The organism is Arthrobacter sp. B0316-1-20 (genome assembly GCF_059091865.1).
Map to the genome: position 1 here is coordinate 1 of NZ_JBNHHC010000023.1, position 95184 is coordinate 95184.

At 69.2% G+C, this 95184-nt stretch carries 96 protein-coding genes; 76 read left to right on the top strand and 20 right to left on the bottom strand.

Annotation, left to right across the window (positions count from 1 at the left end; translation table 11 throughout):
* Nucleotides 1–5: 5 nt before the first annotated feature.
* From tsf to AC5RW2_RS28120, 5 genes are all read left to right on the top strand, one after another.
* Nucleotides 6–845 (top strand): translation elongation factor Ts, encoded by an 840-nt coding sequence (tsf, locus tag AC5RW2_RS28100; protein ID WP_494002467.1) that lies wholly within the window; start codon nucleotides 6–8, stop codon nucleotides 843–845.
* Nucleotides 846–1014: 169 nt separating this feature from the next.
* Nucleotides 1015–1758 carry a UMP kinase gene (gene pyrH, locus AC5RW2_RS28105; protein WP_493988119.1) on the top strand — a complete coding sequence of 248 codons (744 nt, stop codon included), beginning with the start codon at nucleotides 1015–1017 and terminating at the stop codon, nucleotides 1756–1758.
* A 94-nt stretch (nucleotides 1759–1852) separates the two neighbouring features.
* Entirely contained in the window at nucleotides 1853–2410 is a 558-nt protein-coding gene (gene frr, locus AC5RW2_RS28110; protein WP_494014218.1) for a ribosome recycling factor, read from the top strand.
* Between the two features lie 23 nt (nucleotides 2411–2433).
* Nucleotides 2434–3336, top strand: a complete 903-nt coding sequence (locus AC5RW2_RS28115; RefSeq protein ID WP_494002465.1) for a phosphatidate cytidylyltransferase — start codon at nucleotides 2434–2436, stop codon at nucleotides 3334–3336.
* Nucleotides 3337–3435: 99 nt separating this feature from the next.
* Nucleotides 3436–4026: a DivIVA domain-containing protein gene (locus tag AC5RW2_RS28120; protein WP_494002464.1), complete on the top strand. Its 591-nt coding sequence runs from the start codon at nucleotides 3436–3438 to the stop codon at nucleotides 4024–4026.
* A 16-nt stretch (nucleotides 4027–4042) separates the two neighbouring features.
* On the opposite strand, the gene AC5RW2_RS28125 is transcribed toward AC5RW2_RS28120, so the two are convergent.
* The 4 genes from AC5RW2_RS28125 to AC5RW2_RS28140 are packed head-to-tail and all read right to left on the bottom strand — an operon-like array spanning nucleotide 4043 to nucleotide 8050.
* Nucleotides 4043–5548 (bottom strand): sodium/solute symporter, encoded by a 1506-nt coding sequence (locus AC5RW2_RS28125; RefSeq protein ID WP_494074785.1) that lies wholly within the window; start codon nucleotides 5546–5548, stop codon nucleotides 4043–4045.
* Nucleotides 5545–6066: a DUF485 domain-containing protein gene (locus tag AC5RW2_RS28130; protein WP_494074786.1), complete on the bottom strand. Its 522-nt coding sequence runs from the start codon at nucleotides 6064–6066 to the stop codon at nucleotides 5545–5547. Before AC5RW2_RS28130 ends, AC5RW2_RS28125 begins: the two co-directional genes overlap by 4 nt.
* Nucleotides 6063–6785 (bottom strand): LytR/AlgR family response regulator transcription factor, encoded by a 723-nt coding sequence (locus AC5RW2_RS28135; protein ID WP_494002461.1) that lies wholly within the window; start codon nucleotides 6783–6785, stop codon nucleotides 6063–6065. The genes AC5RW2_RS28130 and AC5RW2_RS28135 overlap by 4 nt, the downstream gene beginning before the upstream one ends.
* A gap of 47 nt (nucleotides 6786–6832) precedes the next feature.
* Nucleotides 6833–8050 carry a sensor histidine kinase gene (locus tag AC5RW2_RS28140; RefSeq protein WP_494074787.1) on the bottom strand — a complete coding sequence of 406 codons (1218 nt, stop codon included), beginning with the start codon at nucleotides 8048–8050 and terminating at the stop codon, nucleotides 6833–6835.
* A 178-nt stretch (nucleotides 8051–8228) separates the two neighbouring features.
* Here AC5RW2_RS28140 and AC5RW2_RS28145 point away from each other — a divergent pair, with 178 nt between their 5' ends.
* Together AC5RW2_RS28145 and AC5RW2_RS28150 are read left to right on the top strand one after the other, a co-directional pair.
* Nucleotides 8229–8597: a DUF485 domain-containing protein gene (locus AC5RW2_RS28145; protein ID WP_494002459.1), complete on the top strand. Its 369-nt coding sequence runs from the start codon at nucleotides 8229–8231 to the stop codon at nucleotides 8595–8597.
* Nucleotides 8594–10219, top strand: coding sequence for a monocarboxylic acid transporter (locus tag AC5RW2_RS28150; RefSeq protein ID WP_494014212.1), 1626 nt, complete (start codon nucleotides 8594–8596; stop codon nucleotides 10217–10219). Before AC5RW2_RS28145 ends, AC5RW2_RS28150 begins: the two co-directional genes overlap by 4 nt.
* A 188-nt stretch (nucleotides 10220–10407) precedes the next feature.
* On the opposite strand, the gene AC5RW2_RS28155 is transcribed toward AC5RW2_RS28150, so the two are convergent.
* On the bottom strand, nucleotides 10408–10884 hold the full coding sequence (locus tag AC5RW2_RS28155) for an Lrp/AsnC family transcriptional regulator (protein ID WP_494023783.1): 477 nt from the start codon (nucleotides 10882–10884) through the stop codon (nucleotides 10408–10410).
* Between the two features lie 191 nt (nucleotides 10885–11075).
* Here AC5RW2_RS28155 and pdhA point away from each other — a divergent pair, with 191 nt between their 5' ends.
* The 3 genes from pdhA to AC5RW2_RS28170 are packed head-to-tail and all read left to right on the top strand — an operon-like array spanning nucleotide 11076 to nucleotide 14645.
* Entirely contained in the window at nucleotides 11076–12197 is a 1122-nt protein-coding gene (gene pdhA, locus AC5RW2_RS28160; RefSeq protein ID WP_494026385.1) for a pyruvate dehydrogenase (acetyl-transferring) E1 component subunit alpha, read from the top strand.
* Complete coding sequence (locus tag AC5RW2_RS28165; RefSeq protein ID WP_494002455.1) at nucleotides 12197–13204, top strand: alpha-ketoacid dehydrogenase subunit beta; 1008 nt, start codon at nucleotides 12197–12199, stop codon at nucleotides 13202–13204. Before pdhA ends, AC5RW2_RS28165 begins: the two co-directional genes overlap by 1 nt.
* A gap of 4 nt (nucleotides 13205–13208) precedes the next feature.
* On the top strand, nucleotides 13209–14645 hold the full coding sequence (locus AC5RW2_RS28170; protein WP_494074788.1) for a dihydrolipoamide acetyltransferase family protein: 1437 nt from the start codon (nucleotides 13209–13211) through the stop codon (nucleotides 14643–14645).
* Between the two features lie 81 nt (nucleotides 14646–14726).
* Here the strand turns inward: AC5RW2_RS28170 and AC5RW2_RS28175 are convergent, their stop codons facing one another.
* Together AC5RW2_RS28175 and AC5RW2_RS28180 are read right to left on the bottom strand one after the other, a co-directional pair.
* On the bottom strand, nucleotides 14727–15194 hold the full coding sequence (locus AC5RW2_RS28175; RefSeq protein ID WP_494002453.1) for a GNAT family N-acetyltransferase: 468 nt from the start codon (nucleotides 15192–15194) through the stop codon (nucleotides 14727–14729).
* 35 nt (nucleotides 15195–15229) lie between these two features.
* Complete coding sequence (locus AC5RW2_RS28180; protein WP_494074789.1) at nucleotides 15230–15850, bottom strand: SACE_7040 family transcriptional regulator; 621 nt, start codon at nucleotides 15848–15850, stop codon at nucleotides 15230–15232.
* Between the two features lie 166 nt (nucleotides 15851–16016).
* On the opposite strand from AC5RW2_RS28180, the gene AC5RW2_RS28185 reads away from it, so the two are divergent.
* From AC5RW2_RS28185 to AC5RW2_RS28215, 7 genes are read left to right on the top strand one after another with little or no spacing between them, the layout of a single operon-like run.
* Entirely contained in the window at nucleotides 16017–17621 is a 1605-nt protein-coding gene (locus AC5RW2_RS28185; protein ID WP_494074790.1) for a carboxyl transferase domain-containing protein, read from the top strand.
* A gap of 6 nt (nucleotides 17622–17627) precedes the next feature.
* Entirely contained in the window at nucleotides 17628–19691 is a 2064-nt protein-coding gene (locus tag AC5RW2_RS28190; RefSeq protein ID WP_494074791.1) for an acetyl/propionyl/methylcrotonyl-CoA carboxylase subunit alpha, read from the top strand.
* 2 nt (nucleotides 19692–19693) lie between these two features.
* On the top strand, nucleotides 19694–20857 hold the full coding sequence (locus AC5RW2_RS28195; RefSeq protein ID WP_494002449.1) for an acyl-CoA dehydrogenase family protein: 1164 nt from the start codon (nucleotides 19694–19696) through the stop codon (nucleotides 20855–20857).
* Between the two features lie 25 nt (nucleotides 20858–20882).
* Entirely contained in the window at nucleotides 20883–21659 is a 777-nt protein-coding gene (locus tag AC5RW2_RS28200) for a CoA transferase subunit A (protein WP_494002448.1), read from the top strand.
* A 10-nt stretch (nucleotides 21660–21669) separates the two neighbouring features.
* Nucleotides 21670–22323, top strand: a complete 654-nt coding sequence (locus AC5RW2_RS28205) for a CoA transferase subunit B (protein WP_494074792.1) — start codon at nucleotides 21670–21672, stop codon at nucleotides 22321–22323.
* Nucleotides 22320–22913 (top strand): MaoC family dehydratase, encoded by a 594-nt coding sequence (locus tag AC5RW2_RS28210; protein ID WP_494002446.1) that lies wholly within the window; start codon nucleotides 22320–22322, stop codon nucleotides 22911–22913. Before AC5RW2_RS28205 ends, AC5RW2_RS28210 begins: the two co-directional genes overlap by 4 nt.
* Nucleotides 22910–23728 carry an HpcH/HpaI aldolase/citrate lyase family protein gene (locus tag AC5RW2_RS28215; protein WP_494074793.1) on the top strand — a complete coding sequence of 273 codons (819 nt, stop codon included), beginning with the start codon at nucleotides 22910–22912 and terminating at the stop codon, nucleotides 23726–23728. The genes AC5RW2_RS28210 and AC5RW2_RS28215 overlap by 4 nt, the downstream gene beginning before the upstream one ends.
* A gap of 56 nt (nucleotides 23729–23784) precedes the next feature.
* Here AC5RW2_RS28215 and AC5RW2_RS28220 read toward each other — a convergent pair whose 3' ends face one another.
* Nucleotides 23785–24633, bottom strand: a complete 849-nt coding sequence (locus tag AC5RW2_RS28220; RefSeq protein WP_494014201.1) for a response regulator transcription factor — start codon at nucleotides 24631–24633, stop codon at nucleotides 23785–23787.
* Nucleotides 24630–26225, bottom strand: a complete 1596-nt coding sequence (locus tag AC5RW2_RS28225; protein WP_494074794.1) for an ATP-binding protein — start codon at nucleotides 26223–26225, stop codon at nucleotides 24630–24632. Before AC5RW2_RS28225 ends, AC5RW2_RS28220 begins: the two co-directional genes overlap by 4 nt.
* Nucleotides 26226–26420: 195 nt before the next feature.
* On the opposite strand from AC5RW2_RS28225, the gene AC5RW2_RS28230 reads away from it, so the two are divergent.
* The 10 genes from AC5RW2_RS28230 to AC5RW2_RS28275 all read left to right on the top strand — a co-directional run bounded on the left by AC5RW2_RS28230 (nucleotide 26421) and on the right by AC5RW2_RS28275 (nucleotide 37377).
* Nucleotides 26421–27428, top strand: coding sequence for a Bug family tripartite tricarboxylate transporter substrate binding protein (locus tag AC5RW2_RS28230; RefSeq protein WP_494023794.1), 1008 nt, complete (start codon nucleotides 26421–26423; stop codon nucleotides 27426–27428).
* Between the two features lie 2 nt (nucleotides 27429–27430).
* The gene (locus AC5RW2_RS28235) at nucleotides 27431–27970 is read left to right on the top strand and encodes a tripartite tricarboxylate transporter TctB family protein (protein WP_494002441.1); all 540 of its coding nucleotides are present in this window, start codon (nucleotides 27431–27433) and stop codon (nucleotides 27968–27970) included.
* A complete protein-coding gene (locus AC5RW2_RS28240; RefSeq protein ID WP_494002440.1) occupies nucleotides 27963–29513 on the top strand; it encodes a tripartite tricarboxylate transporter permease in 1551 nt (516 codons plus the stop codon). The genes AC5RW2_RS28235 and AC5RW2_RS28240 overlap by 8 nt, the downstream gene beginning before the upstream one ends.
* Nucleotides 29510–29905, top strand: a complete 396-nt coding sequence (locus tag AC5RW2_RS28245) for a universal stress protein (RefSeq protein ID WP_494023796.1) — start codon at nucleotides 29510–29512, stop codon at nucleotides 29903–29905. Before AC5RW2_RS28240 ends, AC5RW2_RS28245 begins: the two co-directional genes overlap by 4 nt.
* A 349-nt stretch (nucleotides 29906–30254) precedes the next feature.
* The gene (gene dxr, locus AC5RW2_RS28250; RefSeq protein WP_494074795.1) at nucleotides 30255–31469 is read left to right on the top strand and encodes a 1-deoxy-D-xylulose-5-phosphate reductoisomerase; all 1215 of its coding nucleotides are present in this window, start codon (nucleotides 30255–30257) and stop codon (nucleotides 31467–31469) included.
* Nucleotides 31466–32878, top strand: coding sequence for a M50 family metallopeptidase (locus tag AC5RW2_RS28255; RefSeq protein ID WP_494074796.1), 1413 nt, complete (start codon nucleotides 31466–31468; stop codon nucleotides 32876–32878). Before dxr ends, AC5RW2_RS28255 begins: the two co-directional genes overlap by 4 nt.
* Nucleotides 32879–33048: 170 nt before the next feature.
* Entirely contained in the window at nucleotides 33049–34821 is a 1773-nt protein-coding gene (locus tag AC5RW2_RS28260) for a hypothetical protein (protein ID WP_494074797.1), read from the top strand.
* Between the two features lie 129 nt (nucleotides 34822–34950).
* Nucleotides 34951–35241: a YciI family protein gene (locus AC5RW2_RS28265; RefSeq protein ID WP_494014196.1), complete on the top strand. Its 291-nt coding sequence runs from the start codon at nucleotides 34951–34953 to the stop codon at nucleotides 35239–35241.
* Nucleotides 35242–35333: 92 nt separating this feature from the next.
* A complete protein-coding gene (ispG, locus tag AC5RW2_RS28270; protein ID WP_494074802.1) occupies nucleotides 35334–36500 on the top strand; it encodes a flavodoxin-dependent (E)-4-hydroxy-3-methylbut-2-enyl-diphosphate synthase in 1167 nt (388 codons plus the stop codon).
* A 28-nt stretch (nucleotides 36501–36528) separates the two neighbouring features.
* Nucleotides 36529–37377 carry a GNAT family N-acetyltransferase gene (locus AC5RW2_RS28275; RefSeq protein ID WP_494026373.1) on the top strand — a complete coding sequence of 283 codons (849 nt, stop codon included), beginning with the start codon at nucleotides 36529–36531 and terminating at the stop codon, nucleotides 37375–37377.
* Between the two features lie 37 nt (nucleotides 37378–37414).
* Here AC5RW2_RS28275 and AC5RW2_RS28280 read toward each other — a convergent pair whose 3' ends face one another.
* Together AC5RW2_RS28280 and AC5RW2_RS28285 are read right to left on the bottom strand one after the other, a co-directional pair.
* Nucleotides 37415–38170, bottom strand: a complete 756-nt coding sequence (locus AC5RW2_RS28280) for an ABC transporter permease (RefSeq protein WP_494026372.1) — start codon at nucleotides 38168–38170, stop codon at nucleotides 37415–37417.
* Nucleotides 38167–38925 carry an ABC transporter ATP-binding protein gene (locus AC5RW2_RS28285; RefSeq protein ID WP_494026371.1) on the bottom strand — a complete coding sequence of 253 codons (759 nt, stop codon included), beginning with the start codon at nucleotides 38923–38925 and terminating at the stop codon, nucleotides 38167–38169. Before AC5RW2_RS28285 ends, AC5RW2_RS28280 begins: the two co-directional genes overlap by 4 nt.
* A gap of 178 nt (nucleotides 38926–39103) precedes the next feature.
* Between AC5RW2_RS28285 and AC5RW2_RS28290 the strand changes: the two genes are divergently transcribed.
* A complete protein-coding gene (locus tag AC5RW2_RS28290; protein WP_494002432.1) occupies nucleotides 39104–40903 on the top strand; it encodes a proline--tRNA ligase in 1800 nt (599 codons plus the stop codon).
* Entirely contained in the window at nucleotides 40900–41700 is an 801-nt protein-coding gene (locus AC5RW2_RS28295) for a sulfite exporter TauE/SafE family protein (RefSeq protein WP_494002431.1), read from the top strand. The genes AC5RW2_RS28290 and AC5RW2_RS28295 overlap by 4 nt, the downstream gene beginning before the upstream one ends.
* 34 nt (nucleotides 41701–41734) lie before the next feature.
* Here the strand turns inward: AC5RW2_RS28295 and AC5RW2_RS28300 are convergent, their stop codons facing one another.
* Entirely contained in the window at nucleotides 41735–42796 is a 1062-nt protein-coding gene (locus tag AC5RW2_RS28300) for a DUF4439 domain-containing protein (RefSeq protein WP_494026370.1), read from the bottom strand.
* A 129-nt stretch (nucleotides 42797–42925) separates the two neighbouring features.
* On the opposite strand from AC5RW2_RS28300, the gene rimP reads away from it, so the two are divergent.
* The 5 genes from rimP to rbfA all read left to right on the top strand — a co-directional run bounded on the left by rimP (nucleotide 42926) and on the right by rbfA (nucleotide 48475).
* Entirely contained in the window at nucleotides 42926–43540 is a 615-nt protein-coding gene (gene rimP / locus AC5RW2_RS28305) for a ribosome maturation factor RimP (RefSeq protein WP_494014190.1), read from the top strand.
* A gap of 1 nt (nucleotide 43541) precedes the next feature.
* A complete protein-coding gene (nusA, locus tag AC5RW2_RS28310; protein ID WP_494014189.1) occupies nucleotides 43542–44516 on the top strand; it encodes a transcription termination factor NusA in 975 nt (324 codons plus the stop codon).
* An 85-nt stretch (nucleotides 44517–44601) separates the two neighbouring features.
* Nucleotides 44602–44976: a YlxR family protein gene (locus AC5RW2_RS28315; protein WP_494002427.1), complete on the top strand. Its 375-nt coding sequence runs from the start codon at nucleotides 44602–44604 to the stop codon at nucleotides 44974–44976.
* Nucleotides 44977–45119: 143 nt separating this feature from the next.
* Nucleotides 45120–47930 (top strand): translation initiation factor IF-2, encoded by a 2811-nt coding sequence (gene infB / locus AC5RW2_RS28320; RefSeq protein ID WP_494074798.1) that lies wholly within the window; start codon nucleotides 45120–45122, stop codon nucleotides 47928–47930.
* An 83-nt stretch (nucleotides 47931–48013) separates the two neighbouring features.
* Nucleotides 48014–48475 (top strand): 30S ribosome-binding factor RbfA, encoded by a 462-nt coding sequence (gene rbfA, locus AC5RW2_RS28325; RefSeq protein ID WP_494074799.1) that lies wholly within the window; start codon nucleotides 48014–48016, stop codon nucleotides 48473–48475.
* A gap of 167 nt (nucleotides 48476–48642) precedes the next feature.
* On the opposite strand, the gene AC5RW2_RS28330 is transcribed toward rbfA, so the two are convergent.
* A complete protein-coding gene (locus AC5RW2_RS28330) occupies nucleotides 48643–49770 on the bottom strand; it encodes a ScyD/ScyE family protein (protein ID WP_494074800.1) in 1128 nt (375 codons plus the stop codon).
* Nucleotides 49771–50011: 241 nt separating this feature from the next.
* Here AC5RW2_RS28330 and truB point away from each other — a divergent pair, with 241 nt between their 5' ends.
* From truB to AC5RW2_RS28365, 7 genes are all read left to right on the top strand, one after another.
* Nucleotides 50012–50920, top strand: a complete 909-nt coding sequence (gene truB, locus AC5RW2_RS28335) for a tRNA pseudouridine(55) synthase TruB (protein WP_494074801.1) — start codon at nucleotides 50012–50014, stop codon at nucleotides 50918–50920.
* 2 nt (nucleotides 50921–50922) lie between these two features.
* On the top strand, nucleotides 50923–51291 hold the full coding sequence (locus tag AC5RW2_RS28340; RefSeq protein ID WP_494014384.1) for a hypothetical protein: 369 nt from the start codon (nucleotides 50923–50925) through the stop codon (nucleotides 51289–51291).
* Nucleotides 51288–51761, top strand: a complete 474-nt coding sequence (locus AC5RW2_RS28345) for a hypothetical protein (RefSeq protein ID WP_494002422.1) — start codon at nucleotides 51288–51290, stop codon at nucleotides 51759–51761. Before AC5RW2_RS28340 ends, AC5RW2_RS28345 begins: the two co-directional genes overlap by 4 nt.
* 62 nt (nucleotides 51762–51823) lie before the next feature.
* Nucleotides 51824–52813, top strand: coding sequence for a bifunctional riboflavin kinase/FAD synthetase (locus AC5RW2_RS28350; RefSeq protein WP_494002536.1), 990 nt, complete (start codon nucleotides 51824–51826; stop codon nucleotides 52811–52813).
* 148 nt (nucleotides 52814–52961) lie between these two features.
* Nucleotides 52962–53231 carry a 30S ribosomal protein S15 gene (gene rpsO / locus AC5RW2_RS28355; RefSeq protein WP_494002421.1) on the top strand — a complete coding sequence of 90 codons (270 nt, stop codon included), beginning with the start codon at nucleotides 52962–52964 and terminating at the stop codon, nucleotides 53229–53231.
* 315 nt (nucleotides 53232–53546) lie between these two features.
* Nucleotides 53547–55790: a polyribonucleotide nucleotidyltransferase gene (locus AC5RW2_RS28360; protein ID WP_494023859.1), complete on the top strand. Its 2244-nt coding sequence runs from the start codon at nucleotides 53547–53549 to the stop codon at nucleotides 55788–55790.
* 2 nt (nucleotides 55791–55792) lie between these two features.
* Nucleotides 55793–57166, top strand: a complete 1374-nt coding sequence (locus tag AC5RW2_RS28365) for a M16 family metallopeptidase (RefSeq protein ID WP_494026366.1) — start codon at nucleotides 55793–55795, stop codon at nucleotides 57164–57166.
* A gap of 69 nt (nucleotides 57167–57235) precedes the next feature.
* Here the strand turns inward: AC5RW2_RS28365 and AC5RW2_RS28370 are convergent, their stop codons facing one another.
* Nucleotides 57236–57580 (bottom strand): MoaD/ThiS family protein, encoded by a 345-nt coding sequence (locus AC5RW2_RS28370; protein ID WP_494002419.1) that lies wholly within the window; start codon nucleotides 57578–57580, stop codon nucleotides 57236–57238.
* Nucleotides 57581–58684 carry a GTP 3',8-cyclase MoaA gene (gene moaA, locus AC5RW2_RS28375; protein WP_494026365.1) on the bottom strand — a complete coding sequence of 368 codons (1104 nt, stop codon included), beginning with the start codon at nucleotides 58682–58684 and terminating at the stop codon, nucleotides 57581–57583.
* Between the two features lie 113 nt (nucleotides 58685–58797).
* On the opposite strand from moaA, the gene AC5RW2_RS28380 reads away from it, so the two are divergent.
* The 10 genes from AC5RW2_RS28380 (at nucleotide 58798) to AC5RW2_RS28425 (ending at nucleotide 66008) form a co-directional block, all read left to right on the top strand.
* The gene (locus AC5RW2_RS28380) at nucleotides 58798–59202 is read left to right on the top strand and encodes a TOBE domain-containing protein (RefSeq protein WP_494002417.1); all 405 of its coding nucleotides are present in this window, start codon (nucleotides 58798–58800) and stop codon (nucleotides 59200–59202) included.
* Between the two features lies 1 nt (nucleotide 59203).
* The gene (modA, locus tag AC5RW2_RS28385) at nucleotides 59204–60004 is read left to right on the top strand and encodes a molybdate ABC transporter substrate-binding protein (protein ID WP_494026364.1); all 801 of its coding nucleotides are present in this window, start codon (nucleotides 59204–59206) and stop codon (nucleotides 60002–60004) included.
* Between the two features lie 74 nt (nucleotides 60005–60078).
* A complete protein-coding gene (locus AC5RW2_RS28390; protein ID WP_494002415.1) occupies nucleotides 60079–60891 on the top strand; it encodes an ABC transporter permease in 813 nt (270 codons plus the stop codon).
* Nucleotides 60888–61940, top strand: coding sequence for a sulfate/molybdate ABC transporter ATP-binding protein (locus tag AC5RW2_RS28395; protein WP_494026362.1), 1053 nt, complete (start codon nucleotides 60888–60890; stop codon nucleotides 61938–61940). Before AC5RW2_RS28390 ends, AC5RW2_RS28395 begins: the two co-directional genes overlap by 4 nt.
* A gap of 125 nt (nucleotides 61941–62065) precedes the next feature.
* Nucleotides 62066–63277, top strand: a complete 1212-nt coding sequence (locus tag AC5RW2_RS28400; RefSeq protein ID WP_494026361.1) for a molybdopterin molybdotransferase MoeA — start codon at nucleotides 62066–62068, stop codon at nucleotides 63275–63277.
* Nucleotides 63274–63750: a cyclic pyranopterin monophosphate synthase MoaC gene (gene moaC / locus AC5RW2_RS28405; protein ID WP_494026360.1), complete on the top strand. Its 477-nt coding sequence runs from the start codon at nucleotides 63274–63276 to the stop codon at nucleotides 63748–63750. The genes AC5RW2_RS28400 and moaC overlap by 4 nt, the downstream gene beginning before the upstream one ends.
* Nucleotides 63747–64238, top strand: coding sequence for a MogA/MoaB family molybdenum cofactor biosynthesis protein (locus tag AC5RW2_RS28410; RefSeq protein WP_494002411.1), 492 nt, complete (start codon nucleotides 63747–63749; stop codon nucleotides 64236–64238). The genes moaC and AC5RW2_RS28410 overlap by 4 nt, the downstream gene beginning before the upstream one ends.
* Before the next feature lie 66 nt (nucleotides 64239–64304).
* Nucleotides 64305–64733, top strand: coding sequence for a molybdenum cofactor biosynthesis protein MoaE (locus AC5RW2_RS28415; protein ID WP_494002410.1), 429 nt, complete (start codon nucleotides 64305–64307; stop codon nucleotides 64731–64733).
* Between the two features lie 16 nt (nucleotides 64734–64749).
* The gene (dapB, locus tag AC5RW2_RS28420) at nucleotides 64750–65505 is read left to right on the top strand and encodes a 4-hydroxy-tetrahydrodipicolinate reductase (protein ID WP_494026359.1); all 756 of its coding nucleotides are present in this window, start codon (nucleotides 64750–64752) and stop codon (nucleotides 65503–65505) included.
* Nucleotides 65502–66008, top strand: coding sequence for a tetratricopeptide repeat protein (locus AC5RW2_RS28425; protein WP_494023815.1), 507 nt, complete (start codon nucleotides 65502–65504; stop codon nucleotides 66006–66008). Before dapB ends, AC5RW2_RS28425 begins: the two co-directional genes overlap by 4 nt.
* 5 nt (nucleotides 66009–66013) lie before the next feature.
* Here AC5RW2_RS28425 and AC5RW2_RS28430 read toward each other — a convergent pair whose 3' ends face one another.
* A complete protein-coding gene (locus AC5RW2_RS28430; RefSeq protein WP_494026358.1) occupies nucleotides 66014–67198 on the bottom strand; it encodes a heparan-alpha-glucosaminide N-acetyltransferase domain-containing protein in 1185 nt (394 codons plus the stop codon).
* Between the two features lie 115 nt (nucleotides 67199–67313).
* On the opposite strand from AC5RW2_RS28430, the gene AC5RW2_RS28435 reads away from it, so the two are divergent.
* The 7 genes from AC5RW2_RS28435 to AC5RW2_RS28465 all read left to right on the top strand — a co-directional run bounded on the left by AC5RW2_RS28435 (nucleotide 67314) and on the right by AC5RW2_RS28465 (nucleotide 75518).
* Entirely contained in the window at nucleotides 67314–68117 is an 804-nt protein-coding gene (locus AC5RW2_RS28435; RefSeq protein ID WP_494026357.1) for an alpha/beta fold hydrolase, read from the top strand.
* A gap of 132 nt (nucleotides 68118–68249) precedes the next feature.
* Nucleotides 68250–69161 (top strand): 4-hydroxy-tetrahydrodipicolinate synthase, encoded by a 912-nt coding sequence (gene dapA / locus AC5RW2_RS28440; protein WP_494014173.1) that lies wholly within the window; start codon nucleotides 68250–68252, stop codon nucleotides 69159–69161.
* Nucleotides 69162–69168: 7 nt separating this feature from the next.
* Entirely contained in the window at nucleotides 69169–70860 is a 1692-nt protein-coding gene (locus AC5RW2_RS28445; protein ID WP_494026356.1) for a ribonuclease J, read from the top strand.
* Between the two features lie 75 nt (nucleotides 70861–70935).
* The gene (locus AC5RW2_RS28450) at nucleotides 70936–73791 is read left to right on the top strand and encodes an FtsK/SpoIIIE family DNA translocase (protein ID WP_494026355.1); all 2856 of its coding nucleotides are present in this window, start codon (nucleotides 70936–70938) and stop codon (nucleotides 73789–73791) included.
* A 64-nt stretch (nucleotides 73792–73855) separates the two neighbouring features.
* Complete coding sequence (gene pgsA, locus AC5RW2_RS28455) at nucleotides 73856–74461, top strand: CDP-diacylglycerol--glycerol-3-phosphate 3-phosphatidyltransferase (protein ID WP_494026354.1); 606 nt, start codon at nucleotides 73856–73858, stop codon at nucleotides 74459–74461.
* Entirely contained in the window at nucleotides 74458–74985 is a 528-nt protein-coding gene (locus AC5RW2_RS28460; RefSeq protein ID WP_494026353.1) for a CinA family protein, read from the top strand. Before pgsA ends, AC5RW2_RS28460 begins: the two co-directional genes overlap by 4 nt.
* Nucleotides 74986–75080: 95 nt before the next feature.
* Nucleotides 75081–75518 (top strand): helix-turn-helix domain-containing protein, encoded by a 438-nt coding sequence (locus tag AC5RW2_RS28465; RefSeq protein ID WP_493977754.1) that lies wholly within the window; start codon nucleotides 75081–75083, stop codon nucleotides 75516–75518.
* 102 nt (nucleotides 75519–75620) lie between these two features.
* Here AC5RW2_RS28465 and AC5RW2_RS28470 read toward each other — a convergent pair whose 3' ends face one another.
* Nucleotides 75621–76103: a MarR family winged helix-turn-helix transcriptional regulator gene (locus AC5RW2_RS28470; protein WP_494026352.1), complete on the bottom strand. Its 483-nt coding sequence runs from the start codon at nucleotides 76101–76103 to the stop codon at nucleotides 75621–75623.
* Nucleotides 76104–76232: 129 nt separating this feature from the next.
* On the opposite strand from AC5RW2_RS28470, the gene AC5RW2_RS28475 reads away from it, so the two are divergent.
* From AC5RW2_RS28475 to dapF, 7 genes are all read left to right on the top strand, one after another.
* Nucleotides 76233–76454, top strand: a complete 222-nt coding sequence (locus AC5RW2_RS28475) for a DUF3046 domain-containing protein (RefSeq protein ID WP_494002400.1) — start codon at nucleotides 76233–76235, stop codon at nucleotides 76452–76454.
* A gap of 193 nt (nucleotides 76455–76647) precedes the next feature.
* A complete protein-coding gene (recA, locus tag AC5RW2_RS28480; RefSeq protein ID WP_494026351.1) occupies nucleotides 76648–77700 on the top strand; it encodes a recombinase RecA in 1053 nt (350 codons plus the stop codon).
* A complete protein-coding gene (locus AC5RW2_RS28485; RefSeq protein ID WP_494026350.1) occupies nucleotides 77701–78258 on the top strand; it encodes a regulatory protein RecX in 558 nt (185 codons plus the stop codon).
* Nucleotides 78259–78417: 159 nt separating this feature from the next.
* Nucleotides 78418–79197 (top strand): hypothetical protein, encoded by a 780-nt coding sequence (locus AC5RW2_RS28490; RefSeq protein ID WP_494026349.1) that lies wholly within the window; start codon nucleotides 78418–78420, stop codon nucleotides 79195–79197.
* A 54-nt stretch (nucleotides 79198–79251) separates the two neighbouring features.
* Nucleotides 79252–80769, top strand: a complete 1518-nt coding sequence (miaB, locus tag AC5RW2_RS28495) for a tRNA (N6-isopentenyl adenosine(37)-C2)-methylthiotransferase MiaB (protein WP_494026348.1) — start codon at nucleotides 79252–79254, stop codon at nucleotides 80767–80769.
* Between the two features lie 5 nt (nucleotides 80770–80774).
* The gene (gene miaA, locus AC5RW2_RS28500; protein ID WP_494002395.1) at nucleotides 80775–81704 is read left to right on the top strand and encodes a tRNA (adenosine(37)-N6)-dimethylallyltransferase MiaA; all 930 of its coding nucleotides are present in this window, start codon (nucleotides 80775–80777) and stop codon (nucleotides 81702–81704) included.
* Nucleotides 81705–81712: 8 nt separating this feature from the next.
* The gene (gene dapF, locus AC5RW2_RS28505) at nucleotides 81713–82633 is read left to right on the top strand and encodes a diaminopimelate epimerase (protein ID WP_494002534.1); all 921 of its coding nucleotides are present in this window, start codon (nucleotides 81713–81715) and stop codon (nucleotides 82631–82633) included.
* 10 nt (nucleotides 82634–82643) lie between these two features.
* On the opposite strand, the gene AC5RW2_RS28510 is transcribed toward dapF, so the two are convergent.
* Nucleotides 82644–83255: a class I SAM-dependent methyltransferase gene (locus AC5RW2_RS28510; RefSeq protein WP_494026347.1), complete on the bottom strand. Its 612-nt coding sequence runs from the start codon at nucleotides 83253–83255 to the stop codon at nucleotides 82644–82646.
* A gap of 432 nt (nucleotides 83256–83687) precedes the next feature.
* Here AC5RW2_RS28510 and hflX point away from each other — a divergent pair, with 432 nt between their 5' ends.
* Both hflX and AC5RW2_RS28520 read left to right on the top strand, forming a co-directional pair.
* The gene (gene hflX / locus AC5RW2_RS28515; protein ID WP_494002393.1) at nucleotides 83688–85229 is read left to right on the top strand and encodes a GTPase HflX; all 1542 of its coding nucleotides are present in this window, start codon (nucleotides 83688–83690) and stop codon (nucleotides 85227–85229) included.
* A complete protein-coding gene (locus AC5RW2_RS28520) occupies nucleotides 85222–87261 on the top strand; it encodes an ATP-dependent DNA helicase (protein WP_494026346.1) in 2040 nt (679 codons plus the stop codon). The genes hflX and AC5RW2_RS28520 overlap by 8 nt, the downstream gene beginning before the upstream one ends.
* A 111-nt stretch (nucleotides 87262–87372) precedes the next feature.
* Here the strand turns inward: AC5RW2_RS28520 and lexA are convergent, their stop codons facing one another.
* On the bottom strand, nucleotides 87373–88122 hold the full coding sequence (gene lexA, locus AC5RW2_RS28525; protein WP_493977762.1) for a transcriptional repressor LexA: 750 nt from the start codon (nucleotides 88120–88122) through the stop codon (nucleotides 87373–87375).
* Nucleotides 88123–88418: 296 nt separating this feature from the next.
* Between lexA and AC5RW2_RS28530 the strand changes: the two genes are divergently transcribed.
* The 7 genes from AC5RW2_RS28530 (at nucleotide 88419) to AC5RW2_RS28560 (ending at nucleotide 93075) form a co-directional block, all read left to right on the top strand.
* Nucleotides 88419–88772, top strand: coding sequence for a LysM peptidoglycan-binding domain-containing protein (locus AC5RW2_RS28530; protein ID WP_494014162.1), 354 nt, complete (start codon nucleotides 88419–88421; stop codon nucleotides 88770–88772).
* A gap of 72 nt (nucleotides 88773–88844) precedes the next feature.
* Nucleotides 88845–89954, top strand: coding sequence for a histidinol-phosphate transaminase (locus tag AC5RW2_RS28535; RefSeq protein WP_494014161.1), 1110 nt, complete (start codon nucleotides 88845–88847; stop codon nucleotides 89952–89954).
* 54 nt (nucleotides 89955–90008) lie between these two features.
* Nucleotides 90009–90626, top strand: a complete 618-nt coding sequence (gene hisB, locus AC5RW2_RS28540) for an imidazoleglycerol-phosphate dehydratase HisB (RefSeq protein WP_494002389.1) — start codon at nucleotides 90009–90011, stop codon at nucleotides 90624–90626.
* Nucleotides 90623–91264, top strand: coding sequence for an imidazole glycerol phosphate synthase subunit HisH (gene hisH, locus AC5RW2_RS28545; protein ID WP_494023829.1), 642 nt, complete (start codon nucleotides 90623–90625; stop codon nucleotides 91262–91264). The genes hisB and hisH overlap by 4 nt, the downstream gene beginning before the upstream one ends.
* Nucleotides 91265–91266: 2 nt before the next feature.
* Complete coding sequence (locus tag AC5RW2_RS28550; protein ID WP_494002387.1) at nucleotides 91267–91428, top strand: hypothetical protein; 162 nt, start codon at nucleotides 91267–91269, stop codon at nucleotides 91426–91428.
* A 48-nt stretch (nucleotides 91429–91476) separates the two neighbouring features.
* Nucleotides 91477–92217, top strand: coding sequence for a bifunctional 1-(5-phosphoribosyl)-5-((5-phosphoribosylamino)methylideneamino)imidazole-4-carboxamide isomerase/phosphoribosylanthranilate isomerase PriA (gene priA / locus AC5RW2_RS28555; protein WP_494002386.1), 741 nt, complete (start codon nucleotides 91477–91479; stop codon nucleotides 92215–92217).
* 9 nt (nucleotides 92218–92226) lie between these two features.
* Nucleotides 92227–93075, top strand: coding sequence for an SseB family protein (locus AC5RW2_RS28560; protein WP_494002385.1), 849 nt, complete (start codon nucleotides 92227–92229; stop codon nucleotides 93073–93075).
* Between the two features lie 101 nt (nucleotides 93076–93176).
* Here the strand turns inward: AC5RW2_RS28560 and AC5RW2_RS28565 are convergent, their stop codons facing one another.
* Complete coding sequence (locus AC5RW2_RS28565; RefSeq protein ID WP_494002384.1) at nucleotides 93177–93596, bottom strand: DUF1844 domain-containing protein; 420 nt, start codon at nucleotides 93594–93596, stop codon at nucleotides 93177–93179.
* Between the two features lie 339 nt (nucleotides 93597–93935).
* On the opposite strand from AC5RW2_RS28565, the gene infC reads away from it, so the two are divergent.
* Nucleotides 93936–94964, top strand: coding sequence for a translation initiation factor IF-3 (infC, locus tag AC5RW2_RS28570; protein WP_494026345.1), 1029 nt, complete (start codon nucleotides 93936–93938; stop codon nucleotides 94962–94964).
* Nucleotides 94965–95109: 145 nt separating this feature from the next.
* A partial coding sequence (locus tag AC5RW2_RS28575) for a 50S ribosomal protein L35 (protein WP_494074803.1) occupies nucleotides 95110–95184 on the top strand: 75 nt, incomplete at its 3' end.

The following is a 95184-nucleotide window of genomic DNA, read 5'->3' on the forward strand; positions in this document are numbered from 1 at the left end:
TCCAAATGGCGAACTACACCGCTGCTGATATCAAGGCCCTGCGCGAGCGCACCGGCGCCGGCATGATGGATGTCAAGAAGGCCCTGGACGAGGCCAATGGGGATGCCGAGAAGGCCATTGAGCTGATCCGGATCAAGGGACTGAAGGGCGCCACCAAGCGCGAAGGCCGCTCCACCGCCGAAGGCCTGGTGGCCGCCAAGGTCATCGACGGAACCGTCGGCGTCATGATCGAGGTCAACTGCGAGACCGACTTCGTCGCCAAGTCCGCCAAGTTCATCGAACTCGCCGACAAGGTACTGGCCACGGCGGTTGAGTCCGGCGCCGCCGAGCTCGACGCCCTGCTGGCCGCCGACGTCGACGGCAAGCCGCTGGGTGACTTCGTCGTCGAGGAAGGTGCCGTGCTGGGCGAGAAAGTTGTCGTCCGCCGGGTCGCCCGCGTCGAAGGCAAGACCGTCGATGCCTACCTGCACAAGACGTCCAAGGACCTGCCGGCACAGGTCGGCGTCCTCTTCGCCGTCGACGGCGAAGGCGACTCGGCCTTCGAGGCAGCCCACGACATCGCCGTGCACAGCGCGGCCTACGCCCCGGCCTACCTGACCCGCGAAGAGGTCCCGGCCGAGACCGTGGAGAACGAGCGCCGCATCGCCGACGAGACCGCCCGCGCCGAGGGTAAGCCGGAGGCGGCACTCGCGAAGATCGTCGAGGGCCGGCTGAACGGTTTCTTCAAGGAGATCGTGCTGCTGGACCAGCCGTTTGCCAAGGACCCGAAGCAGTCCGTCGGCAAGGTGCTGGAGGCGGCCGGTGTCAACGCCACCGCCATTGCCCGCTTCCGCGTCGGAGCGTAACCTCGGTCGCAACGTTTAGGCGAACTGGCTGATTCAGATGACAAGGGGGTGGTCACCATCGGGTGACCACTCCTTTTTCATGTCCGGATCGGCCGCGCGGCTTCAACCGTCGGGCAGCCGCGGCCAGTCACACCCTCTTTCCCCAGAACCACGCACGCCGGGAGGCACCATGGAATCCCAGAACACCCAGACCACCGCTGATACCGGGGCCAAACGCCGCCGCGTCCTGCTGAAGCTTTCGGGCGAAGTCTTCGGCGGGGGGAAGCTGGGCGTGGACCCGGACACCGTCCGGGGCGTCGCCAAGCAGATCGCCGCCACGGTCGGCCAAGTCGAAGTGGCCATCGTCGTGGGCGGCGGCAACTTTTTCCGCGGCGCCGAACTGTCGACGTCGGGCATGGACCGCTCGCGAGCCGATTACATGGGCATGCTCGGCACCGTCATGAACTGCCTCGCCCTCCAGGACTTCCTCGAGCAGGCCGGGGTGGACACCCGCGTGCAAAGCGCGATCACCATGGGGCAGATAGCCGAGGCCTACATCCCGAGGCGGGCCATCCGGCACATGGAGAAGGGCCGCGTGGTCATCTTCGGCGCGGGCGCCGGCCTGCCCTATTTCTCCACCGACACCGTGGCCGCCCAGCGCGCCCTCGAGGTGCACGCCGACGTCGTGCTCATGGCGAAGAACGGCGTGGACGGCGTCTACACGGCCGACCCGAAGAAAGACCCGGCCGCGGAGAAGCTCGACACCCTGACCTATGACGAAGCCATGCGCCGGAATATCCGGGTGATGGACCAGACCGCCTTCAGCCTGTGCCGCGACAACAAGCTGTCCATGGTGGTCTTCGGGATGGAGGGCGAAGGCAACGTGACCCGTGCGATTCTGGGCGAACAGATCGGCACCTACGTCACCGCCTGACTGGCGCCGGGCCGTCCGCCGGATAGCCTAGGATGGAAAGCAGAGTCAGGACCGCGGGCATCGCGGAGTGAATGAAGGACGTGAAGGAGAGACCGTGATAGACGAGACGCTGCGCGAAGCTGCCGAGAAGATGGACAAGGCAGTCGAAGTGGCCAAGGAAGACTTCGCCACCATCCGCACCGGCCGCGCCAATCCGGCACTGTTCTCCAAGGTCACGGTCGACTACTACGGCACGCCGACCCCGCTGCAGCAGCTGGCGTCCTTCCAGAACCCCGAACCGCGCACCCTGCTGATCACGCCGTACGACAAGTCGGCGCTGAACGACATCGAGAAGGCCCTGCGCGATTCGGATGTGGGCGCCAACCCGGCCAACGACGGCGTGGTGATCCGCGTGGTCCTGCCGGAACTGACCATGGAACGCCGCAAGGAGTACGTCAAGGTGGTGCGGGGCAAGGCCGAAGACGCGAAGGTTTCGATCCGCAACATCCGCCGCAAGGCGATGGACACCATCGGCAAGCTGGTCAAGGACGGCGAGGTCGGCGAGGACGAAGGCAGCAGGGCCGAAAAGGAACTGGACGCCAAAACCAAGTCGCACACCGACAACGTCGACGAGCTCCTCAAGCGCAAGGAAGCCGAGCTGCTCGAGGTCTGATGAGTACGGACCAGCCTCAACCCATGGCTGGCGATACGCCGGCTCCGGCGGCTGGTCCGGGACAGCGGCCGGCAGAACCCGGACGCCGGGCGCTGCGTGCCGCCGCCAAGCCCTCCCGTGCCGGGCGCAACCTGCCGGCAGCCATCGTCGTCGGACTCTCGCTGCTCATCGTTGTCCTGGTGGGTCTTTTCCTCCTGCCCGATGCCTTCGTGGTGCTGGTGGCCGGTTTCGCGGCCGTGGGCGTGTGGGAGGTTTCCCGGGCCCTGACGGTCAAGAACATTAAGGTGCCGCTGCCGCCGCTGTTCGCGGGTGCCCTCGCGATGCCCGTGGCCGCCTATTACGGCGGGCCGGAGGGGCTCGCCTTCGCGCTGGTTGCCTCCTGCGTGGCCCTGATGGTTTGGAAGTGCCTGGACAGTACCGACGGCGCCGTCAGCAGTGTGCTCAGCGGCACCTTCATCCTCTGCTGGGTTCCCTTTTTCATCAGCTTCTCGCTGCTGTTGCTGCTGGAGGAGTCCGGCGCCCTGAAGGTGGCCACCATGCTGCTGCTGGTGGTCTCCAACGACACCTTCGGGTACCTGATCGGGGTGCTCTTCGGGAAGCACCCGATGGCACCGAAGATCAGCCCCAAGAAGTCGTGGGAAGGGTTTGCCGGTTCGGTCGGCGGAGCCGTCCTGGTCGGCGTCCTGTGCTCGGTGCTGGTGCTGGACCTTCAGTGGTGGTTCGGGCTGGTCCTGGCCGTGGCCACCGTGGCCGCCTCCACCGTGGGCGACCTGGCCGAGTCGATGGTCAAGAGGGAACTTGGCATCAAGGACATGAGCAACTTCCTGCCGGGCCACGGCGGGGTGATGGACCGGCTGGATTCCATCGTGTTTGCCGCCCCGGTGGCCTTCGTGCTCGCCTCGTTGCTGGCCCCCGGGGCCGTGTAGGCGCGCGGCCGCGGATACCCGGGGCCACGCGGCGGCCCGCATAGACTGGGCACCGTAGACAAGCGGAACGTATTGAAGGAACAGGAACCACAGGACACCATGGCGCGACGAACCATTGATGCCGGCAAGGGCAGTGCCCCGTTCGACCACGTGGACCGGCGGAACTTCGGCTACAACGCACGCCAGGTGGACGACTTCCTCAGCCGGGCGCGGGAGTACTACAACAACCCCGAGCCCGACGACGCTCCCATCACCAGCCGCGATGTCCGGGCCATGACGTTCGATCCGGCCAAGGGCGGCTACGACCCGCGGGCCGTCGACGCCGCGCTGGACCGGCTGGAGGACGTCTTCGCCCAGCGGGAGCGCGACGCGCTGATCAGTAGGGACGGCGAACAGGCCTGGCTGACGCAGATCGGCCGCGTGTCGGCGATGCTGCGCGCCCGCCTGCACCGCGCCCCGGGCGAACGCTTCCGCCGGCCGACGAAGCGGAACGCCGTCAGCTACAACGTGGAGGACGTCGACGCGCTGTGCGTGGAACTGCTGGGCTATTTCGAGCACGACCAGCCGATGAGCGTCGATGTGGTCCGCAGGGCCGTGTTCCGCGAGGCCAAGGGCAAAGACGGCTACGAGGAAAACCAGGTGGACGCGTTCCTGGACCGCGTCGTCGAGTTAATGGCCGCGATCGACTGACGGGGCCCGACCTCGTTCAGTCTCCGGGACGGGGCCAACCGGCCGGCTCCGGACTGTCCGCCCGCTCCGGGGTGTGCAGCCGTGCCATGACCCGGGCGGTGGTGGCCGGCCTGCGCGAAGCCGTCGCCCGGGAAACGGCCACCGTCACCAGGAACGCCGCCGGAACCGTCCAGGCCGCCGGCTGTCCCAACGGCTCGGCCCAGGCGCCCAGTTTCGGTCCCGCCACGGCAGCCGCCAGCAGCGAACCGCCGCAGAGCACCGCCCCTGACACCATGCCGGCAATGGCGCCGGCGTCGGTGAGGCCCCGCCACCAGATGCCCAGCAGCAAGAGCGGGCAGATGGTCGAGGCGGTAAACGCGAAGACCGTGCCCACGCTGCCGGCCAGGGCCAGCGATTCGGTGCCCAGGGCGATGCCCAGCGGCACGATGGCCGACAGCGCGGCGGCCAGCCGGAAGCCCCTGACGCTGCCGCGGAACAGGTCCTGGCTGACCACCCCGGCCAGGGAAACCACCAGCCCGGAGGTGGTGGAAAGGAACGCGGCGAACGCGCCCGCCACCACGCAGGCGCTCAAGAGGTCGCCGGCCAGGCCGTCCACAATCCGCCCCGGCAGCAGCAGCACCGTGGCGTCGGACTGGGTGCCGCCGGCCAGCCGCGGGGTGTGCAGCCTGCCGAGCACGCCGTAGATGGTGGGGAAGAGGTAGAACAGCGCCAGCAGCCCCAGCACCAGCTGCGTGGTGCGGCGGGCGGCGGCACCGTCGGGATTGGTGTAGAAACGCACCAGCACGTGCGGCAGCCCCAGCGTCCCGAAAAGCAGGGCGACGATCAGCGAGACATTCCGGTACAGGGATGCATCGCCGACGACATCCAGCGACGGGTCGAAGGCCGCGCCGCCGCCGGTGGCCGACTGGCCCGAACCGGTGAGGACCAGCAGGATGAACACCACCGGGACGGCCAGGGCCGTGAGTTTCAGCCAATACTGGAAGGCCTGCACGAAGGTGATGGAGCGCATGCCGCCGGTGACCACGGACAGCACCACCACGACGACGACGGCGAGGGCGCCTGCCCAGCCCGGCAGGCCCGTGGCGATGCGCACGGTCAGGGCGGCCCCGTGCAGTTGCGGCACGATGTAAAGCCAGCCGACCGCTATCACCAACAGGCTGGTGACGCGTCGCGCGGCAGTGGAATCGAGCCGGGCCGCGGCGAAGTCGGGAATTGTGTACGCCCCGGAGCGGCGCAGCGGGGCGGCCACGAACAGCAGAAGCATCAGATAGCCGGCGGTGTATCCGACGGGGAACCAGAGCGCGTCGATGCCCGAGACCAGGATCAGCCCTGCCACGCCCAAAAAGCTTGCGGCCGAGAGGTATTCGCCACCGATGGCCGACGCATTCCACCACGGCTTGACCGTCCGCGAGGCGACGTAGAAATCACCGGTGGTGCGGGAAATCCGCAGCCCGTAGATGCCGATCAGCACGGTGGCGGCGCAGACGGCGGCTACCGCCGCCAGCCCGGCGGCCGCGTTCACTGCCTCGTCCCCGGGCCAACCCGGTCGGCCGTCAACTCGCGGAAGCGGCGCTCGTTGCGGGCGGCCGCACGGTTGTAGAGCGCGGCACAGGCCAGGATGATCGGGTAGATCCCTATGCCCAGCAGCAGCCAGGGGAGCGGGACCGTGAACACGGTCAACGTGCCCGTGAGCGGTACCAGCGCGATCAGCACGGCCATGCCCAGCAGGATCAGCCCGAAACCGGCCGCCACCACCACGGCCAGGCGCAATTGGGAACGGACCAGGGACCGCACGAAGAGCTCGCCGACTTCCGACTGCTCGGCCACCTCGCGGGAGAAGGTGTAGCCGCCCGCCGGCCGGGGCGCGGCCGAACGCGGCGCGGTGACGCGGACCCGCTGCCGGAAACCGGCCGACGGAACCTGCGCATCGCCGTCGGGCAGCGGGGCGCCGTCGTCGTTCACCGGTATGCCGCCGTGGTGCAGCGGGATGCCGCCGTCGTCACGTGGGGGAACCTCGCCGCGGCCGGGACCGCTGCTCATCCGCGCGGCCTCACCCGCGTGGCCTCCAGCCGGTCGCGGACGGCGGGCAGGTGACGCCGGCTGACGGGCAGTTCGGCACCGCCGACCAGGAGGCTGGCCCTGCCGGCGCTGGTCCGCATCTGCTGGATCCGGTCCATCGCCACAAGGTAGGAGCGGTGGATCCGGAGGTAGCCGGCGTCCGCCCACTGGCGCTCCAGGTCGTTGAGCGGCACCCGGATCAGGTAGCTGGCGTCGGCCGTGTGCAGCCGGGCGTAATCGCCCTGGGCCTGCACGTACTGGATCTCGTCCCGCCGGATCATCTTGGTGATGCCGCCCTGGTCAACGGTGACGACTTCCGGCTTGGCCGCGCCGCCGTCTTCCATCAGTTCGCAGATCCGGCGCACGGACTCCGCCAGCCGGTCTGCCCGCACCGGCTTGAGGAGGTAGTCCACGGCGGCCAGCTCGAAGGCCTGCAGCGCCTTGTCCTCATCGGCGGTCACGAAGACGACGGCGGGCGGGCGGCTGAAGCGGGAAATGACCTTGGCGATGTCCAGCCCGGTCAGGGCCGGCATATGGATGTCCAGGAAGAGCGCGTCCACGTCGTGGCGCTCCAGGGCACGCAGCGCTTCGGCGCCGCTGGTGGCTTTGTGGACCTCCCCGATCCGGGAATCCCGGGCGAGCAGGTACGCCAGGGCCTCGACGGCAGGGGCTTCGTCATCGGCGACAACCACATTGACCATGGCCCACAGTCTATTAGGCCCCAGGGTGAAGCTTCGCGCGGGCCGCTTCAGTCCACCAGGTTCCCGGGCTGGAACTTGGGTAGCCGCAGCGTGACCAGCGTGCCGGCACCGGGCGCCGTGTCGACCACCAGGCCGTGTTCATCGCCGTAGACCTGCCGCAGCCTCACGTCCACGTTGCGCAAACCCACATGGTCGCCTTCGGCGCGGCCGGCCAGCACGGTGCGCAGCCGCTCCGGATCCATGCCCACGCCGTCGTCTTCAATGGTCACGACGGCGTAGGCGCCGGCGTCGTGGGCGGTGATGGTGATCTGCCCCGGCCCTTCCTTGGCTTCGATCCCGTGGCGCACCGCGTTCTCCACCAACGGCTGCAGGGAGAGGAACGGGATGACGGTGCTGAGGACTTCGGGGCCGATCTGCAGGCTGACCCTGAGCCGGTCGCCGAACCGGGCCCGTTCCAACAGCAGGTAGCGGTCGATCGATTTCAGTTCCTCCGCCAGGGTGGTGAAATCTCCGTGCCGTCGGAAGGAGTAGCGGGTGAAGTCGGCGAACTCGATCACCAGCTCCCGTGCCCGCGCCGGGTCGGTGAGGATGTAGGAGGCGATGGCGTTCAGGGCGTTGTAGATGAAGTGCGGGCTGATTTGGGCCCGGAGCGCGCGCACCTCGGCCTCCATCAGCAACGTCCGCGAGGTGTCCAGTTCGGCCAGTTCGATCTGCGTGGCCACCCAGGCCGCGACCTCGTTGGTGGCCCGCACGAGCGACGCCGCTACGTGTCCGGTGTAGGCGCCGACGGTGCCGACCACCCGGTCCTGAACCCGGATCGGGGCGAAGACCGCTTCCGTCGGGCCGCCGTCCCGGGCGGCGGCCCCCCGCGGGACCCGGCCCTCCGGCAGCAACTGGTCGCCGCGGAACACCTGGGTGCGGCTCGATCCGATGGTCTTGCCGGCCAGGCGCAGGGCCGACTCCGGCGGCTGGCCGGCGCCGTCCCAGCCGAGCACGTCCTCCAACCCGGTCAACACCAGCACCTCGGAGCCCAACAGGCCGCGCAGGTGCTTGCTCGCCTTGCCCGCGCCGGCCGGCGTCAGGCCGGCACGCAGGTACTGGCCGGCAAGCCCCGCGGTATGCAGCGTGGCGTAGGTTGCGCGGTCGGCCTCAGAGCCAAGGTCCCGGTAGGACCGGGTCAGTTTGAAGCCCACCAGCGCGATCACCGCCACCGCCGCCGCGGCCAGGGCGGCGATGAGCGCGATGTCCACGGCCGGGCTGAGCATGCCCTCCAGCCTAGCCTCCGGGCCGGCCGGCCGGGTGCAGCTCGGCGCAGGGGAGCGCCGTTCACCGCAGCCGGTGGACCGTTGGGCGACCCGACCCGCCCGGCTGCTGGCCTCCGTAACCGCGAGCTAGCAGAGTGATCGCAGTCACACCCCGCGTGTGCCCGATGAGGAGGAAAAAATGGGTAACGACCCCAACCCGGACGCCGGCACCGCCGCGGCCGTGGACTTCCAGGTGGTCCAGAGCAGTCCGGAGTTCACCGAACTCCGCAGGCGCCACCGTTCGTTCGTGTTCCCGATGGCAGTGGCCTTCCTGCTGTGGTACTTCGCCTATGTGCTGTTGGCCGACTATGCGCACGCATTCATGTCCACCAAGCTGTGGGGCAACATCAACGTCGGCCTGGTGCTGGGCCTGCTGCAGTTCGTGAGCACTTTCGCCATCACCACCTGGTACGTCCGCTACGCGAACAAGAAGCTGGACCCGATCGCCACTGACATCCGCCACAGCCTCGAAAACGAGGGCGTCGGCCTACCGGAGGACACCAAATGAGGCACGCCGTGAACATTCCGCTGGCCGTCACGGCGGACGACATCAAGGATTCCACCTGGATCAACATCCTGATCTTCGCCCTGTTTGTCGGCGTGACCTTGGTGGTGGTGCTGCGGGCCAGCCGGAACAACAAGACCGCGGCCGACTACTATGCGGCGGGCCGGTCCTTCAGCGGCGGTCAGAACGGTACCGCCATTGCCGGCGACTACCTCTCCGCGGCGTCGTTCCTAGGCATCTGCGGCGCGATCGCGATCAACGGGTACGACGGCTTCCTGTACTCGATCGGCTTCCTGGTGGCCTGGCTGGTGGCCCTGCTGCTGGTGGCCGAGCTGTTGCGCAACACCGGCAAGTTCACCATGGCCGATGTCCTGTCCTTCCGGCTGCGGCAGCGCCCGGTGCGGATTGCCGCGGCCATCACCACACTGGCCGTGTGCTTTTTCTACCTGCTGGCGCAGATGGCCGGAGCCGGCGCCCTGGTCTCGCTGCTGATCGGCATCGACTCCAGGCTGGGACAGTCTCTGGTGATCACCGTCGTCGGCGCACTGATGATCCTCTACGTACTGGTTGGCGGCATGAAGGGCACCACCTGGGTCCAGATCATCAAGGCCTGCCTGCTGATCGCCGGTGCGTTCATCATGACCGTGTGGGTGCTGGCACTGCACGGCTTCAACCTGTCCGAACTGCTGGGTGCCGCCGTGGAAACCGCCGGCAACCCCGAGCTGCTCAACCCGGGCCTGCAGTACGGCGTCTCGGAGGCGTCCAAGCTGGACTTCATCTCGCTGGCGCTGGCCCTGGTGCTGGGCACCGCGGCCCTGCCGCACGTTTTGATGCGCTTTTACACCGTGCCGACGGCCAAGGAGGCCCGCCGGTCCGTGGTCTGGGCCATTTGGCTGATCGGCGCGTTCTACCTGTTCACCCTGGTGCTGGGCTACGGCGCCGCGGCGCTGATCGGCCCGGAAGCCATCAAGAGCGCTCCGGGCGGGGTCAACTCCGCCGCACCGTTGCTGGCCTTCGCGCTCGGCGGCCCTGTGCTGCTGGGGCTGATCTCCGCAGTCGCCTTCGCCACCATCCTGGCGGTGGTGGCCGGCCTGACCATCACCGCGGCAGCCTCCTTCGCGCACGATATCTACGCGAACGTGGTGCGCAAGGGACAGGTCGACTCGGCCGGCGAGGTCAGGGTGGCCCGCCGCACCGTGGTGGTCATCGGCGTCGTGTCCATCCTCGGCGGCATCGGCGCGCAGGGCCAGAACGTGGCCTTCCTGGTGGCGCTGGCGTTCGCCGTGGCCGCCTCGGCCAACCTGCCCACCATCGTCTACTCGCTGTTCTGGAAGCGGTTTACCACCCAGGGTGCGGTCTGGAGCATGTACGGCGGCCTGGGTGCAGCCATCGTCCTGATCGTGTTCTCCCCGGTGGTCTCCGGAAAGGAGACGTCGATGATTCCCGGCGCGGACTTCGCCATCTTCGGCCTGAACAACCCGGGCATCGTCTCCATCCCGCTCGCGTTCTTCCTGGGCTGGCTGGGAACCGTGCTGGACAAGAACCGCGAGGACGCGTCCAAGCAGGCCGAAATGGAGGTCCGTTCGCTCACCGGCGTCGGCGCGGAGAAGGCCACGGTTCACTGATACGACGACGGCGGCGCGCGCCTGCTGCAACGCGCCGCCACAGATAACACTGCGGGCCCGGCAGAAGGATGCCGGGCCCGCAGTGTTGCGGGCGCTCGGGATCAGCGGGCATGAGCCAGGCGCACGGGTCCGGAAATGATCTTCCCATCCCGGGTGCTCAGCGCGGGCAGCAGCACCCGAGCTGACAGCTAGCCGGTCGCCCCGGCACCGCGGGAGAGCAGCGGTTCCATCCGGAACGGGATCAGTTCGTGCATGGCCAGTGACGTGTCGGTCCGCTCCACGCCGTCGATCGCCAGAATCTTGCCGTTGACGCGGAACAGGTCCTCGGCGCCTTCGGAGACGACGCGGGCAAGAATATCCGCCTGGCCGGTGATGCCGATCGCTTCGAGTACTTCCGGAATGCGGGCCAGCTCGTCGGTGATCTGTTGCAGTTTCGGCTGGTGCACGTGGATGTGGATGAAGGCCGCGAGCGGATATCCCACGGCGGCGGGATTGATCCGCCGGTCGAAGGACAGGAACACCTGGTCCTTTTCCAGCCGGGCCATGCGCGCCTGCACCGTGTTGCGGGACAGGCCCAGGATCTGCGCCAGGGCCACGACCGTCCGGCGCGGATCCTGCGTCAGGGCTGCCAGTAACCGCAAGTCGGTGCCGTCCAGATTCCGCATAATGCGCAGACTAGCACGACCTGCCCGGCCCCGACAGGGCATTCTGCTCAGTTTTTGTCCGGATCATTGCGCTACTTGCCGGATGTGAGTAGTGTCACAATCAACCGCGGGCAAAGGTGCAGGCGGGGCTGTCCGGCGCCGGGACGTCCACAAGACTTCCCGGCCCTGAAGACGCAAAGGGAGTGTCGCAAGTGTCCTTACCAGGCACGGACCCGGCCGGTCCGCATAACCAGGAAAGCTACATCCAACTGCTCGCGCCGGACGGCACGCGGGCCCCCAGCGGGGAGTTCGACCCCTGGCTGGAGGATATCGACGGCGACCGACTCGCCGGCCTCTACCAGGACATGGTGGTGGTCCGCCGCCTGGACCAGGAAGCCACCGCCTTGCAGCGGCAGGGGGAGCTCGCCTTGTGGCCGCCTCTGCTGGGGCAGGAAGCGGCCCAGATCGGTTCCGGCCGCGCCCTGCGCAAGGACGACTTCGTCTTCTCCAGCTACCGGGAAAACGGGGTCGCGTACTGCCGCGGCGTGGACCTGACCGACATGATCCGCGTTTGGCGCGGCAACAGGCCCTCCGGCTGGGACCCCTACGAGATCAACATGGCCACCCCGCAGGTCATCATCGGCGCGCAAACGCTGCATGCCACCGGCTACGCCATGGCGGTCAAGTTCGACGGCGACGACGCCGTGGCGGTGACGTATTTCGGCGACGGCGCCACCAGCCAGGGCGACGTGAACGAGGCCATGGTGTTTGCCGCCAGCTTCCAGGCGCCGGTGATCTTCTTCTGCCAGAACAACCAGTGGGCGATCTCCGAACCGGTGTCACTGCAGGCCCAGGGCAAACTCTCCGACCGGGCGCCCGGATTCGGCATTCCCAGTTACCGGGTGGACGGCAACGATGTCCTGGCCTGCCTGGCGGTGACCCGCCGGGCGCTGGAGCACGCGCGCAGCGGCGGCGGCCCGTCCTTCATCGAAGCGGTCACCTACCGGATGGGACCGCACACGACGGCGGACGATCCCACCCGCTACCGCGACGCGAACGAGCTGGAGGACTGGAAGAGCCGCGATCCGATCGACCGGCTGGCCGCCCACCTGGCGGCCGAGGGCTTGTTGGACGAGGGCCTGCAACAGCGGGTCCGGGACGCGGCCGACCAGGCAGCGGCCGAGATGCGGGCCGGGTGCACGAGCATGGCCGACCCGGCGGACTTGGAACTGTTCGAGAACGTCTACGTGGCGCCGCACCCCGTGCTGGCAGAACAGCGCGCGCACTACGAGCGCTATCTTGATTCGTTCGACGCTGCCGAGGGAGGCCGCTGATGACCACCATGACGTTTGGACGCGCCATCAACACCGGGCTGCGCAAGGCCCTGGAAAACGATCCCAGGGTGGTGATCATCGGCGAGGACATCGGAGCCTTGGGCGGGGTGTTCCGCATTACCGACGAACTGCAAAAGGACTTCGGCGCCCACCGGGTGATCGATGCCCCGCTGGCCGAGTCCGCGATCCTGGGCACCGCCGTCGGGATGGCCTACCGGGGCTACCGGCCCGTGTGCGAAATCCAGTTCGACGGCTTCATCTACCCGGCGTTCGACCAGATTGTCAGCCAGGTAGCCAAGCTGCACTACCGCACCCGCGGCCGGGTCAAGATGCCGCTGACCATCCGGGTGCCCTTCGGCGGCGGCATCGGCGCGGCCGAACACCACTCCGAATCCCCGGAGGCGTATTTCACCCACACGTCCGGTCTGCGGGTGGTGGCAGTGTCCAACCCGCAGGACGCCTGCACGATGATCCAGCAGGCCATCGCCGCCGACGATCCGGTGGTCTACTTCGAGCCGAAGCGGCGGTACCACACCAAGGGCGAAGTGGACGAGAATGCGCTGGAGTCCGCGCTGCCGCTGGGCAGCGCCCGGGTGGAGGTGCCCGGGTCGGACGTGACCCTGGTGGCCTACGGCGCGCTGGTGCAGACGGCACGCGAGGCCGCGCAGGCCGCCGAGGACGACGGCGTGTCGGTGGAAGTCATTGACTTGCGCTCGCTGTCGCCGCTGGACTTTCCCACCGTGGAGGCCTCCGTGCGGAAAACGGGCCGCCTGGTGGTCACCCACGAGGCGGCCAGGACCGGCGGGCTCGGCGCGGAGATCGCGGCCAGCCTGACCGAACGCTGCTTCTATCATCTGGAACACGCGCCGGTGCGGATCACCGGGATGGACATTCCGTACCCGCCGGCCAAGATGGAGCGGCATCATCTGCCGGACCTGGATCGCATCCTTGACGGCGTGGACCGGGTGCTCGGCCGGCCCAACTCGCTGACCGGACTGGAGGACTGAACCCGTGGGGATCAAGGTATTCAAACTGCCGGACCTGGGCGAAGGGCTCACCGAGTCGGAGATCGTCAGCTGGAGCGTGGCCGAGGGCGACGCGGTCCAGCTCAACCAGATCCTGGGCGAGGTGGAAACCGCCAAGGCCGTGGTCGAGCTGCCCTCGCCGTTCGCCGGCGTGGTCCGGACCCTGCATGAGGTACCCGGCACCACGGTCAGCGTGGGCGAGCCGATCGTCTCCATCGAGGTGGAAGACGCGGGGCAGGGCGACGACGGTGCCAAGGCCGCGGGAAGCCCGCCGGAACCGCGCCGCGAGGCGAACCTGGTGGGGTACGGTGCGGCGGCCGAAGGGAACGGGCGGCCTGCCCGGCGCCCGCGCAAGAGCGGAGGGGCGGCCACCGCGGCGGTGCCGGCCACCTATCCGGCGACCCTGGCCGGGAACGCAGCGGACATGGAGCCCGCCGGAGCCGCGGATGTTGCGGCCGCCGGCCGGCCGGCCGGTGCGCCCGGTGAGGCCGCGGCCGAACCGTCCGGGACGATCCCGGAGCGGCCACGCTCCACCCCGCCGGTCCGCAAGCTGGCGAAGGACCTCGGCGTCGATCTGGCCCAGGTGGCCGGGACCGGAGAACGGGGCCTGATCACCCGCGACGACGTCCTCGCAGTCCACGAGGCGGCCGCAGCGGCCCCGGCGGTCGCGGCCCCGGGCGCCGTGTCCGGGACGGCCGGCGGCTGGCTCGGCGGCGCCGCGGAGGCCGAGACGCGGATCCCGGTCAGGGGCGTACGGAGGCACACCGCCGCCGCCATGGTGGCCAGTGCTTTCACCGCCCCGCATGCGTCCTCGTTCCTTGCGGTCGACGCGACGGAGAGCATGGAGTTGATCCGGCGGCTCAAGGCGGGCAAGGCGTTCGCCGGGCTGAAACTCACGCCGCTGACCATCACCGCCAAAGCCCTGTGCCTGGCGCTGGAGCGCCGCCCCGAGCTGAACTCCCGCTGGGACGGGGACGCCGGCGAGATCGTGCAGCAGAACTACGTGAATCTCGGCATTGCCGCGGCGACTCCGCGCGGACTGACGGTGCCGAACATCAAGGACGCGCACCGGATGGACCTGCACCGGCTGGCCGAGGCCCTGGGGGAGTTGACCGAGACGGCACGCGCCGGCAGGAGCGCCCCGGCCGAACTGCGCGGGGGAACCATCTCCATCACCAACATCGGGGTGTTCGGCATCGACGCCGGAACGCCGATCCTGAACCCGGGGGAGTCGGCCATCCTTGCCCTCGGCGCGGTGCGCCGGCAGCCGTGGGAATACCGGGGGGAGGTGGCGCTGCGCGATGTGGTGACGCTCAGCCTGTCCTTCGACCACCGCGTGGTGGACGGGGAGCAGGCGGGACGCTTCCTCGCCGACGTGGGCACGATCCTGTCGGACCCGGCCATGGTGCTGGCCTTGGTGTGATCACCCGGCCATGGTGCTGGCCATGGTGTGATCGCCCCGGCCATGGTGCTGGCCATGGTGTGATCAGGGTGCAGAGGCGGCTCAGGCCAGTTCGAGGATCTCCTCGGTGACCACGGCGCCGCGGGCGTTGGCGAAGCCCTGGGCCTCGCCGACGGTCCGGAAGCCGAGCTTGTGCAGGACCTTGACTGAGCCAAGGTTGTCCTTGACCACCCGCGCGCGGATGGGACGCGCGGAAAATTCCCGCAGGAAGGCCTCGACGGCCGCGGTGGTGACGCCCTTGCCCCACTGCGACTTCGCCGTCCAGTAGCTCAGTTCCGGGTACCCCTCGTTGGGGTAGGCCAGCACGCTGCCCACCACCTCGCCGTCGACGGTGACGGTGCGCACGGTGATGGACTCGTCGTTGAGCAGGCTCTGCCAGTGGAGATCAAACACGCCGCGGTCAGACGGATTCCGGGCGGCAAACGCCGCCATATGGTTGGCGTCGGGATCCTGCTGGTACTCGAAGAACTCGTCGAGGTCGGCAGGTTCTACAGGACGAAGCTCAATCACAGCAGACCTTTCGGCTAGTTGGTGTCTGATACACCCTACTCGGCTTTCAACGCGGCCCAAGCCATTTGTTCCAACAGACTGCGGCGCCAGGCTTCCCGCGGCTGCCGGCTCCGGTGGGTCGAGTGCGGCGTGGAGTTGATCAGTCCGAAAACGGCGTGTGCGCGGACCCGCAACTGCGCCGCGTCCGCCTCCGGCAGCAGCCGCGCCAGCACGGAAACCCACACCTCCACATAGGTGCGCTGCAGCGTCCGGACCAGCGCCGAGTCCTCGGCGGGGAGGCTGTCCAGGTCCCTGTCGTGGACCCGGATGACGTCGGGATTCTTCAAGGCAAAGTCCACGTGGAAGGCGACCAGGCCGCGGAGCGCCTCCTCGGCATCCTGCCGGCCCGCCGCCACGTCCTGGCCGCCGTCGAGCAGGTCCTGGCTGACGCCCGTGAGCAGCGCCGCAAGCACCGCATGTTTGCTCTCGAAATGCCGGTAGACGGCCGGCCCGCTGACGCCGGCCGCCGAGCCGAGGTCTTCGATGGACACGCCGTTGAAGCCGCGCTCGGCGAAGAGGCGGGCGGCGGCGTCCAGCAGTGCGGCCCTGCGGGTGGCCTTGGCCAGGCTGCGGCCGGTCTGGCGCGTCCCGGCGGCGGCGTGCGGTGCTGCGGGCATGGATCGGTTCCTTCGAGAAGGTGCCGAATAAGTGCTGGACAAGACACTTAACGGCCACTAGCCTGATTTCAGTTAGTACAGACTAACCAAAATGCGTCCTTCAGGCCAGTTGTCCCACGCGGGCGGCGGGCGTGGGCGCGCGACGGCTTCGGCCAGGAAGGTGTCGATGGAGACACTGGCTTCCCGGGTGGACACTACCAGTGACAGCTTCCGGGCCTACGACGAGCAGCAGCGCCGGCTGGCTGCCGAACTGCACGCCCGCCTGGCCTCGGTGGCGGCGGGCGGGCCGGAGGGCTCGCGCCGGCGCCACCTGGAGCGGGGCAAGCTGTTGCCGCGGGACAGGGTCGACACGCTGCTGGACGAGGGCAGCCCGTTCCTGGAGATCGCGCCGCTGGCCGCCGAGGGAATGTACGACGGCGATTCGCCGGGGGCGGGGATGATCGCCGGCATCGGCCTGGTGCACGGCCGCCACGTGCTGGTGGTCTGCAACGATGCGACCGTCAAGGGCGGCACCTACTATCCGATGACGGTTAAGAAACACCTGCGCGCCCAGGAGGTGGCGCTGGAGAACAACCTGCCGTGCATCTACCTGGTGGACTCCGGCGGCGCGTTCCTCCCCAAGCAGGACGACGTCTTCCCGGACCGCGAGCACTTCGGCCGCATCTTCTACAACCAGGCGCGGATGTCGGCGGCTAAAATCCCGCAGATCGCGGCGGTGCTCGGTTCCTGCACGGCCGGCGGCGCCTACGTTCCGGCGATGAGCGACGAAACCGTGATCGTCCGCGGCCAGGGCACCATCTTCCTGGGCGGCCCGCCGCTGGTGAAGGCGGCCATCGGCGAAGTAGTCACCGCGGAGGAACTCGGCGGCGGCGAACTGCATGCGCGGACCTCGGGGGTGACCGACCACCTGGCCGAGAACGATGTGCACGCGCTGGAGATTGTCCGCGACATCGTGGCCACGCTCCCATGCCGGACACCGGCCTGGGAGACGGCGCCCGTGGAGGCCCCGGCGGCCGAACCGCAGGAGATTTACGGGGCCGTTCCGGTGGACGTCAACGCCGCCTACGACGTCCGCGAGGTCATCGCCCGGTTGGTGGACGGCAGCCGCTTCCACGAGTTCAAGCGGGAGTACGGCACCACGCTGGTCACCGGGTTCGCCCGGCTCCACGGGTACCAGGTGGGCATCGTGGCGAACAACGGGGTGCTCTTTTCCGAATCTGCCCTCAAGGGCGCGCACTTCATTGAACTCTGCGACCAGCGCGGCATCCCGCTGGTTTTCCTGCAGAACCTTTCCGGCTTCATGGTCGGCCGCGACTACGAGGCCGGCGGCATCGCCAAGCACGGCGCCAAGATGGTGACCGCCGTCGCGACCGCCCGGGTGCCGAAGCTGACCGTGGTGATCGGCGGGTCCTTCGGCGCCGGCAACTATTCCATGTGCGGCCGAGCCTACTCGCCGCGCTTCCTCTGGATGTGGCCGGCCGCTCGCATTTCGGTGATGGGCGGCAACCAGGCCTCCTCCGTCCTGGCCACCGTCAAACGCGACCAGTTGGAAGCCCGCGGGGAGGAGTGGAGCGCCGAGGCCGAGGAGGCGTTCAAGGCCCCCATCCGGGAGCAGTACGAAGCGCAGGGCAACCCGTATTACTCCACCGCCCGGCTCTGGGACGACGGGATCATCGACCCGGCGCAGACCCGGACCGTGCTCGGCCTCGCCCTGGACGTCTGCGCCAACAGTCCCTTGCCCGAGACCGCCTTCGGTCTGTTCAGGATGTGATCGAAAGTGTTTGAAACCGTTCTGGTTGCCAACCGCGGCGAAATCGCCTGCCGGGTCATCCGCACGCTGCGCGCCATGGGCATCCGGGCCGCGGCCGTCTATTCGGATGCCGACGCCGGGGCCCGCCACGTGCGCGAGGCCGACATCGCGGTGCGGATCGGGCCCGCCCCGGCCACCGAGAGCTACCTGCGCATCGACGCGGTGATCGAAGCCTGCAAGGCCACAGGCGCCGAGGCCGTTCACCCCGGCTACGGCTTCCTCAGCGAGAACGTGGCGTTCGCCCAGGCGCTGGAGGCGGCCGGCATCGTGTTCATCGGACCCAACGTGGGGGCGATCGGGATCATGGGGGACAAGATCCGCTCCAAGAACCACGTGGCATCGCATGGGGTCCCGGTCATTCCCGGGATCGCGGAACCGGGGCTGGACGACGACGGGCTAGTCCGGGCCGCCGAAGGGGTCGGCTACCCGCTGTTGATCAAGCCGTCGGCCGGCGGCGGCGGCAAGGGGATGATGGCTGTGGAGCGGCCCGGGGAACTGCGCGCCGCGCTCGCCGCCGGGCGCCGGGTGGCCGCCTCCGCCTTCGGCGACGACACGCTCTTCCTCGAGCGGCTGATCGCCCGGCCGCGGCACATCGAGGTTCAGGTGCTGTGCGACCGGCACGGCAACGCGATCCACCTGGGGGAGCGCGAATGCTCGCTGCAGCGCCGGCACCAGAAAGTCATCGAGGAGGCTCCGTCGTCGCTGCTCGACGCCGCCACCCGCGGCAGGATCGGCGAGGCCGCCTGCAACGCCGCCCGCTCCGTGGACTACACCGGGGCCGGAACGGTGGAGTTCCTGGTCTCCGACGACGCCCCCGACGAGTTTTTCTTCATGGAGATGAACACCCGGCTGCAGGTGGAACACCCGGTCACCGAGTTGGTGACCGGCCTGGACCTGGTGGAGTGGCAGGTGCGCATCGCCGCCGGTGAGGTGCTCGCGCTGGCCCAGTCCGACGTCGTGCTCACGGGACACGCGGTGGAGGCGCGCGTCTACGCGGAGGATCCCTCGCAGCAGTTCCTGCCCTCGGCGGGCACGGTGCTGGCCCTGGAGGAAGCCGCCGGGGAGGGCATCCGGGTGGACAGTTCGCTGCTGCCCGGGCTGGTCATCCCCTCCGACTACGACCCGCTGCTGTCCAAGGTGGTCGCCTGGGGCGAAGACCGGCAGCAGGCCCTGGCACGGCTGGACGGTGCGCTCGCCGACACCATGGTGCTCGGCATCCATACCAACATCGAGCACCTCCGCAGCCTGCTGGCCGACGAGGACGTGCGGGCCGGGCGGCTGGACACCACGCTGATCGACCGGAAGATCGAGCACCAGCAGTTCCGCCGGCCCGGTGACGCCGAACTGGCCGTGGCCGCCGTGGACTGGCTGCTCCGGCAACGGGACGCGCGGATCCAACCATGTGCCGCCGGCGGGGCGGGGTCCGCCTGGCGGAGCGAGGGCTGGCGGTTGAGCGGGCCGCGCCCGGGCACCGTCAGCTTCGACCTCGGCGGCGGAGAACACCGCGACGTGACGGTGGCCTGGACGGGCGACGCGGCCGCCGGTGCGCCCGCCGGTGCCCTGGTGACGGCCGGCGGCGGCAGCTACGCCGTCGTGCTGGACCGGGCCGGGCAGGCGGCGGAGGTCGACGGACTCCGCCGGCCGCTGCGCCACGCGTTCGGCGCAGACGGCACGATCTGGCTGGGCGACGCCGGCTGGTCGGCCCGGGTGACCGTCCGCGGCCGGGAGCGCCGGCTCGCCGATGCCCTGGCGGGGGTCCGCCAGGCCGAGGGGCAGGCATCACCCGAGGTGCGCTCGCCGATGCCCGGGACGGTGACGTCGGTGGCGGTGGCCAACGGTGAGCGGGTGGTGGCCGGCCAGCCGCTGTTGACGGTGGAAGCGATGAAGATGGAACACCAGCTGAGCGCCGCGATCGCCGGCGAGGCCAGCATCAACCTCAAAACCGGCGACCTGGTCAAGGCCGGCCAGATCGTCGCCGTCGTGCGGGCAGCGGATCCTGTCCCCGAAGAACCTGAACAGAAAGGGGCATGACCATGCCTGACTTTTCACTGAGCGAGGACTACCAGGACCTGGTGGAGACCGTGCGGGAATTTGCCCGCGAGGTGGTGGCCCCGGTGTCCGCCAAGCACGACGAGGAGCACAGCTTCCCGTACAAAGTGGTGGCCCAGATGGGCGAGATGGGCCTGTTCGGCCTCCCGTTCCCCGAGGAGTACGGCGGCATGGGCGGCGATTACTTTGCGCTCGCCCTGGCGCTGGAAGAACTCGGTGCGGTGGACCAATCGGTGGCGATCACGCTGGAGGCCGGGGTCTCCCTAGGGGCCATGCCCATCTACCGCTTCGGCAGCGAGGACCAGAAACAACAGTGGCTGCCCATGCTGGCCAGCGGCGAGGCGCTCGCCGGCTTCGGCCTGACCGAACCCGAAGCGGGCTCGGACGCGGGCGGCACGAAGACCCGGGCCGAGCTCGTGGACGGGCAGTGGGTGGTCAACGGGCACAAGGAATTCATCACGAATTCCGGCACCGACATCTCCCGGCTGGTCACCGTCACCGCGGTCACCGGCACCTCCGAGCGCGACGACGGCTCGCTGAAGAAGGAGATTTCCACCATCCTGGTTCCCACCGACACCCCGGGCTTCACCGCCGAGAAGGCCTACAACAAGGTGGGCTGGAACGCCTCCGACACGCATCCGCTCACCCTGGACAACGTCCGGGTCCCGGAGGAGAACCTGCTGGGACGCCGCGGCCGGGGCTATGCGAACTTCCTGCAAATCCTGGACGAGGGCCGGATCGCCATCGCCGCGCTGGCCACGGGCGCGGCGCAGGGCTGCGTGGACGAGGCGGTGCGCTACGCCAAGGAGCGCCAGGCCTTCGGCACCAGCATCGGCTCCTTCCAGGCCATCCAGTTCAAGATCGCCCGGATGCAGGCCCGCGCGCACACGGCGCGGCTGGCGTATTACGACGCCGCCGCCCGGATGCTCGCCGGCCAACACTTCAAAACCCAGTCCGCGATTGCCAAGATGGTGGCAGGCGAGGCCGCCATGGACAACGCCCGCGACGCCACCCAGATTTTCGGCGGCTTCGGCTTCATCAACGAATTCCGGGTGGCCCGCCACTACCGCGACTCGAAGATCCTGGAGGTCGGGGAAGGGACCACCGAAGTGCAGCTGATGCTCATCGCCCGCGAACTGGGGCTTTGACGGACCGCAGGCAAAGGAGGACGCAGTGATCGACAAGGTAGTAGCTTCCGCCGCGGAGGCCGTGGCGGACATTCCCGACGGCGCCTCGCTGGCCGTGGGCGGCTTCGGCCTGTGCGGCATTCCGGTGGCGCTGATCCAGGCCCTTCACGACGCCGGCACCACCGACCTGGAAACCATCAGCAACAACTGCGGCGTGGACGACTGGGGGCTGGGCGTGCTGCTGGCCGACGGGCGCATCCGGCGCACCATCAGCTCCTACGTGGGCGAGAACAAGGAGTTCGCCCGGCAGTTCCTGGCCGGCGAACTGGAAGTGGAGCTGACCCCCCAGGGGACGCTGGCGGAGAAGCTGCGCGCCGGCGGGGCCGGGATACCCGCGTTCTATACGGCCGCCGGTGTCGGCACCCAGGTCAGCGAGGGCGGACTGCCGCGCAAATACGACGCCGACGGCGGGGTCGCCAAGGCGTCGGACCCGAAGGAAGTCCGCAGCTTCGGCGGGGCCGAGTACGTGCTGGAGGAATCCCTGCGGCCGGACTTCGGCCTGGTACACGCCTGGAAGGGCGACCGGCTGGGCAACCTGGTGTTCCACGTGACCGCCATGAATTTTAATCCGCTGTGCGCCATGGCCGGCAGGATCACGATCGCCGAGGTCGAGGAACTCGTCGAACCGGGCGAACTGGACCCCCAGCAGATCCACACCCCCGGCATCTTCGTCCAGCGGGTGGTGGTGGCGCCGGAGGTGGAAAAGCGGATCGAAAAACGCACGGTGCGGCTGGCCGGCCAAGACACCGCGACCGGGAAGTAAGGAGCACGCCATGGCGCTGACGCGCAATGAACTGGCCGCCCGGGTGGCCCGGGAACTGGAAAACGGGCAGTACGTGAACCTGGGCATCGGCATGCCCACCCTGATTCCCAACTACATCCCCGACGGCGTGGAGGTCATCCTGCATTCGGAGAACGGGATCCTCGGCGTCGGCCCCTATCCCACCGAGGACAACGTCGACCCGGACCTGATCAACGCGGGCAAGGAGACCGTGACGCTCAACCGCGGAGCGGCCATCTTCGACTCTTCCGCTTCCTTCGGCATGGTCCGCGGCGGGCACGTCGACGTCGCCGTTCTCGGCGCCATGCAGGTGTCCCGGACCGGAGATCTGGCCAACTGGATGATCCCCGGCAAGATGGTCAAGGGCATGGGCGGTGCCATGGACCTGGTTTTCGGTGCCAAACGGCTGATCGTCATGATGGAACACGTGGACAGGGACGGGAATCCCAAGATTTTGACCGAATGCACGCTGCCGCTGACCGGCAGGGGCTGCGTGGACACCATCATCACCGACCTGGCGGTCATCGACGTCGCGGAGCAAGGGCTGGTGCTGCGCGAGACGGCCCCCGGCGTCGAGGTGCGGGACGTCGTGGCCGCCACCGGCACCGAGCTCCGGATCGACCAGTACCAGGCGGGTGCCCGGTGAACACCGACGCCGGGGCAGCGGCCACGCCCTCCGAAGCCGCCGGGGCGCAGAAAGTGATCATCCAGCGCGGGCTCTACTTCGAGGAGATCGAGGCGGACGTCATCTACGCGCACCGGCCGGGCCGGACGGTCACCGAGGCGGACAACGTTTTCTTCACCACCGCCACCATGAACAACCAGGCCCTGCATCTGGACGCGGCGTGGGCGGCGGAGCAGCCGTTCGGCCAGCGGCTGATGAATTCCATGTTCACCCTCGCCACCGTGGTGGGCCAGTCGGTCGGCCAGCTCACCCAGTCCACGATCGTGGCTCAGCTGGGCATGACCGACGTGACGTTCCCGCACCCGCTCTACCACGGGGACACCCTGTACACGGAGACGGTCGTCACCGACAAGCGGCTGTCCCGGTCCCGGCCCGGGACCGGGGTGGTGACCATGCACCACACCGGCCGGAACCAGCACGGGGATGTGGTCGCCACGGTGACGCGCAGCTGCCTGATGTGGACCAAGGATGGCCACGCGGACGCCATCGCGGGCTCGGAAACGGCCGACGCCGAACTGTGGGACGGCCGGCCCGGGGACGGAAGCCGATGACCGGCTTCGGCATGGGACCGGCCATCCTGTTTTGTCCGGCGGACCGCCCGGACCGTTACGGCAAGGCGGCCGCACGCGCCGACGCGGTGATCCTGGACCTGGAGGACGCCGTTGCTCCGGCCGACCGTGCGGCGGCCCGGGCAGCCATCATCGACAACCCGCTGGACCCCGACCGGACGATCGTCCGGGTCAACGCGGCCGGCACCGCCGACCACGCACCGGACCTGGAGGCCGTCCGCCGGTCCGGCTACCGCACCATCATGCTGGCAAAGGCGGAGGACGCGGCGGCCGCCGGCGGGCTGGGGGAGTACTCGGTGGTGGCCCTGTGCGAGACGGCCCTCGGCGTGCTGCGCGCCGCGGAACTGGCACGCTGCGCGAACGTCACCGCGCTGATGTGGGGAGCCGAGGACCTGGTCGCCTCACTGGGCGGCAGCTCCAGCCGGTCCGCCTCCGGAACCTACCGGGACGTGGCCCGGCAGGCGCGTGCGCAGGTCCTGCTCGCCGCCGGCGCCTACGGCAAGGCCGCCATCGACTCGGTCTACCTCGACATAGCGGACCTCGGCGGGCTCGCCGCTGAGGCTGAGGACGCCGTCGCCTCGGGGTTCGCGGCCAAGGCCATCATCCACCCCAGCCAGGCCGACGTGGTGCGGGCCGCTTATCGCCCGGGCGAGGAGGAAACCGACCATGCGGCCGCGCTGCTGGCCGCCGCCGCCACCGAATCCGGGGCCTTCCGGTTCCGCGGCCAAATGGTCGACGGGCCGGTCCTCAAGCACGCCGAGCAGATCCTGCGGCGGGCCCGGCAAACCCCGTCCTAACGTCTGGTCGGGACGCAGGCCCCGTCCTGACTCGTGAGCGGGACCGGAACACAGTCCTAGCGGCCTATCGGGACGTAAAACTTCTCCGGCCGGCCGGCTGCCCCGTAGCGCGGGGTGATCCGTGCCTCGCCGCGCGACACCAGGTACTCCAGGTAGCGCCGCGCGCTGACCCGGGCCAGGCCCAGCCGCCCGGCGACCTCGGACGCAGAGGAGGCAGCGCCGGCCGCATGCAGGTCGGCGATCACCGCCTCCAGGGTGGGCAGGGACAGGCCCTTGGGCAGCGGGACCGCGGCCCCGGAGCCGGACAGCGCGACGGCGGAAAGCGCGGCGCGGCCGGCATCGCTTCGGGACGCGGCGGCGCGCGGCAACAGCCGGGGTGCGCCCGAGGCGCCGCGGGGCGCCGGGCCTTCGGCCGTTCCGTCCGCGTCCCGCCGGGCGGACTCCCTGCCGGCGTCGAGCTGCGGCGCGAGCAGCCGGTCGATGCCGTCCTGGTCCAGCACGGCGGAGTCGTCGCTGCCGCTGATGTGCCGGCGGTGTTCCACATAGGCGTCCAGCCGCTCCATCAGCACCCGCGCGTTGAACGGCTTGACGAGGTAGTGGAGCACGCCGCCGGCCATCGCGGCCCGCACCGTGTCCAGTTCGCGTGCCGCAGTTATCGCGATCACGTCGACAGGTTCGCCGGGAAGGTTCCGGACCGCGCGCAGCACGTCGATGCCGCTCATGTCCGGCAGGTGGATGTCCAGCAGCACCAGTTCGGGCCGTAGCGCCGCGACCATGGCCAGGCCCTCGGCCCCGGTGTATGCGGTGCCCACGGCGTCGAAGGCGCCGTGGGCCAGCAGGAAGCCGGTGTGTACCCCGGCAACTTCTTTGTCGTCGTCGATGACGACCGTGCGGATCTGGCTCATGGGACCGGAATTTCGTGCGCGCGGGCGTTGGGCGGGGTGGGCGAGAACGTGACCGTGAACTCGGCGCCGCCGGAGGCCGACGCCGCCACGCGGGCGCTGCCTCCGCGCCGCGCGGCGACGCGGCTGACCAGCGCGAGGCCGAACCCCCGGCTGCCCGGCAGGGCGGTTTCCTTGCCCGAGACGCCGGGCTCGAAGATGCGGTGGTATTCCTCCGCAGGGATGCCGGGGCCGTCGTCGGCGACCGTGATGGTGCAGCCGGCCGGGCCGCTGGCGATGGCGACGGTGATGGTTCCCTGCATCCCCACGGCTTCGATGGCGTTGTCGATCAGGTTCCCGAGAACCGTGACCGCATCGGTGGTGCCGTCCGGGGCGAGCTCGGATGCCGGATCGATGAGCAGCCTGATGTCCTTTTCGTCGCAGATGGTGGTCTTGGCCATCAGCAGGCTGGCCGCGTCCGGGTCCGTGATGCCCGGGGCCAGTTCGCCCGCCACCACCGACCCGCCGTGGCCGGAGCGCGAGATGAAGTCCACCGCCTGCTGCGCGCGGCCCAGTTCCAGCAGGCCGGAGATCACGTGCATCTTGTTGGAAAATTCGTGCGCCTGGGCACGCAGGGCCTGGGTGACATCCCGTGCACCGTCCAAATCCTGCAGCAGCTGGTGCAGTTCGGTGCGGTCACGCAGGATGAGGACGCTGCCCACGCGGCGCGAGTCCACGGTGGCCGCATTGGCCCGGGCCAGCAGCACCCGTTCGCCGGCGAGGACCGTTTCGTCGGCGCCGCCGGTGGCCGCGAGCATTGCTGCCAGCTCCGGTTCCAGGATGGTGGTGGCTGGCTGGCCCAAAGCGGCATCGGAGACCTCCAGGAGGCGTTTCGCCTCATCGTTGAGCAAGGCGATGCGCCCGCGGTCGTCGACGGCGACCACGCCCTCGCCGATGCCGTGCAGCATCGCGTCGCGCGTTTCGAGCAGGGCGGCAATCTCCTCCGGCTCGAGCTGATAGATCCGCCGCCACACCAGCCGCGAGATGTAGATCGCGCCGGCCGATCCGACCAGTGCCGCCGCGATGAGCCAGGCCAGCAGAACGGGCAAATCGTCGTTGAGGTCATCGCGCAGCGTTGATTCCAAGGTGCCGACCGACGCCGTGCCGATCACGGTTCCGCCCGACCGGTCATAGACGGGCACCTTCACCCGCCACGACTCGCCCAGCGTGCCGGTCTGCCTGCCGACGAACGTCTCGCCGGACAACGGGATCGACGGGTCCGTGGAAACCATCTGCCCGATCAATGCCGGGTTCGGGTGTGAGTAGCGGATCCCGCGGTCGTCCGTGACCACCACATAGGTCACGCCCGTGGACTGCGCGATGAGCTCGGCGATCGGCTGGATGGTCTCGCTGGGGTCTTCGTCGTCGAAGGCGTCCACAATGGACGGCAGTTGCGCCACCGAGCGTGCCACGCCGATCATCCGTCCCTCGTAGGCGTCGCGGATCTGCTGCTCCTGCATCGAAATGGCGACCGAGCCGGCCACCAGCACGACGGCGAGCAGGATGGACAGCTGCAGCACAAACAGCTGGGTCCGCAGCGACAGGGATTGGAACACACCACCATTTTCTCATGCTGTTAGCTGCGCCACTTTGCAGCCGCCATCTGGTGCCTCGGCGCGGGGCGCGGTTGTGACCACAATGACCAATACGGCCACAATGACCGCATTCTTCCCGCGCGCCGGGCCGGCCCCTACGCTGGGGCGCACGGCATGGTGATGCCCATCACGCCGGTTGGAGGAGGAAGAACCTACATGAAGCTCGACCGTACGATGAGACGCCGTTCGGCCCTGGTGGCCGCCGCGGCAGCATCCGCCCTGGTCCTGGCCGCCTGCGGCTCCACTGGTGGCGGCGGGGGCGGTGCCGAAGAAGCCGGCATCGACAAGCTCAACATCATTGTCCCGGCAGACCCGGGCGGCGGCTGGGACCAGACCGGCCGCGCCATTCAGAAGGATCTGCAGGAAAACGACCTGGTTTCCAGCGCCTCGGTGGTCAACATCGGCGGCGCCGGCGGCACCAACGGGCTGGCGAAGCTGGCCACCGAACAGAACCCGGACACCCTGATGGTGATGGGGTACGTCATGGTCGGGGCCGTGGAAACCAACAAGTCGAAGAACCGGATCGAAGACACCACGCCGATCGCCCGGCTCACCGAAGAGCCGCTCGTCGTCGTCGTTCCCGCCGACTCGCCGTACCAGACGATCGACGACCTGATCGCCGACGTCAAGGCCAAGGGCAAGGGCGTCTCCATCACCGGCGGCTCCGCCGGCGGCGCCGACCACATCCTGGCCGGCCTCATGCTGAAGGAAGCCGGAATCGGCGCCGACAGCCTGAACTACATCCCGTACTCCGGTGGCGGGGAATCGCTGGCGGCGCTGCTGGGCAACAAGGTCTCGGCCGGCATCTCCGGCGTGGGGGAGTACGCGGAGCAGGTCAAGGCCGGCAAGCTGCGCGCCCTGGCGGTCTCCGGCCCGGAGGCGGCGCCGCAGTTGCCCGAGGTCAAGCCGCTGAAGGAGCAGGGCATGGACGTGGTGCTCACCAACTGGCGCGGCGTCGTGGCTCCCGGGTCTATCGACGATGCCCAGGCGGAGAAGCTCACGGCACTGATGACCGAGCTGCACGACACCGATGCGTGGAAGGAAACCCTGTCCACCAACAACTGGGGCGACGCGTTCCTGGCCGGCGAAGAATTTGAGAGCTTCCTGACGGAGGACATCAAGACAGTCACCGCGACCCTGACGGATATCGGTCTCGTGAAGTAACCATGGCCTCTTCCACTACTGGAGCGGTCCGGGGCGGCACTGCCGCCCCGGGCAAGCCGCTCGGAGAAATAATCTTCGCGGCCGTGATCCTGAGCATCGGGATCGTCGGGTTCGTGGCCGGGGCGGGGATCGAAACGCCCGACGCGGCCAGCGACATCGGGCCCCGGGCGCTGCCGTACATCGTCTCCGGCCTGCTGGTGGCCGTCGGTGCCGGCCTGATCGTGCAGTTGCTGCGCGGCGTCACCGGCGAGGCCGAAGAGGGCGAAGACATCGATCCGGATGTCAAGACGGACTGGCTGACCGTCGCCAAGATGGCGGGCGCCGTCGTCGTTCATATTTTCCTGATCGTGCCGCTGGGCTGGCCGGTTGCCGCGGCCGTGCTGTTCGTCGGCGCGGCGTGGGCGCTCGGCGCCAAGCCGCTGTGGCGTGCGGCCGTGGTCGGGGTAGTCATGGCGCTGCTGCTGCAGTTCGCGTTCGCCGGGCTCCTCGGCGTCTCGCTGCCTGCCGGCGTGCTCGAAGGGGTGCCGTTCCTGAATGGATAACTTCTACGCCCTCCTCGAGGGCTTCTCCGTGGCGATGCAGCCGATCTACCTGCTGTACGCCCTGGGCGGCGTCCTGGTCGGAACGGCGGTGGGGGTGCTGCCGGGTATCGGCCCGGCGATGACCGTTGCCCTGCTGATGCCGATCACCTACAGCCTCGAGCCGACGGCGGCGATCATCGTTTTCGCCGGCATTTACTACGGCGGCATGTACGGCGGCTCGACCACGTCGATCCTGCTGAACACGCCCGGTGAATCCGCCTCCATCGTCACCGCGCTCGAGGGCAACCGGATGGCGAAAGCCGGCCGCGGTGCCGCGGCGCTGGCGACGGCGGCAATCGGTTCCTTCATCGCCGGCACGGTGGCCACGGTGCTGCTGAGTTTCGTGGCGCCCTATGTGGCTGCGTTCGCCGTGCAAATCGGTCCGGTGGAGTACGTTGCCCTGATGGTCGTGGCGTTCCTGACCGTCGGCGCGCTGCTGGGCGCCTCGGTGCTGCGCGGCCTGGCCTCGCTGGGGCTGGGACTGTTCATGGCGTTCATGGGCGTGGACCTGATGACCGGCCAGCAGCGCTACACCTTCGGCAGCCCCTTCCTGGCGGACGGGATCGACGTGGTGCTGGTGGCCGTGGGGCTGTTCGCGCTGGGCGAGGCGCTGTACGTGGCGTCCCGGCTGCGGCACGGGCCCGTCAAGGTCATCCCGGTGACCGGCGGCTGGACGTCGTGGATGAAGAAGGAGGACTGGCGGCGGTCCTGGAAGCCGTGGCTGCGCGGGACCTTCATCGGCTTCCCGATCGGCACCATGCCGGCCGGCGGCGCCGACGTGGCCACCTTCCTGTCCTATGCGTCCGAGAAGAAACTGGCCAGGGGCGCGCGCAAGAAGCAATTCGGGCGCGGCGCCATCGAAGGCGTGGCCGGGCCGGAGTCGGCCAACAACGCGGCCGCGGCCGGCGTGCTGGTCCCGCTGCTGACGCTGGGCATTCCGACGACGGCGACGGCGGCGATGATGCTGGTGGCTTTCCAGCGCTACAACATCCAGCCCGGGCCGCTGCTGTTCGAGGTCGAGGGCGCCCTGGTCTGGGCACTGATCGCCAGCCTCTACGTGGGCAACCTGATGCTGCTGGTCCTGAACCTGCCGCTGGTCGGCATCTGGGTGAAGATCCTGCAGATCCCGCGGCCGTACCTCTACGCCGGCATCCTGGTCTTCGCAGCCATGGGTGCGTTTTCGGTGAACTTCACCCCGGTCGACGTGTTCGTGCTGCTGGTGGTGGGCGTGCTGGGCTTCTTCATGCGCCGGTACGGCTACCCGATCGCCCCGCTCGTGGTGGGCATGATCCTGGGCCCGATCTTCGAGAGCCAGCTGCGGCGTTCGCTGGCCATCTCCCAGGGTGATCCGATGGCGTTGGTTTCCACTCCGATCTCGGCGGGCATCTACATCGCCCTGGTCGTCATCTTCGCGCTGTCCTTCTGGATGAAGAAGCGGCAGCGCGTGATGGAATCGGCGATGCTCGACGACGAGAACCCTCAAGGCAAGGAGGTCAGCGCATGACGACGATAGTGGTGGGGTATGTTCCCAACGCACTGGGCGACGCCGCACTGGCCGCCGCCATCGACGAGGCCGGCCGCCGTTCGGCGAAGCTGCTGGTGGTCAACACCACCCGGGCCGACCGGTTGGTGGACCCAACCTATGCGGACGCCGCCGACGTCACCCGGCTGGAATCGGTCCTGACGGGGGCCGGCGTTGATTTCAGCATCAGGCACGGCATTTCGGACGGGCTGGCCGCCGACGACGTGCTCGACGCCGCCGAAGAGTCCGGGGCGGACCTGATTGTCATCGGGGTGCGTAACCGCACGCCGGTAGGCAAGCTGGTGATGGGTTCCACGGCGCAAACCATCCTGCTGGGCGCCTCCTGCAACGTGCTGGCGGTCAAGCAGGGGTAGCCGGTGGCGGCGATGGCTCGCCGTAGTCGGCAACGCCGCGCTCGCCGGGGGGCGCCAAGGCGCTGACATCGACGCCGGTGCAAGGTTCCGCTGCCGGTGCAGGGCCCACAAACCCTGCACTGGCAGATTTTCCCTGCACCGGTGCCGTGTCCCGCACGACCGGTGGAGCAGCCCGCGCGGCCAGGAGTGTCGTCGGGATTACGCGCCGTAGACGATGATCTGCACACCAGGTCAGGGGATGGCTTCGAGATCACCCCGTACAACCGGTGATCTCGAAGCCAAGGGGTAACTTGGACGCCCCACAGCTGGCGCTCGGCGGGCGGACCGCCCGTGCTGGATAATTGAGCGCATGGAGTTCCGAGATCCGCCCCGCGCCGCACCGCTTCCCGCCCGACGCAAGGTAGTGCTGCTGGGTTCCACGGGTTCGATCGGCACGCAGGGGATCGACGTCGTGGACGCGGCCCCGGAACGCTTCGAGGTCACGGCGCTCGCAGCCGGCGGCAACGTGGAACTGGCCGCCCGGCAGGCGGTCCAGACCCGGGCCCAGGCGGTCGGAACCGCCGCCGGGACGGTGGATGAACTGGCCACGGCCATCAAGGCCGCCGCGGCGGACGCCGGCGTGTCCGGCTACTCGCCGGAGCTCTTTGCCGGCCCCGACGCCGCGGCGCGGATCGCCGCGTGGCCGGACGCCGACGTCGTGCTTAACGGCATTACCGGGTCCATCGGCCTGGCCCCCACGCTGGCCGCGCTCGGCGCGGGCCACTTGTTGGCGCTGGCCAACAAGGAGTCCCTCATTGCCGGTGGGTCCCTGGTCAAGCAGGCCGCGCGGCCCGGGCAGATCGTGCCGGTGGATTCGGAACACTCGGCGCTGGCCCAGGCGCTCCGGTCGGGCACGGCCGCCGAAGTGGACCGGCTGATCGTCACCGCATCCGGCGGGCCGTTCCGCGGCTACAGCAGGGCCGAGCTGCGCGACGTCACTCCGGCGCAGGCGCTGGCCCACCCCACCTGGGACATGGGCCGGATGGTCACCACCAACTCGGCGACGATGGTGAACAAGGCGCTGGAAGTCATCGAAGCCCACCTGCTCTTCGACGTCCCGCTGGAGCGGATCGACGTGGTGGTGCACCCGCAGTCGGTGGTGCACTCGATGGTGCAGTTCACCGACGGATCCACCATCGCGCAGGCGTCGCCGCCGGACATGCGCCTGCCGATCGCCCTCGGCATGGGCTGGCCGGAGCGGGTACCGGGCGCCGCGCAGCCGTGTGACTGGAGCCGTGCCACCAGCTGGACCTTCGAGCCCTTGGACGAGGAGGTCTTCGGCGCGGTGCGGCTGGCCAAGGAGGCGGCCGGCCGCGGCGGGACCTTCATGGCCGTCTACAACGCGGCCAACGAAGAAGCCGTGGACGCCTTCCACGACGGCCGGATCCGCTTCGACGAGATTGTGGAGACGGTGGCTGCCGTGGTGGATGCGCACGCGCCGTCCGACGAACTGACCGTGGCGGCAGTGCTGGCCGCAGAGGACTGGGCACGCTCGCGGGCCCACGAACGTTTGGCTATGTTGTGACCATTCTGCTTTTCATTCTCGGCGTCCTCTTCGTGGCCGTCGGCATCGCCGTGTCCATCGCCCTGCACGAGGTGGGCCACCTGCTGCCCGCCAAGCTGTTCAAGGTGCGGGTCACCCAGTACATGGTCGGCTTCGGCAAGACCCTCTTCTCCCGACGGCGCGGCGAGACCGAATACGGCGTGAAGGCCATCCCGCTCGGCGGCTACGTGTCGATGATCGGCATGTACCCGCCGGCCAAGGACAGCGCCCGGGGCGGCAAGGACGGCGGCAGGGTCATGGACGGCGGAGGCGACGGGGGCGGCCGCGGCGTCGGCGGCGGCGCGGTCCGCCGGTCCAGCACCGGCATGTTCCAGCAACTGGCCAACGACGCCCGGCAGGCCGAAGCCGAGCGGCTGCAGCCCGGCGACGAAAACCGGATGTTCTACAAACTGCCGGTCTGGAAACGGATCATCATCATGCTCGGCGGTCCGTTCGTGAACCTGGTCATCGGCACGGTGCTCATCGGCATCGTGCTGGTCGGCTTCGGCACCGCCCAGGCCACCACCACCATTGCCCAGGTCAATAAATGCGTGGTCCCGGCGTCCCAGGCCGCCGAAACCGGACAGACCGACTGCCTGCCCAGCGATCCCGAGGCTCCCGCCACCGCGGCGGGCATCCGGCCCGGGGACACCGTCACCGCCTTCGACGGCAGGCCGGTCACCGACTGGTACCAGTTGACCGAATGGATCCGGGCCGCGGCGGGGGAGCAGACGCCGATCACCCTCCAGCGCGACGGCCGGGAAATCACTACGACCATCACCCCGATCCTCACCGAACGCCCGGTATTCGACGACGCCGGGCAACCGCTGCTCGACGGCGACGGCGAGCCGGTGACGGAGCAGGCGGGCTTCGTGGGGATGGGCGCCACCACCGCGCTGGTACCGCAGCCGGCCGCCGACGTGCTCCCGGCCGTGGGGGAGAACCTGCAGGCGATCACCGGCGTGGTGCTCCATCTGCCGCAGCGACTGGCGGACGTGGCCGAGGCCGCCTTCAGCGATGCTCCGCGCGACCCGAACGGGCCGATGAGCGTGGTGGGCGTGGGCCGGATTGCCGGCGAGATCAGCGCGATGGACGAGATTCCCTTCGAGGCGCGGGCAGCCTCGCTGATCGGGTTGGTCGGTTCGGTCAACCTGGCGCTGTTCGTGTTCAACCTGATCCCGCTGCTGCCGCTCGACGGAGGGCACGTGGCCGGCGCGCTTTGGGAGGCCATCCGCCGCGGCTTCGCCAAGCTGTTCCGCCGCCCGGATCCGGGGCCGGTGGACATCGCCAAGCTGCTCCCGCTGACCTACGTGGTGGCCGTGGTGATGATGGGCATGGGCGCGCTGCTGATTTACGCAGACATCGTCAAACCGGTCAATATCTTCGGCTGATCCGGCATGGCGGCGCCCTGGCGAAACCGCCACCTCCCCTGATCCGGCACGACGGCGGTGCATGCCCGTGTGCGCGGCAGTCCCTTGTGCGCGGCGCGCCCGCCGTTGGTTGGAACCCTGCCGGTCCCCGTGGTTAGACTGGCCGGAACCGGCGAAGGGAGCCACGACCTGTGAGCACGGCACCGCGTACAGCCCGCACCGCAGCGCGCCTTCGGGGCACCGCCCGGGCGGCGTCGATGGGCCGCAGGCCCCGGTTCAGGGCCGGCGCCGCCGCCGTCCTGGCGGCCGCTGTTGTACTTGCCGGTTGCACCGCGCCGGGCGAGGCCCAGGATCCGCCATCATCGGCAGCGTCAACGGAGGCTGCCCCGGATCGCGTGCAGTTGAGGGCTGGTGCCGCCGATCCGCAGGTGCTTGCCGGCTCCGACGCCGAAGCATCGCTCGCCGCCAGCCAGGCGTTGTTTGACTCCAGTCCCGTGGCGTTCGTCGCGCCTCCCGGCGACGCCGAGGCCATAGCTGCCGCGGCTGCCGAATCGGTACCGATGGGTGTGCCGCTGCTGTTGGCGGGAGACGGGCTGGCCGAAGAACTGGAGCGCCTCGGCGTCCGCCAAGTCAAGGCTTTCGGCCGGCCGCCCGCCGAGCCGGAGGGCTCCCCGAGCGCCGCGCCGGAAGCCAACTCCGCGGCCGGGCCCTCTGATTCGACCACGGCCGGCTCCGCGGCCGGGCCCGCCGCCTCGGCCGCTGCCGGGCCCGCCGCCTCGGCCGCTGCCGGCTCCGCGGCCTTGAAGACCGCATCGACGGTGTCCGGCGCCGACCCGGATCAAGGCATCGAGGCGTGGGCCCCGCTGCTGGCGGACGCGGAAATCCTGCCCCCGGACGGGGACATGGAGGCGCCCGAGCGTGCGGAGGAGCCCGCAGCCGTCTCGGTGTTGACGGACAAGGACGGCGGGCGGGACTATCCCGCGACCCTTGCGGTCGTGGAGGCGGCAGGCGCCCGGGTCTTCCAGGACCCGCACGCAGACCCGCGGCACGGCAGCGAGACCATCGAATTCCTGCGCCAAGAACCCGAGAACCGCGTGCTCGCCGTCGGCGAAGAGTTCGGCAGCGGCGACACCTTCGCGCGCCGGACCACGGCAGCACTGACCGTGCCGGAACTGCCCGGCGGGGGCCAGATGGCCTTCCCGTCCCGGCGGATGGTGGCGCTGTACGGGCATCCCTCCGGGCCCGCCCTCGGCGCGCTCGGCGAGCAGGTTCCCAAGGCGTCGGTGAAGCGCGTGAAGAAACTCGCCAAGCAGTACCAACCGCACAGCAAGGAACCGGTGGTCCCGGCCTTCGAGATCATTGCCACGGTTGCCAGCGCCTCGGCCGGCAAGGACGGCGACTATTCGGAGGAGACGGATCCAAACGAGTTGCGCCCGTGGATTGATGCCGCCGGCGAGGCCGGGGTGTACGTGGTGCTGGATTTGCAGCCGGGCCGGTCGGACTTCCTCAGCCAGGCCAAGATGTACGAGGATCTGCTGAAGGAACCGCATGTGGGCCTGGCCCTGGACCCGGAATGGCGGCTGGGCAAGGGACAGCGTCACATGGAGCAAATCGGCTCGGTGTCCGCAGCGGAGATCAACCGGGTCAGCGACTGGCTGGCGAAACTCACCCGGAAGAACTCCCTGCCCCAGAAGGTGCTGATCCTGCACCAGTTTCAGTACCAGATGATTTCGGACCGCCAGGAGCTGGAAACCGGCCACGAAGAGCTGGCCCTGGTGCTGCACGCCGACGGCCACGGCGGGCCCGACCAGAAACTGGACACCTGGCGGGTCCTCCGGGAGGACCTGCCGAAGAACATCTGGATGGGCTGGAAGAACTTCTACGACGAAGACACCCCGACCTTCAGCCCGGAACGCACCTACACCGGCGTGAAGCCGGCTCCCTGGTTCGTTTCGTACCAATAGCCCCGCACCAACCACACGCGTCCTGCCAATAGCCCCGCGCCAACCACCGGCGTCACCAATAGCCCCGCCCCATCCACACTCGTCCTGCCAATAGCCCGCCCACATCCACCGGCGGGTAAGGTGAAGACCATGAGTGTCTTTGCCGTCGAATATGTCTACGCCGCCGATTCCGAGCCCGGCCGGGACGAATACCGTCCCGCCCACCGCGCCTGGCTGGGCGGCTTCCTGGACCGGGGCCGCCTGCTGGCCTCCGGCCCCTACGCCGACGGCACCGGCGCGCTGCTGATCTTCACCGCCGAGGACGAAGCCAGCCTGCTGGAGGAGCTGAAGCAGGATCCGTTCAACGTCAACAACTTCGTCTCCGGCCTGAAAGTCACCGACTGGAAGCCCGTCACCGGGGCGTTCGCCCACCACGCATGATCCTTCCCACTCCCGCTGCATGTGCCAACGCCCGGCGGGAAGGGGATAATGAAACCTGATCAGCAACTGCCTATCGGCACATGGAGGACGTTTTGACCTCGGTCAATCTTGGAATGCCAGCTTCACCACCGCCAGTCCTGGCGCCGCGCCGCAAGACCCGGCAGATCAAGGTCGGCTCCGTCGGGGTCGGGTCGGACTCGCCCATCAGCGTGCAGTCGATGACCACCACGCCCACCACGGATATCAACGCGACGCTGCAGCAGATTGCCGAGCTGACGGCCTCCGGTTGCGACATTGTCCGAGTGGCCTGCCCCAGCGCCGACGACGCCGAGGCCCTGCCGATCATCGCCAAGAAGTCACAGATTCCGGTGATCGCGGACATCCACTTCCAGCCCAAGTACGTCTTCGCCGCCATCGATGCAGGCTGCGCTGCCGTCCGCGTCAATCCGGGCAACATCCGCAAATTCGACGACCAGGTCAAGGAGATCGCCGAGGCCGCAAAGGCCGCCGGCACCTCCATCCGGATCGGCGTCAATGCCGGCTCCCTGGACCCGCGGCTGATGCAGAAGTACGGCAAGGCGACCCCGGAGGCGCTGGTCGAATCCGCCGTCTGGGAGGCGTCGCTGTTCGAAGAACACGACTTCCACGAGTTCAAGATCTCGGTCAAGCACAACGACCCGGTGGTCATGGTCCGCGCCTACGAACTGCTGGCCGAACGCGGCGACTGGCCGCTGCACCTCGGTGTCACCGAGGCCGGTCCGGCCTTCCAGGGCACCATCAAGTCGGCCACCGCCTTCGGGGCGCTGCTCTCGAAGGGGATCGGGGACACTATCCGTGTGTCCCTGTCCGCCCCGCCCGTGGAAGAGATCAAGGTCGGCCTGCAGATCCTGCAGTCGCTCAACCTGCGGGAACGCAAACTGGAAATCGTTTCCTGTCCCTCCTGCGGGCGAGCCCAGGTGGACGTGTACAAGCTGGCCGACGAAGTCACCGCCGGGCTCGAAGGCATGGAGGTGCCGCTGCGCGTCGCCGTGATGGGCTGCGTCGTGAACGGACCGGGCGAAGCCCGCGAAGCCGACCTGGGTGTGGCCTCCGGCAACGGGAAGGGCCAGATCTTCGTGAAGGGCCAGGTCATCAAGACGGTCCCCGAAGACCAGATTGTGGAAACGCTGATCGAAGAAGCATTGAGGATTGCCGAGGAGATGGGTGACTCCGATGGCGAGAATGCTGTCAAGGGTAGCCCCGTGGTTAACGTCAGCTAGCCGTGACGCGGCGGGTGCGGCCGGGGCCGTGCCCGCCGATCAGCATGCCGGAATACGGCCGCTGGCGGATGCGGATACCGCGGACCTTTGGGCGCTGGTGCGCGCGGATCCGGTGGCCAACGTCTTCCTCGCTGCCCACCTGGAGACCGCCGGGACCGCCGGCCCCACCCCGTCCGGTGCCCACATCCTGGGAATGTACGACGACGGCGTCCTCACCGGGGCCTGCTGGGCGGGCGTGAACGTGGTCCCGTCCGGGCTGGATGCCGAACAGGGCGCCAGGCTGGGCGCCCACCTGGCCGCCGGCGGGCGGCGCATGTCCTCCATCTTCGGGCCGGCCGAGGGGGTGCTCGGCATCTGGTCTTCGTACCGGACCGCCCATCCGCGGGCCTTCGACGTCCGGCCCAACCAGCCCCTGATGGAGCTGCGCGGAACTCCCGCCGTGCCCGCGGACCCGCAGGTACGGTTCTCCACCGACGACGACTTTGAGGTGCTGGTGCCCGCCTGCGTCGCGATGTTCGAGGAGGAAGTCGGGTACTCGCCGCTGATCGGCGGCGGCCAGCACTACCGGCAGCGCGTGGCCACCCTGATCGGGAAGGGACACTCGCTGATCCGCCGGGACGGCCAGGGGCAGGTCGTCTTCAAGGCAGAACTGGGCAACGTGAGCGCCGACGCGGTGCAGATCCAGGGCGTCTGGGTGAACCCCGCCTACCGCGGCCGCGGGCTGGCAGCCGGCTGCATGGCCGCCGTCGTCGAGTTGTCCCGCAAGTACGCGCCGGTCGCCAGCCTCTACGTCAACGATTACAACCACCGGGCCATGGCCGCCTACGCCGCGGTCGGCTTCCGGCAGGTCGGCACCTTCGCCACCGTCTTGTTTTAGGCGGGGGAGGTGCCCGGAAGCATGCCGTGTCCACCCTTCACGCGCTCCGCCGGCGCAGCGTCAGTGACGCGAGCAGCAGTCCCACGATGACGCAGCCGGCCGCAACCGCCACGTCGAACCACAGGTCCCCGGTGGCTTCGGCGTGGGCCGCGATCTGCTGCAGCGCATCCACGGTGTAGGTCAACGGCATGGCGTTCGCTATGGTTTCCAGCCAGTCGGACAGCTGCTCCCTGGGCACAAACAGGCCGCAGAGCAGGATCTGCGGGACCACCACTACCGGCATGAACTGCACCGCTTGGAACTCCGTACGGGCGAAGGCCGAACAAAAGAGTCCCAGCGCCACTCCCAGAACCGCGTTGACGACGGCGACCATCACCACCAGCGCCCCGTTGCCTTCGATGTCGAGACCGAAAACCAGGTAGGCCACCGCCGTCGTCACCGTGGCCTGGAGGGCGGCCATCAGCCCGAACGCCAGGGCATAGCCGAAGAGGAGGTCGGCCTTGTTAATCGGCGTCGACAGGACGCGTTCCAGGGTGCCGGTGGTCCGTTCGCGGAGCATGGTGATGGAGGTGATCAGGAACATGACGACAAACGGGAAGATCGCCAGCATCATCGGGCCCACCCGATCGAAGGTGCGCGGCGCACCGGGCGGCAGCGCCTCATTGTCGAACAACAGGTAGACCACGCCGAGCAGGATGCCGGGAACCACGACGATCAGCGCGATGCTGCGCGGATCGTGGCGCAGCTGGGCCAGCACCCGCCGCGCGGTGGCCAGCGTCATCGATGCGTTCATGCCGCCGCCTCCCGGCTCCGGATCATGTGGAGGAAAGCCTTTTCCAGGTCCACCGTGCCGCCGCGCTCGGCCAGCTCCGCCGGCGTGAGCTGGGCCAGGAGGGAGCCGTCGCGCAGCAGCAACAGATCATCGCAGTGAGAGGCCTCTTCCATGACGTGGCTCGAAACCAGCAGGGTGGTGCCCGCCGCAGCAAGGGCCGCGAAATGATCCCAGAGCTCCACGCGCAGGACGGGATCGAGGCCGACGGTCGGTTCGTCGAGCACCAGCAGGTCGGGCCTGCCCACCAAAGCGCATGCCAGCGACACCCGGCTGGACTGGCCGCCGGAGAGGTCCGCGGTCTTGCGCCCCGCCACCCCGGCAAGTCCCACGGAATCCAGGGCTTCGTCCACGTCGGACGCGGACCGGCCGTGCAGCGCGGCGAAGTAGCGGACGTTTTCGCGGACCGAAAGATCGGGATACACGCTCGGGTCTTGGGTGACGTAGCCGATCCGGTGCCTGAGCTCGCGGTGTCCCGCGGGCAGTCCCAGGACGGTGACCGTCCCGCCGGCCGTCTTCTGCACCCCGACGATGGCCCGCATCAGCGTGGTCTTGCCGCTGCCCGAAGGCCCCAGCAGGCCGGTGATGGTTCCGGCGGAGATTTCGCAGCTGACGTCGGACAGGACGGGCTTACGGGCACGGACCACCGTGAGCCCTGCGACGGATACGGCCGGCGCCACGGGCGCCGCCGGGTGCGGCATCGTCTCCGCCTCCCTCATTTACTGGTTAGGTGACATCAACCTAGACCCGACGCAAGGGTGCGTCCAGACGCTCTGGCGGCCGCCGCCGTCCCGCCCCCGCGGGCTGTCGCTGGCATGCGCGCGGAGCCAGTAGATTAGAAGGCAGTTGAATTTCGCGGGCCCTGCCGGCCCAACCCTTGAGAAACGGATTCCTGCAGTGGTTCTTCGCCTGTCCAGCATGTTCCTGCGCACCCTGCGCGATGACCCGGTCGACGCCGAAGTTGCCAGCCACAAGCTGCTGGTGCGCGCCGGCTACATCCGCCGCGCCGCCCCCGGTATCTACTCCTGGCTGCCGCTGGGCCTGAAGGTGCTGGCCAAGGTGGAGGCCGTGGTCCGCGAGGAGATGAACGCCATCGGCGCCCAGGAAGTCCATTTCCCGGCGCTGCTGCCGCGCGAACCGTACGAGGCGACCAATCGCTGGACCGAGTACGGCGACGGGTTGTTCCGCCTGCAGGACCGCAAGGGTGCCGACTACCTGTTGGCCCCCACGCACGAGGAAATGTTCACCCTGCTGGTCAAGGATTTGTACTCCTCGTACAAGGACCTGCCGGTGACGCTGTACCAAATCCAGAACAAGTACCGCGACGAGGCCCGCCCGCGCGCCGGGCTGCTGCGCGGCCGCGAATTCATCATGAAGGACTCCTACTCCTTCGACGTCGACGACGAGGGCCTGGACGTCAGCTATGACGCGCACCGGCGCGCCTACCTGCGGATCTTCAAGCGCCTGGGCTTGGAAGTGGTGACCGTCAAGGCCACGTCCGGCGCCATGGGCGGGTCGAAGAGCGAGGAGTTCCTGCATCCCACCGAGATCGGCGAGGACACCTTCGTGCGTTCGCCCGGCGGCTACGCCGCCAACGTGGAGGCCGTCACCACCGTCGCACCGGAGCCGGTGGACTACGCCGACGCCCCGGCCGCCGAAGTCAAGGACACCCCGGACACCCCCACGATCGACACCCTGGTGGCCGCGGCCAACCAGCTGGCACCGCGCGCGGACGGGGAATGGACCGCCGCGGACACGTTGAAGAACGTCGTCCTGGCCATCAAGCTGCCCACCGGAGAGCGGAGCCTGGTGGTCATTGGCGTACCGGGCGACCGCGCCGTCGACCTCAAGCGCGTCGAGGCGAACATCGGTGCCTTCCTCCCGGTGGGCGGCGAAGTCGAGGTCGAGGCGGCCACCGAGGAAGACCTGAAAAAGCATCCCGGCCTGGTCAGGGGCTACATCGGTCCCGGCGAGAGCCTGGACGCCGCGGTCCTCGGGACCGAGTCGGCCACCGGCCTGCTCTACCTCGTGGATCCCCGGGTGGTGCCCGGCACGCGCTGGATCACCGGCGCGAACGAGGACGGCAAGCACGTGTTCGGTCTGGTCGCCGGACGCGACTTCGGCTGGGACGGCGTCGTCGAGTCGGTCGAGGTCCGCGAAGGGGACCCCGCGCCGGACGGCTCCGGTCCGCTGGAGGCGGCCCGCGGCATCGAAATGGGCCACATCTTCCAGCTGGGCCGCAAATACGCCGAGGCACTGGGCCTGCAGGTGCTGGACCGCAACGGCAAGCTGGCCACGGTGACCATGGGCTCCTACGGCGTGGGCGTCACCCGTGCGGTGGCCGCACTCGCCGAGGCCTATCACGACGACAAGGGCCTGGCCTGGCCGCGCAACGTGGCCCCGGCCGACGTCCACATCGTCGCCACCGGGAAGGGCACGGAAATTTTTGAGGCAGCCAACAGGCTGGCCGAGGAACTGTCCGCCGCCGGCGTCGATGTCATCTACGACGACCGGCCCAAGGTCTCTCCGGGCGTGAAGTTCTCCGATGCCGAACTCATCGGCGTGCCCACCATCGTGGTGGTCGGCCGCGGCCTGGCCGACGGCGTGGTCGAAGTCAAGGACAGGGCCACCGGGCAGGCCGAAAACGTGCCGCTGGCCGAGGCCGCCGGGCAGTTGGCGGCCCTGGCCGGGAGGTGAGCTCCGGACTCGAGGAACTGCAGCTGGCCACCCTCGCCCTCGTGGTCGTGGGTGGCTTTGCCGCCGGCTGGGTGGACGCCGTGGTGGGCGGCGGCGGCCTGCTCCAGTTGCCCGTGCTGCTGCTGGTCCCCGGCATCAGCCCGGTGCAGGCACTGGCCACCAACAAGATGGGCTCCATCTTCGGCACCACCACCAGCGCAGTGACCTATTACCGCAGGGCGCACCCGGACCTGAAAACCGCGCTGCCAATGGCCGGCGTCGCGCTGGCGGGAAGCTTCGGCGGGGCGATCGTGGCCACCGTGCTGCCCGCCGAGGTGTTTAAGCCGATCATCGTCGTCGCCCTGATCGCGGTGGCCGTCTTTACCGCGCTGCGTCCGACGGCGGGATCGTTGACCCGGCTGCGGTACAAGGGCGCCCGGCACCTCGGTGCGGCCGCCGGAATCGGGCTGGTCATTGGCTTCTACGACGGCCTGATCGGTCCCGGCACCGGCTCGTTCCTGATCATCGCGATGGTGGCGCTGCTCGGCTACAACTTCCTGGCTGCCAGCGCGAAGGCCAAGATCGTGAACATGGCCACCAACCTGGGCGCCCTGGCCTTTTTCCTGCCCAGCGGGGCGCTGCTGTGGGGGCTCGGGCTGGTGCTCGGCGTCGCCAACATGGCCGGCGGTTACGTCGGTGCACGGATGGCCGTCTCCCAGGGCAGCAAGTTCATCCGCGTGGTCTTCCTGGCCGTGGTCGCGGCCCTGATCCTCAAGCTTGGCTACGACGTGTTGCAGGAGAACGTGCTGGGCCGCTGATCCGGACCGGAGGGGGCGGCCAGCTGCCCCCTCGTCACGAGCCGGTGGCGGGCGCGGCCAGCAGTTCGTCGTCCAGTCCCGGGGCGGGCGGCACGACGCCGGTCGAGGCCGCCAGGTCCGCCGTGGCGGTGGCGAGGCCGGACACCGCGTGCTCCCGCACCCTCCCGCTGCTGAGCGCGACCAGGTCGGCCAGCGGCCGGAGGGAAGCCTCCTCGGCGCCCTGCAGCGCCGGCAGCGGATCGGCCGCGAAGTCGCTGCCCAGGGCATACGCCGGCTCCGGCAGCGGCAGGGCCAGGCATTCGGCCGCCGCCACCGCCCGCCAGTCCCCGGCGGCGCCGGCATGCGCCGCGAGGCGCTCGGCGGCGACCGCGCGTTCGGCGCCCGCGAGGCGCGGCAGCACCGTTTCATAGGCGTAGGCCAGGCGCTCGTGGCTGCGGACGACGGCGGCCAAGGCCTCCTCCGTCGTCGGCGCGCCGGGCGTCGTCGACCGTGTCACGTCCCCGGCCGGAGCGGAAGGGGCGGCGCAGCCGGGGGAGGCGGGCGGTATCTCCGGGGCTTCCCACGGCGCAGCCACTTCCGAACCGCCGGCCAAAACCTGCGCCTGGGCGAACACCGCGGAGCCGATCGAGGCCAGCAGCCGGGCCAGCCCCGGGTCCGTCTCCTGGGCGTCGGCCAGCAGGTCGCCGGCCAGCCCGGCCAGCTCCCCGGGACCGGGTGGCCTTGCGGCCGGGGGCGGGCTGCCGGCCAAGCCGGCGGGGGACGACGGGGCCGCGGTGTCCGGCGCGGCAGGGGACCCGGACGGCCACGACGTGGTCAGCCGCAGCAGGTCCGCCTGGGTCCGGAGCAGGTCGGCGGTGGGGGAGGCGCCGTCGTCGTCGTGTTCCTCGAAGGCCGAGGCCAGGTTCTCCAGGCCGGCCAGAGCGTCGAGGCGGGCTTGCTCGGTGGTGCTGGGGGGCGGGGCGGGTTCGGTGATGCTCGCCACCACGGTGCCGGTGCTGACCACGATCGCCGCGGTGAGCAACAGCAGCGGCGCCCGGCGCCACGCCCGGGATGGCGCGGCCTGGTTGCCGCCGCGGCGCCTTGAAGTAGATCCCACAACTGAAGATGATGTCACGGCTTCGGCGTCCGCTGCACCGGCGTAGGCCGGGAACTGGCCGCCGGGAGGCCACCGGTGACGGTAAAGTCGCTAGTCTAGAAGCGAGACTTACCGAAACAGGGAGGCAGTATGGCCCAGCGGCGCGATCACAGCGGCGTGCCCACTACCGGAGGGACATCCGGTACCGACACGTCCGCGGAGGCCGCACGCCTGAAAGAGCTGCTGGAACCGTCCGTGGCCGCGCACGAGTTGTTCCTCGAGGATGTGGAAATCCGCCACGCCGGATCACAGCGCATCGTCCACGTCGTCGTGGACCTGCCCGAGGACCAGACCGGCGGCGTAGGGCTCGATGCCATCGCCGAGGTGTCGCAGGCCCTCTCCAAGACGCTGGATGAGGATCCGCGCGACGACGGCCGCGCCTACAGCCTGGAGGTATCCTCGCCGGGGCTCAGCCGGCCGCTCACCCAGCTGCGCCACTGGCGCCGGAACGTGGGCCGGCTGGTCAAGGTCAAGCTGGTCGCCGGCGACGACGTTGCCGGCCGCCTGCTGGAGGTCGGCGAGGCCGGCGTGACCGTGCGGCCGGAAGAAGCGCCGAAGAAGGGCATGAAGCCCCGTCCCGGCGAACCGGTCCACCTGGACTTTACGAACATCCGCTCCGGCAAGGTCGAAGTGGAGTTCGCCCCGGTAGACGACGACACGATTGCCGCCGCCGACGGCGAGCTGGAGAACGAGGAGGAGGCCTGAGATGGATATCGATATGAGCGCCCTGCGGCTGCTGGAGCGCGAACGCGAAATTCCGCTGGACCTGCTGATCCCCACGATCGAGCAGGCCCTGCTGGTGGCCTATCACAAGTCCCCCGGTTCCATCGACCAGGCCCGGGCCGAACTGGACCGCAAGAGCGGCCACGTCACCATCTGGGCGGCCGAAGTGGACGACGACGGCACCGTGATCGGCGAGTTTGACGACACGCCCAGCGGATTCGGCCGGATCGCGGCCAGCACGGCACGCCAGATCATCCTCCAGCGGCTGCGCGACGCCGAGGACGACAACGTCTTGGGCGCCTTCCGCGGCAAGGAGGGGGAGCTGGTGTCCGGCTTGATCCAGCAGGGGCACAACCCCCACATGGTCCAGGTGGACCTTGGCACGGTGGAGGCGCTGCTGCCGCCGCCCGAACAGGTCCCGGGGGAGAGCTACGTGCACGGCACGCGCCTGCGCGCCTATGTGGTGGACGTCCACCGCGGCATGAAGGGCCCCTCGATCACCCTGTCCCGTTCCCATCCCGGCCTGGTGCGCAAGCTCTTCGAACTGGAAGTACCCGAGATCGCGGACAAGAGCGTGGAGATTGTTGCCCTGGCGCGGGAGGCCGGCCACCGGACGAAGATCGCCGTCAAGGCCAACGTGCCCGGACTCAACGCCAAGGGTGCCTGCATCGGCGAAATGGGTTCCCGCGTGCGGGCCGTCATGACCGAGCTGCACGACGAAAAGATCGACATCGTCGACTTCAGCGAGGATCCGGCGACGTTCATCGCCAGCGCGCTCTCGCCGTCGCGGGTCAGCTCCGTGACCATCACCGACCCGGAGACGCGTTCCGCCCGGGTCGTGGTGCCGGATTACCAGCTGTCGCTGGCGATCGGCAAGGAAGGGCAAAACGCCCGGCTTGCGGCAAAACTGACGGGCTGGCGGATCGACATCGTGTCCGACGCGGCCATGGCCCAATAGCGCGCAAGAAGCAAAAACCACGCCCGGTTTCGGGCCTGCAACACGCCCGGTTCGTTGGCCGGGCACTGGAAGCGGTAGAATATCCATGGCCGGGTTTCCCGACAGTCAAAAGCCCTTGCAGGCGCACGCCCAGGCGGCCACGCCGCCCCAGCGGACCTGCATAGGCTGCCGGCGCCGGGAAGACCAGGCCGTTCTGCTGCGGCTGGCAGTCGAAGAAGTCGACGGTGTTCCCACCGTCGTCGTCGATCCGGGCCGCCGCAGGCCTGGACGCGGTGCCTGGATGCACCGCGGACCGGATTGCATGGAACTGGCTTTGAAACGGCATGCCTTCGGCAGGGCCTTCCGGGCCACTGTTGACAGCAGCACTGTTGCAGACCAGTTCCGTGCTGACGACGAGGCGGCCACCGCGGCCGGCCCCGTCACCCCAACCGTCCAACCTGAAAGCGGGTCAGAAAACTGATGGAAACCCGATGAGTGCCAAGTGATGAGTACTTCATTGTGCTCCGCCCGCGGCCTTTCAGCCCATTCTGCTGAAAGCCGCAGCAAGAATTAGACGGTTCGTGCCCGGCAGACCTGCCTCGTGCGGACCGAGACAGGAGAAATGTGGCCAAGGTCCGCGTACACGAGCTCGCAAAAGAGCTCGGTATTACCTCGAAAGATGCAGTATCCAAACTGCAGGAGCTGGGCGAATTCGTCCGCTCAGCGTCATCGACCATTGAGGCACCCGTCGTGAAGAAGCTTCGCGACGCGTTCCCCGCCGCCGCCCCGAAGGGGGAGCAGGCGGCCCCCAAGACAGCACCCAAGGCAGCAGCGCCCAAGCCGGGAGCGAAGCCCGCTCCCAGCGCTCCGGCCGCCCCGGCTCCGGCCGCGGAGGCCGCCAAGCCGTCGCCTGCCGCCCCGGCAGCACCGGCACCGGCTCCTGCCGCTCCGGCAGCTCCGGCAGCGGAAGCGGCGCCGCAGCGTGCAGAAGCACCGGCTGCCAAGCCGGGATCGGCAGCTCCGCGCCCCGGCGGTCCCGCCCCGGCCCGCCCCGGTGCCCCGCGCCCCGGTGGCCCGCGCCCCGGCAACAACCCCTTCGCCACGTCCCAGGGCATGCCCCGCGGCCGCGGCGACCGTGACGCCGAGCGTGCTCCGCGTCCGGGCAACAACCCCTTTGCAACCTCGCAGGGCATGCCCCGTCCGGGCGGCCCGCGTCCTCCGGCAGCCGGTCAGGGCGGTCCCCGTCCTGCCGCACCGCGTCCCGGCGCTGCACCGCGTCCGGGGGCTCCCGCGCGGCCGGGCGCACCTCGTCCCGGCGCACCGCGTCCGGGCGGTGCCCGTCCTACGCCGGGCATGATGCCCAACCGCACCGAGCGCCCGGCTCCGGCCGGCCGCGGCGGCGGCGCTCCCGGACGTCCGGGAGCTCCGGCCCGCCCCGGAGCCGGGGGACCGGCGCCGGCCGGCGGCGGTTTCGGCAAGGGCGGCCGCGGACGCGGCGGTACCCAGGGTGCCTTCGGCAAGGGAGGCGCCGGCCGCGGCAAGCAGCGCAAGTCCAAGCGCGCCAAGCGCCAGGAACTGGAGCAGATGAGCGCACCGTCGCTGGGCGGCGTCTCGGTACCCCGCGGCGACGGCAGCACCGTTGTCCGGCTGCGCCGCGGCTCCTCCATCACCGACTTCGCCGACAAGATCGAGGCGAATCCGGCAGCGCTGGTGACCGTGCTGTTCCACCTCGGCGAGATGGCCACCGCCACGCAGTCGCTGGACGAGGACACCTTCGAGCTGCTCGGCGTTGAACTGGGCTACAAGATCCAGGTTGTCTCCCCGGAGGACGAAGAGCGCGAACTGCTTGACTCGTTCGACATCGACCTCGACGCCGAACTCGAGGCCGAGGGCGAAGCCGACCTCGAGCGGCGCCCCGCCGTCGTGACGGTCATGGGCCACGTGGACCACGGTAAGACCCGCCTGCTGGACGCCATCCGCAACACCCGGGTGGGCGAAGGCGAACACGGCGGCATTACCCAGCACATCGGCGCCTACCAGATCGACTTCCAGCACGATGACCGGGACCGGAAGATCACCTTCATCGACACCCCGGGCCACGAGGCGTTCACCGCCATGCGTGCCCGCGGCGCGAAGGTCACCGACATCGCCATCCTGGTGGTGGCCGCGGACGACGGCGTCATGCCGCAGACCGTGGAAGCGCTGAACCACGCGCAGGCTGCCGGCGTGCCCATCGTCGTCGCCGTGAACAAGATCGACAAGGAAGGCGCCAACCCGGAGAAGATCCGCGGCCAGCTGACCGAGTACGGCCTGGTTCCGGAGGAATACGGCGGCGACACCATGTTCGTGGACGTCTCGGCACGCGAGGGCCTGCACATCGAGGATCTCCTCTCGGCCGTGCTGCTGACCGCCGACGCCGCCCTGGACCTGCGGGCCAACCCGAACAAGGACGCCCGCGGCATCGCGATCGAGGCGAACCTGGACAAGGGCCGCGGCGCAGTGGCGACCGTGCTGGTCCAGTCCGGAACGCTGCGGGTGGGCGACGCCATCGTCACCGGCAGCGCGCACGGCCGCGTCCGTGCCATGTTCGATGAAGACGGCGCATCCGTCACCGAGGCCGAACCGTCGCGTCCGGTCCAGGTGCTGGGTCTGTCCACCGTCCCGCGCGCCGGCGACACCTTCCTGGTGACCGACGACGAGCGCACAGCCCGCCAGATCGCCGAGAAGCGTGAAGCCGCGGACCGCAACGCAGCCCTGGCCAAGCGCCGCAAGCGCATCAGCCTCGAGGACTTCGACAAGGCCGTGGCCGAGGGCAAGGTCGACACCCTCAACCTCATCCTCAAGGGCGACGTGTCCGGTGCCGTGGAGGCGCTGGAAGACTCGCTGCTCAAGATCGATGTGGGCGAGGATGTCCAGCTGCGCGTTATCCACCGCGGTGTCGGTGCCATCACGCAGAACGACGTCAACCTGGCCACCGTGGACAATGCCATCATCATCGGCTTCAACGTCAAGCCGGCCGAGCGGGTGGCCGAACTGGCCGACCGCGAGGGCGTGGACATGCGCTTCTACTCGGTCATCTACGCGGCGATCGATGATATCGAACTCGCGCTGAAGGGCATGCTGAAGCCGGAGTACGAAGAGGCACAGCTGGGCACGGCCGAAATCCGCGAGATCTTCCGTTCGTCCAAGTTCGGGAATATCGCCGGCTCCATCGTCCGCTCGGGCACGATCCGCCGCAATACCAAGGCGCGCGTCACCCGCGACGGCAAGGTCATCGGCGAGAACCTCACCGTTGACTCGCTCAAGCGGTTCAAGGACGACGCGACCGAGGTCCGCGAAGGATTCGAATGTGGCATCGGACTTGGGTCGTTCAACGACCTCAAGGAAGGCGACATCATCGAGACCTTCGAAATGCGCGAAAAGCCGCGCGTCTAGCAGTCGGCCTGCAGCGGGCGTCCGGTGGCATCGCCGCCGGGCGCCCGCTGTTCCGCCATCAACACGAGAATTGAGGAGGGGTCATGGCAGACCCAGCACGCGCCGCCAAGATGGCCGACCGGATCAAAGTTGTGGTCGCCCAGGCGCTTGAGCGCAGGGTCAAGGATCCCCGTTTGGGATTTGTGACCATCACGGACGCCCGGGTGACCAACGACCTGCAGCACGCCACCGTCTACTACACGGTGTTCGGCGACGCCGAAGAGCAGGACGGGACCCGCAAGGCACTGGAGTCCGCCAAGGGCGTCCTGCGGGCGGAAGTGGGCCGGAACATCACCGCCCGGCTCACGCCCACGCTGGAATTCGTCGCGGACGAGATTCCGGTGAACGCCAGCCACCTGGAGGAGCTGTTGCGGGCCGCGAAGGCCAAGGACGCCGAGGTCGCGGCCCTGGCCGAAGGCGCCGCCTTTGCCGGCGAAGAGGACCCGTACCGCAAGCCCGAAGACGAGGACCAGGACGACGCCGGCCGCGGAACGCGTCCGGAATAGCGGCTTCCGCGCCCACTGACGTCCCGCTGCGGCCCAGGGCCGTTGCTCCCGGGCGTGGGCCGCGCTGATCAACGACCGCTGCACGGCCCGACGGCCGTTGCACCAAAGGGCGGGCCACCTGCTGTGCGCAGGTGGCCCGCCCATTTTCCGGTCCCGGCAGCCGCGGATCAGTGCAGCCGGATCTTGATGACCTTGCCGTCGGGAGGTGTCTTGCCGGTGAAGTCAGGGAGCGCATTGGTTGTGGCGTAGAGCCGGTCGCCGCGGATCTCCAGCGCACCCGGGGCAGTGGTCTCGAAGAACGTCCGCACCTTGTCGTGGCCCTTCTTCAGCACGGAGATCTTGTTGCCGAACATCTCGGCAATGTAGATGTCGCCGCGTGAGCTGACCGCCAGGTTGGTGGCGCCGGACAGGCCCCCCGCCAGCTGCACGACCTTCCCGGTGTGGGCATGGACCTTGAAGACGCGGCCGAGCGCGCCGATGCTCCCGTCTTCGGGACCGCCCGGCAGCGAGGTGACGTACAGCCAGCCGTGCCGGCCAAACTCAACGTCCGTAGGCACCGGCTCCAGATAGTACTTCTGGCCGACCACGCAATCCGGCAGGCCCATGCCTGCCGCCAGCGCAGCGGTGACCCGGAAGGATGCCGGCGGCAGCACCGCTACGGTGCTGACCCGCTTGCTGTGCTTGTCGACCTTCAGTATGGCGTTGCCGCCGGCGTCGGCGACATAAATGCTGTGCCTGTTGGCGGCCGTGGCATAGGCGTTGGAGTCGACGTTGCCCTTGTATTTGGCCGGGATCCCCTCCGGAATCTTGTCCAGGCACTGCCGGTCCTTCACATGGCGGAAGCCGTAGGTGACGCGGCCGTCCGGGTTGTGCTTCTTCTCATAGGCCGCCACGTCGGCGATCTTCTGAGGCGCGGCCTCGTCGTCGTGCAGGTCCAACGACTTGATCCACTGCACGTTCGGCAGCCCGTCCATGCCGCCGGCACCGGTGCCCTCGGAGAAGTAGACCGTGTGCCTGTAGAGGGAGGCGGACGCGACCTGGGGTCCGCCGGAGCGGTACAGGACTTCGGGATCGCCATGGCGCTTGATCCGGTTCAGGACGCCGGCGAAGTTCTGTGTCACAAACAGGCCGTGCCGGCCGGCCGCAAGACTCAGCGGCGATTGCAGCCCCTCGGCCAGCACGGTCGCCGACGGAGGCTCCGGGCTCTCCCGGTGGGCCGATGACGGTGCCAGGCCGGTGCCGAACGCAAGTCCGAGCGCCAAAGGAAGGGCGAGATACAGCGATGATTTTTTCACGATGAAGCTCCTGAAGAGAGCCGCGGGGCACCCCGGACGACTCGCAGGCCGGCGGAGTGGCCGGAGAACAAGGGCAAGTGATGCCGAAGAGGCGACTGTGCCGCTGGCCTGCTGAAATCCCTTGGAGGCCGCATCCACGGCACGCAGTGTGCTCAAAATATTGCAGCCCCCGGAGGCTGTCAATGATGCACGCTTTAAGCCCCGACCGGCCGTTTCCCCGGGACGCCATATACTGAAAGGCGTGACTTCTGGCCTGCTCCGTTCCGGATTGATACTCGTCGACAAGCCGCAGGGGTGGACCAGCCACGACGTTGTCGGCCGCATGCGCCGCCTGGCCGGAACGCGGAAGGTTGGCCACGCCGGCACCCTGGACCCCATGGCCACGGGCGTGCTGGTGGTCGGCGTCAATAAGGCCACCCGGCTGCTGACCTACATCGTCGGCGCCCCCAAGACGTATGACGCCACCATCCGGCTCGGCCAGTCCACGGTGACCGACGACGCCGAGGGCGACGTCACGGCGGAAACCATCGCCGCTGCCGTGACGGAACAGCAGATCAGGGACGGCGTCGCCGAACTGACCGGCGAGATCCTGCAGGTACCGAGCAGCGTCTCGGCCATCAAGGTCAACGGCCAGCGGTCCTACGCGCGCGTGCGCTCCGGACAGGACGTGGTGTTGGCCGCCCGGCCGGTCACGATCCACCGGTTCGAGGTCCACGGCATACGGCGCGGCCGCGGCGGGAAGGTGCAGGACGTGGACGTCACCGTCGAATGCTCGTCGGGAACCTACATCCGTGCGCTGGCGCGCGATCTCGGGCAGCGGCTGGGCGTCGGCGGGCACTTGACGGCCCTGCGCCGGACCCGGGTGGGTCCGTTCCGGATCGAAAACGCAGCCACGTTGGATGAACTGGCCGACGACCTGCGGATGACGGGCCTCGACGAGGCCGCGCGGGTGCTGTTCCCGGTCCGGGAACTCAGCGCCACCGAGGCCGACGATGTATCACACGGCCGACGCATCCCGGCCGCCGGAGCACCCGGCGCGACGGCGGCGTTCGCCCCGGACGGATCGCTGGTGGCGCTGCTGGAAGACAACGATGCGCAAGCCAGGCCCCTGCTGGTGTTCGCACCGGGAAACGAGGCGGACGCACAGTGATCATCGACGGTTTTTTCATCGCCGGCACGGTGGTCACCCTGCTTGCCGCGGTCATCTGCGTGGTTGCCGCCCTCCTGAAACACGGTCCCAACGACGTCACGATTCTCTCGGTCGCCGCGGTGGAGCTGTTTCTGCTCGTCTACGGGGCGGCCGGTATCATCAGACAGGCTTCCGGTGAGCCCGTCAGCGGGGAAACCTGGGAATTTTGGGGCTACCTGATCACCGCCTTGCTGGTTCCGGTAGCAGCCTTCTGGTGGGCCATCATGGACCGCAGCCGGTGGAGCAACCTGGTGCTGGGGGCGGCGGGAATCACGGTATTCGTCATGCTGGTGAGAATGGAACAAATTTGGGACGGAGCGATCGCCGTATGAAACCCGGCCAGGAACAACAACGGGCAAGGCATACCCGGGACGTGAGCGCCGCCGCAGGCCGCGCCACCGGTCCCGGCCGGCTCCTGGTGGCGGTCTACGGGGTGTTCGCGCTCTCCGCCACCGCCCGGGCGGGTTACCAGATAGCGACCAAGTTCTCGGAAGCGCCGGTGGCCTACCTGCTGTCCGCCTTCGCCGCCGTCGTGTACATCCTGGCGACCGTTACATTGGCCAGGTCCGGGACCCGCTCCTACTGGCTGTCGGTGGCCGCCGTGAGCATCGAACTCGTGGGAGTCCTGGCCGTCGGGCTGCTGAGCGTGCTGGATCCCCAGCTGCTGCCGCAGGACACGGTGTGGTCGGGCTTCGGCCAGGGGTACGGATACGTCCCCCTGCTGCTGCCGGTCATCGGCCTGTGGTGGCTCTGGCGGCACCGGCCGGCGGCGGGCGCGAAGCCCTCCGAAGGTCGTCCATAATGGAAGGGGTCCCGGCGACGGGTCCGCACCCGCTGAAGGCCCCGACCGACGAGGAGTTTGCTGTGCACTACTGGAAAGACCTGGCCGACGTACCCCGCGGCTATGGTCCGTCAGTGGTGACGCTGGGAAATTTCGACGGCGTCCACCGCGGCCACCAGCAGGTGCTGCGCCGCCTGGTGGAGACCGCGTCCGCCCGCGGGACGCGGGCGGTGGCGATTTCTTTCGATCCGCATCCTTCCCAGGTCCACCGGCCGGACGCCGCCCCGCAGCTGATCATGGGACTGCAGGACCGGGTCGAGGCGCTGGAGGCCAGCGGCCTGGACGGGCTGCTGATGATGACCTACACGCTGGAACTGGCCGGCGAAACCCCTGAGGAGTTCGTCCGCAAAGTCTTCGTGGAGACCCTCGGCGCCACCGCCGTCGTCATCGGCCACGACACGCGGTTCGGGAAGAACAACGCCGGCGACCTGAACACCATGCAGGAACTGGGCCGGCAGTTCGGCTTCACCGTCGAGGTCGTCGACGAATATGAAACCGATGCGGACCTCGGCGCCGCGGGCAGCGGCCGGCGCTACTCGTCGTCCTGGGTCCGGGAAGCCCTCGCCGCGGGGGATGTCGCCACGGCGGCGGAGGTGCTCGGACGCACCCACCGGATGCGCGGCGAAGTCGTGCACGGCGACGCCCGCGGCCGGGAACTGGGTTTTCCCACCGCGAACCTGTCCAAGCATGCAACGGGCATGATCCCCGGCGACGGCGTCTACGCCGGCTGGCTGGTGGACCAGCACGGCACCAGGTGGCCGGCCGCCATCTCGGTGGGCTCGAATCCGACCTTCGAGGGCGCCAGCCGCCGGGTCGAGGCGCACGTCATCGACCGGCCGCAGGAGGACACGGACGACTTCGATCTCTACGGGCAGCAGGTGGTGGTCGAGTTCGTGGAACGCCTGCGCGGCATGGTGGCCTACACCGGCCCCGAGGCCCTGATCGCCCAAATGCGCGACGACGTGGTGCGTACCCGAAGCCTGCTTTCGACAGACCAAGCCCGCAACAGGTAAACTGGCCGATGGATTCGGCTGCGGTCCGTGGCGGCTGTATCCCTCCGTGCTCTGCTGCCGGCAAGCCTCTGGCGGCCGGCGGAGACTGCGGAGCCCCCGGCAGCGAAGTGCTGACTCGGGCCTCACGGCACAACTTCTAGGAGTTACTGTGGCATTAGACGCCGCGCTCAAGCAGGAAATCATCAAGGAATACGCCACGCACGAGGGCGACACGGGTTCTCCCGAGGTTCAGATCGCTGTTCTGTCCCGTCGCATCTCCGACCTGACGGAACACCTGAAGATGCACAAGCACGACCACCACACCCGCCGGGGCCTCATGGCACTGGTCGGCCGCCGTCGTCGCATGCTCACCTACCTGCGTGACACCGACATCACGCGCTACCGTGCGCTCATCGAGCGCCTCGGCCTGCGCCGCTAGTCAGTGACGGAGGCGGCTCTTCCGTCCACTGCGACACGGGGACAGGAGAGCCGCCTTTTTCCTACCGCGCCGGTTTGCGGCGCGGCAGGAGCACGGCCGCCGGGAGACCGTCGGCCGATAACTACATCAACTGGAGACTTTCGGTATCGCGGCATTCGCGGTCCTCGGTAGTGGCTTCCGGGACGCCCTTAAGGGCTTGCCCGTAGGTCTCGATCGAAGACCGGGTGGCGTACAGGCAGGCTGGCCGTGAAGCGGCCTCGCAGGTTTGGGCAGATACCGGCGGCCTCCGCACTCGAAGAAACGGAGGTGGCTCTCTTGGAGGGTCCCGAAATTCAGTACTCAGAAGCTGTCATCGACAACGGCCGGTTCGGCCAGCGCGTGGTCAGGTTCGAAACCGGCCGCGTGGCCCAGCAGGCGGCCGGCTCGGCAATGGTCTACATCGACGAAGACACCGCACTGCTCTCCGCCACCACGGCGGGCAAGTCCCCGCGCGAAGGCTTCGACTTCTTCCCGCTGACCGTCGACGTGGAAGAGCGGATGTACGCCGCCGGCCGCATCCCGGGCTCGTTCTTCCGCCGCGAAGGCCGCCCGTCCACCGAAGCGATCCTGGCCTGCCGCCTGATGGACCGCCCGCTGCGCCCCGCCTTCGTCAAGGGGCTGCGCAACGAGGTCCAGGTAGTGGTGACCGTGTTGGCCATCAATCCCGACGTCATGTACGACGTCGTCGCGATCAACGCCTCCTCGATGTCCACCCAGCTGAGCGGCCTGCCGTTCTCCGGCCCGATCGGCGGCGTCCGCGTGGCGCTCGTGGACGGCCAGTGGGTGGCCTTCCCCAAGCACTCCGAACTGGAGCGCGCCGTGTTCAGCATGGTGGTGGCCGGCCGCATCGCCGCCGGCAACGACATCGCCATCATGATGGTCGAGGCCGAAGCCACCGACAACGCCTGGAACCTGATCAAGGAAGAGGGCGCCACCGCGCCCACCGAAGAGGTCGTGGCCGAGGGCCTCGAGGCCGCCAAGCCGTTCATCCGGGCGCTGTGCGAGGCCCAGTCCGACCTGGCCGCCCGCGCGGCCAAGCCGACGGTCGAATTCCCGATCTTCAAGGACTACGAGGACGATGCCTTCGCCGCCGTGGAGTCCGCCGCAGCTGCCAAGCTGACGGAAATCTTCTCGATCGGCGACAAGCAGCAGCGCAACGAGGCCGCAGACGCGTTCAAGGCCGAGATCCTGGCGCAGCTGGCCGGCACCGAGACGGCGGAATTCGCCGGTCGCGAGAAGGAAATTTCCGCGGCTTTCAACGCCGTGACCAAGAAGGTTGTCCGCCAGCGCATCCTCACCGAGCAGGTGCGCATCGACGGCCGCGGGCTGAGCGACATCCGCAAGCTGACCGCCGAGGTCGAGGTCCTGCCCCGCGTCCACGGCTCGGCCATCTTCGAGCGCGGCGAAACCCAGATCCTGGGCGTCACCACGCTGAACATGCTGAAGATGGAGCAGCAGATCGATTCGCTGTCGCCGGTGACGCGCAAGCGCTACATGCACAACTACAACTTCCCGCCGTACTCCACCGGTGAGACCGGCCGCGTGGGCTCGCCCAAGCGCCGCGAAATCGGCCACGGCGCGCTGGCCGAGCGCGCTCTGGTGCCGGTGCTGCCGTCGCGTGAAGAGTTCCCGTACGCCATCCGCCAGGTCTCCGAGGCGCTGAGCTCCAACGGCTCCACCTCCATGGGCTCGGTCTGCGCCTCCACCCTGTCCCTGCTCAACGCCGGCGTGCCGCTGAAGGCCCCGGTCGCCGGCATCGCCATGGGACTTGTCTCCGACCAGGTCGACGGTGAAACCCGCTACGCGGCGCTCACCGACATCCTGGGTGCCGAGGACGCCATGGGCGACATGGACTTCAAGGTCGCCGGTACCTCGGAGTTCGTCACCGCCATCCAGCTCGATACCAAGCTCGACGGCATCCCGGCGTCCGTGCTGGCCGCCGCCCTGAAGCAGGCCCGCGAGGCACGGCTTCACATTCTCGGCGTGATCAATGCCGCGATCGACCAGCCGGACGAAATGAGCGAATTCGCCCCGCGGATCATCTCGGTCAAGATCCCGGTGGACAAGATCGGCGAGGTCATCGGCCCGAAGGGCAAGATGATCAACCAGATCCAGGAAGACACCGGCGCGGACATCTCCATCGAGGACGACGGCACCGTGCTGATCGGCGCGACCGACGGTGCGGCCGCCGAAGCCGCCCGCGCCGCCGTCAACGCGATCGCCAACCCGCAGATCCCCGAGGTGGGCGAGCGCTACCTGGGCACGGTCGTGAAGACCACCACCTTCGGTGCCTTCGTGTCGCTGACCCCGGGCAAGGACGGCCTGCTGCACATCTCCGAGCTGCGCAAGCTGGCCGGCGGCAAGCGCGTGGACAACGTCGACGACGTGGTGTCGGTGGGCCAGAAGGTCCAGGTCGAGATCACCAAGATCGACGACCGCGGCAAGCTGTCCCTCGCCCCCGTAGTGGCCGAGGACGCCGCAGCCGACGAGGCGTCGGCCGAAGAGGCCGTGGCCGAGTAAGCATGACCGTCGTCGCCCTGCCGCTGGTCGGCAGCATGCAGCATGCCGACGCCACCGAGCTCGGCGGGTCGGACCCCACACTGGTCCACGGCGAACCGGGCGGCGCCATCGTGCGCCGCTCGGTGCTGCCCGGGGGAGTGCGGGTGCTGACCGAAGCGATGCCCGGCCAGCGGTCGGCGACGATCGGATTCTGGGTCGGTGTTGGCTCGCGGGATGAAGCCGCGGGCCAACACGGCTCGACCCACTTTCTGGAGCATCTGCTCTTCAAGGGCACCAGGCGCCGGACGGCGCTGGACATCGCCTCCGCCTTCGACGAGGTCGGCGGCGAATCCAATGCGGCCACGGCCAAGGAAAGCACGTGCTACTACGCCCGCGTCCTGGATTCGGACCTGCCGATGGCCATCGACGTGATCGCCGACATGATCACCTCCGCGGTCCTTGACCCGCAGGAGCTGGAGCAGGAACGCGGAGTCATCCTCGAAGAGATCGCCATGGACAATGACGATCCCGCGGACGTCTGCCACGAAAAATTTGTTGAGGCGGTGCTCGGCGGGCACCCCCTGGGCCGGCCGATCGGCGGGACGCCGGAGGCGATCAAGGCGGTGGCCCGGGAATCGGTCTGGGCCCACTACCAGCGCTACTACCGGCCCGACGAGCTGGTGGTCACCGCGGCCGGCGGGCTGGACCACGACGCGGTGTGCGCCCAGGTGCTCGCCGCCCTGGAGTCGGCCGGCTGGCACCTCGAGGCCGGTGCGGTCCCGGTGCCCAGGCGGGAGACGGCGGCCGCAGCCATCGCCCCCGTCGCCGGCACGTACGTGCACCGCCGCCCGGTCGAGCAGGCCAACATCGTCATGGGCTGCCCGTCCATCAACGCCACCGACGAGCGCCGCTTCGTCATGAGCGTGCTCAATGCCGTGCTGGGCGGCGGCATGTCCTCCCGGCTCTTCCAGGAGATCCGGGAGAAACGGGGCCTGGCCTACGCCACCTATTCGTTCTCCGGCGCCTACGCCGATGCGGGCTACTTCGGCATGTATGCCGGTTGTTCGCCGGCCAAGACCGGCCAGGTCATCGACCTGCTCGGGGCCGAGCTCGACCGGCTGGCGGCCGACGGCATCTCCGCCGACGAGCTGCGCCGGGCCGTCGGCCAGCTTTCCGGCGGCATCGTGATGGCCCTGGAAGACAGCGGTTCCCGGATGTCGCGGCTGGGCCGGGCCGAGCTGGTGTCGGGGGAGTTCTTGGACATCGACGAGTCGCTCGCCCGGATCGAGGCCGTGACCGCCGGGCAGGTCCGGGAGCTCGCCGTCGAACTGGCAGCGGCGCCGCGCGTGGTCACCGTCGTCGGCCCCTTCGACTCTGCGGCGGACTTCGGCCGGTAACCGGGCCCCTGCCCGCCCGGCGGCCGGTAACCGGCCGCCGTCCGCCTCCACGGAGATGAGGGGGCGCGGTCAGCCGCCGGCGAACGGCGGCAGGATGTCAATCACGTCGTCTGCCGCCAGCGGTGCCTGCCGGTCCTTCCACGCCACCTCGTTGCGCAGGAAACTGCTCCGGGCGAGGACCGACTCCATGGAGGGAGCGGACGACCTGCCGGGTGCGGCAGGCATCGGACGCCCGCCCCCAGCCGAGGGGACGGCCCCGGCACCGACGGGCACCGGTTCCTTCGCCGCCGCGGTGCTGTGCCGGGCGATGACCTCGCGCAGCACCGTCTCCAGCGTGCTGCCGTCGGGCAGCGGCAGGGATTCCTCCTCGACGCCGGCGGCGGCCTGCGCCGCCCCAAAATACCGGATGATCATCTATCCGCCTATCGCACTCATGGTCCGGTCCGGCTGGACGAAGTCCGTGCCGCCCAGACCCGCATGATCCATACCGTGGGCCTTGGGTTTGCCCCACATCGCATGCCGCCACCGTTCCGCCACTGCCTCGTCGTCCGCGCCGGAGCGCAGGAGGTCCAGCAGGTCAGTTTCCTCGTGCGAGAACAGGCAGGAGCGCACCTTGCCCTCGGCCGTGACCCGGGTGCGGCGGCAGTCGGCACAGAACGGCTCGGTTACGGAGGCGATGATTCCCACGGTGCCGGCGACGACGCCGGGGCGGCCCCGCCGCCGCACCTCCCACCGTTCCGCCGGGGCGCCGTCGCGTGAGCGCGGGTCCGGGGAGAGCAGGAAGACCGGCTCCAACAGGGCGCGGATCTCGGCGGCCGACAGCATGTTCTGCCGGGTCCAGCCATGGTCCGCGTCCAGCGGCATCTGTTCGATGAACCTTAGCTCGTAGCCCCGTTCCACCGCCCAGTCCAGCAGCGCGGGCGCCTCGGCGTCGTTGATGCCGCGCATCAGCACCGCGTTGATCTTCAGCAGGCCCAGGCCGGCCGCGTCGGCGGCTTCGATGCCGGCGAGCACCCGGTCAAGGAACGGGCGGCGGGTCAGCTGCGCAAACGTCTCCGGGTGCAGCGAGTCCAGCGAGACGTTGATCCGGGTCAGGCCGGCCGCCTTCAGGGCGGCCGCCTTCTTCTCCAGCCCGAGGGCGTTGGTGGTCAGCGACACCGGCAGGTCGGGGTGGTTGTTGCGGACGGCAGCGATGATGTCCACCAGCCCGGCACGGACCAGGGGTTCGCCGCCGGTCAGGCGCAGCTCGCGCACGCCCAGCCGCCCGACGGCGATCCGTACCAGCCGGACCACCTCGTCGTCGCTGAGGACCTGTTCCTTGGCCAGCCAGTCCAAGCCTTCGGCCGGCATGCAATAGGTGCAGCGGAGATTGCACTTGTCGGTCAGCGAGATCCGCAGGTCGGTGGCCACCCGGCCAAAGCGGTCCACCAGCGCCGGGCCGGTCCCTGCGGGGCGCGCCGGGGCCGCGGCGGACGCGGTCCCGCCGGGAACCTGCGGCATTCCCAGATCAACGCTCATACCTCGAGGGTACCCGGCGGAGGGCGGCGCATGCGGGATGGTTCCGGCAGGGGCGACACCGGACGCAACCCGAACGTGTCCGGTTCCGCATTTGCGGAACTATACTGCTTTCCATGACGCAGATACGCATCTCGGATGCTGCGCGCTTCCTGGGGGTCAGCGACGATACCCTGCGCCGCTGGATCGACGCCGGAGCGCTGGCCAAGCACCGGGACGCCTCCGGCCGGGCGACCGTGGACGGCGCGGAGCTGGCCGCCCTGGCCCGGGAGCAGGCTGCCCTGCCCCAGGATCCCACCGGGATCGGCAGCTCGGCCCGCAACCGCTTCGTGGGGATCGTGACCGATGTCCGGCTGGACGCGGTGATGGCCCAGGTGGAGCTGCAGTGCGGTCCGCACCGGGTGGTGTCCTTGATGAGTGCCGAAGCCGTGCGGGACCTCGGCATCGAACCGGGGTCGGTGGCGGTGGCCTCGGTCAAGGCGACCATGGTCGCCGTTGAGACGCCGTCGGGGACGAGCTGAGGTGCGCCGCTGGCAGCGCCTGGCCGGCCCGGCGGCGGCCGCGGCCTGCGTCCTCGCCGGCAGCGCGTGCGCGGCGCCGGGGCCGTCGGGAGCGGGCGCGGCGGGCCGGTCGGACGGTTCCGGGCCCGAGGGCACGGTGACCGTTTTCGCGGCGGCGTCGTTGCACTCCGTCTTCTCCGGGCTGGCCGACGAGTTCGAGGCCGGCCACCCCGGGGTGGAGGTGCGCCTGAACAGCGGGGGTTCTTCGGACCTCGCCGCCCAGATCCTGGCAGGGGCCCCGGCGGACGTTTTCGCGGCGGCCGACCAGGCGACCATGGACCTGGTTGGCGGCCACGGACTGAACGAGGGCCCGCCGGCGGTCTTTGCCACCAACGTGCTGCAGATCGCGGTGCCCGCCGCGAACCCCGCCGGCGTCTCGTCGCTGGACGACCTGGCCGAACCCGGGGTCAAAACCGTGCTGTGCGCACCCCAGGTTCCCTGCGGCGCCGCGGCCGCCGCCGTCCAGCGCGCCGCCGGCGTGCACATCCCGGCGGTCAGCGAAGAGCAGTCGGTCACCGACGTCCTGGGCAAGGTGCTCTCCGGCCAGGCCGACGCCGGCCTGGTGTATGCGACGGACGTGCAGGGCGCCGGAGGCAAGGCCCGCGGCATCTCCATCCCCGAAGCCGGGCAGGCGGTCAACGCCTACCCGATCGTCGGCCTGAAGGGGGCGGACAACCCGGCGGCAGCCGAGGCCTTCGTAGATCTCGTGACCGGGGACGCAGGCCGGAAGGCCCTGGCGGCGGCGGGATTCGGCCCGCCCTAAGCGCAGCGCGGCGCCCGGCCCCGGCCAGGGCGCCCGGATGGGATGCGGACAACCTTCGGAACGAACGGGAGAACATGACGACGACGACGGCGGTGCGCGCCCCGGTGCCCTACTGGGTGTATCCGCTGGCTGCGGCCGGCGCCGTCTTCGTCCTGCTGCCGCTGGCCGGGATGGCCGCGCGCGTGAACTGGCCGGAGTTCCCACGGCTCGTGACCTCCGAGCCGGCGCTGGCCGCGCTGGGACTGAGCCTGCGGACTGCCGCCGCCAGCACGGCCCTGTGCATCGTGCTGGGCGTCCCGATGGCGCTGGTGCTGGCGCGCAGCAGTTTCCCCGGCCAGCAGGTCGTCCGGTCGCTGGTGCTGTTGCCCCTGGTGCTGCCGCCCGTCGTCGGCGGCCTGGCCCTGCTGTATACGTTCGGCCGGCGCGGGCTGCTCGGCGGCACCTTCGAAATGATCGGCATAGAGATCGCGTTCTCCACCACGGCCGTGGTGCTCGCGCAGTCCTTCGTGGCGCTGCCGTTCCTCGTGTTGAGCCTGGAAGGTGCGCTGCGCACGGCGGGCACCAGGTATGAAACGGTTGCGGCGACGTTGGGCGCCAGGCCGTCCCGCGTCCTGCGCACGGTGACCCTGCCGCTGGTGCTGCCCGGGCTGCTCTCCGGGGCGGTGCTGTCCTTTGCCCGGTGCCTGGGCGAGTTCGGGGCCACCCTGACTTTTGCCGGAAGCCTGCAGGGAGTCACGCGCACGCTCCCGCTGGAGATCTACCTGCAGCGGGAAACCGATGCGGATGCCGCGGTGGCGCTGTCGCTCGTGTTGGTGGTGGTCGCCGTCGCGGTGGTGATGCTGGTCCACCGCAGGAGCGGCCCGGGCCGGGCGGCGGGTGTCCCATGAGCCTGGACCTGACCGCGCGGCTGCCGTCCCGCGGCTTCGAGGCGGACTTCAGCGTCGCGGACGGAGAAACCGTCGCCGTGCTCGGCCCGAACGGGGCCGGCAAGTCGACCCTGCTGGGTCTGGTTGCCGGGCTGCTCCGTCCCGCCTGGGGCCGGGCGGAACTGGACGGCAAGGTCCTGTTCAGCGCCGGGCAGCCACAGCCGGACCGCTGGGTGCCCGCCCATGCCCGCGGCGTCGGCCTGCTGGCGCAGGAACCGCTGTTGTTTCCGCATCTGCGCGTCGAGGCCAACGTTGCCTACGGGTTGCGCAGCCGGGGAGCTTCCCGGGCCGATGCCCGCAGGGCCGCCCGGCACTGGCTCGCGGAACTGGAAGCCTCCGGGCTGGCCGACCGTCGGCCGGGTGAGCTGTCCGGGGGCCAGGCGCAGCGCGTCGCGGTAGCCCGCGCGCTGGCGGCCGACCCCTCGCTGCTGCTGTTTGACGAGCCGATGTCCGCCCTGGATATCACGGCCGCCCCGGCCCTGCGCAGGCTGCTCCGCCGGGTGCTGGCGGGGCGGAGCGCCGTCATCGTCACCCACGAGCCGCTGGATGCCCTGCTGCTGGCCGACCGGGTGGTGGTCATGGACGGCGGGCGGATCGTCGAGCAGGGGCCGGTGCGCGAGGTGTTTGCCCGGCCGCGCAGTGCCTTCGCCGCCGGGATGACCGGCCTGAACTTCGTCACCGGCACCGCCACGGAGACCGGACTGGCCGGCGCCGACGGGACGCACTGGAGCGGGGAAGCCGAAGCCGGGCTGCGTCCCGGGGACCCCGCGGCGGCGGTGTTCCGTCCTGCCTCGGTGGCGCTGTTCCCCGACCTGCCGGCCGGCAGCCCGCGCAACGCCGTGGCGGCCACCGTGACCGAACTGGTGCCGCACGGCGGCCTGGTCACGGTCAGGGCCGGCGAGCTGGCCGCCGAGGTCACGCCCGCCGCGGTTTCCGACCTGTCGCTGGCGCCGGGGGAACGCGTGCACTTTGTGGTCAAGGCGGCCGAGGTGTCGATCTACCCGCGCTGACGTCCCCGTCCGGGGAAGCCCCGCGGGGCCGCCCAAGGCCGTCCCCTAGGATGGCAGCAGAACATGCACGCGCGGCACCCTTTCCGGCACCCGGCCGTCGGTTCCGCCTGCGACAAGGAGGGCCAGTGGCACAGAGCGTTGCCGGGCATTGCGCCGTCGTCGAGGAATTGCTCCGTCACGCCGCACGGGACTGCCTCGCCGGGAGCGAGACGGTGGCGCTGGCGTCGGCCCTCGGGCGGGTGCTGGCCGCCGACGTGGCCGCGCCGATGAGCCTGCCGCCCTTCGCGAACTCGCAGATGGACGGCTACGCGGTCCGCAGCGCGGAGACAACCGGCGGGGCGGGGTTCGCCGTGGCCCCGGCGATTCCCGCCGGCTATGCCGCCCCGGCGTTGCCGCCGAACGCGGCCGCGCCGATCATGACGGGGGCGATGCTGCCCGCGGGGGCGGACGCCGTCGTGCCGATCGAGGAAGCGGTGCCGGACTCTTTCCCGGCCGAGGGCGAGGGAGGCACGGTAACCCTGCCGGAAACCGAGGCCGGCCGGTTCGTCCGCGCCGCCGGCAGCGACATCGCCGCCGGCGACCTCGCGCTGGCGGCCGGAACGTTGCTGAAGGCGCCGCAGCTGGGCCTGCTCGCCGCGCTCGGCCTGGCCTCGGCCGACGTGCGGCCGCGGCTGCGGGTGCTGCTGCTGAGCACGGGCGACGAGGTGGTGGCCGCCGGCGCCCGGCTGCGGGCCGGGCAGATCTACGATGCCAACAACACCCTGCTGGCGGCCTCGCTGCGGGAGGCCGGCTGCGAGGTGGTCTCGAGCCGGATCCTGGCGGACTCCGCGCCCGGGTTCCGCCGCCGGCTCGACGACGACCTGCGCCGCCACGGCGCCGACCTGGTGCTGACCTCCGGCGGAATCTCCAAGGGGGCCTTCGAAGTGGTCCGGCAGGCGCTCGAGCCCGAAGGGGTGGCCTTCGCCTCGGTGGCTATGCAGCCGGGCGGGCCGCAAGGCGCCGGCCGGATCGGCGAGGCGGTGTTCTTGGCGTTCCCGGGCAACCCGGTCAGCTGCCTGGTCTCGTTCGAGATGTTCCTGCGGCCGGCGCTGACGGCCGTGCTGGGAGCCCCCGCTCCGCGGGCGGTGCTGCGCGCCCCGCTGGCGGAAGCCGCGGAGTCACCGGCCGGCAAACACCAGGTGCGGCGCGGCCGCTACGACGGCGGACGGGTGCAACTGGTCGGCGGAGCGGGGTCCCACCTGGTGCACGCGCTGGCGCAGTCCAACGCGCTGGTCCACCTGCCCGTGGGGATGGAACGCGCCGAAGCCGGCCAGGACGTGGAAATATGGCTGCTATGAGTGAAGCAGAACGCCTGACCCACGTCCGCGAGGACGGCACGGCGCACATGGTCGATGTCAGCGGCAAGGACGAAACCACCCGGGAAGCCACGGCGCAGGCCGTGCTGATCACCCGCCCCGACGTGGTGGAACTCCTGGCCGCCGGTTCGCTGCCCAAGGGCGACGCGTTGGCCGTCAGCCGGGTCGCCGGGATCATGGCGGCCAAGCAGACGCCGCAGCTGATCCCGCTGTGCCACCCGCTGCCGATCAGCAAGGTCACGGTCGACTTTTTCCCGACCGCGGAATCCGTGCGGATCGAGGCGACGGTGAAGACCCGCTCGGTCACCGGCGTGGAAATGGAGGCGCTGACCTCCGCCTCGGTGGCGGCACTGAGCCTGTACGACATGGTCAAGGCCGTGGACAAGCACGCGGTCATCTCCGACATCAAGGTGCTGGCAAAATCCGGAGGCAAGAGCGGGGACTGGGCGCTGTGAGCGCCAGGACCGCCGGCATCATCGTCGCCTCCACCCGCGCCGCGGCCGGTGCCTACGAGGACGAATGCGCCCCCTTGATCTCCGAGTGGCTGGCCGGACACGGGCTGGCCGCCGGCGTCCCCCAGATCGTCGCCGACGGCGAACCCGTCCGCCAGGCGCTGCGGAAGATGCTCGCCGCCGGGCCCCGGGTGATCGTCACCAGCGGAGGCACCGGGCTGGCCGCCGACGACCGCACCCCGGAAATCACCGCCGTCGCGCTGGAACGGGAATTGCCCGGGGTGATGGAAGCCATCCGCGCGTACGGGCGGACCAAGACCCCGCTGGCCGCGCTGAGCCGGGGCGTGGCCGGGACCGCCGGGTCCACCTTTGTGGTCAACCTGCCCGGCTCTCCCGGGGGAGTGCGCGACGGCCTGGCCGCCCTGGATCCGCTGATCGGGCACATCTGCGCGCAGTTGGAAGGCGACACCGACGCAGGCCATGCCGGCTGACGCGCTCCGCGCCGGTCAACGCCGGCCAAGGGATACTGGAAGCATGCAGCCGATGAGAGGACAACCATGACCAGCACGGTGCTGTACGCCGCGGTAACCGGCGAGGCGATCGACGCGGGCGAAGCTACCGCCGCGGTGGGCTCCGCCGAGTGCGGCGCCGTGGTCAGCTTCAGCGGCGTGGTCCGCAACCACGACGGCGGCCAGGCCGTGGCCGCGCTGTCCTACTCCGCCCACCCCAGCGCCCAGCGCGTGATCGCCGAGGTCGCGGGGCGCATCGCCGCGGACCACGACGGCGTGCGCATCTGGGTGGCACACCGCACCGGCCCGCTGGCGATCGGCGACCCGGCCCTGGTCGCCGCCGTCGCGTCGGCGCACCGCGCCGAAGCCTTCGCGGCCTGCTCGGAGCTGGTGGACCGGATCAAGGAAGAGGTGCCGGTCTGGAAGGAACAGCACTTCGCCGACGGCAGCACCGAATGGGTCGGCATCGGCCAGTAGCGATACGCTGGAGGGCATGACTGAGCAACTTGCGGTGGCCGTGCTGGGCGCCGGCGGACGGATGGGCAGCGAGGCCGTCGCGGCCATCCAGAGCGCCCCTGACCTGGACCTGGTGGCCGCGCTGAAGCGTGGCGACGCGCTGGAAGAGCTGGTGGCCGCGGGGACGCAGGTCGTGGTCGACCTGACCACCCCGGACAACACCGAGGCCAACGTCCGCTTCGCCGTCGAGCACGGCATGCACGCGGTGGTCGGCACCACCGGCTGGGACCAGGCCAGGCGCGACTCGCTGGCGGAACTGCTGGAACAGCATCCCGGAACGGGCGTGCTGATCGCCCCCAACTTCGCGCTCGGTTCCGTGCTGGCCTCGGCCTTCGCCGCCACCGCCGCCAAGTACTTCGAATCGGTGGAGATCATCGAACTGCACCACCCGGACAAGGTGGACGCGCCCTCCGGCACCGCGGTCCGCACGGCGCAGCTGGTGGCCGCCGCCCGCATGGACGCCGGCGTTCCCGCCGGCCCCGACGCCACCACCACGACGCTGGACGGGGCCCGCGGCGCCGACGTGGAAGGCGTGCGCGTGCACAGCGTGAGGCTGCGCGGCCTGGTGGCGCACCAGGAGGTGCTGCTCGGCGGGCCGGGCGAACAACTGACCATCCGGCACGATTCCTTCGACCGCGCCTCCTTCATGCCCGGCGTCCTGCTGGGCGTCCGGACCGTCGCCGGGCGGCCCGGACTGACCTACGGACTCGACGGGTACCTGGAACTTTCATGAGCAACGCCGAACACACGGGCCCCGCAGCGGACGGCGGCAACGGCCGCATCGGCTGGTATGCCCGGCACGGAGCCAAGATCTGGGTCGGCGTGATTATCGTGCTGCTGGTGGGCTACCTGGGAGCCACGCTGCAGCGGGCCTGGCTGATGCTCAGCGAACCCGACCCCGTAGCCAAGGGCTTGGGCATTGCGCTGGTGGTCCTGCCGATCATCGGGGCCTGGGCGCTCAGCCGGGAATTGCTGTTCGGCGCGCGGATGTCCAGGCTGGCCCGGACCCTGGAAGCCGAAGGCGGGCTGCCCGTGGACGACCTGCCGCGCACGCCGGGCGGGCGCATCGTGCGGGAGGCGGCCGACCGGGAGTTCCTGGTGTACCAGGCCGAGGCCGAAGCTGCGCCGGAGGACTGGCGCAGCTGGTTCCGCCTCTCGTGCGCCTATGACGCCGCGGGGGACCGCAAGCGTGCCCGCGAGTCGATGCGCCACGCCATCAGCCTCAGCCGCTCCTAGACCGCTCAGCGGCCACGGCTGCCCGCCGGCCGCAGCGCCTCCCGGGTCAGCCGGGCCGCGGTCGAGGTCACCAGCTCGAACGGTCCCCGCCACCCCAGGGCGAGGAAGGCCATACCCACCGCCACCGCTGCCGCTGCCTGCCACAGATAGGTCGGAAGTTCGGGAGCAGCCGGCGGCAACGCGCTGAGCACCCAGACGTGGGCAGAATAGAGCGTCAGCGTCATGGCCCCGGCGCCCGCCAGCGGCAGCAGCAGCCACGGCAGCCGGGACGTCAGCAGCAGGCACACCGCCAGGACCACGGCCGACGTGCCCACCGTGTGCAGCAGGTCAAAGGTCGTACCGGCATGCGGCGACGAGCCGCCCAGCCACCACCACGAGCCGCGCTGCTCGATCCAGCTCATGTTCACCGGGTACACGAGATCGAAGTCCGGCCGCCGTGCCGCCTCGGTCGCCGCGACCTCCGCGTATCCGCCGAGCCGCTCCATCAGGAACCAGGAACCGGCCTTGGCCGCCACGGCCAGCACCGCGCCGGCAGCCAGCAGCCCCAGTTGCACGCCGGTGCGCTGCAGCTCCAGCCGCCCGATCAGCAGGCCCGCCAGCAGATACCCCAGCCACTGCACCACGGGATAGTAGCCGGTGAGGAAAACATCGCTGAGCAGCGTGGCCGGCGTCAGCAGGTCGTAGACCATGGGGTTGTGGCCCAGCTCGGCCGGCTGCACCGCCGCTTCCGCCCAGGGCCGCAGCACGTGGGCCAGCACCGGCGAGACGACGATCCAGCCGGCCGCCCACAGCGCCAGCACACCGCGGCTCAGCTGCAGGAACGGCAGCGCACACAGGAACAGCACGCCGTAATGGATCAGGATCACCGCGACGTTGACTTCCAGCGCGCCCAGCATCATGCCGACCGTGGCAATGAGCAGCGCACGCACGGCAATGCCCCCGCGGTCCGCGGCCAGGCTCCCGCCCCGGTGGCCGCGGCTGCCGCCGGTGAGCAGCGCCAGCCCGACCCCGGCCAGGACCGCGAACAGCGCCGAGGAGCGCCCGGAGAGGACCAGGCCCACGAAGTTCGGCTGCGGGTCCGTGCCGGCGGTCCACGGCGCAAAGATGTGGGTCGCCATCATGCCCAGCAAGGCGATGCCGCGGGCGGCATCAATCCCGGCGATCCGCGGGCGGGTGGAACCTGGGCGCATGCACCGATAATCTCACAGCGGGCGTGGAGGCGGCTGTGAGACCGGCGGCCGGCACGCGATACCGTGAGGGAATGAACAGGTTGGAGAACGCGGCTGCCGCACCCCTGGAGCGGCCATGATGGGATTTGCCGTCAACGGGGAGGACGGCGTGCGGCTGGCCTTCGAGGACACCGGCACCGGGGAGCCACTGCTGCTGGTCCATGGAACCGCCCTGTCCAAGGCCACCTGGCGGGGGCTGGGCTACCAGCGTGCCCTCAAGCCGCGGCACCGGGTGATTTCGCTGGACATGCGCGGGCACGGCCGCAGCGACAAGCCACACGACGTGGGCGCCTACACGATGGAGCGTTTCATGGGCGACGTCGAAGCGGTGCTGGACGCCTGCGGGCTGGAGAGCGTGAACTACTTCGGCTATTCCTTCGGCGCGCGGGTAGGACTCGCGATGGCGGTGTACCGGCGGCAGCGCCTGCGCTCGCTGACCATGCTGGGCGGAACCCACCGGAGCATGGCCGGCCAGGTCGGCAAGCTCTTCTTCCCCGACTACCTGGACGCGCTTGAGACGGGCGGGATGGAAGAGTTCCTCCGCCGCTGGAACGAGCGCCGCGCCGTGCCGGTGGACGCGGCCACCCGGCAGGCCTTTTTGGCCAACGACCCGGCGGCGCTTGCCGCCTACTTCCGCGCCGGCGAAGAGCTGCCCGGCCTCGATCCCCGCCAGGTCCAGCGCATCCGCTTACCCGTCCTGCTGATTGCCGGCAGCGAGGACCACCCGCGCGCCGCGGAGTCGCGCCAGGCCGCGGCCTTGCTGCAGGACGGACACTTTGCCGAGCTGCCGGGCCTGGACCACGCCGGCTGCCTCGCCGCCCAGGACGAAGTGACCGCCTTGCTGACCGGTTTCCTGGGCCGCCTCCCCGCGCCCCGCTGACATGCCCGCCTGCTCCGGCCGCCGGGGCCCGGGCGCAACGGCGGCGGGAGCCGCGGCACGTGACGTGAAGCTCTGTGTCGCGCCTTGTACGCCATTGCCGATAGGACCCGCGGACACGGTAACGTTTTCCCTATGGTTGAGTCTGACGTTCGTGAGTATCCCTTTGGCACCATGGTCACCGCAATGGTCACCCCCTTCACCGAGGAGGGCGAGGTCGACTACGGGAAGGCAGCGGAACTGGCGGACAAGCTGGTCCAGGACGGATGCGACGGGCTCGTCGTCACCGGCACCACCGGCGAGACCTCGACGCTCACCGACGACGAGAACGAGGGCATGTTCCGGGCCGTCGTCGAGGCTGTGGGGGGACGGGCCAAGGTCATTGCCGGGTCCACCACCAACGACACCCGCCACTCGGTCAGTCTCTCCCGGCGCGCCGCCAGCGCCGGCGTGGACGGACTGCTCATCACCGCCCCCTACTACAACAAGCCGAGCCAGGCCGGCGTGCAGGCCCACATCGAGACCATCGCTTCGGCCATCGGCCTGCCCGTCATGGTCTATGACATCCCCGGCCGCGCCGGCATCAACATCGAGACCGAAACCCTGATCCGGCTGGCCGAGCATCCGCTCGTCGTCGCGCTCAAGGACGCCAAGGCGGACTACGCCGCGACCACCCGCGTCCTGGCCGCCACGGACCTCGACGTCTACGCGGGCGACGACGGCCTGACCCTGCCGCTGATGGCGGCCGGCGCGGTCGGCGTGGTCAGCGTGACCGCGCACGTGGCCACCCGCCAGTTCCGGGAGCTCGTCGATGCGGCACTGGCGGGGGACTTCGCCACCGCACGCCGGCTGCACTTCGAACTGGACCCGATCATCCGGGCGGTGATGACACACATCCAGGGCGCGGTCGCCGCCAAGCAGATTTTGAAGTGGCAGGGCGTTCTGCCCAATTCGGTGGTCCGGCTCCCGCTGGTGGAACCGACCGAGGCCGAGCTCGCGCCGGTCCGCGCCGACCTGGCCGAGGCCGGCCTGGCGCTGGGGGTCTGACCGCCCGATGAGCGAGTCCACCATCACCCAGTTGCGCACGCCGCCGCTGCTTGAACCGGGGACGCTCCGGATCGTTCCGCTCGGCGGGCTCGGGGAAATCGGCCGCAACATGGCGGTCTTCGAGATCGACTCCAGGCTGCTGGTGGTTGACTGCGGCGTGCTGTTCCCGGAAGAGCACCAGCCGGGGGTGGACCTGATCCTGCCGGACTTCTCGTACATAGAGGACCGGCTCGACGACGTCGTCGGGGTGGTCCTGACCCACGGGCACGAAGACCACATCGGCGCCGTCCCGTACCTGCTGCGGATGCGGCAGGACATCCCGCTGATCGGTTCCCAGCTGACCCTGGCCCTGGTCGAGGCGAAGCTGGCCGAGCACCGGATCAAACCGCAGACCCTCACCGTCGCGGAGGGCCAGATCGAGCAGTTCGGTCCCTTCGAATGCGAATTCGTGGCGGTCAACCACTCGATCCCGGACGCCTTGGCGGTCTTCATCCGCACCGCGGCCGGCACCGTGCTGCACACCGGCGACTTCAAGATGGACCAGTTGCCGCTGGACGGACGCATCACGGACCTGCGCGCGTTCGCCCGGCTGGGGGAGGAGGGCGTGGATCTCTTCATGGCCGACTCCACGAACGCCGACGTCCCCGGCTTCACCACGGCCGAGAAGGAAATCGGCCCCGTGCTGGAGCGCCTGTTCGGCCAGGTGCAAAAACGCATCATCGTCGCCTCCTTCGCGTCCCACGTGCACCGCGTGCAGCAGGTGCTCGACGCCGCCGCGGCCCACGGCCGGCATGTGGCGTTCGTCGGCCGCTCCATGGTGCGGAACATGGGCATCGCCGCCAAACTGGGCTACCTGAACGTTCCCGAGGGCATCCTCGTGGACCTGAAAAACGTGGAGGACTTCCCGGACGACCGGATCGTGCTGATGTCCACCGGGTCGCAAGGCGAGCCGATGGCGGCGCTGTCGCGGATGGCCAACGGCGACCACCGTGTGCAGGTCGGCGCGGGGGACACGGTGATCCTGGCGTCGTCGTTGATCCCGGGCAACGAGAACGCCGTCTTCCGGGTGATCAACGGCCTGCTCAAGCTTGGCGCCGACGTCATCCACAAGGGCAACGCCAAGGTCCATGTGTCCGGCCACGCCGCGGCCGGGGAACTGCTGTACTGCTACAACATCCTGCGGCCCAAAAACGCCCTCCCGGTGCACGGCGAGACCCGCCACCTGATTGCAAACGGGCGGCTGGCCGAGCAAACCGGCGTGCCCGCCGGGAACGTGCTGCTCGCGGACGACGGATCGGTGATCGACCTGAAGGACGGCACGGCCCGGATTGTCGGCCAGATCGAATGCGGCTACGTGTATGTGGACGGATCCAGCATCGGTGAAATCACCGACGCCGACCTCAAGGACCGCCGGATCCTGGGCGAGGAGGGCTTCATCTCCGTCATCACCGTGGTCAACCGCAGCACCGGCCAGATCGTCTCCGGTCCCGAAATCCATGCGCGCGGGTTCGCCGAGGACGATTCGGTGTTCGACGACATCAAACCCAGGATCATCGCCGCCCTCGAAGAAGCCGTGGTCACCAACATGGACCACACGACCTACCAGCTGCAGCAGGTCGTGCGCCGGGTGATCGGCACGTGGGTGAACAAACGGCACCGCCGCCGGCCGATGATCGTTCCCGTGGTCCTGGAGGCCTGATCCCGCACCCGGCGCAGCCGATCCGCCGGAGCCAAATCCCGCGGATCACGCCGGGCAGCCGGTAACCTAGCCACTATGGCGACTCGTACTTCCCCTGCCCGAAAAGGCACCCAGCAGTCGCGCGGTAAGGCTACAGGCACCACTGCGCGCTCCTCCTCGGGGCGTTCCAGCAAGACCAAGGTGCTCGAGGTGCAGCCCCAGGAAGAGCAACTGCCGCTGCTGGCCCGGCTGATCCAGGGGCTGTGGATGGCCGTGGCGCGTCCGGTGGCCGCGGGCGTCCGGAAGCTGGGCCCCGATGTGCGGCCCGACCCCGCACTGCGCCGCGACGGCACCGGCTTCTTCCTGCTGCTGCTGGCCGGCTGCGTGGCCACCGTCGAGTGGTGGGCGCTCGACGGCTGGTTCGGAGACGCCGTGCACGCCATGGCCGGCGGGACCTTCGGCTGGATGGCGCTGGTGCTGCCCGTGCTGCTGGTGATCATGGCCGTGCGCCTGATGCGCTGCCCGGAGGACTCTCCCGCCAACAGCCGCATCTCCATCGGCCTTATCCTGGCGCTGGCGTCCGGTTCCGGGCTGGCCCACGTGATCGGCGGCCAGCCCGCCCTCGCCGACGGCTTCGATGCCTTGTGGGCGGCCGGCGGCATGGCCGGGTTCCTGCTTGCCGCGCCGCTGGCAGCGGTCAACACCTGGCTGGCGGTGGCCTTCTACGCACTGCTGGCCTTCACCAGCATCCTGATCGTGACCGCCACGCCGTTCCGCCACATACCCATGCGCCTGCGGATGCTCTACGAACACCTGATGGGCCAGGACCCGTCGGCAGAAGCCGGGTACCGGCCGGCCGCCGACGGGCATGACCAGAGCTACCTCTACGCCGACGACGCCCCGGCCAAGGAACCCAAGCCGCGGCGCAAGCTCTTCGGCAAGCGCAAGGCCGAAGAGACCGACGGCGGCGAGGACGAGGGTTTCTTCTTCGACGAGGCGTTCGAAACACCGGTGATCGAGGCCGGGGAGCCGGAGGAAGAAGCCGGAACGGAGCAGGCGGCACCGGCCGTGCCGCCGGGAGTGCGCAGGCCCACCCAGGCCGAGCTCGCCGTCGAAAAAATCAAGCGCAACCAGGGGCTGGTACCCGAAGGCGCCACCGAGGCGCTGCCGGTGCTGCCTGCCGCCGCGCCGGCGGCCGCGGCCCCCATCGTCCCGTCCACCCCGGTCCAGCCGCAGCCGCCGACCACCCCGATCCCGCAGCGCACCGAGCAGTTGCAGCTGGCCGGCGACGTCGCCTACACGCTGCCGCCCTCGGATTTCCTCCCCCCGGGACCGCCCTCGAAGGAACGCTCGGAGGCCAACGACGCCGTCGTCAAGGCGTTGACCGAGACGCTGGACCAGTTCAAGGTGGACGCGAAGGTCACCGGCTTCTCCCGCGGTCCGACGGTGACCCGCTACGAAATCGAGCTGGCGCCGGGCACCAAGGTCGAACGTGTCACCGCGCTGTCCAAGAACATCTCCTACGCCGTGGCCAGCTCGGACGTGCGCATCCTCTCGCCGATCCCCGGCAAATCGGCCATCGGCATCGAGATCCCGAATACCGACCGCGAAACGGTCTCCCTGGGCGACGTGCTCAGGTCCAACAACGCCCGCAAGACCGAGCACCCGATGGTCATGGGCGTGGGCAAGGACGTGGAGGGCGGCTTCGTGCTGGCCAACCTGGCCAAGATGCCGCACCTGCTCGTCGCCGGCGCTACCGGCGCGGGCAAGTCTTCGTTCGTGAACTCGATGATCACCTCGATCCTGATGCGCTCGACGCCGGACGAGGTGCGGATGGTCATGGTGGACCCCAAGCGCGTGGAACTGACCGCGTACGAGGGCGTGCCGCATCTGATCACGCCGATCATCACCAATCCGAAGAAGGCGGCCGAGGCGCTGCAGTGGGTGGTCCGGGAGATGGACACCCGCTACGACGACCTCGCCAACTTCGGCTACAAGCACATCGATGATTTCAACAAGGCCGTGCGCAACGGGAAGGTTGTGCCGCCGGCCGGGTCCAAGCGCGTGATCAAGCCCTACCCCTATCTGCTGGTGATCGTGGACGAGCTCGCCGACCTGATGATGGTCGCCCCGCGGGACGTCGAGGACTCCATCGTCCGCATCACGCAGCTCGCCCGCGCCGCCGGCATCCACCTGGTGCTGGCCACGCAGCGGCCGTCGGTGGACGTGGTGACCGGCCTGATCAAGGCCAACGTGCCGTCACGGATGGCGTTCGCCACCTCGTCGGTGACCGACTCCCGCGTGGTGCTCGACCAGCCCGGCGCGGAGAAGCTCATCGGCCAGGGCGACGCCTTGTTCCTGCCGATGGGCGCCAACAAGCCCATCCGCGTCCAGGGCGCCTGGGTCTCCGAATCGGAAATTCACAAGGTCGTGGAACACGTCAAGGGACAGCTGCAGGCCGTCTACCGGGACGACGTCGCCGTCGAGGCGCCGAAGAAGCAGATCGACGACGACATCGGTGACGACCTGGACGTGTTGCTGCAGGCGACCGAACTCGTGGTCACCACGCAGTTCGGCTCGACGTCGATGCTGCAGCGGAAGCTGCGCGTGGGCTTCGCCAAGGCCGGCCGCCTGATGGACCTGCTGGAGTCCAGGGGCGTGGTCGGCCCGTCCGAGGGCTCGAAGGCACGCGACGTGCTGGTCAAGCCGGACGACCTGGCCGCGACGCTTGCCGCCATCCGTGGCGATGAGCCGCCGGCGGCCGCCCCGGCCGCGGCCGGCGAGGCCGATCCGCTGACGGAGGCGCTGGCGGAGAACGCCAACGCGAACCACGGCTTCGAGGGCCCGCGTGACTTGGTCGCCGAAGACCTGGCCTCCCGGCCGCAGGCGGAGGACTACTACGACGACGACGATTCAGGATCCGAGGACGCCTGGAGCCTGACCGGGCGCTGAGGCGGGCGCCGCATGCCCGCCGGCGGCGGCCGAAGGGCCACGGCGGGCGGGTAGCCTTGAAACCGTGACTGATTCAGTGTCCCGCCCCGTGCCCCTGCTCAATATCGCCAACGTCCTCACCACCGTGCGGATCCTGCTGGTCCCGTTTTTCATCTGGTTCCTGCTGGCCGACGCCGGAGCAGGGCAGGTGTTTCGCTGGCTGGCCGTGGCGGTGTTTGCCGTCGCGATCTACACCGACAAGCTTGACGGCGACCTGGCGCGGTCCCGGGGCCTGATCACCAACTTCGGCAAGATAGCCGACCCGATCGCCGACAAACTCCTGATCGGTGCGGCCCTGATCCTCCTGTCGGTGCTGGGCGACCTGCCGTGGTGGATCACCGTCGTCATCCTGGTCCGGGAGCTGGGCATCACCCTGCTGCGTTTCGTTGTCATCCGCTACGGCGTCATGCCGGCCTCGCGCGGCGGCAAGTTGAAGACCGTGCTGCAAACCCTGGCGATCTTCCTGTACCTCCTGCCGCTGGAGGCGTGGCTCGGATCCTGGGCCGTCTGGGTCGCCTTTGCCGTCATGGCGGTCGCCGTCGTCGTCACCGTCGCAACAGGCATCGACTACGTGGTCAAGGCAGTGGCGCTGCGCCGTGCCGCCCTCGCGAAGCCGCAGGGCCGGCTGTGAGCACGCCCGCCTCGGTGGTCGTAGGGGCCGCCATCGCCCGGAAGGTGACCTTGGCCACGGCCGAATCACTGACGGCGGGAATGGTGGCTGCGGAACTGGCCACCGTTCCGGGAGCTTCGGGCGCGCTCCGCGGCGGCGTGGTGTCCTACCAGAGCCGGATCAAGACGGCGGTGCTCGGCGTCGACGCGAACCTGCTCGAGCGCGAGGGCGCGGTCACGGAAGCGGTCGCCTGCCAGATGGCCGACGGCGCCAGGCGCGTGTTGCAGGCCGACATCGCGGTATCCACGACCGGGGTGGCGGGACCGGAACCGCACGGGGGACGGGACGTGGGAACCGTGTGGATCGGCGTGGCCTCTCCGAAAGGCACGCGCGCCGTCGGATACCGTTTCGAGGGGGACCGCGCCCGCATCCGGCGGCTGGCGTGTGACGCGGCCATCGAGCAACTGGGCCTCGCGATGGCCGCGATTCCCGGTCCCGCCGGCACCGGAGATTCGGGCCCGGGAACAAAAACTTTGATTCAGTAGTTATCAAAGGGTGTCAGCAACTGTTACGTTGTTGGCCTAGGCTTGGAAGACAGCGGCGCGAGCCGCATACCTCATGAGGGAGCAAGGCGATACAGATGGTAAAGCAGCCCGTGTCCGTAAACGGTGTAGTCCGTTGGCGTGATGTGGGATTGGCCGAAGAACCGCGCACGGAGCAGAAGGAGCGCAAGATGGTGGTGCTACGACACGAGATTGGCGACGTCCTCCGCGATGTCCGGCAGCGTCAGGGACGCACCCTTCGAGAAGTGTCGCACAGCGCCCGCGTCTCCCTCGGATACCTGAGCGAAGTTGAACGCGGCCAGAAGGAAGCATCGTCGGAACTCCTGTCCTCGATCTGCTCGGCCCTGGACGTTCCCCTGTCGCACATGCTCCGCGAAGTCAGCGACCGGGTCGCGGACGCCGAGGGCGTCGTCATTCCCGACACCGTTCCTCAGGAACTGTCCCGGGAATTTGTCGGGGCCATTCCCGACGAGCTGCCGGACGAGCTGCGCGGACTGGCTTCCGCCCGCTACTGACCCGAAAACCTGAACCGGCCGGTTCCGCCCCGTGGCGGACCGGCCGGTTTTTGTTGTGCCCGCCGATGCCACGCCGCGCCTCTCGTCCCGGAGGTTGTGCCGCTAGTGGACGGGCGGCTCGTTGGCGTACGAAGCGTTCAGCCGGTCCAGCAGTTGTCCCAGCGTGGACAGGTCCTCGACGGACCAGTCGCCAAGCCGCTCGTGGAAGGCGATTTTGCGGGCGGCCTGTGCCTCGGCCAGCTTTTCCAGCCCGGCCGGAGTCAAGGTGATGGATTGGGCCCGTCCGTCCAGTGGATCAGCCTCCTTGCCAACCAGTCCCAACTGCTCCAGCATGGCGATCTGGCGGCTGACGGAGGGTTTGCCCACCCCGATGGCGGCCGCCAGGTCGGTCAGGCGCATGGAGCGCTCCCGCTGCAGGATCAACAGCAGTCCGTAAGCGGCAGGTTCCATGTCCGGGTGGACGTTTCGTGCCACCCGGTGCGAATTCGCCCTGGCCCGGCGCCAGAGCAGGCTCAGCTGCCGTTCCAGTGCTTCGATGGCCGCATCGAACCCTGCATCTGCGCTGCCTGTGGCGTGGTCTGTCATGGGCTCATTGTAATGAGCAGCATGCACACGCAGGGCAACGGCGGCCTGACGCGCCGTACCCTTATTCCGACGGCGCCGAATCTCCGTCCGGCCGGTTGAGGCCGGACGGACACGTGAGAAGATGGACGCGTGCGAACCAGTGACTTCTGGCGGTTGATGGACGATGAATTCGGTCCCGCATACTCGCATGTCCTGGCTGCCGACCTGGTGCTGGGTCAGCTCGGGGGCCGTACCGCGGCCGAAGCGCTGGCCGCGGGAATCCCGCCCAAAACCGTGTGGCTGGCCCTCTGCGATGTCCAGGACGTTCCGCCCGAGAGGCGATGGGGCAAGGACCGCGAGCCGCGCGGCTGAACAGACACGCCGCGCCCAATGCCGATATGTTCGAAAGTGTGTTCGGATCCCGCTAAGCTTCTACACAGACCCCCGAGTGGACGGATCATCCACACGCTCCGCTGCCGATCCCATTTTGTCCCAACCGGCGGTTACGGTCGGAAGACGTCAAGACAAAAAATGGCCCGAGGGCCGCAAGAGACTGAGGTGAACAATGGCCGCACCAGCTGACCGCGAGAAGGCACTGGAAGCTGCGCTGGCGCAGATCGACAAGCAGTTCGGCAAGGGGTCGGTGATGCGGCTCGGCGACGACACGCGCGCCCCGATCGAAACGATCTCCACCAGCTCGATCGCCTTGGACGCTGCCCTGGGCATCGGCGGCCTGCCGCGCGGCCGCGTGGTCGAGATCTACGGTCCTGAATCTTCCGGCAAGACCACCGTGGCGCTTCACGCCGTGGCCAGCGCCCAGCGCAACGGCGGCATCGCAGCCTTCATCGACGCCGAGCACGCGCTGGACCCGGAATACGCCAAGAAACTCGGGGTGGACACCGACGCCCTGCTGGTGTCGCAGCCGGATACCGGTGAGCAGGCCCTGGAAATCATGGACATGCTGATCGGCTCCGGCTCCCTCGACATCATCGTGATCGACTCCGTCGCAGCCCTCGTGCCCCGCGCTGAGATCGAGGGCGAAATGGGTGACAGCCACGTGGGGCTCCAGGCCCGACTTATGAGCCAGGCCCTGCGAAAGATCACCGGGCGGCTCAACCAGTCCAAGACCACGGCCATCTTCATCAACCAGCTGCGCGAAAAGATCGGCGTGTTCTTCGGCAGCCCGGAGACCACCACCGGCGGTAAGGCGCTGAAGTTCTATGCCTCCGTGCGCATCGACGTGCGCCGCATCGAGACCCTGAAAGACGGCGCCAACCCGGTGGGCAACCGTACCCGCGCCAAGATCGTCAAGAACAAGATGGCTCCGCCCTTCAAGCAGGCCGAGTTCGACATCCTGTACGGTCATGGCATTTCCCGCGAGGGCGGCCTGATCGACATGGGCGTGGAACATTCGCTGGTCAAGAAGTCGGGCGCCTGGTTCACCTACGACGGCGACCAGCTGGGCCAAGGCAAGGAAAACGCCCGCAAGTTCCTCATCGACAACCCGGACCTGGCCGATGAGCTGGAGCGCAAAATCCGACAGAAGCTCGGGATCGACCCCGTTCCGGACAGCGGAGAAGAAGGCGGACCGAAGCTCAAGGCAGTCGACGGATTCTAGGTGGCCCGCAGGCATGGTCCGGCCGCCGGGCCAACGCCGGGCAGCCCGGCCGACCTGGCGCCCGAGGCGGATCCCCATGCGGTGGCACGCTCGATTGTGCTGGGCGCGCTGACACGGTCCCCGAAAAGCCGCGCGCAGCTGGCCGCAAAGCTGGCTGAGCGCGGCGTCCCGGACGACGTCGCCGAGGCGGTGCTCGACCGATTCGAAGAAGTCAATCTCATTGACGACGCCGGGTTCGCCGAAATGTGGGTGCGCAGCCGCTCCCAGACCCGTTCCTTGGCGCGCGCTGCCCTCAAGCGGGAACTCGCGGAGAAGGGTATCTCCGGCAACATCGCCGAGCAGGCACTTGACCAGCTTTCGCCCGACGATGAGCTGGAAGCCGCGCGGGGACTTGTTCGCCGCAAGATCCGTCCCGACTGGGAACTGAACGACAGGTCGGCCAGGGACAAGCATCTGCGGCGCTTGGTTTCGATGCTGGCACGGAAGGGCTATCCACCCTCGCTGGCCTACCGGGTCGCCGACGAGGAACTCGGCACCGCCGCCAACCCGGAGTTCTAAACGGCTTCGTTATGCAATTGAGACTTTCCGGGGTTTGGTCGGTATCATTGTGCGACTGTGAGCCCATCGCAGAATCAACGACGAAAATCCACCCAGCTACGCAGGAGCAACCGCAGGCGGCGCCGCCTCCGGATCGCGGCGGGGCTGACTCTCGGCTCTGTGGCCGCCCTCGGCGCAACCGGGGCAGCGGGCGCCCTCCACAACGGCCATAGCCCGTCCGCAGCGGTGGGACTCATCGCAGCCCCGGTGAAGCAACTGATGGGCTGGAGCGACCCGGACGAGGGGCAGCGGCCGTTGGCGCGTGCGGCCCAGCGGCAGCAAACGGAGGAAGCGTCCACCGACGCAACCGCCCCGAAGGCCGACCGGGCGCCGGAGGCGCGCACGGAAGAAAAGGAAACTGCCGCCGCACGGGCGCCCGAAACCCCTGCAGCAGAGCCCGCGGAGAAGGAAGCCTCCGGCCCGACGGATCCGGGGCAACGCGGCGACGCCGGAGCGCAGGCGGGCGCGGCACGGGAGGGCGCGGCGACAGACCCAGCCGGTAAGGCAGCTGCCGGGCGCACGGCCGAAGAACAAACCGCACCGGGGGCAAGCGATCAGCAGGCCGCAGCCGGCGCGGCCGAAGAACAGGCACCGGCGGCCGGCGCGCCGGCAGACCAGGGCGGCTCCTCGGCTCCTGCCGAGGCGCCCGCGACCGGCCCGGAGCCAGCCGACGCCCGCACCGGAGCAGCAAGCCAGGCCCCCGGCTGGGGTGCCGGGGAATTGGCCTGCCTCGAAGAACTCTGGAACCAGGAGTCGGAAGGCAACGCCGGCGTTGAGAAATCGACCGACGGCGGATATGTTTTCCGGATCCGGCTCGACCGCGGCCTGGATTACATCGAGTCCCGGTACGGTTCGCCGTGCCTGGCCCTGGACTTCCAGCTGACCAATAACTGGTACTGATTTGCCGGCCGTGCGAATTGTGGCCGGTCCCGCCGCAGGCCGTACCCTTGTAAGGTGAGTTTGACTGCCCCAGCCCCGCCCATCGAGACGCAGCACGAAGCCCGCACCTACCAAGTGCGCACGTTCGGCTGCCAGATGAACGTACACGATTCCGAGCGGCTTGCCGGGCTCCTCGAGGCGGCCGGCATGGTCGAGTCCCAAGGCGGGCAGGCCGACGTCGTGGTGTTCAATACCTGTGCGGTGCGGGAGAACGCCGACAACAAGCTGTACGGCAACCTTGGCCAGCTCGCCCCCGTGAAGGAACGCAACCCCGGCATGCAGATCGCCGTCGGCGGCTGCCTGGCGCAGAAGGACCGGGAGACGATCCTCCGGAAGGCGCCCTGGGTCGACGTCGTGTTCGGCACCCACAACGTGGGTTCGCTTCCCGCCCTGCTGGAACGTGCCCGGCACAACAACGAGGCGCAGCTGGAAATCCTCGAGTCGCTCGATGTCTTCCCCTCGACGCTGCCCACCAAGCGCGACGCGGTGTACTCCGGGTGGGTTTCCATCTCGGTCGGCTGCAACAACACCTGCACGTTCTGCATCGTGCCCTCGCTGCGCGGCAAGGAACGCGACCGCCGGCCGGGGGACATCCTGGCGGAGGTCCAGGCCCTCGTCGACGACGGCGCCATCGAGGTCACGCTGCTGGGGCAGAACGTGAACTCCTACGGCGTGGAATTCGGCGACCGCGGCGCCTTCGCGAAGCTGCTGCGGGCCTGCGGCAGCATTGACGGCCTCGAGCGGGTCCGGTTCACCAGCCCGCACCCGGCGGCGTTCACCGATGACGTCATCGACGCCATGGCCGAAACACCCAACGTCATGCCGCAGCTGCACATGCCGCTGCAGTCCGGGTCGGACAAGGTCCTGAAGGACATGCGCCGGTCCTACCGGTCCACGAAATTCCTCGGCATCCTCGAGAAGGTCCGGGAACGGATTCCGCACGCGGCCATCTCCACCGACATCATCGTCGGATTTCCCGGGGAGACGGAGGAGGACTTCCAAGCCACGCTGGAGGTGGTGGAACGGGCCCGCTTCGCCAGTGCCTTCACCTTCCAGTACTCCAAGCGGCCCGGCACGCCGGCCGCGGAACTGCCGGACCAGCTGCCCAAGGCCGTGGTGCAGGAACGCTACGAGCGCCTGATTGCCCTGCAGGACCGGATTGCCGCCGAAGAGAACGCCAAACAACTGGGCAGCCGGCTCGAGGTCATGGTGACCGCGCAGCAGGGACGCAAGGCGGAAGCGACCCACCGGCTCTCCGGGCGGGCCCGGGATCAGCGGCTGGTGCACTTTTCCGTGCCCGCGGGCGCGCCGACGCCGCGGCCGGGCGATCTGGTCACGGTGACCGTCACCGAGGCGGCACCGTTCCACCTGATCGCCGACCCGGCATCCGAAGCGGACTACCAGCTGCGCCGCTCGCGCGCCGGGGACGCGTGGGACCGCTCCCAGGCGGATTCCTGTGCGGTACCGGCCGCCGCGGGCAAGCCCTCCCAGGTGTCGCTGGGCATGCCCGCGCTGCCGGGCCGAACCGCCTGACGGCGATGCCGGTCCACCCCCAAGCGCCGCGCGGCCCGGCGGTCATCGCCGTCGTCGGTCCCACCGGCTCCGGAAAATCGGATCTCGCCGTCGCGCTGGCCCGGCGGCTGGGCGGGGAAGTAATCAACGCCGACGCCATGCAGCTTTACCGCGGCATGGACATCGGCACGGCCAAAATCGATCCGGCCGAGCGGCAAGGCATCGAGCACCACTTGCTGGACATCCTCGACGTGACGGAAGAGGCGAGTGTCTCTGCCTACCAACACCAGGCCAGGGAAGCGATCGACGCCGTGCACGGGCGGGGGCGCCGGGCCATCCTCGTCGGTGGTTCCGGACTGTATGTACGGGCCGCCCTGGATGCGATCGAGTTTCCGGGTACCGATCCGGCCCTGCGCCGCGGCCTCGAAGAGGAGCTGGAAAGGCTCGGCCTCGCAGCGATGCGGGAGCGGTTGCGGCAGGTCGACCCGGTGTCCGCCGGGCGGCTGGCCGACGCCCGCCGGGTCATCCGGGCGCTGGAAGTGCGGCAACTGACCGGGCGTCCGTTCAGCTCCTACATGCCGGAGCGGGAGTATGTCCGCCCGACCGTTCAGATCGGCCTCCGGGTGGACCGCGAGCGGCTCAAGCACCGCCTGGCCGGCCGCGTCCATACGATGGTGGAACGCGGGCTGCTGGAGGAAGTCGCGGCACTGGACCGGCAGGGCCTGCGCCAGGGCCGGACTGCCTCGCGCGCGCTCGGCTACGCCCAGTTCCTGAAGGTGGTCGACGGTGAATGGACCCGGGACGAGGCCGCCGAGGACACCATCGCCGCCACCCGCAAGTTCGCCCGGCGCCAGCTGACCTGGTTCCGCGCCGATCCGAGGATTCACTGGCTGGACTGGGAGGATCCGCTGGCGGCGGACAAGGCGGCAGCGCTCATCGCTAAGCTTGAGCCGTGAACAACCCCATGCCTGATCATCTGTCGGCCCTCGCCGGGCTGCCCTTTGCCAAGGGACACGGCACCGGCAACGACTTTGTGCTCATTGCCGATCCCGACGGGGCCAAGCGCCTCGGGGCCGAGGCGGTCGCCGGCCTCTGCCACCGCCACCTCGGCATCGGCGCCGACGGGCTCATCCGTGCGGTCCGGTCCCGGCACCTTCCCGAGGGCCGCGAGCTGCTGGAGAGCGCGCCGGAGGCCGAGTGGTTCATGGACTACTACAACGCCGACGGCTCGACCTCGGAAATGTGCGGCAACGGGGTCCGCGTCTTCGTGCACTTTCTGCTGGCCGAAGGACTCGTCCAGCTGCCGGCCGGTGAGTCGCTGACCATCGGAACCCGGGCGGGAACCAAAACGGTCAGCCGGTCAGCCAACGGCTACGCCGTGGACATGGGGCCGTGGGAGTTCATCTACCCGGCGGAGGCTGCCGCCAGGGCGATGGATTCGACGGTCAGCGCAGGCGGCCTCCAGGTGCCGCGGCCGGCACTGTCGGTGAGTCTGGGGAACCCGCACACCGTGGTCGCCCTCGCCGGGCTCGAAGAACTGGCCGCCACCGAGTTGTTCCACGCGCCGGCGGTGGACCCGGTCCCGGAGAACGGAACGAATGTTGAATTTGTCGTGCCGGCGGAACCCCTCGTCGCCGACGGCGCCGGGCACATCAGCATGCGCGTGCACGAGCGCGGGGTAGGGGAGACCCAGTCCTGCGGGACCGGCGCCTGCGCTGCCGCCGCCGCCATCCGCTACTGGGCGGGTGCGGGCGCACCCGACGACTGGCAGGTCGGCGTGCCGGGCGGCGTTGTCCGGGTCCGGTTCATCCCTGCGGCCGACGGACGGGAACACGTGGAGCTGAGCGGCCCCGCCGTGCTCGTGTCCCGAGGCGTGGTGGCCTGACCGAAGCGGCTCAACCGGCCCGCCGCACGCAGAGCACCCGGAACGTCTTTGCGGTGCTTTCACGGCTGACCGCGTAGTCTGACGGCAGTTCGGCCGCGAGCCAGCGCTGCAGCGAGTCCGATCCCAGGTTCTTCTGGACGACCAGCCAGGCGGTGCCCCCCGGTGCGAGGCGGGGCAGCCACATCAGCAACAGTGCGTGAAGCTCGCTCTTGCCGATCCGAATCGGAGGATTGGACCAGATGGTGTGGAACTGCAGGGCCGGGTCAACGTCTTCCGGGCGGCAGGCACGGACGTTGGCCAGCCCCAGCGACGCGGCGTTGTCGTTGGTCAGGGCGATGCTGCGTTCATTGACATCTACGGCCAGCACCGTGGCACCGGGGGACTTCAGCCCCATGGTGAGCGCGAGCGGTCCCCACCCGCAGCCGACATCGAGCAGGTTGCCTTCCGGAGCAGGCGGCGGGACCTCGTCCAGAAGCACCGCCGTGCCCTTGTCGAGGCCGTCCGGGCTGAAGATGCCTCCGGCTGTTTGCAGCTGCCGCATGTGGCCATCCAGCTCGACGGTGAGGGTGCGGCGAACCTCGGGATTGCCTGGTTGCGCGCTGAAGTAGTGCTCTGTTCCCATAATCGGCCAGATTAGTGCGCCGACCGCGGAATCGGTATCTAGGCCCACCTAAGCAACGTCGGCTCTGATACCGTGGGAGGCATGAAAAACCTGTGATTGCGCCGTAACCTGCTGTCCCCGTTCGTAGCCGGACAGCGCGTGCCGATGGTTGAGGCCTTGACCTCCCCGGCCGCCGGGCAATCACCGTTCCCGAAGGCTCACTCGAGTCCCTTCTGATCCGGTGCCGCAGCCGCCGCAAGGGCTGCGGCGGCCCCCGGCACCCGCTGCTTGCCCTGCCGCCCGGCCGGGCGGCAGCCCCGCCTTTCCCGCCCGGCAGCGCCCGGGCCCATGCCAGGAGGACTTTTGGCGAATCATCCACAAACTGCATCTTCGGGCTCTGCCGGCCGCATCCCGGAGGACTACGATAAGACCACGGACATTTCGAAGGAGAGCATGACCACCAACCACCCCCAGCCGACACCGGAACCGGAAATGACGCCTGACGAAATCCAGGCGGTCATCGACCGTATCCTGGCCCGCGACACCGCCGCGCGCGGCAAACAGGGCGTCGGCGGCAGAGCCCAGGCACTCTCCGAACTTGATGCCGAGCATTCCGAATTCGACGGCGACCAGCAGGACCTCGCGGAACGCCGCGCCCTGCGGCGCGTAGCCGGCCTGTCCACCGAGCTTGAGGACGTCACCGAGGTTGAGTACCGGCAGCTGCGCCTGGAGCGCGTTGTCCTCGCCGGTCTCTGGACCGAAGGCACGGCCGACGACGCCGACAATTCCTTGCGGGAGCTGGCAGCGCTGGCCGAGACAGCCGGCTCCGAGGTGCTGGACGGTATTGTCCAGCGCCGGTTGAAGCCGGATCCGGGGACTTTCCTGGGCTCCGGCAAGGCCCAGGAACTGCGCGACATTGTGATGTCCACCGGCGCCGACACGGTCATTGTCGACGGCGAGCTTTCGCCGTCGCAGCGCCGCGGTTTGGAAGACATCGTGAAGGTCAAGGTCATTGACCGCACCGCGCTCATCCTGGATATTTTCGCTCAGCATGCCAAGAGCCGCGAAGGCAAGGCCCAGGTAGAGCTGGCCCAGCTTGAGTATCTGCTGCCCAGGCTCCGAGGCTGGGGCGAGTCCATGTCCCGGCAGGCCGGCGGCCGGGTGGGGGCGGCCGGCGGCGGCATTGGTTCCCGCGGGCCCGGTGAGACGAAGATCGAGCTGGACCGCCGGCGCATCCGTACCCGGATGGCGAAGCTGCGCCGGGAGATCACCGGCATGAAGCCCGCACGGGAAACCAAGCGCGCCAACCGCCGCCGCAATGCCGTGCCGTCGGTGGCAATCGCCGGCTACACCAATGCCGGCAAGTCGTCGCTGCTCAACCGCCTGACCGATGCGGGTGTGCTGGTCGAGAACGCGCTCTTCGCCACCTTGGATCCGACCGTCCGCCGGGCGGAAACACCGGACGGTATCGGTTACACGCTCGCCGACACGGTAGGTTTCGTCCGGTCGTTGCCGACGCAGCTGGTGGAAGCCTTCCGCTCCACCCTGGAGGAGGTTGCCGACGCCGACGTCATCCTGCACGTCGTCGACGTCTCGCATCCCGACCCGGAGGGCCAGATCGCCGCGGTGCGCGAGGTGCTGACCGAAATCGAAGCACGGCACATTCCGGAAATCGTCGTCTTGAACAAGGCCGATGCCGCCGATCCGTTCGTGGTCGAGCGACTGCGCCAGCGTGAACCGCGGCACGTCGTGGTCTCGGCGCGGACCGGGCAGGGCATTGATGAGCTGCTTCGGCTCGTCAGCGAGACAATCCCGCGGCCCAGTGTGAAGCTGCAGCTGCTGGTGCCCTACGACCGCGGCGAAGTGATTAGCCGCCTGCACAATGAAGACGCCGAGATCCTCTCCATGGAGCATGGCGGGGACGGCACGCGGCTCGACGTGATGGTGCGCGAGGGTCTGGCATCGGAGCTGGAACAGTTCCTCCGGCATGACTGACCTCCAGGTTCCCGCCGGTGAGGCGCTGCGGCTGCTTGACGTCGCCGTACAGGAGATGGGCGGGCAGCACCGTGCCGGCCAGCACGAGATGGCGGCGAAAGTGGCCGAGGCCTTCGAGCGCCGGCAACACCTGCTGGTGCAGGCGGGCACAGGCACCGGCAAGTCGCTGGCCTACTTGGTGCCGCTCATGGTCCAGGCGCTGGAGGGGGAGAAGCCGGCGATCGTCTCCACGGCAACGTTGGCGCTGCAATCGCAGATCGTCAAGCGGGACCTGCCCCGGCTGTTGGAGGCCGTCGCCGACGAGCTGCCCAGGCCGCTGGACGTCGCTTTGCTCAAGGGCAGGAACAATTACCTCTGCCTGCACAAGCTCGCGGGCGGCTTTCCGGACGAGGACGCGCCGGCGGCGCTGTTCAGCCTCGGCGAGGACGCGGTTCCGCATCCTGCTCCGGCCGGCGCAGCGTCGGCTTCCGGCGCCTCGGGCGCGCTGGGCAAGGAAGTCGTGCGCCTGCGCGAGTGGGCGCAGGAGACCGACACCGGGGATCGGGATGAACTGGTGCCCGGTGTCAGCGACCGGGCCTGGCGACAGGTCTCCGTCGGCTCCATGGAGTGCCTGGGCGCCCAGAAGTGTCCCCTGGCCGCCGAGTGCTTCAGCGAACTGGCACGGGGCCGCGCGGCGGAGGCAGACATCGTGATCACGAACCATGCCATGCTGGCCATCAACGCCTTCGAGGGCGTCGCGGTACTCCCGGACTATGACGTGGTGGTCATCGACGAGGCCCATGAGCTGCAGGACCGCGTCACCAGCGCCGTCGCGGGGCAACTCTCCGCCGCCATGGTGCGTACCGCCGCCTCGACGGCACGCAAACACACGGGGATCAGCGTGGAGCCTTTGAACTCCGCCGCCGATGCGCTGGAGGACGTCCTGCAGTCGGTGCCCACCGGCCTGCTGGCGGCCGGCCTCCGCGAGGAGCATGAGCTGGTTCTTGCGCAGGTACGGGAAGCGGCCCGCGCGGCGCTCTCCGACTCGAAGCCCGAGGGTGCGGGGGCAGCGGACGGCGGACGGCAGATGGCGCGCTCACGGCTCGCGGCCGTGCTGGAACTGGCCGAACGGCTGCTGTCCGCTCCGGACTCCCGGGAGGTCATCTGGGCGACCCGTCCCAGCACCTATGGCGAGGCCGGCGACTACGCCGCCAATGACGACCAGCCGGCAACGTTGAACATAGCGCCGCTCTCGGTGGCGTCCCGGCTGCGTGAGGGCTTGTTCGACGAACATACCGTTGTGCTGACATCGGCGACGTTGTCGGTCGGGGGGACCTTCGATGCCGTCGCCGGGTCGCTCGGACTGCTCGGAGCCGGCGCGCCCGCCTATTCCAGCGTGGACGTGGGCAGCCCCTTCGATTACCCCAGGCAGGGCGTGCTCTACGTGGCGTCGCATCTGCCGAAGCCGGGCCGGGGCACCAGCCCGGAACAGCTCGATGAACTCGAGGAGCTGCTGCTGGCCTCGCGCGGCGGCGCCCTGGGCCTGTTCTCCTCGCGGCGTGCGGCAGAAGAAGCCGCGGCCGAGATGCGCGGGCGCACCGACCTGACCATCCTGTGCCAGGGCGAATCGTCGATGGGCGCGCTGGTCCGCCAATTCGCCGAAGAGCCCGACACCTGCCTGTTCGGCACCATGACGCTCTGGCAGGGCGTCGACGTTCCCGGTTCCGCGTGCCGGCTCGTGGTCATCGACCGGATTCCGTTCCCCCGGCCGGATGACCCGCTCACGACTGCCCGAACCCGGTCCGTGGCGCAGTCCGGGGGAAACGGTTTCATGACGGTCTCGGCGACCCATGCGGCCGTGCGGCTGGCCCAGGGAGCCGGGAGGCTGATCCGCGCGTCAAACGACCGTGGAGTGGTGGCCGTGTTGGACTCACGGCTGGCGACGGCGCGCTACGGGAGTTTCCTCCGCAGCGCCCTGCCGCCCTTCTGGAGTACCAAGGACGGCGCCACGGCCCGCCAGGTCTTGGAAAGGCTGGCTACGGCCTCAGCCTGAACGGGTTGGGGGCACGCCCGTTCCGGAGCGAGCGGGGCCCTGCGCGGGGACCGCCCGTGCGGGCAGGGGATCCCGGGGTGGCTGCAGCGCGGACCGGGGAGACCGGGCGCGTCAGAGGGCCCGCATCACCGAGACAACCTTGCCCATGATGGTTGCGTGGTCGCCAAGAATCGGTTCGTACTGGGTATTCTGCGGCAACAGCCAGGTGTGGCCGTCGCGCTGCCGGAAGGTCTTGACCGTTGCTTCGTCGTCGAGCAGCGCCGCCACGATGTCGCCGTTCTCGGCCGTGTGCTGCTGGCGGACCACGACCCAGTCGCCGTCACAGATGGCCGCATCGATCATGGAATCGCCCGAGACCCTGAGCATGAACAACTCGCCGTGTCCCACCAGTTGCCGCGGCAGGGGCATGACGTCCTCGACCGCCTGGTCCGCCAGGATCGGCCCGCCCGCTGCGATCCTTCCCACCAGCGGCACCATCGCCGTGTCGGATGACGTGGTCAGCTCGGATACGGCGACGCCGCTGGAGCTGCGCAGCTGTTGCGGTTCATCGACTCCGACGATTTCCACACCCCCGTGCTCGAGTGTCAGCGGGGTCAGGATTTCCATGGCACGGGGACGCTTGGGGTCGCGCCTGATGTAGCCCATCTTCTCCAGTTGGGCCAACTGGTGCGTGACGCTGGACAGGCTTGCCAGACCGACCGTGTCACCGATCTCGCGCATGGACGGAGGGTATCCGTGTGACATAACGGAGCGCTGGATGGTTTCCAGGATCTTCTTCTGCCTCGGCGTCAGGCTGCGCCCCACTTTGACGGGCCGGCCGCGTCGCTTCGCTCCGGCAGTGGTGGTGGTCTCTTCCGACATGTCCGGCCCCGGTCTCCCCGTAGTGGTCCCTGCGCCGGCGCCGTAGCGGAACCGCACATGGACTGTTGTCTCAACTGTTTTGTCGGTGGCGGCTGATGCACTGCTCTTACTGCCGCCCGACGCTTACAACGCTAGGCGAGGCGGTAGCGAATTTCAAACATTTGTTCGACTGAGTCTCGACAATGTTCGATCACCAGTGCTAAAACTGTAGAAGACGTATTCGAAGATACGTTCGAATACCGTTGCAAGACGATCGAAACCAGCCGAAATAGATCGAATATCGGAAAGGTGGCACCATGTCCGCCCAGCTCGCACCGCAGCCCGCTGGCCTTCGTACCAGCACAGGCCTGCGGCTGACCCGCCGCGGCCGTTTGTTGCTGATCGGCCTGCCGCTGATGCTCGCCGCGGCCGCAGCCCTGACCCTGATCGGTTTCTTCACTGCTCCGGCAATGGCCGCCGCCGGGGGGCTGGGGCCGGGGCCGGCGGCGACCGTCACGGTCGGCAGCGGCCAGTCACTGTGGGACATAGCAGTGCAGTCCGCGCCGGACCGCAACCCCCACGATGTCATTTTCGAGATCGCGCAATTGAACGGCCTGCAGGGGGACATCGTCCACGCCGGGCAGCAGCTGCTGGTCCCGTCCGCGCGCTGAGGCAGCCGTAATATGAGCTGCTTCGGCCCGCCCGATTCCTGCCCCGGGCGGGCCGAAGCTTAAACTGGACCGGTGAGTGAGCAGTTAGAACGCCTGAACCGCCTGCCGTTGCGGGAAAATCTCCGGGGCCTGGAGCCCTATGGTGCGCCCCAGCTGGAGGTTCCCGTCCTCCTGAACGTCAACGAAAACACCCATGGCCTGCCCGATGCTGTCCGTCAGGCCATCGTCTCGGCCGTCAGCGAGGCTGCCGCGGGTCTGAACCGGTATCCGGATCGCGAGTTCACGAAGCTGAGGACGGCGCTGGCCCGCTACTTGGGGCACGGCCTCACCGCAGAGAACATTTGGGCCGCCAACGGATCGAACGAGGTCCTGCAGCAAATCCTCCAGGCCTTCGGCGGCCCCGGCCGCACCCTGCTGAGCTTCCCGCCCACCTATTCCATGTACCCGCTGCTGGCCAGCGGGACGGACACGGATTATGTGGCCGTTCCGCGGGGGGCAGACTTCACGTTGTCCCCGGACGCTGCCGCCGCCGCTGTGGCCGGCTCCGCGGCAAACGTGGTCGTTCTTTGCTCCCCGAACAACCCGACGGGCACCGCCCTGGGCCTTGAGGTCGTGGAGGCGGCGTATGAAGCGGGGGAAGCCTCCAAGGCCATCGTGATCGTGGACGAGGCCTACGCCGAGTTCGCCCACGCCGGAACGCCGAGCGCGCTGACACTGTTGCCGGGGCGGGAGCGGCTCATCGTTTCCCGCACCATGAGCAAGGCCTTCGCGCTGGCAGGCGCCAGGGTCGGGTACCTCGCCGCCGCACCGCAGATTACCGATGCGCTGCGACTGGTCCGCCTGCCCTACCACCTCTCCGCCGTTACGCAGGCAACGGCCCTGGCCGCGTTGGACCATGCCGATGCGCTGCTGGCCAACGTCGAAGACATCAAGGCGCAACGGGACCGCATTGTCGACGGGCTGGCCGAGCTGGGACTCGACCCGGCGCCGTCCGACTCAAACTTCGTGTTTTTCGGCGGGCTGGAGGACCCCCGCTCGGTGTGGCAGGGACTGCTGGAAGCCGGCGTGCTGATCCGCGACGTCGGGATCCCGGGCCATCTGCGGGTAACCGCCGGCACTGAGGCCGAGACCACAGCCTTCCTCAACGGCATCAAGGCCCTCGTGGCGAGCCCCGTCTCCTAAACTAGTAAGAGCGAACCGGCTCGTGCCGGTCGACCAATTCGTCAAAGGACTCCCATGACCGTGGAAACCACCACCGGACGTACCGCACGCCTCGAACGCATCACCAGCGAGTCGTCCGTGCTGGTTGAACTGGACCTCGACGGCACCGGCCGTTCCGAGATCAGCACCACCGTGCCGTTCTACGACCACATGCTCACCGCCCTGGCGAAGCACTCGCTCGTCGACCTGACCGTGAAGGCCAGCGGGGACACGCACATCGACGCGCACCACACCGTCGAAGATGTCGCCATCACCATCGGCGACGCCCTGAAGGAAGCGCTGGGCAACAAAGCCGGGATCCGCCGTTTCGGCGAAGCCACGGTGCCCCTGGACGAGGCGCTGGCCCACGCCGTCGTGGACATCTCCGGCCGGCCCTACCTGGTGCACACGGGAGAACCGGCAGGCCAGGAGTACCACTTGATCGGCGGACATTTCACCGGATCGCTGACCCGCCACGTGTTCGAATCGATCACACTGCACGCCCAGATCTGCCTGCACATGCGCGTGCTGGGCGGCAGGGACCCCCACCACATCGTCGAGGCCCAGTTCAAGGCCTTCGCCCGGGCACTCCGCGCCGCCGTCGAAGCCGATCCACGTGTCGAGGGCATTCCCTCGACGAAGGGAGCCCTGTGACGGCTGCGCCCAAGGTCACCGTACTGGACTACGGTTCCGGGAACGTCCGCTCGGCAGTCCGCGCGCTGGAGCACGTGGGTGCCGACGTCACGCTGAGCCATGCCTCCGACGACGTCCTCGACGCAGACGGCCTGCTGGTTCCCGGCGTCGGCGCCTTCGCCACGGTCATGCAGGGGCTCAAGTCCGTGGACGCGCTTCGCTGGATCGGACGCCGGGTGGCCGGCGGCCGGCCCGTGCTGGGAATCTGCGTTGGCCTGCAGGTCATGTTCGAAGAAGGCGTGGAACATGGCGTCCGCACGCAGGGCGTCGGGGAATGGCCGGGAACCGTGGAAGCGCTGCCGGCGGAGGTCGTGCCCCACATGGGGTGGAACACCGTGGACGCCGCGGAGGGCAGCCGGCTGTTTGCCGGGATCGAAGAGGAGCGCTTCTACTTTGTGCACTCCTACGGTGTGCAGCACTGGAACTTCGACGTCACCCAACCCGCGATGACGCCGCCGCTGGTGACCTGGTCCACGCACGGCGCCCCGTTCATAGCGGCCGTTGAAAACGGTCCGCTGAGTGCTACCCAGTTCCATCCGGAAAAGTCCGGAGACGCCGGCGCGGAGCTGCTGCGCAACTGGTTGAAGACGCTGAGGTAGCCATGGGCAGCATCCTCCTGATGGGCCTGGCCGGGCTGCTGGCCGGCGGCGCCATTTCGTTCCGGCAGCAGCGGCTGCCCAAGTGGTTGGTGATCGTCTTCTGGATCCTGGCCGGCCTGTCGCTGCTGGCTGCCTACTTGCTCACCCTCGGACCGGCCGAGTAACCACACCCATCCCGCGCCCGCTGACGGCGCGCAGAAAGCGGAAGAACCATGACGAACCAAACCTCCATCCTTGAACTTTTGCCCGCGGTCGACGTTGCCGACGGCCAGGCCGTCCGGCTGGTCCAAGGCGAAGCCGGCAGCGAGACCGGCTACGGGGATCCGCTGGAGGCTGCGCTGGCGTGGCAGAACGACGGGGCGGAATGGGTGCACCTGGTGGACCTCGATGCGGCGTTCGGCCGGGGCAACAATACGGAAGTGCTGCGCCGCGTCGCCGACGAGCTGAAAATCAAGGTGGAGCTGTCCGGCGGCATCCGCGACGACGCGTCATTGGAGCGCGCGCTTGAATTCGGGGCCGCGCGTGTCAACCTGGGCACCGCCGCGCTGGAAAACCCGGAATGGACAGCACGCGCCATTGCCCGGCACGGTGACGCCATCGCCGTCGGCCTCGATGTCCGCGGCACCACGCTCGCGGCCCGCGGCTGGACGCAGGATGGCGGCGACCTCTGGGAGGTGCTGGCCCGCCTCGAAGACGCGGGCTGCTCGAGGTACGTGGTCACCGATGTAACCAAGGACGGGACGCTGCGCGGACCCAACGTGGATCTGCTCCGGCAGATGTGCGAGCGGACCGACAAGCCGGTGGTTGCCTCGGGCGGAATCTCCAGCCTGGATGACCTGCGGACGCTGCGCGACCTGGTTCCGGCCGGAGTCGAGGGAGCGATTGTGGGCAAGGCACTGTACGCGGGCAAGTTCACGCTGCCCGAAGCCCTCGATGTTGCGGGACGGCGCTGAGGGACCAGCATGGGCAAGAAGCAACTGCCCGCCCATATCGCCGCCGCGCTGGCGGGAGCCGGCGGGGCGGGGGACTCGGCCGGCCAAAGCTGGGCCGGACGGGACCTGAGCGGTGAAGGAAACCCGCTCCACCAGTTCGACCACGATGACGGCAGCGCGGATCCCGGCTACGAGGCGGCGCTGCAATGGCTTGCCGCCGGAACCGGCGGCGAAGCGGAAGTAGTGGCTGCCCTGGCGAACGCCCGCGTTTTCGTGCCCATCGTGGCGACGCTGGGAGAAGAGGCCGAGGGCAGCCACGGCCTGACAGCGGATAAACAGGCCGACATGGCCGTGGTGACGTTGCAGGCGCCGGATGGGCGCCGGGCGCTGCCGGTGTTCAGTAACACGGCCGCCCTGGAAGCCTGGCATCCCCAGGCCCGGCCGGTCGCCGTGGAGGCGCCGCGGGCGGCCCTGGCGGCCGTGTCCGAAGACGCCGAACTGATGGTTATGGATCCGGGCGCCGCCCTGACGTTCGTTGTCCGGCGGCCGGCAGTGTGGGCGTTGGCCAAACAGCACGAATGGGTGCCCTCCTACCGCGATCCGGCGCTCTTGGAGTGGGTGGCCGAGGCCACGGGCGGCGAGGAGGCGGTTATGGCCTCGTTCGTGGAGCCCGGGACCGGGATCGCGGTCCGGGCGGCAGATGGAGCCGTGGTGGCCGGCGGCGGCCACGGCCCGGAGCTGCGCCTGGTCCTGCAGGTGCGGGACGGGCTGGGGCGCGAGGAGTTGGGCGCCCTGGCGGGACGGATCCAACAGCGGCTCCAGTCCCGGCAAGAGTTTGCCGAACGGGTTGATTCGCTGGAGCTGAAGTTCACCCGCTGAACCCCGCCGGCGAACGCCGCAACCAGAAGCGCAAAGACAAAGGACGACGCCGGTGCGTGGCACCGGCGTCGTCCTTGTTCAGTTCTGGGAGCCCGGGCCGGTCAGTTGACCGGACCCGTGAACTTCTCGCCCGGGCCCTTGCCCGGATCGTCCTGGATGACCGATGCTTCGCGGAAGGCGAGCTGCAGGGACCGGAGGCCATCGCGCAACGGGCCGGCATGCTGGCTGCCGATTTCCGGCGCGGCAGCGGTGACGAACCCCGCCAGGGCGGTGATCAGCTTGCGGGCTTCGTCCAGGTCCTTGAGCTCTTCGGCGTCGTCTCCGGCGGCCAGGCCGCACTTAACCGCGGCGGCGCTCATCAGATGGACTGCCGCGGTGGTGATGACTTCCACGGCCGGTACTTCGGCGATGTCGCGCATCTGGCCCAGGACTTCCTGTTCCTGGCTGGAGGCAGGACCGGCGTCGGGCGCGAAGCTGTGGCGGTGGCCGTCGGTCTGCGGATTGTTATCTGAGCTGCTCATACTGGTAAGCTTGTCACAGACCAATTGGATCCCGTTACTTATGTGCCTCACAGCACGTGCGGAGCAGGATCCGATCTGCAAGCGGAGTCCTCTCCCACCCGTCGGTATGGCTAGCCAGAGCTGCCGGGTCCAGGTCGGCAGGCTGTAGCCGGAAACCCTCGCGTGAGGTGCCCGGGCCAGCCGGTGGAACCCTAGCTTGTTTCCGCCTGCCGCCACTTCGAGGCCTTCGATTGCGTTTGCAATGGGGGGCCTTCTTTCATTGCAAGCGGCAGCCGATATTAGTGACAGGAGCCACACATTAGCGAGCCAAGAATCAATGATCGTATCCGCGTTCCCGAGGTGCGGTTAGTCGGACCGAACGGCGAACAGGTTGGGATCGTCCGTATTGAGGATGCCCTGCGCCTGGCCACGGAATCGGATCTTGACCTGGTTGAGGTCGCACCGCAGGCAAAGCCTCCGGTGTGCAAGCTTATGGATTTTGGCAAGTACAAGTACGAGGCTGCGGTCAAGGCCCGTGAGGCGCGCAAGAACCAGACGAACACTGTGCTCAAGGAGATCCGGTTCCGCCTGAAGATCGACAAGCACGACTACGAGACCAAGCGCGGCCACGCGCTGCGGTTCCTCGCAGCCGGCGACAAGGTCAAGGCCATGATCCAGTTCCGCGGCCGCGAACAGCAGCGCCCCGAAATGGGCATCCGCCTTCTGCAGAAGTTCGCCGAGGACGTCGCCGAGGTCGGCGTGATCGAATCGACTCCCCGCATTGACGGCCGCAACATGGTCATGGTGATCGGCCCGACCAAGAACAAGGCCGAAGCCAAGGCGGAAGCCCGCAGGGCCGCGCAGAAGGCCGACGCGAAGGCAACGAACGAGGCCAAGAAGCAGAAGGTGGACACCTCCGCCGACCAGGACCCGCTGACGCAGAGCCTGGGCGACCTTATGCCGGAAGGCCTTGCCGCAATGGCAAACCAGCCGGAGGAAACCGCCGAAGCACCTGCGCCGGCCGATGCCGCGCCTGCGGTTGAGGTTGAGGTTGTGCCCGAGGCCGAGCCCGTGGAGCAGCCGGAAGCCGAGGCTGCGGTTGCGGCCGAGCCCGAGGTTGAGGTCGAGGCCACGCCTGCGGTCGAGCCGGAAGCCGAGGCCAAGCCTGCCGCCCAGGCCAAGCCGGCGGCCCAAGCGAAGCCAGCCGCCCAGGTGAAGCCTGCCGCGCAGGCCAAGCCGGCGGCCGAGGCCAAGCCATCGGTTCCGGCGAAGCCCGCGGCGCCCGCCACGGAGGCCAAGCCCGCGGCACCCAAGCCCGCCGCCCGGCCCAAGCCGGCAGCGCGGCCTGCAGCACCCAAACCTGCTGGCCGGTCCGGTTCCAAGAACTAAGACCGTACAGAGAGCATCCGGCAACCGCCGGGCACGGTTCAGTGCCCGGTGCCGGTAGACAAGTAAACCGCCGGTGCCCGTTTTGCGGCACCGCACGAGCCGACGGTCGGCAGCGACCCGAGGAGACGTAAGGAGAACGGCAGCCATGCCGAAGCAGAAGACCCACAGCGGCGCCAAGAAGCGCTTCAAGCTCACCGGCAGCGGCAAGCTCAAGCGCCAG

Coding starts and splice junctions, on each gene's coding strand:
- AC5RW2_RS28345 (WP_494002422.1), top strand. CDS start 51,288: ATGAAACCCGGCCAGGAACAACAACGGGCAAGGCATACCCGGGACGTG.
- AC5RW2_RS28370 (WP_494002419.1), bottom strand. CDS start 57,580: ATGATCATCCGGTATTTTGGGGCGGCGCAGGCCGCCGCCGGCGTCGAG.
- AC5RW2_RS28315 (WP_494002427.1), top strand. CDS start 44,602: ATGGCCGGGTTTCCCGACAGTCAAAAGCCCTTGCAGGCGCACGCCCAG.
- AC5RW2_RS28465 (WP_493977754.1), top strand. CDS start 75,081: ATGGTAAAGCAGCCCGTGTCCGTAAACGGTGTAGTCCGTTGGCGTGAT.
- AC5RW2_RS28550 (WP_494002387.1), top strand. CDS start 91,267: ATGGGCAGCATCCTCCTGATGGGCCTGGCCGGGCTGCTGGCCGGCGGC.
- AC5RW2_RS28195 (WP_494002449.1), top strand. CDS start 19,694: ATGCCTGACTTTTCACTGAGCGAGGACTACCAGGACCTGGTGGAGACC.
- AC5RW2_RS28130 (WP_494074786.1), bottom strand. CDS start 6,066: ATGAGCAGCGGTCCCGGCCGCGGCGAGGTTCCCCCACGTGACGACGGC.
- AC5RW2_RS28380 (WP_494002417.1), top strand. CDS start 58,798: ATGACGCAGATACGCATCTCGGATGCTGCGCGCTTCCTGGGGGTCAGC.
- priA (WP_494002386.1), top strand. CDS start 91,477: ATGACGAACCAAACCTCCATCCTTGAACTTTTGCCCGCGGTCGACGTT.
- dxr (WP_494074795.1), top strand. CDS start 30,255: ATGGAGTTCCGAGATCCGCCCCGCGCCGCACCGCTTCCCGCCCGACGC.
- AC5RW2_RS28115 (WP_494002465.1), top strand. CDS start 2,434: ATGGCTGGCGATACGCCGGCTCCGGCGGCTGGTCCGGGACAGCGGCCG.
- AC5RW2_RS28145 (WP_494002459.1), top strand. CDS start 8,229: ATGGGTAACGACCCCAACCCGGACGCCGGCACCGCCGCGGCCGTGGAC.
- recA (WP_494026351.1), top strand. CDS start 76,648: ATGGCCGCACCAGCTGACCGCGAGAAGGCACTGGAAGCTGCGCTGGCG.
- AC5RW2_RS28165 (WP_494002455.1), top strand. CDS start 12,197: ATGACCACCATGACGTTTGGACGCGCCATCAACACCGGGCTGCGCAAG.
- AC5RW2_RS28560 (WP_494002385.1), top strand. CDS start 92,227: ATGGGCAAGAAGCAACTGCCCGCCCATATCGCCGCCGCGCTGGCGGGA.
- hisB (WP_494002389.1), top strand. CDS start 90,009: ATGACCGTGGAAACCACCACCGGACGTACCGCACGCCTCGAACGCATC.
- AC5RW2_RS28520 (WP_494026346.1), top strand. CDS start 85,222: ATGACTGACCTCCAGGTTCCCGCCGGTGAGGCGCTGCGGCTGCTTGAC.
- AC5RW2_RS28150 (WP_494014212.1), top strand. CDS start 8,594: ATGAGGCACGCCGTGAACATTCCGCTGGCCGTCACGGCGGACGACATC.
- dapF (WP_494002534.1), top strand. CDS start 81,713: ATGCCTGATCATCTGTCGGCCCTCGCCGGGCTGCCCTTTGCCAAGGGA.
- AC5RW2_RS28245 (WP_494023796.1), top strand. CDS start 29,510: ATGACGACGATAGTGGTGGGGTATGTTCCCAACGCACTGGGCGACGCC.
- AC5RW2_RS28470 (WP_494026352.1), bottom strand. CDS start 76,103: ATGACAGACCACGCCACAGGCAGCGCAGATGCAGGGTTCGATGCGGCC.
- AC5RW2_RS28450 (WP_494026355.1), top strand. CDS start 70,936: ATGGCGACTCGTACTTCCCCTGCCCGAAAAGGCACCCAGCAGTCGCGC.
- AC5RW2_RS28430 (WP_494026358.1), bottom strand. CDS start 67,198: ATGCGCCCAGGTTCCACCCGCCCGCGGATCGCCGGGATTGATGCCGCC.
- nusA (WP_494014189.1), top strand. CDS start 43,542: ATGGATATCGATATGAGCGCCCTGCGGCTGCTGGAGCGCGAACGCGAA.
- AC5RW2_RS28565 (WP_494002384.1), bottom strand. CDS start 93,596: ATGAGCAGCTCAGATAACAATCCGCAGACCGACGGCCACCGCCACAGC.
- moaA (WP_494026365.1), bottom strand. CDS start 58,684: ATGAGCGTTGATCTGGGAATGCCGCAGGTTCCCGGCGGGACCGCGTCC.
- AC5RW2_RS28435 (WP_494026357.1), top strand. CDS start 67,314: ATGATGGGATTTGCCGTCAACGGGGAGGACGGCGTGCGGCTGGCCTTC.
- AC5RW2_RS28415 (WP_494002410.1), top strand. CDS start 64,305: ATGACCAGCACGGTGCTGTACGCCGCGGTAACCGGCGAGGCGATCGAC.
- AC5RW2_RS28365 (WP_494026366.1), top strand. CDS start 55,793: ATGACCGTCGTCGCCCTGCCGCTGGTCGGCAGCATGCAGCATGCCGAC.
- AC5RW2_RS28220 (WP_494014201.1), bottom strand. CDS start 24,633: ATGAGCCAGATCCGCACGGTCGTCATCGACGACGACAAAGAAGTTGCC.
- rimP (WP_494014190.1), top strand. CDS start 42,926: ATGGCCCAGCGGCGCGATCACAGCGGCGTGCCCACTACCGGAGGGACA.
- AC5RW2_RS28240 (WP_494002440.1), top strand. CDS start 27,963: ATGGATAACTTCTACGCCCTCCTCGAGGGCTTCTCCGTGGCGATGCAG.
- dapB (WP_494026359.1), top strand. CDS start 64,750: ATGACTGAGCAACTTGCGGTGGCCGTGCTGGGCGCCGGCGGACGGATG.
- AC5RW2_RS28265 (WP_494014196.1), top strand. CDS start 34,951: ATGAGTGTCTTTGCCGTCGAATATGTCTACGCCGCCGATTCCGAGCCC.
- hflX (WP_494002393.1), top strand. CDS start 83,688: ATGACCACCAACCACCCCCAGCCGACACCGGAACCGGAAATGACGCCT.
- AC5RW2_RS28135 (WP_494002461.1), bottom strand. CDS start 6,785: ATGGTCAATGTGGTTGTCGCCGATGACGAAGCCCCTGCCGTCGAGGCC.
- AC5RW2_RS28395 (WP_494026362.1), top strand. CDS start 60,888: ATGAGCCTGGACCTGACCGCGCGGCTGCCGTCCCGCGGCTTCGAGGCG.
- tsf (WP_494002467.1), top strand. CDS start 6: ATGGCGAACTACACCGCTGCTGATATCAAGGCCCTGCGCGAGCGCACC.
- AC5RW2_RS28205 (WP_494074792.1), top strand. CDS start 21,670: ATGGCGCTGACGCGCAATGAACTGGCCGCCCGGGTGGCCCGGGAACTG.
- AC5RW2_RS28140 (WP_494074787.1), bottom strand. CDS start 8,050: ATGCTCAGCCCGGCCGTGGACATCGCGCTCATCGCCGCCCTGGCCGCG.
- AC5RW2_RS28280 (WP_494026372.1), bottom strand. CDS start 38,170: ATGAACGCATCGATGACGCTGGCCACCGCGCGGCGGGTGCTGGCCCAG.
- miaA (WP_494002395.1), top strand. CDS start 80,775: ATGCCGGTCCACCCCCAAGCGCCGCGCGGCCCGGCGGTCATCGCCGTC.
- AC5RW2_RS28235 (WP_494002441.1), top strand. CDS start 27,431: ATGGCCTCTTCCACTACTGGAGCGGTCCGGGGCGGCACTGCCGCCCCG.
- AC5RW2_RS28185 (WP_494074790.1), top strand. CDS start 16,017: ATGGAGACACTGGCTTCCCGGGTGGACACTACCAGTGACAGCTTCCGG.
- moaC (WP_494026360.1), top strand. CDS start 63,274: ATGAGTGAAGCAGAACGCCTGACCCACGTCCGCGAGGACGGCACGGCG.
- AC5RW2_RS28285 (WP_494026371.1), bottom strand. CDS start 38,925: ATGAGGGAGGCGGAGACGATGCCGCACCCGGCGGCGCCCGTGGCGCCG.
- AC5RW2_RS28445 (WP_494026356.1), top strand. CDS start 69,169: ATGAGCGAGTCCACCATCACCCAGTTGCGCACGCCGCCGCTGCTTGAA.
- lexA (WP_493977762.1), bottom strand. CDS start 88,122: ATGTCGGAAGAGACCACCACCACTGCCGGAGCGAAGCGACGCGGCCGG.
- rbfA (WP_494074799.1), top strand. CDS start 48,014: ATGGCAGACCCAGCACGCGCCGCCAAGATGGCCGACCGGATCAAAGTT.
- AC5RW2_RS28215 (WP_494074793.1), top strand. CDS start 22,910: ATGACCGGCTTCGGCATGGGACCGGCCATCCTGTTTTGTCCGGCGGAC.
- AC5RW2_RS28425 (WP_494023815.1), top strand. CDS start 65,502: ATGAGCAACGCCGAACACACGGGCCCCGCAGCGGACGGCGGCAACGGC.
- AC5RW2_RS28155 (WP_494023783.1), bottom strand. CDS start 10,884: ATGCGGAATCTGGACGGCACCGACTTGCGGTTACTGGCAGCCCTGACG.
- AC5RW2_RS28180 (WP_494074789.1), bottom strand. CDS start 15,850: ATGCCCGCAGCACCGCACGCCGCCGCCGGGACGCGCCAGACCGGCCGC.
- AC5RW2_RS28510 (WP_494026347.1), bottom strand. CDS start 83,255: ATGGGAACAGAGCACTACTTCAGCGCGCAACCAGGCAATCCCGAGGTT.
- AC5RW2_RS28390 (WP_494002415.1), top strand. CDS start 60,079: ATGACGACGACGACGGCGGTGCGCGCCCCGGTGCCCTACTGGGTGTAT.
- AC5RW2_RS28120 (WP_494002464.1), top strand. CDS start 3,436: ATGGCGCGACGAACCATTGATGCCGGCAAGGGCAGTGCCCCGTTCGAC.
- pyrH (WP_493988119.1), top strand. CDS start 1,015: ATGGAATCCCAGAACACCCAGACCACCGCTGATACCGGGGCCAAACGC.
- AC5RW2_RS28530 (WP_494014162.1), top strand. CDS start 88,419: ATGTCCGCCCAGCTCGCACCGCAGCCCGCTGGCCTTCGTACCAGCACA.
- AC5RW2_RS28230 (WP_494023794.1), top strand. CDS start 26,421: ATGAAGCTCGACCGTACGATGAGACGCCGTTCGGCCCTGGTGGCCGCC.
- dapA (WP_494014173.1), top strand. CDS start 68,250: ATGGTTGAGTCTGACGTTCGTGAGTATCCCTTTGGCACCATGGTCACC.